We start from the raw sequence: 115,343 nt of genomic DNA on the forward strand, positions 1-115,343 counted from the left end.
GAGTGGGGTCCGGGTGGCGAAAACGTAAGAAATACTCGTCGAATTGATTGTTTTTTGATCATTTGGCGAGTTTAAAAGTTGCGCTAGGTGGTATGCCGGGGAAATACATGGCTACTTCAGACCATCCTTAGTCAAAATTCAATCCCTCAAGAACAATCTTTAATATTCTAAAACTCTTAAAACTCGGCACGGACATCCATACCAAACCACAGTTCATTCAATGATCATGCTCGTCTAGATCACTCGACCATATACATCTTCGAAACGGACGATATCGTCCTCACCCAAGTAGTCTCCACTTTGAACTTCTATTAAGACAAGATCAATAACGCCTGGATTCTTCAACCTATGCTTATGACCAGCACGAATAAAAGTCGACTCATTTGTATTCAACATTAGTTCGGCCTGATCATTGACGACAACTGCCATCCCGCTAACCACTATCCAATGTTCACTCCGGTGGTGATGCATTTGCAGTGAAAGCGAAGCACCCGGCTTGACAACAATACGCTTTATCTTAAATCGCTCGCCACTTTCCAGCGTCGTATAAGTACCCCATGGGCGATGGACAGTACGGTGCAACTTATGCAACGTATGACCGCTGCTTTTCAGCTGACCGACGATGTGCTTCACATCTTGAGCACTATCCCTGTGCGCGATAAGTAACGCGTCAGCAGTGTCGATCACTAATAAGTCTTCGACACCTACCAAAGCGGTGAGGCGATCTTCGCTCTTCACATAGTTGTTGCGTGCCCCGTGGCTGATCACTTCGCCCTCGAAGCGATTTCCATCGACGCCTTCGCACGTTAGGTCACTCACAGCATTCCAAGAGCCGATATCCGTCCAACCGATATCGCACGGCACTACCGCGACGTTCTGAGAGCATTCCATAACTGCATAATCGATCGATATGTCCGTTACCTTGGTAAAGGTGTCGGCATCGACCGTCAGACAGCTGTACCCGGCTGCCACTGCCACCCGCGAATGCGCCAAACATTCACTGACCTCAGCTAGGATCTTAGGCGCGTGCTTTTCCAACTCGCCAAGTATGGTCCCCACCTGAAAACAGAACATTCCCGAGTTCCAAAAATAATTCCCGGCGGCGATATATGATTCAGCGGTTGCGAGGTCTGGTTTCTCGACGTAATTCTCGACTTTGAAACCACCGTCTATTGGCGTATTGACACGAGCCTCAATATAACCAAAGCCGGTTTCCGGGTACTGCGGGCGGATGCCGAAAGTGACAAGCCAACCTTGCGAGGATAGGTGAGTGGCGCGAGCAACAGCTTCTGCAAACGCAGCGTCATCCTTAATCATATGATCGGCAGCAAGTACCAGCATATGCGTTTGATCACCATACTTATCTCGCAACTGAAGAGCGGCAAGAGCAATGGCGGCAGTGGTGTTTCTTCCAAAGGGCTCGAGGATGTAAATCTGAGAGTGACCTTGAGTATTAACGAGGCTATATTCGTCTTCAGTTTTGAAAAGATGCTCGCGGTTGGTAACCGTCACTACTTCAGTGACACCGCGTAGTTTCGCTGCCCGTACGAACGTCTTCTGAATCAGATTCTGCCCATCGGGCAATGTCATAAAAGGCTTCGGATGCGCTTCCCGGGAGACGGGCCAGAGCCTGCTGCCCACGCCGCCAGATAAAATCACAGGGATCAAATTTACATCCATATAAAACACTCTCAAATGGCGATAGAGTTTCACCACGAAGATGACCAAGTGGTCCTCATTCGTCCTAATAAGTAGCCGGGCATCCCCCTGTAAGCCCCATGGTCCAATGTGCTAATTGCTGCACCTGAGCTAGCCTTAGCACAAAACTATATCAGAGAAGAAAGCGCCATGAAACTCTGACAATGGCTGTTTACCTAGCTAAATTCAGGCGCTTCCAAGTGACGCTTTTTAATAGGTTTCCGCGTGGTTTTGCATTGCTAAAAGAGTCGCTTAAGGATCACTCATAGAACCGGTCGAGGCTAATAATCACAGATCAGACGGCAAAATTAAAGGCGCCAGATCGACCAACCGAACAACCGCGCCAGGAGAACAATGCGCAGAGCCATCCAAGGGTAAGCAGAAATGAAAAATTTGCGAGTCATTTGCCCATCCATTATCCAGTGAGAGTCCTAAGATTACAGTACGATCAACATGGGCACTTTTAGTTCAATGAGCCCAACGCACCCGCGACCTAAAAATCAGGCACGCACCAATCAGGGTCAAACAATCGACGCTAGGCTCGAATCTAAAGCAAGGGGCGTACCACCGTTTTTTTGGTGCTATCGCTGCTTAAGCTTCAGCAAGCTGAGCTTGTCGTAAAACGGACACTTCGTTCCTTTAACTAATTTATGTTTTTCCCTATTCTCGAATTATTCTACGGCGAACAGCCCGCATGACAGGCGCTCCGCTCCTGCATCCCACAATCCTTTTCACGCCATCCACAGGTTCGACAGACCGAACAATGTGGCCTGATGCGCAATACTTTTCCCCCAAGCCGCGAGAGCACACTCACGTATAGCCGAACTGACGCTTGATGACGCAAACCGAATATTCAACCTTAGCCCGTAACTGCGATTTTGAGTATTCGATCCTGCGTCGAATGCACCCAACCACTCTTTTTTAGCGTGCTTTATAGCTACTCGTGCGGAGCGCAACCGACCAGATCATCTTGCGCCCCGATACTCAGAGCGTTTCCACGCCGGTCTATCCGCGCGCCCACACGCAAGCTTCCTCGCCATTCAGAACTGATCGACCTGGACCAGGTTCGGAACGCAGGTCGGACTTGCAGGGGCTCTCCAGACGTTTTTTGGGGAGTGGCTCCCCCACCACTTTCCGAGCGCCTCATACGCATAGGCACAGCTCACTATCTGGCCCCGGCTTTGATCAGCATATCCTGCCAGATCGCCTGACCTCTCATCAGAACGATTGAGCACGCCAGCAAACACCATGACGACACGGGCGCCACTTCATAACCTGCCAACAAGCTGGCGAAGTACACGCTTTACAGATGGCGCAAATCTCAGCTGCTTCTTCAGCTCATTCTGGATAACGACCGCATCGCTGAACGCTTTTCGCGCATGCTCAAGATCGCTATTCAGGTCCGGAGAAATACTTTTTCCTGCAACCTCTTTTTCTGGCAAACCGATAAGCCTTGGCTCCCCGAGCTTGGTCAGCGTGATCATAAACTCGCCGGAAATCCCCCCAGAGCCAACAGATGGCTCGCCTTGATTTGGGTCTGACATCGACACATTCAAAAGACCAAGCTCAACCATCGTGCTGATGACCTCTACAAAGCTTTCTGGCGAAAATGCAGAGCAGTGCACATCAAGGTATTCATCAGATCTGAATGAGTTTATCGCGTACTGCAGTGCCTGTTCTAACGTATAGGTGCGCTTGGCTTCCGCCAGCGGCAGATGCAAATCAAAAGACCTGGTGCCGGGTTGGTCGGTATCCGCTACAGCAAGCGACAGACAATCAAATATTTGCTTAGGTGATGGCTTGCTGGACTTTCGAATCCAGGCGTCGACAAATTCGGCAACTGGGGTTGGCTGGCGATAGTAGTCAAAGCAAGCCTCCTTATTAGGGATGACCAGAGCCAGCTTGCCGCCAACCTTTAGAACTGAAAGTACCTCATTGAGCCACCCAATCATATTGGGAACGTGCTCAATTACGTGGGAGGCCAACGCGTAATCGAATACAACGCCAGTGGGTACGGAATCAGCAAGACTGCTACCGGGAGGCCACACAAAATCAAGTGTTTGAATTCCCGAGTAAATCCCTGAATGTGCCGTGACGTTAGTAGCGTTTTTCTCTCGTAGCGCTTCTGTTGACGTGTAGTCGGTGTAATAGACGTTGTACCTTTCCTTGGGCACTACTGGGCGGAAAAGCGGCGCAATTTCCAGGCCGCATCCTGAAAGATCTAAATGCTTGGTTATCAACCTTTGGCGGCTATCCATAAAACCCATCCATATTTTTTGTATGCCAACCCTATCACGAGTGTTCCGACGATTCATCAATCGGTAACCCGCGATAGGCCGATACGCCTTTTATTTAGATCATTCTCTCGACGTTAACCCTAAGCGTTCCGAATGGGTGGTCGTTAGTGGAGCCCTTAACACGCTCAAAAGGATTAAGGCAACGATAGCCGAGACAATCCAGCCAAATCCAGTAATAGATGTAAGGCTTGCGGTTGCAACATCCCCAACAGAGGCTCCAGTGACTGTCAGGGAGGTAACGCCCGAAGACCCGGAAGCACATCGTAGGTCGTCGATGCTGATACTTGGCCTTGATTGCTGTGCTAGCAATACACCTCGAGGAACGAGCAACCCGCCAATTGTTGCAAAAATAAGTTAAATAAACCCCCGTTACCGCCGATACCCAATGAAAGCCTTGCGGATTGAACAATCATGCGTAATAACCAACCCGTTACCCAGCGCGAACGTACCTTCCCCGCTCAGCAACGGTTGATCTCCACCACAGATGCCAAAGGCGTGATCACCTACTGCAACGACGCTTTCGTCGAAATCAGTGGGTTCTCTCGCGACGAACTGGTGCGTGCGCCGCACAATCTGGTCCGTCACCCGGACGTGCCAGCGGCCGTGTTCGGGCATATGTGGACCACGCTCAAACAAGGCTTGCCATGGATGGGCATCGTTAAGAACCGCTGCAAGACGGGCGATCACTACTGGGTTAACGCCTATGTGACGCCGGTCTTCGAAGGCAACCAGGTGGTCGGCTACGAATCGGTGCGCATCAAGCCCACTGCCGAGCAGATCCGCCGTGCCGAAGCGCTCTACCAACGCATCAACCAGGGCAAGTCGGCCGTTCCCCAGCGGGACAAGTGGCTGCCGGTGTTGCAGGACTGGCTGCCGTTTATCCTGATCAGCCAATTGAGCTTCATGATCGGTGTGTCGCTCAACTCCCACTGGGGCTTTGCCCTGGCGGCGGGTTTGTCGGTGCCGTTGGGCTTGCTCGGTCTGAGCTGGCAACAGCGCGGTCTCAAGCGTTTGCTGCGCCTGGCCGAGCAGACCACGTCCGACCCGTTGATCGCGCAGATGTACACCGACAGCCGTGGCGCCCAGGCGCGCCTGGAGATGTCGATCCTCAGCCAGGAGGCACGTCTGAAGACCTGCCTCACGCGCTTGCAGGACACTGCCGAGCACCTCAACGACCAGGCGGCGCAGTCCAATACCCTGGCGCACAACAGCTCCAGCGGCTTGGAACGCCAGCGCGTGGAAACCGAGCAGGTGGCCACGGCGGTCAACCAGATGGCGGCGACCACTCAGGAAGTGGCCAGCCATGTGCAGCGCACCGCCGACGCCACCCAGGAAGCCAATCGCCTGACCGGTCGCGGTCGCGATATTGCCGGGGAAACCCGCGAGGCGATTCAGCGTCTGTCGGTGGCCGTGGGCGAGACCGGCGTGACCGTCACCCAACTGGCCAAGGACAGCGATGAGATCGGCGGCGTAGTCGACGTGATCAAAGGCATTGCCGACCAAACCAACCTGTTGGCGCTCAACGCCGCCATTGAAGCAGCGCGTGCCGGTGAGATGGGCCGGGGGTTTGCGGTGGTCGCCGATGAAGTCCGCCAACTGGCGCAGCGCACGGCTGAGTCGACCGGGCAGATCCATGCCCTGATCGCCAAGCTGCAGCAAACCGCTGCCGCCGCCGTGCAAACCATGGACGCCGGGCATCGCCAGGCCGAAGAAGGGGTGGCGCGGGTGATGGAGGCGGATCAGGCGTTGGTGGGCATCAGTGAAGCGGTGGCGCATATCACCGACATGACCACCCAGATTGCGGCCGCCACCGAAGAGCAAAGCTCGGTAGCCGAAGAGATCAGCCGTAATATCAGCACCATTGCGCTGTTGGCGGATCAGACCTCGGAGCAGGCGATGAACTCGGCGCAGTTGAGTGAGGAATTGACGCGTACCGCCAATACCCAGTACTCCCTGGTCGAGCGTTTTAACCGCTAGACCGCTATCGAGGGCAAGCCCCCTCCCACACTTTGACTGTATTCACACATCAACATGTGGGAGGGGGCGTGCTCCGATGAGGCCCTGACAGGCACCGAGAAACCTGGCGACCTGCACCGCCCCAGCCTCCAGATGCTGCTCATGGCTGAACCCCGAAGCCTTCAACGGCTTCAAGTCATGATCCCCCGCGACCAGCCACATCACCTCGATGCTCGGCGATAATTCATAGCCCGCCACCGCCACCCGATTACCCAAGGCATCGCGCTCGCCCTGCACAATCAGCGTCGGCGTGTTCAGCCCGGCCAGATGCTCGACCCGTGGTTTCTCCGGCTTGCCCACCGCATAGAACGGATACCCCAGGCACACCAGGCCATCGACGGCCAATTCATCCGCTAACAGACTCGCCATGCGCCCGCCCATGGACTTGCCGCCAATGGCCAGTTTCCCAGCGACATGACGTCGCACCTCGGCATATACCCCGCGCCACGCCTCCAGCAGTTTCGGCGCCGGGTTGGGTGGGCGTTTGCCGCCGTCCAGTCGGCGCTGGGCCATGTAGGGAAACTCGAAGCGCAACACGTTCACGCCATGCCCGGCAAGGCGTGCAGACATGTCGTTCATGAAGGATGAGTCCATCGGCGCGCCGGCGCCGTGGGCCAGGATCAGCGTCACGCAGTCACTGGAAACAGCGCCCGACGCACCATTCCATAACCAGCCATGTTCCCGCACACACTGCGCCCATTGATCCCCGTCAATACTGGCCTTGTGCTCTTTGCCCATGCTTGCCTCGCTATTCAGTCTGCCTATAACTCCAGCCCAAGTGCCGCATCTGCTTGGGTTGAACCGTGGATGGGGAACCATGAACACTACTTTAAGTACCGCCTATAACTACAAGGTGGTCCGCCAATTCGCCATTATGACGGTGGTGTGGGGCATCGTCGGCATGGGGCTCGGGGTTTTTCTCGCCGCCCAATTGGTTTGGCCCGCGCTCAACTTCGACTTGCCCTGGACCAGCTTCGGCCGCCTGCGCCCGCTGCACACCAACGCGGTGATCTTCGCGTTCGGTGGCTGTGCGCTGTTCGCCAGCTCCTTCTACTCGGTGCAGCGTACCTGCCAAACCCAACTGTTCGCGCCGAAAATCGCCGCGTTCTGCTTCTGGGGCTGGCAGTTGGTCATCCTCTTGGCCGCAATCACCTTGCCGCTGGGTTACACCAGCTCCAAGGAATACGCCGAGCTGGAATGGCCGATCGACATCCTGATCACCGTCGTCTGGGTGGCCTACGCCATTGTGTTCTTTGGCACCGTGGCCAAGCGCACCACCAAGCACATCTACGTCGGTAACTGGTTCTTCGGTGCATTCATCATCACCGTGGCGATCCTGCATATCGTCAACAACCTGGAAATCCCGGTCAGCCTGACCAAGTCCTACTCGCTGTATGGCGGTGCGACGGATGCCATGGTGCAGTGGTGGTATGGGCATAACGCGGTAGGCTTTTTCCTCACCGCCGGTTTCCTCGGGATGATGTACTACTTCGTGCCGAAACAGGCCGAACGTCCGGTGTATTCCTATCGCCTGTCGATCGTGCACTTCTGGGCACTGATCACCCTGTACATCTGGGCCGGTCCTCACCACTTGCACTACACCGCGCTGCCGGACTGGGCACAGTCGCTGGGCATGGTGATGTCGCTGGTACTGCTGGCTCCGAGCTGGGGCGGCATGATCAACGGCATGATGACCCTGTCGGGCGCCTGGCATAAGTTGCGCAGCGACCCGATCCTGCGCTTTTTGGTGGTGTCCCTGGCGTTCTACGGCATGTCGACCTTCGAAGGTCCGATGATGGCGATCAAGACCGTCAACTCGCTGTCCCACTACACCGACTGGACCATCGGCCACGTACACGCCGGCGCCCTCGGTTGGGTGGCGATGATCTCCATCGGCGCGCTGTACCACATGATCCCGAAAGTCTTCGGTCGCGAGCAGATGTACAGCCTCGGCCTGATCAACGCGCACTTCTGGCTGGCGACCATCGGCACCGTGCTCTACATCGCCTCGATGTGGGTCAACGGCATCGCCCAGGGCCTGATGTGGCGTGCGATCAACGACGACGGCACCTTGACCTACTCCTTCGTCGAAACCCTGGTGGCCAGCCACCCAGGCTTCATCGTGCGGTTGGTGGGCGGTGCGGTGTTCCTCAGCGGCATGTTGCTGATGGCTTACAACACATGGCGCACCGTGCGCTCGGCACAACCTGTCGAAGCCGCCCCTGTCGCGCAGATGGCCTGAGGAGTCAGTGATGAAACACGAAACGATTGAAAAAAACGTCGGCCTGCTGATGCTGCTCATGGTGCTCGCCGTGAGCATCGGCGGCCTGACCCAGATCGTCCCGCTGTTCTTCCAGGACGTGACCAACAAGCCGGTGGAAGGCATGAAGCCCTACACCGCGCTGCAACTGGAAGGCCGCGACATCTACATCCGCGAAGGCTGCGTACAGTGCCACTCGCAGATGATCCGCCCGTTCCGCGCCGAGACCGAGCGCTACGGCCACTACTCGGTCGCCGGTGAAAGCGTGTGGGACCACCCGTTCCTGTGGGCTCCAAGCGTACCGGGCCAGACCTGGCGCGCGTCGGCGCTCGCTACTCGGACGACTGGCACCGCGCGCACTTGTACAACCCGCGCAACGTAGTGCCTGAGTCGAAAATGCCGGCCTACCCGTGGCTGGTCACGGCCGCAGTCGACAACAGCCACACCGAGACCAAGTTGAAAGTGATGCGCACCCTCGGCGTGCCGTACACCGACGACGACATCAGTGCCGCGGTGGCCAGCCTCAAGGGCAAGACCGAAATGGACGCGCTGGTTTCGTACCTGCAAGTGCTCGGCACCGCCATCAAGAGCAAGAGGTGAGCCATGGGATTTGAATTCGATGCAGGCACCATCCGCGGCCTCGGCACGCTGATCGTCGCCATCGCCTTTATCGGCCTGTCGCTGTGGGTATTCAACAACCGGCGCAATGCGGAATTCGAGGAAGCGCGCCTGCTGCCCTTCGCCGATGAACCTTCGCCATCCGACGCTCACCAAGAGCCTGCAACAAGGAGCAACCGGCCATGACTACCTTCTGGAGTACATGGATCTGCGTACTGACCATCGGCAGCCTGATCGGCCTGACCTGGCTGTTGTTCGCCACCCGCAAGGGCGAGACCAAGGGCAGTGTCGACCAGACCATGGGCCACGCCTTCGACGGTATCGAGGAATACGACAACCCCCTGCCCCAGTGGTGGTTCATGTTGTTCGCCGGCACCCTGGTGTTTGCCGTCGGCTACCTGATCCTCTACCCGGGCCTGGGCAACTGGAAAGGCGTGTTGCCGGGCTATGAAGGCGGCTGGACCTCGGCCAAGGAGTGGGACAAGGAGATGGCCAAGGCCGACACCAAGTTCGGGCCGATCTTCGCCAAATTCTCAGCCATGCCCGTGGAAGAAGTCGCGAAAGACCCGCAAGCGCTGAAAATGGGCGGTCGCCTGTTCGCCTCCAACTGCGCGGTGTGCCACGGCTCGGATGCCAAGGGCGCATTCGGCTTTCCAAACCTGGCTGACAACATCTGGCGCTGGGGCGGTTCGGCCGACGCGATCAAGACCACCATCATGAACGGTCGCCACGCGGCAATGCCGGCCTGGGGTGACATGCTGGGCGACGAAGGCGTGAAAAACGTCGCCGCCTATGTGCGTCACGATATCGCCAAGCTGCCCCTGCCGGCCGACAGCACCGCCGACCTGGCCGCCGGCCAAGCCACGTTCAACACCACCTGCGTGGCCTGCCATGGTCCGCAAGGCCAAGGCATGGAAGCCATGGGCGCGCCGAACCTGACGCTGCCCGCCGGTTACATCTACGGCACCAGCCTCGCGCAGTTGCAGCAGACGATTCGTCACGGCCGCCAAGGCCAGATGCCAGCGCAGGAAGTGCTGCAGGGCAATGACAAAGTGCATCTGCTGGCGGCTTACGTGTATAGCCTGTCCCATCAATAGCAGCAGGTGAGCTGGAAGTTTTAAGCTTCAAGCTGCAAGAGAAGAGCCCCCAACTTGGATCTTGCAGCTGTTTTTTCTTGCGGCTTGCAACTTGCCGCTTATGGCTGCCGCTCTGCGGCAGTTCGTCACACCCTTCCAAAGCACAACTTTCCCCTCCTGCCATTCGGGTCTACGCTTGCTTGCACAGCGGACCAATCTTGGCGTACGCAACGACAGTCGTTGCGACCCCCAAAATTTCCTGTCCACTCGATCAGCTTTCGATTTCGGATTTTATCCTTACGCCAAACATGGAAAGGGCGCAGAATCTGGCGTGGAACGCATTGACACAGGTCAGCCTTGCGTTGCAATGGCCCCTTGCTTTCTACATACTTGCGGCCGAATTTTACCTATAAAAAAACCTAAACCGTGGAACCTTAGAATGAGCACAGCAATCAGTCCGACTGCTTATAACTATAAGGTAGTCCGCCAGTTCGCCATCATGACGGTGGTCTGGGGGATCCTTGGCATGGGGCTCGGGGTGTTCATCGCCTCGCAACTGGTTTGGCCGGAATTGAATTTCGGCTTGCCATGGACAACCTTCGGCCGCCTGCGCCCGCTGCACACCAACCTGGTGATTTTCGCCTTCGGCGGATGTGCATTGTTTGCCACCTCCTACTACGTCGTGCAGCGAACCTGCCAAACGCGACTGATCTCCGACAGCCTTGCGGCCTTCACCTTCTGGGGTTGGCAAGCGGTCATCGTCGGTGCCATCGTTACCCTGCCGCTGGGCTACACCACCACCAAGGAATACGCCGAGCTGGAATGGCCGATCGCGATTTTGCTCGCCATCGTCTGGGTGACCTACGCGGTGGTGTTCTTCGGCACCATCGTCAAGCGCAAGACCAAGCACATCTACGTGGGCAACTGGTTCTACGGTGCCTTCATCCTGGTGACGGCGATGCTGCACATCGTCAACCACGCCTCGTTGCCGGTCAGCCTGTTCAAGTCCTACTCGGCCTACGCCGGTGCGACGGATGCGATGATCCAGTGGTGGTACGGCCACAACGCTGTAGGTTTCTTCCTCACCACCGGTTTCCTGGGGATGATGTACTACTTCGTGCCGAAACAGGCCGAACGTCCTATTTACTCGTATCGCCTGTCCATCGTGCACTTCTGGGCACTCATCACCCTGTACATCTGGGCCGGCCCGCACCACTTGCACTACACCGCGTTGCCGGACTGGGCACAGTCCCTGGGCATGGCGATGTCGATCATCCTGCTGGCCCCGAGCTGGGGTGGCATGATCAACGGCATGATGACCCTGTCGGGCGCCTGGCATAAGCTGCGCACCGACCCGATCCTGCGCTTTTTGGTGGTGTCCCTGGCGTTCTACGGCATGTCGACCTTCGAAGGTCCGATGATGGCGATCAAGACCGTCAACTCGCTGTCCCACTACACCGACTGGACCATCGGCCACGTACACGCCGGCGCCCTCGGCTGGGTAGCGATGATTTCCATCGGCGCGCTGTACCACATGATCCCCAAACTGTTCGGCCGTGCGCAGATGCACAGTGTCGGGCTGATCAACACGCACTTCTGGCTGGCCACCATCGGCACCGTGCTCTACATCGCTTCGATGTGGGTCAACGGCATCACCCAGGGCCTGATGTGGCGTGCGATCAACGATGACGGCACCCTCACCTACTCCTTCGTCGAAGCGCTGCAAGCCAGTCACCCTGGTTTCATCGTCCGCGCCATCGGTGGTGCGTTCTTTGCCAGCGGCATGCTGTTCATGGCCTACAACGTCTGGCGCACCGTGCGTGCCTCCGACCCGGCCGAAGCCGAAGCCGCCGCCAAGATCGCCGTTGTGGGAGCCCACTGATGAAGCATGAAGTAGTCGAGAAGAATATCGGCCTGCTGGCCTTCTTCATGGTCATCGCCGTGAGTATCGGCGGCCTGACCCAGATCGTTCCGCTGTTTTTCCAGGACGTGACCAACAAGCCGGTCGAAGGCATGAAGCCGCGCACCGCCCTTGAACTGGAAGGCCGCGACGTCTACATCGCCAACGGTTGTGTCGGCTGCCACTCGCAGATGATCCGCCCGTTCCGCGCCGAAACCGAACGCTACGGCCACTACTCGGTGGCCGGTGAAAGCGTGTGGGACCACCCGTTCCTGTGGGGTTCCAAGCGCACCGGCCCGGACCTGGCCCGTGTCGGCGGGCGTTACTCCGATGACTGGCAACGTGCGCACTTGTACAACCCGCGCAACGTGGTGCCTGAGTCGAAAATGCCAGCGTACCCGTTCCTCGTGGAAAACAAGCTCGACGGCAAGGACACCGCGAAGAAGATGGAAGTCTTGCGCACCCTGGGCGTGCCCTACACCGACGAAGACATCGCCGGTGCAGCCGCAGCCGTGAAGGGCAAGACCGAAATGGACGCATTGGTGGCCTACCTGCAAGGCCTGGGCACCATCATCAAAAGCAAACGGTGATTCTTCATGGATATCGGGATGATTCGTGGCCTGGGCACCGTTGTCGTGATGGTGGCCTTTATCGGCCTGGCGTTGTGGGTGTTCAGCCCCAAGCGCAAGTCGGAGTTTGAAGACGCGACCTTGCTGCCCTTTGCGGATGATCCCGAAGCCATCAAGCACGTCGAGCAAGCTTCTAGGAGTAACAAAGAATGACTACGTTCTGGAGTCTGTACGTCACAGTCCTCAGCCTGGGTACCATCTTCGCCCTGACCTGGCTGCTGCTGTCGACCCGCAAGGGCCAGCGCGCCGAGCAAACCGACGAGACCGTCGGCCACTCGTTCGATGGCATTGAGGAGTACGACAACCCGTTGCCGAAGTGGTGGTTCATGCTGTTCGTCGGCACCATCATCTTCGCCCTCGGCTACCTGGTGCTGTACCCCGGCCTGGGCAATTGGAAAGGCCTGCTGCCGGGCTACAACTACCTCGACAACGACAAGCAAACCCCGTTCGCCAACGGCCAGACCGGCTGGACCGGCGTGCACGAATGGGAAAAGGAAATGGCCAGGTCGGACGCCAAGTTCGGGCCGATCTTCGCCAAATTCGCCTCGATGCCGATTGAAGACGTCGCCAAGGACCCGCAAGCCCTGAAGATGGGCGGTCGCCTGTTCGCCTCCAACTGCTCGGTGTGCCACGGCTCCGACGCCAAGGGCGCCTACGGCTTCCCCAACCTGACCGACGCCGATTGGCGCTGGGGCGGCGAACCGGCGACCATCAAGGAAACCATCATGAAAGGCCGCCATGCCGTCATGCCGGCCTGGCTGGACATCCTCAAGGAACAAGGCGTCAGCGACGTCGCCGCGTTCGTCGTCACCAACCTCGACGGCCGCAAGCTGCCGGAAGGCGTGAAAGCCGATGTGGCCAACGGCGAGAAACTCTTCGCCGCCAACTGCGTGGCCTGCCACGGCCCCGCTGGCAAAGGCACCCCCGCCATGGGCGCGCCCGACCTGACCCACCCCGGCGCGTTCATCTACGGCTCGAGCTTCGCCCAACTGCAGCAGACCATCCGTTGGGGTCGTCAGGGCCAGATGCCTGCGCAGGAGCAACTGCAGGGCAACGACAAGGTCCACTTGCTCGCGGCGTATGTCTACAGCTTGTCCCATGGGGATAAGAAGGCCGAGGAGCAGTAAGGCTGATCGTTATTTAGACACCCAGAAGATCCAATGTGGGAGGGGGCAAGCCCCCTTCCACATTGGATCTTCTGCATTTTGAAGGTTGAGCCCACAAAAACCGTCCATACTTCCCAAGTCAATTGATCCAGGTCACGTACACCATCAATTGATTTCCCCCAACGCGACCAAAGGTCGCACCCTTTGAGCGGCATCGGGGGCGTATCATTACGCCACTGCAAGACCCTTTATTTGACCCCGGTTGGCACGTACTGGCCGAGGCAAATCTCCACCGCCGTGGGATGCAATGATGAGCAACCAGATACCGGTACACGACGTTACCCCGCCTGCCAAAAACTCGAATAGCCCTGACGGTAAGAGCGTCGACCTCTACGCGTCGCGAGAGAAAATCTACACCCGTGCCTTCACCGGCCTGTTCCGCAACCTGCGCATGCTCGGCGGCGCCGGTCTATTCCTGCTCTACTTCGGCACGGTGTGGCTGAACTGGGGTGGCCACCAGGCGGTGTGGTGGAACCTGCCGGAACGTAAATTCTTTATTTTCGGCGCGACCTTCTGGCCCCAGGACTTCATCCTGCTGTCGGGCATCCTGATCGTCGCGGCGTTTGGCCTGTTCTTTATTACCGTGTACGCCGGCCGCGTGTGGTGCGGTTATACCTGCCCGCAAAGCGTGTGGACATGGATCTTCATGTGGTGCGAAAAAGTTACCGAAGGCGACCGCAACCAGCGCATCAAGCTGGACAAGGCGCCGATGGGCGCCAACAAGTTCCTGCGCAAGTTCAGCAAGCACACGCTGTGGCTGCTGATCGGCTTTGCCACCGGCATGACCTTCGTCGGCTACTTCTCGCCGATCCGCGAACTGGTGTTCGACTTCTTCACCGGCCAGGCCGATGGCTGGTCGTATTTCTGGGTCGGGTTCTTCACCCTCGCCACCTATGGCAACGCCGGCTGGCTGCGCGAACAGGTGTGCATCTATATGTGCCCGTACGCACGCTTCCAGAGCGTGATGTTCGACAAGGACACGCTGATCGTCTCCTATGACCCACGCCGTGGCGAAGTGCGTGGTCCGCGTAAAAAAGGCGCCGACTACAAGGCCCAGGGCCTGGGCGACTGCATCGACTGTACGATGTGCGTACAGGTATGCCCCACCGGTATCGACATCCGCGACGGCCTGCAAATCGAGTGCATCGGTTGCGCCGCCTGTATCGATGCCTGCGACAACATCATGGACAAGATGGAGTACCCGCGCGGCCTGATCAGCTACACCACCGAGCACAACCTGTCCGGGCAGAAAACCCACAAGCTGCGCCCACGCCTGATCGGGTATGCCCTGGTGTTGCTGGCAATGATGAGCCTGCTGGCAGGAGCGTTCTTCATGCGTTCGCTGGTGGGCTTCGACGTGAGCAAGGACCGTGTGCTGTACCGCGAAAACGCCGAAGGGCGCATCGAAAACGTCTACAGCCTGAAGATCATGAACAAGGACCAGCGCGATCACACCTACGTGCTCGACGCCGCCGGCCTGCCGGACCTCAAGCTGCAAGGCCGACGTGAAATCAAAGTGGCGGCCGGCGACATCGTCAGCATGCCGGTGGAACTGTCGAGTGCGCCGGAGCAACTGCCGTCGAGTACCAACGAGGTGACGTTCATCCTCAAGGATGCCGATGACGCCAGCGTCCATATTGAAGCGAAGAGCCGATTCATTGGCCCCCAGGTTCGTTAATAAATAGAAAGCTTCGTTAAAGAGAGCAGAACAATGCCCCAAGCCACTGCCGCAAGCCCTTGGTACAAGCACCTCTGGCCCTGGATCATCATTGGGATCCTGGCCTGCTCGGTGACCTTGACCTTGTCCATGGTGACCATCGCGGTGAACAACCCGGACAACCTGGTCAACGACAACTACTACGAGGCCGGCAAAGGCATCAACCGCTCCCTGGACCGCGAACGGCTGGCCCAGACCCTGCAACTGCGCGCCAAGCTGCACCTGGATGAGCTGACCGGTGAAGTCGAGTTGAACCTCACCGGCTACAGCAACCCAAACACCCTGGAACTGAACCTGATCTCCCCGACCCAGCCAGAGAAGGACCGCAAGATCAACCTGACCCGCAGCGACAGCGAACCGGGCCGCTACATCGGCCAGGTCACCGACAAGGTCGAAGGCCGCCGCTTCGTGGAACTGCTGGGTGTGGAAGGCGACAAGACCTGGCGCCTGTTCGAGGAAGAAGAAGTCAGCCACGACAAGGACTTGCTGCTGGGTGATGAACCGTTGCAGGGTGCTGAAGACCTGAAAAAATAGCAGCGCCCATGACCAGCCCAACCCCCTGCTACCACTGCGCCCTGCCCGTCCCGTCCGGCAGTCGGTTCACCGCCGTGATCCTCGGCGAGCGCCGCGAGCTGTGCTGCCCCGGCTGCCAGGCCGTGGCCGAAGCGATTGTGGCCGGTGGGCTGGAAAGCTATTACCAGCATCGCAGCGAAGCCTCGGCCAACCCCGAGACGCTGCCGGTGCAGTTGGTGGACGAACTGGCGCTGTATGACCGCGCCGACGTGCAAAAACCCTTCGTGCACCATGAAGGCGACCTCGCTGAAACCACCCTGTTGATGGAAGGCATCAGTTGCGCCGCCTGTGGCTGGTTGATCGAAAAACACCTGCGCAGCCTGCCCGCCGTGGCCGAAGCGCGGCTGAACCTGTCCAATCATCGCCTGCAAGTGCGCTGGGCCGACGGGCAATTGCCGTTGAGCCAGGTGCTCAGTGAACTGCGCCATATCGGCTATGCCGCCCATCCGTATCAAGCCGACCGCGCGGCCGAGCAACTGGCCAGCGAAAACCGCCTGGCCCTGCGCCAACTGGGGGTCGCCGGGCTGCTGTGGTTCCAGGCGATGATGGCGACCATGGCCACCTGGCCGGAATTCAACATCGACCTGAGCCCCGAACTGCACGTGATCCTGCGCTGGGTGGCGATGTTTCTGACAACGCCCATCGTGTTCTACAGCTGTGCGCCGTTCTTCAAGGGCGCCCTGCGCGACTTGCGTACGCGCCACCTGACCATGGACGTGTCGGTGTCCCTGGCCATTGGCGGGGCTTACGTGGCCGGGATCTGGACCGCGATCACCGGCGTGGGCGAGCTGTATTTCGATGCGGTGGGCATGTTTGCGCTGTTCCTGCTGGCCGGTCGCTACCTGGAGCGCCGCGCCAGGGAACGTACGGCCGCGGCCACCGCGCAGTTGGTCAACCTGCTGCCCGCCTCATGCCTGCGCCTCAAAGATGACGGCCAGAGCGAACGTATTCTTTTGAGCGAACTGGCACTCGGCGACCGTGTGCTGGTGCATCCCGGCGCGGTTCTGCCGGCAGATGGGGTGATCCTCGACGGCCGGTCCAGCATCGATGAGTCGCTGCTCACCGGTGAGTACCTGCCGCTGCCGCGCCAAACCGGTGATGCCGTCACCGCCGGCACTTTGAACGTCGAAGGCGCGCTGACCGTCGAAGTGCGCGCCTTGGGTCACGAAACCCGCCTGTCCGCCATCGTGCGCCTGCTGGAACGGGCCCAGGCCGAGAAGCCGCGCCTGGCCCAGATCGCCGACCGCGCCGCACAGTGGTTCCTGCTGGGCTCGCTGATTGCCGCCGCACTGATCGGCCTGCTGTGGTGGCAGTTGGATCCATCGCGGGCATTCTGGATCGTGCTGGCGATGCTGGTCGCGACCTGCCCCTGCGCATTGTCCCTGGCCACGCCGACCGCCCTCACCGCCGCCACCGGCACCCTGCACAAACTCGGGCTATTGCTGACCCGTGGCCATGTGCTCGAAGGCCTGAACCAGATCGACACGGTGATTTTCGACAAGACCGGCACCCTCACCGAAGGGCGCCTGGCGTTGAAAGCGATCCGGCCACTGGCCGCCCTGAACAGCGACGAGTGCCTGGGCCTCGCCGCCGCCCTGGAAAACCGCTCCGAACACCCGATTGCCCGCGCCTTTGGCCGTGCGCCGCTGGCCGCCGACGAGGTGCTCAGCTCACCCGGCCTCGGCCTGGAAGGACGTGTCGGCACACGCCAGTTGCGCATCGGCCAGCCGGGGTTTGTCTGTGCACTCAGTGGTTGTCCAATTCCCGCCTCTCCGGAAGATGACGGCCAATGGCTGCTGCTGGGCGACCGTGACGGCGCCCTTGCCTGGTTCGTCCTCGACGACCGCCTGCGCAGCGATGCACCTGCCCTTTTGGCCGCCTGCAAGGCACGCGGTTGGCGCACGCTGCTGCTGTCGGGGGACAGTTCGCCGATGGTCGCCAGTGTCGCCGCTGAACTGGGTATCGATGAAGCCCACGGCGGCCTGCGCCCCGACGACAAGCTGCAGGTGCTGCAACAACTGCACAAGGAAGGCCGCAAGGTGCTGATGCTCGGCGATGGCGTCAACGATGTGCCGGTGCTGGCCGCCGCCGACATCAGCGTGGCCATGGGCTCGGCCACCGACCTGGCCAAGACCAGCGCCGATGCGGTGCTGCTGTCCAACCGCCTGGAGGCCCTGGTGCAAGCCTTCACCCTGGCGCGACGCACCCGCCGGGTAATCATTGAAAACCTGCTGTGGGCCGGGCTGTACAATGGCCTTATGCTGCCGTTTGCCGCCCTCGGTTGGATCACTCCGATCTGGGCGGCGATCGGCATGTCCCTCAGTTCGTTGACCGTGGTGCTCAACGCCCTGCGCCTGACTCGCCTGCCGAGTGCGCAGGCCCACAGCGCCCCTTTGGTAACCCGTCCGCTGCCGGCTTGAGCCGCGTGGGCATGGAGTGCAGATGCCAGCTCTATACGTGATGATTCCGGCGGCGCTGCTGTTAGTGGGCGTGGCCATCTACATCTTCTTCTGGGCGGTGGACAGCGGCCAGTACGACGACCTCGACGGCCCGGCCCACAGCGTACTGTTCGACGACCAGGACCCGAACCACCTGGCAGCCGTCGACGAAGCCAACGGCCCCGAGCAACCGCCCGCGCCCAAAGACCCGCCCCATGCTTGAGCTGGCGCCGCTGCTGGTCTCTGCGCTGATCCTCGGCCTGCTGGGCGGCGGCCATTGCCTGGGCATGTGCGGCGGGCTGATGGGCGCGCTGACCCTGGCGATTCCCAAGGAGCAACGCAGCCGCCGGTTCCGCCTGCTGCTGGCGTACAACCTGGGACGCATCCTCAGCTATGCCAGCGCCGGGTTATTGATTGGCCTGGCCGGCTGGGCCGTGGCCAACAGCCCAGCGGCGTTGTTCATGCGCGTGCTCGCCGGGTTGCTGCTGATCTGCATGGGCCTGTACCTGGCCGGCTGGTGGAGCGGCCTCACCCGTATCGAAAGCCTCGGGCGCGGCCTGTGGCGCTACATACAGCCAGTCGCCAACCGTTTGCTGCCGGTGTCCAGCCTGCCCCGCGCACTGTTGCTGGGCGCGCTGTGGGGCTGGTTGCCGTGCGGGCTGGTCTACAGCACCCTGCTGTGGGCCGCCAGCCAGGGCAATGCGCTCGACAGTGCATTGCTGATGCTGGCTTTTGGGTTAGGCACGTGGCCAGTACTGCTGGCGACCGGGTTGGCGGCCGAACGCGTGACCGCGTTATTGCGCAAGCGCAGCGTGCGTATGGCCGGCGGCGTGCTGGTGATTATTTTCGGTGTCTGGACCCTGCCAGGTCCGCATCAGCACTGGCTGATGGGCCACTAAAAGGCCATGTGGCATAGCGCCGCTCCCCGTTGACGCAAATCAAGATGCCATATCGGCCACGCCCCTACACTCGGCTCACTAGCCTATCCGGGGAATGCCCGCATGCTCGACGCCATTCGTTGGGACCCAAATCTGATTCAACGCTACGACCTGGCGGGACCGCGCTACACGTCCTACCCCACCGCCGTACAATTCGACAGCCAGGTCGGCACCTTCGACCTGCTCCACGCCCTGCGTGAAAGCCGCAAGGCCACGCGACCGTTGTCGCTGTATGTGCATGTGCCGTTCTGCGCGAACATTTGCTACTACTGCGCGTGCAACAAGGTGATCACCAAGGACCGCGGCCGCGCCCAGGCTTACCTGCAACGCCTGGAGCAGGAGATTCAGTTGGTGGCCTGCCACCTCGACCCGAAACAGTCGGTTGAACAACTGCACTTCGGCGGCGGCACCCCGACCTTTCTCAGCCACGACGAACTGCGTCAGATCATGGGCAGCCTGCGCCAGCACTTCAATCTGCTCGACGATGACTCCGGCGACTACAGCATCGAGATCGACCCCCGCGAAGCCGACTGGGCGACCATGGGCCTGCTGCGTGAACTGGGCTTCAACCGTGTGAGCATCGGCCTGCAAGACCTCGACCCCGAGGTGCAGCGCGCGGTCAACCGCCTGCAAAGCCTGGAAGAAACCCGCGCGGTGATCGACGCCGCGCGCACCCTGCAATTTCGCTCGATCAATATCGACCTGATCTACGGTCTGCCCAAGCAGACGCCGATCAACTTCGCGCGCACCGTGGAGGAAGTGATCAAGCTGCAGCCGGACCGCCTGTCGGTGTTCAACTACGCGCATCTGCCGGAACGCTTCATGCCCCAACGACGGATCAACAGCGAGGAGCTGCCGTCGCCGGAATCCAAACTGCTGATGCTGCAAACCACCATCGAGCAATTGACCCAGGCCGGCTACCGCTACATCGGCATGGACCACTTCGCCCTGCCGGACGACGAACTCGCCATTGCCCAGGAAGAAGGCACGCTGCAACGTAACTTCCAGGGCTACACCACCCATGGCCATTGCGACCTGATCGGGCTCGGCGTGTCAGCCATCAGCCAGATCGGCGACCTGTATTGCCAGAACAGCAGTGACCTCAACGGCTATCAGACCGCCCTGGCCAGCGCCCAACTGGCCACCAGCCGTGGCCTGCTGTGCACCACGGACGACCGGTTGCGGCGGGAAGTGATTCAGCAGTTGATCTGCAATTTCAGCCTGGATTTCGAACCGATAGAACAGGCGTTCACGATAGATTTTCGCGGATATTTCGACGAAGTCTGGCCGCAACTGGAGATGATGGCCGAGGATGGCCTGATCGAACTGGATGCCCAGGGCATTCGCGTCCTGCCTGCCGGGCGGCTGCTGGTCCGTTCGGTGTGCATGGTGTTCGATGCCTATCTGGAGCACCAGAACAGGCAACGATTTTCACGGGTGATCTGAGCGCGATTACTTCATCGCCAGGCCGGAGGCCTTGATCGCATCACCGGCGCTCATGTCTTTCATCGCCTTGGAGAGGGACGCTTGAGCGCTGGTCAAGCTGGCTTGCAGCCCACTCAACGCAGATTGCAGGCCGGAGAGGCGGGCACGGGCCTGTTCAGGACTGAGGTTCTTATCGGCCATCACCGCCGCCATCTCGGCCTGCTTCTCGGCAATTTGCTTCTTGATTTCACGAATCATCTTCAGCAGGTTCTTGACGTTCTCTGCCAGGCCGCTGTCGTCTATATCGCTGTTAGACGTTTTCTGCGCCGCCGCCGCTTTCATCGCCGCACCGGAAATGGTCACGGACACCCCAGGCTTTGCCTCATCAGGGGCCGAAACCTTGGCCTCGTCACTCTGGACGGAGGCTTTTTTTGTTTCGGGCAGCACCTGGACCTGGGTGCGAGCCGCAAGATTTGTATTGAGGGAAAGCACCTACTGAACCTCCAAGTTGATAGTCGATGCCGTGTTATCGGCGCCATTTAAAAAATATTTATACCTTTGCTGCCATTTTTAACTCGCTGGCCTCACCCCCCACAGTGCGGTACCCTTACGTCTTATGTGTGTTTTCCCACAAGGATTTAAGAAATGTCCGAGCCAGTCAAACTGCGCGCTAATAGCCAGGCTCACTGCAAGGATTGCAGCCTGGCCCCCCTCTGCCTGCCACTTTCGCTGAATCTGGAAGACATGGAAGCGTTGGACGAAATCGTTAAACGCGGTCGCCCGCTCAAGAAAGGCGAGTTTCTGTTTCGCCAGGGTGACAAGTTCGATTCCGTTTATGCAGTACGCTCGGGCGCGTTGAAGACGTTCAGCCTGAGCGACGGCGGCGAAGAGCAGATCACCGGTTTCCACCTGCCCAGCGAGCTGGTCGGGTTGTCGGGCATGGACACCGAGATTCACCCGGTATCGGCGCAGGCCCTGGAAACCACGTCGGTGTGCGAAATCCCCTTCGAGCGCCTGGACGAACTGGCCCTGCAACTGCCACAACTGCGCCGCCAGTTGATGCGCGTGATGAGCCGCGAGATCCGTGACGACCAGCAGATGATGTTACTGCTGTCGAAGAAAACCGCCGACGAGCGCATTGCGACCTTCCTGGTCAACCTGTCGGCGCGGTTCCGTGCCCGGGGTTTCTCGGCCAACCAGTTTCGCCTGAGCATGTCGCGCAACGAAATCGGTAATTACCTGGGCCTGGCGGTGGAAACCGTGTCCCGCGTATTTACCCGCTTCCAGCAGAACGAACTGCTGGCCGCCGAAGGCAAGGAAGTGCACATTCTCGACCCGATCCAACTGTGCGCACTGGCCGGTGGTTCTTTAGAAGGCTGATGCAGACGCTTGTGGCCGCGCCAACCGGCGAGGCCGCAGGTATACTTCGAGTCCGTTTTCCGCCCAGGACTCTTCGACGATGACCTTCGATTCGTTCGACATCAAATCCCTGATCCGCCCCGTCATCGACTTCCCCAAGCCTGGGGTGATCTTTCGTGACATCACCCCTCTGTTCCAATCGCCCAAGGCCTTGCGCCTGGTGGCTGACACCTTTGTCCATCGTTACGTCGAAGCCGACTTCAGCCATATCGGCGCGATGGATGCACGAGGGTTCCTGATCGGCTCGATCATCGCCTACCAACTGAACAAGCCGCTGATCCTGTTCCGCAAACAGGGCAAGCTGCCAGCTGACGTGCTGGCCGAGGGTTACCAGACCGAATACGGCGAGGCCTTCCTCGAAGTGCATGCCGACAGCCTGTGCGAGGGTGATTCGGTGCTGATATTCGATGACCTGATCGCCACGGGCGGCACCCTGATCGCGGCAGCCAACCTGGTACGTCGCATGGGGGCGAAGATCTTTGAAGCGGCAGCGATCATTGATTTGCCGGAGCTGGGTGGTTCGCAGCGGCTGGAAGATATGGGGATTCCGACGTTTTGCCTGACGCAATTTGCGCTGACCGAACGGTAAGGGTTGCCGGCACTGATGCTATCGGGGGCAAGTCGAATCGTCGCGCCGCCCGCGTTGGGCTGCGAAGCAGCCCCAAAACCAGCCTCCACAGAGTGTCTGATACACCGCGTTCTTCCTTACTGGGGCTGCTACGCAGCCCAACGCGGGACAAGCCCGCTCGCCACAACAGCCCTATCTGCCGGGCGTTCAGCGTTGAGCAAAAGTTGTGTCGATACCCATGCCCCTATGAGGCCAGTAAGGCCGCCCTCATAGCCCCATCTGCTTGCTGATGATTTCATTCATCACCTCGCGGGTGCCGCCGCCGATAGAGAGGATGCGGTTGTCGCGATACAGCCGCTCCACCAGGCTGCCGCGCATATAACCCTGGCCGCCGAGGATCTGCACGGCATCGTAGGTCACACGGTCGGCGGTGTCGGTGGCGAGGTTCTTGGCCATGGAAATCTCCTTGATCACACTCTTGCCGGCCGCCATTTTCGCCGCCTGGCGGTAGGTGAATTCCCGCGAGACTTCCACGGCGGTGGCCATTTCCGCCAGGCGATGCTTGAGCACCTGGAATTTGCCGATGGGCTTGCCGAACGCTTGGCGCTGGGCGGCCCATTTGAGGCTTTCCTCCAAGGCCATCTGCGCAGTCATATTGGCCATGAGAGCCAGGGCCAGGCGCTCGCTCTGGAAGTTACCCATGATGCAGGCAAAGCCCATGTTCTCGGCGCCGATCAGGTTGCCGACGGGCACGCGGCAATCGTCGAAAAACAATTCAGCGGTGTCCGACGCCCACCATCCCATTTTCTTCAGGGGCTGGCCGACGGTGAAACCTGGGCTGTTTTTTTCGATCAGCAGCAGGCTGATGCCGGCAAATCCCGGCCCGCCAGTGCGTACGGCAACGGTGTAGAAGTCGGCACGGATGCCGCTGGTGATAAAGGTCTTGCTGCCGCTGACCCGGTAATGCTCGCCATCGCGGATGGCGCGGGTTTGCAGGTTGGCCACATCGGAACCGCCGCCGGGCTCGGTCACCGCCAGGGCGATGATCTTCTCGCCCGACAGCACCCGGGGAACCACCCGCTCGCGCACCTCAGGCAGCGCCCATTTGACGACGGGCGGCAAGCCAATATCCAACGAGCCCAACCCTGCGACCACGCCGCCGGAACCGCAGCGCATCAATTCCTCGCTGGCAGCCACCTTGGCGAACAGATCACCTTCGTGACTGCCGCCCAGCGCTTCGGGGTAGCCAATGCCGAGTATCCCCGCCGCACCCGCCTTGAGGTACAACGCCCGGGGAAAGCTTTCCGCCTCCTCCCACTGCTCCACGCCCGGCAACATCTCGCGCTCGACAAAACGGCGCACGCTGTCGCGGACCAATTGGTGGCTGGGGTCGAAGTAGTCCTGATAGGCAGACATCGGCAAGCTCCACGGTGAGGTGGAGCGAAATTACCAAGCGCTTGCTTGGTTATCAAGCCAGGCGCAAATCCAAAGAGGGAGGGGCAAGCCTCCTCCCACATTGGATCCTACGGTGATCGTTAGAGCGCGATCGGTTTTCGACCGGCAAACGAATGCGCCAACGTGCCGCCGTCCACCAACTCCAACTCGCCACCCAGCGGCACGCCATGGGCGATCCGCGAGGTAACCAAGCCTTTATTGCTCAGCAGCTGGGCGATGTAATGCGCGGTGGCTTCACCTTCCACGGTCGGGTTGGTGGCCAGGATCACCTCGGTAAAGGTGCCCTGCTCTTCAATACGCGCGACCAACTGCGGAATGCCGATGGCCTCCGGCCCCAGGCCATCGAGCGGCGAGAGGTGGCCCTTGAGCACAAAGTAGCGCCCGCGGTAGCCGGTCTGCTCCACCGCGTACACGTCCATCGGCCCTTCCACCACGCACAGCAGCGTGTCGTCGCGGCGCGGGTCGGCGCATTGCGGGCAGAGTTCTTCTTCAGTGAGGGTCCGACACTGGCGGCAGTGGCCCACCCCGGTCATGGCCTGGCTCAAGGCCTGGGCCAACCGGGTTCCGCCGCTGCGATCACGCTCCAGCAGTTGCAGCGCCATGCGTTGGGCGGTTTTCTGGCCTACGCCCGGCAACGTGCGCAGGGCGTCGATCAGTTGGCGAATCAGGGGGCTGAAGCTCATGGGCGAATGGTCCGACAAAACAACGAGACGCGGTTTATACCCGCGCCCCGGATTAGCGTCAAATGCTCAATCCTGCGCGACCCGCACCACCAACTTGCCGAAGTTGCGCCCTTCCAGCAAACCGATAAAGGCTTCAGGCGCCTGCTCCAGGCCCTCGACCACGTCTTCGCGGAACTTGATCTTGCCGTCGCGTACCCACGGCGCCATGGCACTGAGGAACTCGGGCTGGCGATCACCGTAGTCGTCGAACACGATAAAGCCCTGGATCCGTACCCGCTTGGTCAACAACGTGCGTTGCAGCGCCGGCAAGCGGTCGGGGCCGCTGGGTGCCTCATGGGCGTTATAGCCGGCGATCAGCCCGCACAGGGGGATGCGCGCCTTGGGGTTGAGCAAGGGCAGCACGGCGTCGAACACCTTGCCACCGACGTTTTCGAAGTAAATGTCCACGCCCTTGAAGCACGCCTGGGCCAAGTCCTCGGCAAACGTCGAGCTCTTGTGGTCTATGCAGGCATCAAAGCCCAGTTCGTCCACCACATAGCGGCACTTGTCGGCACCGCCCGCAATCCCGACCACACGCAGGCCCTTGAGTTTGGCCACCTGGCCGACCACCGAACCCACGGCTCCGGACGCTGCGGCCACCACCAGGGTTTCACCGGCTTTTGGCTGGCCGATGTCCATCAGGCCCATGTAGGCGGTCATGCCCGGCATGCCCAGCACACCGAGCGCCATCGAAGGGCTGGCCAGGCCATTGGGCACGGGAATCAGGTTGCGGCCGTCGGAAATGCTGTGGCTCTGCCAACCGGTGGCGCCCACCACCAGATCGCCCACTTCGAATTTCGGATTGCGCGATTGCTCAATACGGCTGACAGCGCCACCGGTCATCACCTCATCGATTTCCACCGGCGCAGCGTAGGACGGTGCGTCACTCATGCGCCCGCGCATGTAGGGGTCGAGGGACAGGTACAGGGTTTTCAGCAGGACCTGGCCGTCTGCCAACTCCGGCAAGGTCACACGCTCCAGGCGGAAGTTTTCCGGGGTGGGGGCGCCTTGGGGGCGTGAGACCAGGACAATGCGCTGGTTCAAAGTCGGTTCGTGAGGCATGAAGGGGCTCCTTTATCGAATCTATCGGTATAGGGTGCAGACCATGGGTGCCGCGCCAGGGTTCGATTGGATTGGCACAAACAAAAATGCCAGGCACGAGGCCTGGCATTGGAGTCTAGCTAAAGCCTGCCGATCAGAACGGCAGCTTCATGCCCGGTGGCAGTTGCATGCCGGCGGTCACGCCGGACATTTTGTCCTGGCTGTTGGCTTCGATCTTGCGCACGGCGTCGTTGACGGCTGCGGCGAACAGCGCCTCGAGCATTTCCAGGTCATCTTCACCCACGCCTGGCAATACGCTTGGGTCGATGCTCACGCGCTTGATGTCGTGACGACCAGTCATCACGACGCTGACCATATCGCCACCGGCTTTACCGGTGACTTCGGCGTTGGCCAGTTCTTCCTGCATCTTGGCCATCTTTTCCTGCATCTGCTGTGCCTGCTTCATCAGGCCGGCCATGCCACCTTTCATCATGGGAATCACCTCAAAAGTACGTGGATCAATGAGTAGCCCGGTGTCAGGACGCCTGGGGCACCGGGGCTTCGACAGGTTCAATTGTATCTTGGCGAACGACTGCACCGAACTGCTGCATCATTTGCTGGATGAGCGGATCGCCGTGGATCGAGTCCTCAGCCTCACGCTGGCGGTTGATACGCCGACGGGTGGCGGCCTGGGCCGGGGTTTCCTGCTCGGGCTTGATCAACTCGATGGTGATAGTCAGCGTGCGCTCATGGTACTGGTTCAGGGCATCGTTGAGGCGCCGTTGCTGGGTCGCGTTGAACAGGGCGCTGTGGGCCGGGTCCAGGTGTAACAGCCAATGGTCGCCGTCGATGGCGATCAGTGTGCAGTTGGCGGCGATGCTGCCGGTCATGCCGGAAATCGGCAGTTTCGGGAACAGCTCCAGCCATTGCAGGGCCAGGCCGGTGGCCGGCGCCGCAGCGGGCTCCGCCTCGGGTTCCGGGGCCGGCTCGGCAGTGTGCTCGCTGGCCAGGTCGTCCAGGTAGCTGTAGGCCGAATCCATGTCCGGCTCGATGTAATCTTCGTCCAGCGGTGGTTCATCGTCGAGGTCGATGCTCGGGGTAGCGGCTTCGACCTGGGCGACGGTCGGCTCGGGAACCGGGGCTGAAACCCACTCAGGAGCGGCCGGCACCACGCTGTCCGGCATCGGCGCAGGCATCGGCGTCAGCTCCGGCTGTTCGCCGGCGGTTTCCAGCACGGGCTCGATATAGGGCTGCTGTTCAACCTCGGCCTCGGCCTCAGCATCTACAGGGTCATTCCAGGGCAGGTCGACCACGGGCTCGGGCTCGACCACCGGTTCCGGCTCGACCACCGCTGCCGCCATCACCGGTGCAGGCTCAGGCGCCGGTGCAACGGGGGCAGCAACCACTGGCGCGACCACCGCCGCGCCAGCCACTGGTTTGGCGGAATCAACTGTGGCCTGGCTGATCCCCACTGGCTTTAGCGGCTGTCTCGGTGCATCTGCCGAGTCAGCGGGCCGGAAGGCCAGCATCCGCAGCAGAACCATCTCGAAGCCTCCGCGCGGGTCCGGTGCCAAAGGCAAGTCGCGACGCCCGATCAGGCCCATCTGGTAATAGAACTGCACGTCTTCGGCCGGCAACGCCTGGGCCAGGGCCAACACGCGGTCGCGGTCGCCATGGCCGTTGTCGACACCTTCCGGCAACGCCTGGGCGATGGCGACGCGGTGCAGCACATTGAGGATTTCCGAGAGCACGCCGTTCCAGTCCGGGCCTTGCTCCGACAGGTGGCGCACGGCTTCGAGCAACGCCTTGGCATCGCCCTCGATCAGCGCGTGCAGCACGTCGAACACCTGACCGTGGTCCAGGGTGCCGAGCATGGCGCGCACATCGGCGGCCATGACCTTGCCTTCACCAAAGGCGATGGCCTGGTCGGTGAGGCTCATGGCGTCGCGCATCGATCCATCGGCGGCGCGGCCCAGCAGCCACAGCGCGTCATCTTCGAACGGTACGTTCTCGACGCCCAGCACGTGGGTCAAATGCTCCACCACGCGCTCGGGGGTCATGTTTTTCAGGGAGAACTGCAGGCACCGCGACAGGATCGTGGCAGGCAGTTTCTGCGGGTCGGTGGTGGCCAGGATGAATTTGACGTACGGCGGCGGCTCTTCCAGGGTTTTCAACAAGGCGTTGAAGGAATGGCTGGAAAGCATGTGCACTTCGTCGATCAGGTAGACCTTGAAGCGGCCGCGACTGGGCGCGTACTGCACGTTGTCGAGCAGCTCGCGGGTGTCTTCGACCTTGGTGCGGCTTGCGGCGTCGATCTCGATCAGGTCGACGAAACGCCCTTCGTCGATCTCGCGGCACACCGAGCAGGTGCCGCAGGGCGTCGAAGTGATACCGGTTTCACAGTTCAGGCATTTGGCGATGATGCGCGCAATGGTGGTCTTGCCCACCCCCCGAGTACCGGTGAACAGGTAGGCGTGGTGCAGCCGCTGGCTGTCCAAGGCATTGATCAGAGCCTTGAGCACATGGGTCTGGCCGACCATTTCGCGGAACGAGCGCGGACGCCATTTACGTGCAAGAACCTGATAACTCATCGAAAACCGTCGCAACTGGGAAGCGGAAGCCGGTAATGCTAGCGGAGCAAGGGGGAAATTGCATCCGGCACGCTCGCCTAATCTGACTAAGCTCTGCTGATTGGCCTCGAAAAGGCCTGAACCTGGAGAGTGTATGCGCGTAGTCCTGGGCGCTTTATGGATGATGACCACGGCTTGCCTGGCGGCGCCTGCACCGCTGCGTTTCTCGATTTCCGACAGTTGGACGATGCCCATGGTGCAGGTGGAGAACGGCCGACCTACCCAGGGGATTTTGTATGATTTGATGTTGAGCCTGGCCACCCAGGTCGGCCAGCCGGCGGAATTCCACGTGCTGGCCCGCGCCCGTATCGCAGGGGCCATGGCCCATGGGGATATTGATGTGCGCTGTTATGTCACCCAGGCGTGGGTCGACAACCAGTCCGGCGACTACATCTGGAGCTTGCCTTTAATGGTGCAGCGCAATGTGCTGGTCAGTGCACGCAACCAGCCGGTGCAGGTGCTCAAGCTGACACCTCAGCCGATCGGCACGGTACTCAACTATCGCTATGCCGCCCTCGACCCGCTGTTTGCCAACGGCCAACTCACCCGCGACGACGCACGCAGCGAAGAGCTGGTGCTGCACAAGCTGGTGGCAGGGCGATTCAACTACGCGGTGAGCAACGAATGGATCGTCGACCGTTTCAACCAGAAAATGCCGATCAGCCAGCAGTTGTATAAAGTCGCGGTGATTGAGGAGCAAAACCTCGGTTGCATCGTGCGCAACGATCCCGACGTGCCGGCCCAAAAAATCCTGCGCACCTTGTTGCGGATGAAAATGTCCGGCGAAATCGACGCCATCATCAAGCTGTACACCGGCGAAAACCCGGTCTCCCTGCACGCTCCTGACAAAAACTGACAGGTCCCCCTTATAGACTCGGCGCCACACAACGCCCGTTCTCAAGGAGCCCCCATGAACACCCTCGCCCATTACTTCCTGCTGTACGTCGACAGCCCGGCCACCAGTGCCAATTTCTATAGCCGCCTGCTGGACAAGCCGCCGGTGGAATTGAACCCGACCTTTGCCCTGTTCATTCTCGACAACGGCGTAAAGCTCGGACTGTGGTCGCGCCATACCGTCGAGCCGGCAGCCCAGCTCACAGGCGGTGGCGGTGAAGTCGGCTTCTCGCTGTCCGACACGGCCGCCGTGGACGCGCTGCACGACCAATGGGTCGAACGCGGCGCCCTCATTGTCCAATCACCGACGGCCCTGGATTTCGGCTACACCTTTGTCGCCCAGGACCTCGATGGCCACCGCTTGCGCGCGTTCAGCCTGAACGACTGACCGCCAGCGCCCCTCCAGGCTGATGGCCGCCACGCTGGCCAGCACGATCACAGCGCCCAGCATCACCTGCACGGCAATGTGTTCGCCCAGCAACGTCGCGGCCATCACCATCGCCACCGGGGGGATCAAGTACATCGCCACCGACGCGCGACTGACCTCCACATGCTTCAACACATAACCCCAGGCCAGATACGCCAAGGCGCTGGGAAAAATACCGAGTACCACCACCGCCACGTTCTCCGCGAACGGCGCCTGCACCACCGCAGCAGGCAGGCCCGGCAAGTTCACGCACAGCATCAGGGTGCCCGCCCACACCATGTAGCACGCCATGGTCAGCGGACTGTAGCGGTGGGCATAGTGTTTCTGCAGGGCGAAATACACACTCCACGACACCGCCGCCAGCAGGATCAACACGCCACGCGGGTCGATCTCACCCACGCCCTGATCCCCCCAGATCACCACCAGCACGCCGAGCAGCCCCAGCAATACGCAGCCCCAGCGCCAAGCACTGACCCGCTCCTTCAGACAGAAAAACGCGATCAGCACACTGAACAGCGGCGCTGACTGCGCCAGTACGCTGGACGCCGCTGCCGTTACCCATTGCTGTCCGTAATTGATCGCAGTGTGGTGCAGGAACACGCCGAAGAACCCCAGCACCAGCAGCCACGGAAAATCCCGCAGGCGCGGCCGGCCGATGCCCATCACCAGTGCCACACCGCCCATGAACACCGACGCAATCAAAAACCTTAACAACGCCAACTGGCCGGGGCTGTAGCTGTGCAGCCCGATGCGTACGCCAATCGGCGAATAGGCCCAACACAGGATGACGCTGGCGATGACTAGCGTAAGCTTTACGGGTGAAGGGGCATTCATCGATGGCGTCCAGAAACTGAGAAGGTATGTCGTCAGTCTTGGCCCCGGTAAGGCGCAGGACAATTAACCGTTTCTGACTTCTGCAATCACTGGAACTGAGCAATGGAACTGGCCCAACTGAAAATGGTGCGAGCCGTGGCGCAAACCGGCAGCGTGGCCCAAGCGGCCGTGCTGTTGCATTGCGTGCCGTCCAACATCACCACGCGCATCAAGCAGCTGGAAGGCGAGCTGGGCACACCGCTGTTCATCCGCGCCGGGCGTGGGCTGGCCATCAGTGCCGCCGGGGAGATTTTCCTGGATTACTGCGAGCGCATTCTCGCGCTGGTGGATGAGTCCAAACGCGCCGTGGACGCCAACGCGATTCCCCGTGGCACCTTGCGTATCGGCGCGGTGGAGTCCAGCGCCAGCGGGCGTTTGCCGCCGCTGCTGGCGGAGTATCACCGGCGCTACCCCGATGTCAGCCTGGAACTGGTGACCGGCGCCTGGGGCCCGCTGCTCGACGACCTGCAACACCATCGCCTCGACGTGGCGCTGGTGGCCGCCGGCAACAAGCGCACCAAGCTCGAACACAGCGTGGTCTACAGCGAGCGCCTGGTGCTGATCGCCAGCGCGTCCAGTGCCCCCATCAATGGCGCCGAGGACCTCGCCGGCCGCACCCTCCTGGTATGGCCGCCCGGCTGCCCGTATCGCGCAGCCCTGGAAAACTGGGTCAAGCCCCATGACTTCAAGCCGACCATCGCCAGTTATGCCAGCTGGGGCACGATCATCGGCTGCGTCAGCGCGGGGATTGGCGTGGCATTGGCGCCGGAGGGCATCCTCGCCCGCTACGAGCAGGCCAATAAGCTGGCGTCTTATCGATTTGAAGAGCTGGCGGCGGTGGATAACCTGCTGTTCTGGCACAAGGACACCCAACGCCATCTGGCACGGGACGCATTTGCCGGGTTGTTGCGGGAGACTTTCGGCTAACTCGCAACATGTTGTTTCGGTTATGCTCTCGCGAAATTAATTCAAAATGTAAGGGACTACCATGAATTACTTCCGCCTGTTGTTGGCGGCGGCCGCCCTGAGCCTGCCTGCCGCACCCGCCTTTGCCGCGTCCTCGCCGGCACCCGTTGAAGCCGCTGCACCTGCCGAAACGGCCGAGCACTTTCTGGCGTCACTCAAGCAAAAGACCGGCACGGTCACCCTGCCCAGCGGCATTGCCACCCTCAAGCTCAACGACGAGTTCTACTACCTCGACCCTGCCGATACCGAGCGCTTGCTGACCGATGGCTGGGGCAACCCGCCGGGCTTCAAGACCCTGGGCATGATCGTGCCCAAAGCCGTCAGCCCGCTGTCGGAACGCGGATGGGGCGTGATCGTCAGCTACAAGGCCGACGGGCACATCTCCGACGAAGATGCCGCGAAAATCGACTACGCCGACCTGCTCAAGCAAATGCAGGAAGAAGACGAAGCCGAGAACAAGGAACGCCAGAAACAAGGCTACGCCGGCCTGCACCTGCTGGGCTGGGCCGAGCCGCCGCGCTACGACGACACCACCCACAAGATGTACTGGGCCCGCGAACTGAAGGCCGACGACGCCGACCAGAACACCCTCAACTACAGCATCCGCGTGCTCGGCCGTGAAGGCGTACTCGAACTCAACGCCGTCGCCGCCATGGCCGACCTGCCCACCATCCAGCAGGAATTGCCCAAGGTGCTGGCCTTTACCAACTTCACCGACGGCAACCTCTATACCGACTTCAACCCGAAAACCGACAAGCTCGCCACTTACGGCCTCGCCGCGTTGGTTGCCGGCGGGATTGCCGCCAAGGCCGGACTGTTCGCCAAGATCGGTATCTTCCTGCTGGCCGCGAAGAAGTTCCTGGTGATCGGCGTGGTGGCGCTGTTCGCAGTGATTCGCAAGTTGTTCAACCGCAACAAGGCCTGAACCCCGGCCGCAAAAACGCCGCAGTATGCCTGGCACACTGCGGCGTTTTGGGGATGTCTTAGTGAGGCGCCGCTAGACGAGTGTATTGATCCTGACTGATCCAGCCGCTGAACGAACGGTCGTCGGCATTGATGAACTCGACCTGGGCCCAGCCGTCCTTGAAAGCCAGCACACCGACCACATCGCGCTTGACGATATACGGACGTTTGGCGGCCTTGGCGCCTGGGGTTTTCAGCAGGTAAGCCTTGTCGGCGGACACCGTCACCAGGCCGATCCATTTTTTGCTGGCGGTCTGGGTCAGGTCCAGGCCGGTGGCAATCTCCGGCATCAGTACATTCAGGCAACCGGGGTGCTGGCGGCCCTCTTCCACCGTCAGGGTCACGCCATCGGACGAAGGCGCCAGGCTGCCGGGATGAGCCGCATCGAGCCAAGTGGTGAGCGCCTCAGGCTTGCCTTGCAGATAAAACGCGCAACTGCGGGTGACGCCCTCGCCCATTGCTTCCGAATAGAACCCTTCGACCTGATGCTCCGGCGTCACTGCCAGCATCAGCCCTTCGTACTTACCCGAATGCAACGCAGCCAAACCGGCCAACGCAGGGCCCGCGGCGCACAACGACAACACACCTATCGCTAGAAAACGGATCATCCTATTTTTTCCCTTCAAGTTTTTCGTAGGCTTTTTGCATAAGGACGTCGTAGTTGCCGTAGTCCTCGCCGTTATAGTTACGTGCCATGCCGGTAAAATCCTTGGCTTTCATGGCCTTCATCAATGCCGGGCTCTTGCTGCAAAAACCGAGGAACGCTTTTAGTTGGTTGCCGGCATTCACCTTTAATGCTGCCGAAAACTCAAACACCGTCTTGTAACCGCACGAGGCGAAGTTAAAACCCATGATCTGGAACATGCCCCACGAAGCCGACATAAGTGCAGCTTCCTGATCCAGCGCAAACGCGGTGGCCATGGTTTCCCAAGCCTTGGCCTGGTCCTTGTTATTCGCCTGCCACTGCGGCCCGGCCTTTTTCTTGTAGGGGTAGGACAGCAGCGGGTGCGCCTGGTCGTAAATGTGCTTGGTGTACTTGCGAAACAGGTGCCCTTCAAACGCGATCACCGGCAACTTGGCCGGACCGAACCCCGACCGCCCACCTGATTCCACAGTGGCGAAGGCCTTGATGATATTCACCGAAATACCGCTACCCAACTGCGTGGCGGCGTTCTGGAAGTCCGTTTCGCTGAGGGTCATGCCCCCGTCGCACGTGGCCTGGAGCATCAGTTGCCGGTTACGCCGCTCGGCCTCGATCATCGCGCGCATGCGGTCCAGGTACACATTGACCGTGGCCTGTACCGCATCGCCCTGGTTGTTGCCGAAGACGTTGAGAAATGTGGGAATACGCAAGTTCGGGAAGGCCTTCACCGGCACTTTCACTGCTTCTTCGATCAGGCTGTTGAAGGTGCGACCAGTGGGGTCGATTACGCCATCGGGGTGGGCGTATTTGAGATGGCGGAACTGGTATTGGCTGATGCACTGCACCAACTGACCATCGGATTTGCCGTTTTCGGCCAACGGGAAACCCATCTTGGGAATGATCAAATTGAATAAGTATTGGATGCACTGCACATCGGCGGGCAAGTTGCGGGCTTTACCGGGCGCACCTACCGAAGCACTGATAAGACGGGGTAACCCTTGCAGGCTTTTCATCACAGACATCCTTGTTAGTTAAAGAAGTGATAGCACTTCAATATCAAGTCGGCGCCAATGTCATATTCTGAAACAAGTGGCCGGCGGAAACTAACAAGGCGGTTTGAGGTTGTCCAGAGAAGGCTTGGAAAGTTGTGAAACAGCCGTCATTGACTGCGCAATAAACCATCGGCAGTTGACTGAAAATAAGCAATTTGGATTTGAATCGAAGGGGGTGATGCAAGGGAAGAGCGTTATGGAGGCAACCCCACCAGCCACACCCCGGCACACAATGTTCCCGCTGTGGCTGCTGCCTTCCGGCTCTGACCAGGTTCACGGGTAATCGTTGCGGGGGGACCGATGGGGTCACCATAACGACGCTGGCCTCTCGGCAAGCGGGGCCATTGTACCGATCTCATCGGAAGTTACAACCATTGGTGGCGGATTAAAAATATGATGGGGTTCAAGCACTTGCCATGGCCATCAGCTTCCCCTCCCACATTGGCTGATCATTGTGCCTGCAACACCTCATCCGCCCGGCCGCCCTCTTCCTGGATCACCAGGTGGATGAAGTGCAGCTTGGCGATCACCGCCGGTGGCAACACGAACGGGTAGAAATCCGGCTGGCCCATGGCGCGGGACAGTTCATTGAGCATGCCGGCCAGTTCGATCCAGGCGTTGACGAAGGACAGGAATGCCGCGCCGCCGGGATGTTCGGGGTCGTAGAGGGTAGTGAGGGGGAATGGCTGGTAATCCAGGTCCATCTCACGGGCGCTCATGCCAAAGCCCAGGGCGGTGTCGACGGCGTCCATCATGTGCAGGTAGTGCGCCCAGGTTTCGGCCCAGTCTTCCCACGGGTGCATGGTGGCGTAGGCACTGACGCTGGTTTGCTGCCAGTCGGGGCGTGGGCCGTTCTGGTAGTGCTGGTCGAGGGCGTCGGCGTAACTGGCGCGTTCGTCGCCGAACAGGTTGCGAAAAGGCTCCAGCCAGTGGCTGTTGGCGATCAGGCGATCCCAGTAATAGTGGCCGACCTCATGGCGAAAATGGCCCAGCAAGGTGCGGTAGGGTTCGCGCATCTGCACCCGGATTTTTTCGCGATGGGCGTCGTCGGCTTCCTTGATGTCGAGGGTGATCAGGCCGTTGGCATGCCCGGTCATGGGCGCGTTGCCTTCCAGATCGATGCCGACGAAATCGAACGCCAGGCCGTTGTCCTCGTCAACGCTCTTGGGCACCACCTGCAGGCCGAGGCTGATCAATTGCGCTACCAGCCGGCGCTTGGCGGTCTCCACCTTGCGCCAGCGCTCGGGGTTCTCCGGGACCGACAGGTCGGGAATGGTGCGGTTGAGGCTGCACGCCACACACAGCGGCGCAGTGCTGTGGGCGGGAACCAACCAGTTACAGGCCGCCGCCGTCTCGAGGTTGGCACAACGGCGAAAAGCGCCGGCGTCGAGGTTGTCGTCTTGTAGCCAGGTGCCTTCCACAGGCCCGGGCTGCAGGGAGGACAAGCTGCTTTGCTGCGGCTGATAGCCCAGCAGCGCCTGGCAAGCCAGGCATTGGCTGTTGCGAAAGAACAGCGCTTGCCCGCACCGACACTGCCACACCTTGCTGCTGCGTGAGGTTTCGGCCATGAACGGTGCGGCGATGCGCGAACTGAGTTGCTCGAAGTAGCGGAACATGACCATCTCTCCCTGGGTGACTGAGACTAGATCATTTAGGACTCAGGATCGTTCCACTTTCTTCAGGGGCTGCTTCGCAGCCCGGCGCGGGCGGTGCGACGATTCGACAAGCCCGCTCCCCCCCGGCGCGGCGTCAGACCGAAATGTTGTGTTTGGCAAGGAACGCGACAAAGGCCTCTTCGTCCAGCACCTTCAACCCCAGTTCGCTGGCCTTGGCCAGTTTTGAACCGGCACCTGGGCCCGCCACGACACAGTGGGTCTTGGCCGACACGGAACCGGCTACCTTGGCGCCGAGGCTTTCGAGCTTGTCCTTGGCCACGTCGCGGCTCATCAGCTCCAGGGAGCCGGTGAGCACCCAGGTATGCCCTGCTTCGGGCAGGCCTTCGACCACCTTCTTCTCGCTCTGCCAGTGCATGCCGAAATCCCGCAGTTGCTGTTCGATGGCCAGGGCGTGGCGGGCGTTGTCCGGGTTATCGAAAAACTCCCGCACGGCCTTGGCCTGCTTCTCCGGCAACGCCTGGCGCATGTCGAGCCAGTCCGCCTTGATTACGCCTTCCAGGCTGGCGAACTTATCCGCGAGCTTCTGCGCGGCGCCGGGTCCTACAGAGGGTACGTGCAGCTTGTCGAGCAAACCGCCCAGGGTAGTGCTGGCGGCGAACTCGGCACTCAGCTCACCCTGATCCTGCAATTGCAGGCCGCATTCATCAGGCGACAACAGCGCGCCGATCACGTCCTGGTTATGACTGTCTTCGAAGAAGCTGTGGATCTCATGCGCCACTTCCAGGCCCACATCCGGCAGGTACGTCAGCACTTGCGGCAAGGCCTTCTGCACACGCTCAAGGGACGCCAGCGAGCGCGCCAGCACCTTGGCCGTCTCTTCGCCCACGTCAGGAATGCCCAGTGCGTAGATAAAACGCGCCAGGGTCGGGGTCTTGCTGTTTTCGATGGCGGTGATCAGTTTCTTGCTGGATATATCGGCAAAGCCTTCCAGGTCGATGATCTGCTCGTACTTGAGTTTGTAGAGGTCGGCCGGCGAACCGATGAGTTTTTCATCCACCAGTTGCTCGATGGTTTTGTCACCGAGCCCGTCAATGTCCATGGCCCGGCGCGAGACGAAATGGATAATCGCCTGCTTGAGCTGCGCACCACAGGCCAGACGCCCGACGCAGCGGTACACCGCGCCTTCGCTGAGGGTTTCCTTGCCCTTGCTGCGCTTGACCAGCTGGGTGCGCTCCACATGGGAGCCGCACACGGGGCAGCGCTCAGGGATCGGCACCGCACGGGCGTTTTCCGGGCGGCGTTCGAGGACCACCGAAACCACCTGCGGGATGACATCGCCGGCGCGGCGGATGATCACGGTGTCGCCGATCTTCACGCCCAGCCGCGCGACTTCATCCATGTTATGCAGGGTGGCGTTGGACACGGTCACGCCCGCAACCTTGACCGGTTTCAAGCGCGCCACCGGCGTCACGGCGCCGGTACGGCCGACCTGGAACTCCACGTCGAGCAACTCGGTGAGTTCTTCCATGGCCGGGAATTTGTGCGCGATGGCCCAACGCGGTTCGCGGGCGCGGAAGCCCAGTTCACGCTGCGAGGCAATGCTGTTGACCTTGAACACCACGCCATCGATTTCATACGGCAGGCTGTTACGTCGCTCGCCGATATCGCGGTAGTAATCCAGGCAATCCTGAATGCCCTTGGCCAGCTTCAATTCACGGCTGATGGGCATGCCCCATTTCTGCAACTGCTGCAGGTTGCCGATATGGGTATCGCTGATGTCGGTGGTCACGCCATAGCAGCAGAATTCCAACGGGCGGCTGGCGGTGATCTTCGAGTCCAGTTGGCGCAAGCTGCCGGCCGCCGCGTTGCGCGGGTTGGCGAAGGTCTTGCCGCCGACTTCCAGTTGCGAGGCGTTGAGCCGCTCGAAACCGGCCTTGGACATAAATACCTCGCCGCGCACTTCCAGGGTCGCGGGCCAGCCGCTGCCCTGCAGTTTCAACGGGATATTGCGCACGGTACGCACGTTGACGCTGATGTCTTCGCCGGTGGTGCCGTCGCCTCGGGTGGCGCCGCGTACCAATTCGCCATCCTGGTAAAGCAGGCTGACCGCGAGGCCATCCAGCTTCGGCTCGCAGCTGTACTCCACCGCCGCGCCACCGCCAAACAGATCGCCCACCGGCAGGTCGAGACCCTCGGTGACCCGGCGATCAAACTCAAGCATGGTGGTTTCATCAAACGCGTTGCCCAGGCTGAGCATCGGGATCTCGTGGCGCACCTGGGTAAAGGCCGACAGCGCCGCACTGCCGACCCGCTGCGTCGGCGAATCACGCGTTACCAGGTCCGGATGCTCGGCCTCCAGGGCCTTGAGTTCGTGGAACAGCCGGTCGTACTCGGCGTCCGGGATGCTCGGCTCGTCGAGCACGTGGTAACGGTAGTTGTGCTGATCCAGTTCAGCGCGCAGTTCGAGGATGCGGGTGTGGGCGGCGGTCATCGGTGTTCTCTCATAAAGCAAAAGAGCAGCCGAAGCTGCTCAAATGTTGGTGCGCTTATTCTAATGACAACGCTGGGAACCAATCCTCAGCGTTTCTGTGTCAGGGCGCGACGCTCGAATTCGACGATGCGCTGACGGTAGTGTTCGATGGTCTGGGCGGTCAGGACGCTGCGTTGGTCGTCCTTGAGCTCGCCGTTGAGTTCCTGGGACAGCTTGCGGGCGGCGGCCACCATCACGTCGAACGCTTGTTTCGGGTGACGCGGGCCCGGCAGGCCGAGGAAGAAACTCACCGCCGGCGTGCTGAACAGGTCGATGTCGTCCAGGTCGAAGGTGCCTGGCTTGACCGCGTTGGCCATGGAGAACAGCACTTCGCCGTTGCCGGCCATGCTTTCGTGGCGGTGGAAAATATCCATCTCGCCAAAACGCAGGCCGCTTTCGAGGATGTTCTGCAACAGCGCCGGCCCCTTGAAGCCGGCGGCGTCGCGGCAGATCACGCTGATCACCAGCACTTCTTCGGCGGCAGGCTGATCGTTGACCGTTTGGCGCGGCGCATTCTTGCCGGCGTTTTCATCCGGAAAATCATCGTCGCGGCTGCTGAAGCTCGGGCCTTCATCCACGTCGAGGTTGAGGTCACCCTGATGCGGTTCGGCAACGGCTGCGCTGGCGCGTTTGCCACGCTTGGAGGACGGCTCGCGGGCTTCACGCAGCGGCGCGCTCATCGACGGCAAATCGTGCTCGTCCAATTGCGGCTCTTTGTGGGTATCCAGCACACGGGGCGGCCCCAGCAGCTCGGCGCTGCCGTCGTCGTCGGGCAAGTTGGACAGGTTGCGGTCCAGACGGAATTTGAGCTTGCCCTTGCCACCGCGCATGCGGCGCCAGCCATCAAAAAGAATACCGGCAATGACAATGATGCCGATGACGATCAGCCACTCGCGCAGACCGATTTCCATGTAATCCCGTGCCTCTAATAAAAAATGCTGAAAAATAAGGGGTTTAGCACCGTGCAAACCGCTTTAAAACGTGGCGCCAACTCTATGTTCTGACTGACGTTTTGCCCACGCATACGAAAAATTGACATTAAACTAGCACGACCAAAGATAACTTTACACAGTTGACGCGAAATGTGTCGAATTGCCAGCTTTCAGGCATAGTAGGCAATCTCCTACAGCAGGCGCCGACTGTGAGCTACAAGCCCTGAGCTACAAGCTTCAAGCCAACTCACTTGCCGCTTGAAGCTTGCCGCTAGGCGTCCACCATCGCCATCGCTTCTTCGACATCCACTGCAACCAAACGTGAACAGCCCGGTTCATGCATTGTCACCCCCATCAACTGATCAGCCATTTCCATGGCGATCTTGTTGTGGGTGATATAGATGAACTGCACCGTCTGGGACATCTCCTTGACCAGTCGCGCATAGCGTCCAACGTTAGCGTCATCCAGCGGAGCGTCAACTTCATCGAGCATGCAGAACGGTGCCGGGTTCAACTTGAAGATGGCAAACACCAGGGCCAACGCGGTCAGGGCTTTCTCGCCGCCGGACAACAAATGGATGGTGCTGTTCTTCTTGCCCGGAGGCCGCGCCATGATCGTTACCCCTGTATCGAGTAGATCTTCGCCCGTCAGTTCCAAGTAAGCGCTGCCACCACCGAAAACTTTCGGGAATAACGCCTGTAAACCGCCATTAATCTGATCAAAGGTATCTTTGAAGCGGTTGCGGGTTTCCTTGTCGATCTTGCGGATCACGTTTTCCAGGGTGTCCAGGGCTTCCACCAGGTCGGCGTCCTGGGCATCCAGATAACGTTTGCGCTCGGACTGCTGTTGGTACTCATCGATGGCCGCGAGGTTGATCGCGCCAAGTCGCTGGATACGTGCGGCAATCCGTTCAAGTTCTTCTTCGGCGTCTTTCTCATTGGCCTGGGCGGTCAAGGTATTGAGCACGCCGTGCAAGTCGTAGCCGTCTTCGAGCAATTGGTCTTGCAGGGTCTTGCGGCGCACGGTGAGGGCTTGCCATTCCATGCGCTGTTGTTCGAGCTGGCCGCGAATCAGCTGGGATTGCTGCTCGGCCTGGGTCCGGCGTTTTTCCGCATCGCGCAGTTCGCGGTCGGCGTCTTCCAGGGCGATCTGAGCGGTCTTGAGTTCTTCGTCGACGGTCATGCGCTTGTCGAGCAACTCTTCAAGCTTGAGGCGCAACTCTTCCAGCGGCGCTTCGCCCTCCTCCAGGTTGAGGCTCAGTTGCTCGCGCTTTTCGGTCAGGCGCTCGGACTGCATCTCCAGGCGTTCAAGGGCCTGGGCAGTGGAATTGTGCTGGGCCTTGAGCGAACCCAGGCGCACGGCCAATTGGTGGGCGTGATCCTTGTGCTGGCGGGCTTCCTGGCGCACGCGGTCGAGGCGTTCGCGCAGGCTGTCGCGCTGGGCCAGCAGCAGTTCGCGCTGCTCGGTGTCCAGGGCCATGCTGTCGAGGGCTTCCTGCAGCTGCAGGCGTGCTTCGCCGATCTGTTCGTGTTCCAGGGCGCGCTGCTCGCCCATCTCGGCCACTTCCTCATCCAGACGGGTACGGCGCAGGGTCAGTTGCTCGGCCTTGGCTTTGCTCGCGGAGAGCTGGGCTTTCAATTCGCCTTGCTGGCGCGCTTCGTCCTGCAACAGGCGGCGCAGGTGTTCGCGGCCGGTCTCTTGCTGGCGCTGGGTGGCGCGCAGGGTTTGCAGTTCGGTTTCAAGACTTTCCAGGGTGGCCTCGCGCTCTTCACGCTCGGCGATCAGGTTGACGATTTCCTGGCCACGGGCCAGAACGCCGCTTTCCGCTTCACTGGCGCGGCGCACTCGCAGGAAGTGGCGGCCAACCCAGTAACCGTCGCGGCTGATCAGGCTTTCGCCGGCAGCCAGTTGACCGCGCTGGGCCAGGGCCTGCTCCAGGGTATCCACTGGTTTGACCTGGCCCAGCCACGGCGACAGGTCAATCGCCGCCTCGACCTTATCCAGCAGGCTGCCCGGCACTCGCGTGCCATCAGCGGCGGGGCTGAGCAAACGCAGATCGCCTTGGGCGAAACCGGCCAGGTCAAAGCCACCAAAATCGTCCACCAGGACGGCTTGCAGGTCGGCACCTAAAACGGTCTCTACCGCCAGTTCCCAACCGGCTTCAACTTTCAAGCCTTCGGCCAAGCGCGGACGTTCGGCCAGGTGCTGATCACGCAGCCATTCGGCGGTGCCGGTGCCTGGGTCCAACGCCGCTTGCTGCAAGGCCTCAAGGGACGCGAGTCGGCCATTAAGCCGCTGCAAGTCGCCCTGGGCCTGCTGCTGGGCCTGGGTCGCCTGTTGCAGTTGCTGACGCAGTTGCTCCAGGCGCTCCACTTGTTGTTCTTCGCTGGCTTCCAGCTCTTCCAGGGTCATTTCGCTTTCGGCCAGTTGCTCACTGAGCTCCATGATCGCCGCGTCTTCCGGGTCGGCGGCAAGCAACACGCGCTCTTCCTGCAGACGACGCTGGCGCTCGGCCAGGCGCTCCATGCTGGTTTCCAGTTGCTGGATGCGCGACTGCTGCACCTCGGCCTGGCGTCGCGGTTCGGCGGATTGCAGGTTGAAGGCGTCCCACTGCTCCTGCCAGCCGTGCATGGTGGTTTCGGATTCTTCCAGCGCGGCGGCGGCCTCTTCGGCGGCGGCGTTGGTGATCTCCTGCTCGGGGGTGAGCATGTCCAGCTCTTCGCCCAACGTCAGCAGCAAGGTGCGGTCGTGGCCGAGGTGGGATTCGGTTTCCAGGCGTGCGCGTTCGGCTTCTTTCAAATCGTCCTGCAACTGACGCAAGCGCTGCTGGCCGTGCTGGATGCTTTGCTCGACCCGGGCAATATCGCCGCCCACCGAATAGAAGCGGCCCTGCACCAGATTGAAGCGTTCGGACAGGTCATGATGCCCGTCGCGCAGGCGCTCGATGGCGGCGTCGGCATTGCGCTGCTCGGCCACCAGCGCTTCAAAGCTGATTTCCTGGGTGCCAATGATCGCTTCGCGCTGGCCCACCTGCTCGTTCAACGCCTGCCAGCGCAGGGCCGACAGTTGCGCCTTCAACTGGCGCTCTTCGCCCTTGTATTCCTGATACTTCTCGGCGGCCTGGGCCTGGCGGTGCAGGCGCTCCAACTGGCGCTCCAGCTCTTCGCGCAGGTCGGTGAGGCGGGCAAGGTTTTCATGGGTGCGGCGGATACGGTTTTCGGTCTCGCGGCGGCGCTCCTTGTACTTGGAGATACCGGCCGCCTCCTCGATAAAGTTGCGCAGGTCTTCGGGCTTGGCTTCGATCAGCTTGGAGATCATGCCCTGCTCGATGATCGAATAGCTGCGCGGGCCCAGGCCGGTGCCGAGGAAGATGTCGGTGATGTCCCGGCGTCGGCACTTGGTACCGTTGAGGAAGTAACTGTTCTGGCTGTCGCGCGTCACCTTGCGGCGGATGGAGATTTCCGCGTAGGCCGCGTATTCGCCGATCAGGGTGCCGTCGGAGTTGTCGAACACCAGTTCGATGCTGGCCTGGCTCACCGGCTTGCGGCTGGTGGAGCCGTTGAAGATGACGTCGGTCATCGACTCGCCACGCAGGTTTTTTGCCGAGCTCTCGCCCATCACCCAGCGTACGGCGTCGATGATGTTCGACTTGCCGCAGCCATTGGGCCCGACCACTGCCGCCATGTTACTGGGGAAGTTCACCGTGGTCGGGTCGACGAAGGATTTGAACCCCGCCAGTTTGATGCACTTGAGCCGCACGCTTAGGCGTCCGCCAATGCAGCGATGACCAACGAGCTGCTGCGCTGGCCGTAGGCCGACAGCACTAGGCGGATCTGCTCCAGGTCACGGGCGAGCACAGCGGCGAGCAGTTGCTCGAACAGCGCCAGGTACTCGCTCATGGACGCCTTGCGTTGATCCAGGGCCAGGTAGTAGGCACGGTTCATCGCCGGCTGCAGGTTTTCGACGGTTTCCTGCAAATACGGGTTGTTGGCAAAGGGGTACGCGGCGCGCATCACATTGAAGCATTCTTCGACAAAGGCGCGAATGTCCTGGCGCTCGAAATTGCTCACCAGGCGCTGCTGGATCTGTACGAACGGCGCCATGTCGACCTGGGTCTGCCAGCCCTGGGCGACCGCATTACCGAGCAGGATATACAGCTCACTCATCAGCGTGCACAGGCTCTGCACCTTGTGCGCCGTGAGCTCGGTCACGTGGGCGCCACGGCGCGGCAGGATCGCGATCAGGTGGCGGCGTTCGAGGATCAGCAAAGCTTCACGCACGGAGCCACGGCTGACATTGAGCGCCAGCGTGACTTTCTGTTCCTGGATCCGCTCCCCAGGCTTGAGATCGCCGCGAATGATACGTTCGGCGAGGTGGTGAGCGATTTGCTCGGCGAGACTGTCCGGCGCCTTGAACGTCATGTTTTCCCTTCAAAATCTTCTATCGGTACAAGCGCCGCAGTGTAGCGCATTGGCCCGCTGATGGCGCTACGCCCACCGTGGCGAATTTGGCATGAAATAAGCAGCTCTGAACACTCAAAAGCCGCCAAAAACGCCGGTTCCAGAAGACTGGACCATAATTGAACGTGTTGCGACCGCATTTTCTTGACCCTTAAGTCAGAAAACCATTGACCGAAAAGTCAGACATGACTAGATTCGGCGCAAAAGCGGTTAACAACAATAATGAGTCTGCGAGGCCTTCCGTGATCCAGTTTTTACTTAACCAGGAACTCCGTAGCGAGCACGCCCTGGACCCCAACCTGACCGTGCTCAACTATCTGCGCGAGCATGTGGGCAAACCCGGTACCAAGGAAGGCTGCGCCAGCGGCGACTGCGGTGCGTGCACTGTGGTAGTCGGCGAGTTGCACACCGACCCTCAGGGTGTTGAGCAGATCCGTTATCGCAGCCTCAATTCCTGCCTGACGTTTGTCTCCTCACTGCACGGCAAACAACTGATCAGCGTCGAAGACCTCAAGCACCAAGGCCAACTGCACAGCGTGCAACAGGCCATGGTGGAGTGCCACGGTTCGCAATGCGGCTTTTGCACCCCGGGTTTTGTAATGTCGTTGTTCGCCCTGCAAAAGAACAGCGACGCTCCCGACCGCCAAAAGGCCCACGAAGCCCTGGCCGGCAACCTGTGCCGCTGCACCGGTTATCGGCCGATTCTGGCCGCCGCCGAGCAGGCCTGTTGCAACAAACCGGTGGACCAGTTCGACAGCCGCCAGGCCGAGACCATCGCCCGCCTCAAAGCCATCGCGCCGACCCAAACCGGTGAACTCAACAGCGGCGACAAACGCTGCCTGGTGCCACTCACCGTGGCCGACCTGGCCGACCTCTATGACGCCTACCCGCAAGCCCGCCTGCTGGCCGGCGGCACCGACCTGGCGCTGGAAGTTACGCAGTTTCACCGCACCCTGCCGGTGATGATCTATGTCGGCAATATTGAAGAGATGAAGCGCATCGAGTCCTTCGATGACCGCCTGGAAATCGGCGCCGCCACTGCCCTCTCCGACTGCTACACCGCGCTGCACCACGAATACCCGGACTTCGGCGACCTGCTGCACCGCTTCGCCTCCCTGCAAATCCGCAACCAGGGCACCTTGGGCGGCAATATCGGCAACGCCTCGCCGATTGGTGATTCGCCGCCGCTGCTGATCGCCCTCGGCGCGCAGATCGTGCTGTGCAAAGGCAACGTGCGCCGTACGTTGGCGCTGGAAGACTACTTCATCGACTACCGCGTCACCGCTCGCCAGGACAGCGAATTCATCGAGAAAATCATCGTACCCAAAGGCCATGCGCTGTTCCGCGCGTACAAGGTGTCCAAGCGCTTGGACGACGATATTTCCGCGGTGTGTGCGGCGTTCAACCTGAAGATCAACAACGGTGTGATCAGTGAGGCCCGCATTGCGTTCGGCGGTATGGCCGCCACGCCAAAACGCGCGAAAAACTGCGAAGCCGTGTTGGTCGGTGCCACCTGGAGCGCCGCCACCGTCGAGAAAGCCTGCGCCGCCCTCGCCGAGGATTTCACCCCGCTCTCGGACTTCCGCGCCAGCAAGGAATACCGCCTGCTCAGCGCACAAAACCTGCTGCGCAAATACTTCATCGAACTGCAAACGCCGCACATCGAGACTCGGGTGACCGCTTATGTCTAACCATCACGCCGTGGAAAAAACCCAGGCCGAACTGGCCGCGCTGTTTGCCCAGGACTTGACCTCCGGGGTCGGCCGCAGCGTCAAGCATGACAGCGCCTCCAAGCACGTATCCGGTGAAGCGCAGTACATCGATGACCGCCTGGAATTCCCCAACCAGTTGCACCTGTATGCGCGCATGTCCGACCGCGCCCACGCTCGGATCATCAGCATCGACACCGCGCCCTGCTACGCCTTCGACGGTGTGCGCATCGTCATCACCCACGAAGACGTACCGGGCCTGAAAGACATCGGTCCATTGATGCCCGGCGACCCCTTGCTGGCAATCGACACGGTGCAGTTTGTCGGCCAGGTCGTTTTGGCCGTGGCCGCCCGCGACCTGGAAACCGCCCGCAAGGCCGCGATGGCCGCCGTGATCGAATACGAAGACCTGGAGCCCGTGCTGGATGTGGTCGAGGCCTTTCGCAACAAGCATTTCGTGCTCGATAGCCACACCCACCAACGCGGTGATTCGGCCGGCGCGCTGGCGACCGCCAAGCACCGCATCCAGGGCACGCTGCATATCGGCGGCCAGGAACACTTCTACCTGGAAACCCAGATCTCATCGGTGATGCCCACCGAAGACGGCGGCATGATCGTCTATTGCTCCACGCAAAACCCCACCGAAGTGCAGAAGCTGGTGGCCGAAGTACTCGACGTATCGATTAACAAGATCGTCGTCGATATGCGCCGCATGGGCGGCGGTTTTGGCGGCAAGGAAACCCAGGCCGCCAGCCCGGCGTGCCTGTGCGCGGTGGTGGCGCGCCTTACCGGCCAACCAACCAAGATGCGCCTGCCGCGCGTCGAAGACATGCTGATGACCGGCAAGCGCCACCCCTTCTATATCGAATACGACGTGGGCTTCGACGACAGCGGTCGCCTGCACGGGATCAATCTGGAGCTGGCCGGTAACTGCGGCTGCTCGCCGGACCTGTCCAACTCGATTGTCGACCGCGCCATGTTCCATGCCGACAACGCGTACTACCTGGGCGACGCCACGGTCAACGGCCATCGCTGCAAGACCAACACCGCGTCCAACACCGCCTATCGCGGCTTCGGTGGCCCACAAGGCATGGTCGCCATCGAGGAAGTGATGGACGCCATCGCCCGCCATCTGGCGCTGGACCCGTTGGCGGTGCGCAAGGCCAATTACTACGGCATGACCGAGCGCAACGTCACCCACTACTACCAGACCGTCGAGCACAACATGCTCGAAGAAATGACCGCTGAACTTGAAGCCAGCAGCCAATACGCCGAGCGCCGCGAAGCGATCCGCCTGTACAACGCCCACAGCCCGATCCTGAAAAAAGGCCTCGCGCTGACGCCGGTGAAATTCGGGATCTCGTTCACAGCGAGCTTCCTGAACCAAGCGGGCGCGCTGATCCATATCTACACCGACGGCAGCATCCATCTGAACCACGGCGGCACCGAAATGGGCCAGGGCTTGAACACCAAAGTCGCCCAAGTGGTGGCCGAAGTGTTCCAGGTGGACATCGACCGCGTGCAAATCACCGCCACCAACACCGACAAGGTGCCGAACACCTCGCCGACCGCCGCCTCCAGCGGTGCGGACCTGAACGGCAAGGCCGCCCAGAACGCCGCCGAAACCATCAAGCAACGCCTGGCGGAATTCGCCGCGCGCAAATACGACGTGAGCGAAGCGGATGTGGAATTCCACAACGGCCATGTGCGCGTGCGCGACCAGATCCTGCCCTTCGAGGCGTTGATCCAGCAGGCGTACTTCGCCCAGGTCTCGCTGTCGAGCACCGGCTTCTACAAGACCCCGAAAATCTTCTACGACCGCAGCCAGGCGCGCGGTCGGCCGTTCTACTACTTCGCCTTCGGCGCGGCCTGCTGTGAAGTGATCGTCGACACCCTGACCGGCGAATACAAGATGCTGCGCACCGACATCCTCCACGACGTGGGCGCCTCACTGAACCCGGCCATCGACATCGGCCAGGTGGAAGGTGGCTTTATCCAGGGCATGGGCTGGCTGACCATGGAAGAGTTGGTGTGGAACAACAAGGGCAAGCTAGAGACCTGCGGCCCGGCCAGCTACAAGATCCCGGCGGTGGCCGACATGCCGCTGGACCTGCGCGTGAAGCTGGTGGAAAACCGCAAGAACCCGGAAGACACGGTGTTCCATTCCAAAGCCGTGGGCGAGCCACCGTTCATGCTCGGGATTGCCTCGTGGTGCGCGATCAAGGATGCGGTGGCAAGCCTGGGTGACTATCGCCATCAGCCCAAGATCGATGCGCCGGCGACACCGGAGCGGGTGTTGTGGGGGTGTGAGCAGATGCGGCAGTTGCAGGCGGTTGTGCCTGTTGAAACCGAAACCGAGATGGCTTCGCTCTAGACCGAGGCGCTGCCATCGGGGGCAAGCCCCCTCCCACATTTGACGGTATTCACAGATCAAAATGTGGGAGGGGGGCTTGCTCCCGATAGCGGCCTGACAGACACCACAAGAGGTGACTATGAACAACTGGATCAGCGCCCTCGCCGACCTGCAAAACCAAGGCGAACCCTGCGTACTGGTGACCATCATCGAAGAGCTTGGCTCCACACCGCGCAATGCCGGTTCGAAGATGGTGATCAGCGCCGCGCAGACCTTCGACACCATCGGTGGCGGCCACCTGGAATACAAGGCCATGCAGATCGCCCGCGACATGCTCGTGCGCGGCCAGCAGAACACCCACCTGGAGCGCTTCAGCCTCGGCGCGAGCCTGGGCCAGTGCTGCGGTGGCGTCACCGTGCTGCTGTTCGAACCCATGGGCCAGGTGCAGGCGCAGATTGCGGTGTTCGGCGCAGGCCACGTCGGCCGCGCGCTGGTGCCGTTGCTGGCGAGCCTGCCGTGTCGGGTGCGCTGGATCGATTCGCGCGAGCAGGAGTTTCCGGAACATATCCCCCAGGGCGTGCGTAAAATCGTCAGCGAAGAGCCGGTGGACGAAATTGCCGACCTGCCGGTGGGCAGTTACTGCATCGTCATGACCCACAATCACGCGCTGGATCTGGAACTGACCGCCGCCCTGCTCAAGCGCAATGACTTCGCCTACTTCGGCCTGATCGGCTCCAAGACCAAACGCGTCAAGTTCGAACACCGCCTGCGCGATCGCGGCTTCGACGCCGCGCAGTTGCAACGCATGCGTTGCCCCATGGGCCTCACCGAGGTGAAGGGCAAGTTACCGGTGGAGATCGCCATCTCCATCGCCGGCGAAATCATCGCCACCTATAACGCCAATTTCGGCCAGCACACCGCGAGCGCCGAACCCATTGCCAAGTTACTGCCGGTGTCACGCCGCAGCCAAGCCACGAATTGAGATAACCATGCCTTTGACTCGCAAAGCCTACCGTGCCGCCATCCTGCACAGCATCGCCGACCCCGCTGAAGTGGGAATCGAAGCGTCTTATGAGTATTTCGAAGACGGTCTGCTGGTCATCGATAACGGCCGGATCAGCGCCGTCGGCCATGCTGGCGACCTGCTGCCGACCCTGCCGGCCGACATCGAAGTCACCCATTACCAGGACGCGCTGATCACCCCAGGCCTGATCGACACCCATATCCACCTGCCGCAAACCGGCATGGTCGGCGCGTATGGCGAGCAGTTGCTGGACTGGCTCAACACCTACACCTTCCCGTGCGAAAGCCAGTTCGCCGACAAGGCCCACGCAGATGAAGTCGCGGACATTTTCATCAAGGAACTGCTGCGCAACGGCACCACCACCGCGCTGGTGTTCGGCAGCGTGCATCCGCAGTCGGTGAACGCTTTCTTTGAAGCGGCGGAAAAACTCGACCTGCGCATGATCGCCGGCAAAGTGATGATGGATCGCAATGCGCCGGATTATCTGACCGACACGCCGGAATCCGGCTACCAGGAAAGCAAGGCGCTGATCGAGCGCTGGCACGGCAAGGGTCGCCTGCACTATGCGGTCACACCGCGTTTTGCCCCGACCAGCACGCCTGAGCAACTGGCGCTGGCCGGGCAACTGCTGGGCGAGTACCCGGACCTGTACATGCAGACGCACATCAGCGAGAACAAGCAGGAAATCGAGTGGGTGAAGGCGCTATTCCCGGAGCGAAACGGCTACCTGGATGTGTACGACCACTACAAGCTGCTGGGCGAGCGCTCGGTGTTCGCCCACGGCGTGCACCTGTGTGACGACGAATGCGCGCGGTTGGCGGAGACGGGGTCGGCGGTGGCGTTCTGCCCGACGTCGAACCTCTTCCTAGGCAGCGGCCTGTTCAACCTGCCGATGGCCGAGAAGCATAAGTTGAACGTGGGCCTGGGCACGGACGTGGGCGGCGGCACCAGTTTCTCGCTGCTGCAAACGTTGAACGAAGCGTACAAAGTCATGCAGTTGCAGGGCGCGCGGTTGAGCCCGTTCAAGTCCCTGTACCTGGCGACCCTGGGCGGCGCGCGGGCGCTGCGTCTGGAAGACAGGATCGGCACGTTGCAGCCGGGTACCGATGCCGACTTCCTGGTGCTGGATTACAACGCCACGCCGCTGCTCAGCTATCGGTTGAAGCAGGCGAATAACATTGCCGAGACGTTGTTTGTGTTGATGACGCTGGGGGATGATCGGACGGTGTTGCAGACGTATGCGGCCGGCCAACGGGTGCACCAACGCTGATCTCTAACGCCACACACAACCAAATGTGGAAGGGGGCTTGCTCCCGATGGCAGTGGTTCAGTTAGTCATGTGTTAACTGATCCACCGCTATCGGGGGCAAGCCCCCTCCCACCTTTTGTCCCGGGTGAGCCGGGGAAATTACAGCTTTATCGAGGAACGCCCCGGCTTCTTGGTCTGCAGCAAATGCGAGAACACCGCATGCAAATCGTCCGACGCACTTTCCTCGTCGAGGTTGAGCTTGCTGTCGATGTGATCCATGTGATGCATCATCAAGTTCACCGCCAGCGCCGCGTCCCGTGCTTCGATCGCATCGATCAGTTGGGTGTGCTCATCGTAGGAGCAGTGCGAGCGGTTGCCGCTTTCGTACTGGGCGATGATCAGCGAGGTCTGGGACACCAGGCTGCGCTGGAAGCTGATCAGCGGCGCGTTCTTCGCCGCTTCGGCCAGCTTGAGATGGAATTCGCCGGAGAGGCGGATGCCCGCACCGCGATCACCGCGGGAGAAGCTGTCGCGCTCGTCGTTGACCATCTGGCGCAGTTCCGCCAGTTGCTCGGCGGTGGCGTGCTGCACCGCCAACTCGGTGATCGCCCGCTCTACCAGGCGTCGCGCCAGGAACACCTGGCGGGCTTCTTCCACGCTTGGGCTCGCCACCACCGCGCCACGATTGGGCCGCAGCAACACCACGCCTTCATGGGCCAGGCGCGACAGGGCGCGGCGAATGATGGTGCGGCTCACGCCGAAGATTTCGCCCAGTGCCTCTTCGCTCAATTTGGTACCGGGTGCCAGGCGCTGCTCGAGGATCGCCTCGAAGATATGCGCATAGACGATATCGTCCTGGGTTCCGCTGCGACCGGCCTTGCCGGCTCGCGGTTGTTTCTTGAGAGGTTGCAACTGTTCGTTCATGGGCACTCGGGTCGGGAGAACGGCGGCGAATTAACGGTAATACGGCAACTTTAAGGTAATACGGCAACACTGGGTCGCTGGCAAGTATCACCTAAAAACACGGCACATTGTACACAACCGACTGCGCCAACACACTGTACGGCTGTTTGCGGCCTCGGCTGTATTGCAATGAGTCGTTACGTTTGAGTTTAGGCTTGAATCTGCGCCATCACCGGCAAACACCCAGGTAAAAGGAACACCTTTCCATGACCGACGCCACCCAAGCGCCCTTGCGCCCGCTGGCCGACACTTCTGCGTCGGCCGTCGTCGCCGGCTTTATCGCCATGATGACCGGCTACACCAGCTCCCTGGTCCTGATGTTCCAGGCCGGCCAGGCTGCCGGCTTGACCACGGCGCAGATTTCTTCGTGGATCTGGGCAATTTCCATCGGCATGGCGGTGTGCAGCATCGGCCTGTCCCTGCGCTATCGCACGCCAATCACCATTGCCTGGTCCACCCCCGGCGCCGCGCTGTTGATCACCAGCCTGGACGGTGTGAGTTATGGCGAGGCTATCGGCGCCTACATCACCTGTGCAGTGCTGGTGACGCTCTGCGGGCTCACCGGCAGCTTTGAAAAACTGGTCAAGCGTATTCCTGCGTCGTTGGCGGCAGCGTTGCTGGCGGGGATCCTGTTCAAGATCGGCAGCGAGATTTTCGTCGCCGCGCAGCATCGCACCGGCCTGGTACTGGGGATGTTTTTCACCTACCTGATCATCAAGCGCCTGTCGCCACGTTATGCGGTGCTGGCCGCGCTGGTGATCGGCACCCTGTTGTCGGGACTGATGGGCTTGCTGGACTTCAGCGGCTTCCACCTGGAAGTGGCGACGCCGGTGTGGACGACGCCGCACTTCTCGCTGGCGGCGACCATCAGCATCGGGATTCCGCTGTTCGTGGTGGCGATGACCTCGCAGAACATGCCCGGCGTCGCGGTACTGCGGGCCGATGGCTATAACGTGCCGGCCTCGCCCCTGATCACCACCACCGGCCTGGCCTCGCTGGTGCTGGCGCCATTCGGCTCCCACGGTATCAACCTGGCGGCGATCAGCGCAGCCATCTGCACCGGCCCCCACGCCCACGAAGACCGCAATAAACGCTACACCGCCGCCGTATGGTGCGGGGTGTTCTACGGCATCGCCGGGGTGTTCGGAGCGACGCTGGCAGCATTGTTCGCAGCCCTGCCCAAGGAGCTGGTGCTGTCGATTGCGGCCTTGGCCTTGTTTGGCTCGATCATCAATGGCTTGAGTATCGCCATGAATGAGCCGAAGGAACGGGAAGCGGCGCTGATCACCTTTATGGTCACCGCGTCAGGCTTGACGTTGTTTTCCATCGGGTCGGCGTTCTGGGGGATTGTGGCGGGGGTGTTGACGCTGCTGATTCTGAACTGGCGGAAGTGAGGATTAGCTTCAAGCTTCAAGCTTCAAGCTTCAAGCTTCAAGCTTCAAGCCACATGAGCTTGCGGCTTGAAGCTTGTAACTTACCGCTTCAATTCTTGGAATTGATCGGCTTTTCCGGATACCACACGTCCAGCAGCGGGCTGACTTCAGCCTTGGTCAGCTCGGAACGGGTTTTCAGCCAGGCTTCGACAGCAGCGCGCTGCTCTTCGGAGACCGAGCCACGCTTCTGCAGGCAAACCAGACCGTAGTCATCGCCGCCGACATAGCCCAGACCGTTGGCTTCCATGGCTTCTTTGATGAATGCTTCGAGGAAAGCGTCGATAGCTTCTTCACTCAGGCCTTCTTTGAAGTCCAGGTTCAGTTCGAAACCCAGCTCTTGAAATTCATCAACGCACAGTTTTTTGCGCAGACGCTGGGAACGGTTAGTCGCCATTGGAACAATCCTCATAAGTAATAACGGGCGGCACTTTAGCAGTTTAAGGCGACGATTGCCCGACTCTCTGGGACAGGCGGCAGTTTGCCGTTAAAAAAACGCTGATTACCAGCTATCGTTCAGCTACAAGTGCCTTCACCTTGGGGCATAATGCCGACACTTTCATGACCATTGAGGGAATTTTCCTATTTACCCCTCGCCTTTTTCACCCTCCTCAGCAGTAGGGTTTTACTTCTTATGATCAAATCTTTGCGTCCATTGTTACTCGCCGGTTTTCTCCTGCCACTGGCCTTTTCCACTTCCGCTGCCCCGATCAATAACACCCTGCCCCCGAACGTCCAGCAGGCGCTCGCCAAGGCCAAGCTGCAAAACACTGCGCTGTCCCTGGTGATGATCCCGCTGAACGGCCCCGGCACCCCCACGGTATTCAACGCCGACGTCTCGGTAAACCCGGCTTCCACCATGAAGCTGGTCACCACCTATGCGGCCCTGGAAATGCTCGGCCCCAACCACCAGTGGAAAACCGAGTTCTACACCGACGGCACCCTCAGCGGTGGCGTGTTGCACGGCAACCTGTACCTCAAGGGCGGCGGCGACCCCAAGCTGAATATGGAAAAACTCTGGCTGCTGATGCGCGACCTGCGGGCCAATGGCGTGCAGCAAGTCACCGGCGACCTGGTGCTGGACCGCAGTTTCTTCAACCAACCGCAGTTGCCGGAATTCAATGATGATGGCAACGACGAGAACAAACCGTTCCTGGTCAAGCCCGACGCCCTGCTGGTCAACCTCAAGGCCCTGCGCTTTGTGACCCGCAACGACTCGGGCCGCGTGCTCGTATCGGTCGAGCCGCCGATTGCCAGCATCCGTATCGACAACCAGGTCAAGGCCTCCAACGCCAAGCAGTGCACCGGCGACGTACGCTACAACCCGGTCACAGGCGCCGATGGCAGTATGACGATCACCGTCAGCGGCCAATTGGCCGATGGCTGCAGTTCGCAAACCTACCTGTCGCTGCTGGACCACGCCACCTACACCGCCGGCGCCGTACGGGCGATCTGGCAGGAACTGGGCGGCAGCATCCAGGGCCGCGATATTCAGGCGCCGGTGCCCAAGGATGCCAAAGTGCTGGCCCGCGCGTTTTCGCCGGACCTGGCGGAAATCATCCGTGACATCAACAAATACAGTAACAACACCATGGCCCAGCAGTTGTTCCTGAGCCTGGGCGCACAGTTCCGCAACGATGCCGACGGCGACGATGCCAAGGCCGCGCAACGTGTGGTGCGCCAGTGGCTGGCGAAGAAAGGCATCACCGCGCCACACCTGGTGATGGAGAACGGTTCGGGCCTGTCCCGTGCCGAACGGGTCAGCGCCCGCGAGATGGCGGCCATGCTCCAAGCCGCCTGGAAAAGCCCCTACGCGGCGGAATACATCAGCTCGATGCCGATCGCCGGCACCGACGGCACTATGCGCAAACGCCTGAAGACCACCGCCATGCGTGGCGAAGCCCACGTCAAGACCGGTACCTTGAACACCGTGCGCGCCATTGCCGGGTTCAGCCGCGACAACAACGGCAACACCTGGGCGGTAGTGGCGATCCTCAACGATCCGAAGCCGTGGGGCGCGTCGTCGGTGCTCGATCAGGTGCTGCTGGACCTGTACCGCCAGCCTAAATTGGCAGCGGCGGCTCCCGTCCTCTAAACACACCGCAATCCCCTTGTGGGAGGGGGCTTGCTCCCTCCCACATTGGACCCTGTGTCGGCCCTCAAGCCCGCACCCTCTCCGCCTCCACCCGGTCCCTGCCCGCTTGCTTGGCTACATACACCGCCGAGTCGGCGCGCAACAGCAGCCCATCGATGCCTTCATCCGCCCGCCAGCTGGCCACGCCAAAGCTGGCAGTGACGATGCCCACCGGCTCCATCGGCAGGCTACGCAGCGACTGCCACAACTCCACCGCCAGGCCATAAGCCTGCTCGCCATTGGTGTTGGGGCACAGCACCATAAACTCCTCGCCTCCCAGGCGGCAGAACACATCGGTACGGCGCAGACGCTGACTGATGCGCTTGCACAACTCCTGCAACACCCCGTCGCCAACCGCATGCCCATGCTGGTCGTTGATACGCTTGAAGTGATCGATATCGAGCATGATCACCGACAGTGCCCCGCTGGTCCGATTGAGCCTGGCCATCTCGGCCCTGAGGCGGTCCTGGAAATAGCGACGGTTGTGAATCCCGGTCAGGGAATCTGTGATGGACAGCGCGCGCAGTTCCTCTTCAACCCGCTTCAAATCGGAAATGTCCGACACATAGCCATGCCACAGCGTACCGCCCCCCGGTAACTCTTCCGGAGTGGCCTCGCCGCGAATCCAGCGCAAACCCCGTTGCGGCAACTGCACCCGGTACTCTTCGCGCCAGTGGCTCAACTGCAACGCCGACAGACGAATAGAGGTCCGCACCCGGTCCGCGTCCAGCGGGTGGATTCGCTCGAATACCTTCTTCGCATCCTGCTGCAATACCCCTGTTTCAATCTCATAAATGTCGCGCATACCATCGCTGGCGTAGATAAACCGCCAGTTGTCCTGGGGTTCCAGGGTGAACTGGAAGATCCCGCCAGGCACATGGGCGCTGAGTTTCTTGAGCAGGCGATCGCGTACCGCCAGCGCTTCGTAGGCCCGTTTCTGCTCGGTGATGTCCAGATAGATCGCCAAGTGCCCGATCCACAAACCGTGATCATCCAGTAGCACAGTGGCCAGCATGTTCACGGTCAACGGGCTGCCATCCTGGCGCACCAAGGTCCACTCGCGAGCTTCATGCAGGTTGTCGGGGCTCTCCACCAGCATCGCCTGGCCGGCAGGAATACGCTTGCCCAGGGTCACGCTCAAGCTGGCGGAACGTGCTTCCAGTTCCAGCGCCAGGTGCAGGCTTTCCAGAGTCAATTTGCCTACCACCTGCTCGGACTTGAACCCAAGCATCTGTTCGGCACCGGCGTTGAAGGTGTTGATGACGCCGCGCAGGTCGGTGGCAATGATGGCGACCTGGGTGGCCGCATTCAGCACGCTGCGCAATTGGCCGTGGGCACCGCGCAACTCCTGCTCACGCAGACGCAACTGCGCCGTGCGCTGCTCCACCAGTATCAAGGCACGCTGACGCTGGCTGACCAGCACATAGAGCAAGGCGCTGAGTAACAGGCTGAGCAACCCACCCATGGTCAGGATGCTGGTCAGCGAGGAATGGTTGGCCTGGTCGAACACTTGGCTCGGTCGCAGGGTCAGGGCATAGACATGGTCACCCAACGTCAGGCGGCGCGCAGCTAGCAGGTCACTCTCGGCCACCGCATTGCTGGACTCGTAGAGCACGCGGTTTTGCAGGTCGGAGGTATCGACAATCTGCATCACCAGGGTGTCCCGTCCCGGCTTGGGCAAGCCATCGGCGACCAACTGGCGCATGCTGATCACCGCCATCACGTAGCCATGAAGCTCATTCCGGGATTGTTCGTAGGTGGGCAGGCGACTGACCGGCGCGACCAGCAACACCCCAGTCGCGTAGGCAGGCTCGACACCTACCAGTTGCATGGGTTGGGACACCGCCAGCTTGCCGCTCTTTTGCGCACGCTCAAGGGCCGAGCGCCGCAGCGGCTGGGCCAGCAGATCAAACCCCAGGGGCGAGCCCAGCAGACTTTGAGTCTGGGTATAGAGCACCGGGACGTATTCATCACGCTCGGGCGCCGGGGCCAGTTCTCCAGCGCTGTTTAACTCACGGATGACAAAGGGTACTCCACGCTGGCGGGACACCTCTTGTTCAAACTGGCTGCGCTGTTCGCGAAACACGCGGGGTGCCCAGGAGTAGGCCCGAGCGCGCAACAACAATGGCTGGGCAAACCCATCGAACTCTTCGCGGGACACCTCACCGGAGTTGACGAAGAACCGCCGCAGGCTGTTCAGGCGTTGTTCCTGATCCTCGAAGCGTTCCTGCAAGCGGGTATAACGCTCGTTGACCAGCAACTGAAAGCGCTGGCGTACCTGTTGCTGATAGAGGTCGGAGGCAGCCCAGGCGACGATAGCCGTCAGCGCAAAACCCGCCAATAACACCACCGATGCCACCAGCCAAGCCGACGCCTGTTCACTGATAAAGCCTAGGATTTTCGGGCGAACAGCTTGCGACGGCATAGGCAACACTCACAACGCCAGCCTGCGGGGGGGCCACTTTGGTTAGGCCCTAAGTTATAGCCATCGGCCATGAGTTTGACCAGCGTAAAAAAGCCGCAAGCCGGGAATAATCCAGGCTTGCGGCTTTTTTGTGGCGGTGATCAGCGAGCCATGATTTTCCACGCCCGGTGGATCTTCGCATTACGCGCAAAATCCGGATCGATGGTCTTGTCGCTGATTTCCTCGACCGCATAGCGTTCGCTGAGGTTGTCCTCCAGCTGGAACTTGCGGAAATTGTTCGAGAAGTACAGCACGCCGCCCGGTGCCAGGCGCGCCATGGCCAGGTCGAGCAACTGCACGTGGTCCCGCTGGACGTCGAAGATGCCTTCCATGCGCTTGGAGTTGGAGAAGGTCGGCGGATCGATGAAGATCATGTCGAACTCATCGCGGCTGGCGTCCAGCCAGGCCATCACGTCACCCTGCTCCAGGCGGTTCTTGTCGGAGAAACCGTTGAGCGAGAAGTTGCGACGGGCCCAGTCCAGGTAAGTCTTGGACAAGTCGACGCTGGTGGTGCTGCGCGCGCCGCCCTTGGCTGCATGCACACTGGCCGTGGCGGTGTAGCAATACAGGTTGAGGAAACGCTTGCCGGCCGCTTCCTTTTGGATGCGCATGCGCATCGGACGGTGATCGAGGAACAGACCGGTGTCCAGGTAGTCGGTGAGGTTGACCAGCAGCTTCACGCCGCCTTCGCTGACCTCGGTGAACTTGCCCTGGGCGCTCTGGCGCTCGTACTGCTTGGTACCGCTCTGGCGCTCGCGACGCTTGACCACCACGCGGCTCTTGTCGATGTTCAGTGCCTGGGGAATGGCGGCCAGGGCATCGAACATGCGTGCCGAGGCTTTTTCCGGGTCGATGGACTTCGGCGCAGCGTATTCCTGGACGTGGACCCAATCATGGTAAAGGTCGATGGCCATGGAGTATTCGGGCATATCGGCGTCGTACACGCGGTAGCAATCCACGCCTTCACGCTTGGCCCACTTGCCCAATTGCTTGAGGTTCTTTTGCAGGCGGTTGGCGAACATCTGTCCGCCCTCGCTCAGGCGCGCCTGCTCGACCACAGGGGCCGGGGCTGGCTTGATCGGGTTGCCGTTCTTGTTGTACTGGCGCTCTTGTGGCTCGGTCGGGGCCTGGTCGTAAACGGCCTGCTCACGTTCAGCCTGGCGCTGTTCCGGGGTACGACGCTCGCCGGTGACGAACTGATCCGGGTTGACCTTGATCAGCAGCAATTTGCACGGCAGCGCGCCGTTCCAGAACGAATACTGCTTGTGGCTGCGAATACCCATGCGCTTGCCCAGGTCCGGCGCGCCGGTGAACACCGCCGCTTCCCAGCCCATGCAAGCCTGACGCAGACGCTCGCCGAGGTTCTGGTAGAGGTACAACAGGCTGGCTTCGTCACCCAGACGCTCGCCGTAGGGCGGGTTGCAGATCACCAGGCCTTTCTGGTTCTGGTCCGGGCGAGGCTCGAAGGTGCCGACTTCGCCCTGGTACACCTTGATCCAGTGGCTGAGACCGGCGCGCTCGATGTTGTTGCGTGCAGGCTGGATCAGGCGCGGGTCGGCTTCGTAGCCCCGCACCCACAACGGCGGTTTGTTCATGCCAATGGCCGCGCGTTCAGTGGCCTCGGCGTGCAGCTTCTTCCACAACGCCGGGACGTGACCGAGCCAGGTGGTGAAGCCCCACAACTCGCGATTCAGGTTAGGTGCCATGTCGGCGGCAATCATTGCGCCTTCCACCAGGAAGGTGCCCACGCCGCACATCGGGTCAGTCAGCGCGCCGCCTTCGGCAGCAATACGCGGCCAGCCGGCGCGAATCAGGATCGCCGCTGCCAGGTTTTCCTTCAACGGCGCGGCGCCCTGCTGCAGGCGGTAGCCGCGCTGGTGCAGGCTGTGGCCGGACAGGTCGAGGGACAGGATGGCTTCGCCACGGTCCAGGCGCAGGTGGATGCGCAGGTCCGGGTTGATCTTGTCGATGGACGGACGTTCGCCGGTCGGGGTGCGCAGCTTGTCGACGATCGCATCCTTGACCTTCAGCGCACCGAAGTGGGTGTTGTCGATGCCCGAACCGTGACCGCTGAATTCCACTGCCAGGGTACCGTCAGAGACCATGTGATCGGCCCATTCAATATCCAGCACGCCGTGGTAGAGGTCTTCGGCGTCCTTCATCGGGAAGCGCTTGAGCACCAGCAACACACGGTTGGCCAGACGCGACCAGAGGCACAGGCGGTAGGCGGTTTCCATGTCGGCCATGCCGCGCACGGCCGAAGTGTGCTCGCGGGCTTCCTCAAGGCCAAGCCCGACGGCTTCCTCGATCAGCAGGCCTTCGAGGCCCTTGGGGCAGGTGAGGAAGAGTTCAAAACGGTCCGACATGGGGCATTCCAGGCTTTTCAGCAATAAATGAACGGGCGACGCATCGCCGGCTCGGTTTTCAAGCAAGCACTTTTCTTGAAGAGTGCTCGCGTGGCACGAATGTGCCGTTCCACCCCGTCTGACGGGCCTTAGGGCCTTTATTGACGGGGCAGAAAAAGAATTTTCAGCAACAAAAAGAAATATCCCGACCCTTCGTCGAATAATAACCGACAGCAACAGAAGGACATTCTCACTAAAGGATTAAACCCATCCTCTTTGCAGGGTGCATCATAGCTGGCTTTGCCCAACAAATGGGGCGAAAAGCCATCCCAGCTTATGGCTATAGCATCGTTATCGTTACGTGCTTATGACAAAACGATCATTGAATCCATGTGACCTATTGGTTAGAACTCAACACAGGTTGGCGCCGTAATGACGCCGACACTTAGGCTCGCCACGCCGGCAGCGAGCCCACCAACGGCAGAAAAACTCTGCCCGGCCTCAGACGAGGCCGAAGGATATCAAGACAGTCAACAAGTGAGGGAAACACCCTATGAGAAGACTTAAGCGTGATCCGTTGGAAAGAGCATTTTTACGCGGATATCAATATGGCGTTCATGGCAAATCCCGTGAGCTTTGCCCATTTACTCTACCGTCGGTACGCCAAGCCTGGATCAACGGCTGGCGAGAAGGACGCGGCGACAACTGGGACGGTATGACTGGCACTGCGGGAATCCACAGACTCAACGAACTTCACGCCGTCGGCTAATCAAGGGCATTTAATTCCGACACCACCACGAATATGTAATGACTTAACCACGCACGCCCTATCCAGGCGGCGGGCTTCGGCCCAGGGGCTCCTTTTAAGGAGCCCTTTTTTATTGGCATGAAAATAATGAGCACTACCGTAGGAGCGAGCTTGCTCGCTCCTACACGCGCAATGCCGCAATCGCATCCACTGACTGGCGGATCAGCGCCGGGCCTTTATAAATAAAGCCAGAGTACAACTGCACCAGGCTCGCACCCGCAGCGATCTTCTCGGCTGCATGCTTGCCTTCGGTGATGCCGCCCACCGCGATGATCGGCAAACGCCCGGCCAGCTCTGCGGCCAGCACCTTGACGATATGGGTGCTCTGGTCACGCACCGGCGCGCCCGACAGACCACCCGCTTCATCGCCATGGGCCAAGCCCTCGACGCCCACACGGCTGAGGGTGGTGTTGGTCGCAATCACCGCGTCCATGCCCGAATCCACCAGGGCCTGGGCCACCAGCACGGTTTCTTCGTCGCTCATGTCCGGGGCAATCTTGATTGCCAGCGGCACGCGCTTGCCATGGCGCACGGCCAGGTCTTCCTGGCGCTGGCGCAGGGCTTCGAGCAGTTGCTTGAGCGAATCGCCGAACTGCAGGCTGCGCAGGCCTGGGGTGTTGGGCGAACTGACGTTGACGGTGACATAGCTGGCGTGGGCGTAGACCTTGTCCAGGCAGATCAGGTAGTCATCCACCGCGCGCTCGACCGGTGTGTCAAAGTTCTTGCCGATATTGATGCCCAGGATGCCCGTGTACTTTGCGGCCTCGACACGCGACAGCAGATGGTCGACGCCCAGGTTGTTGAACCCCATGCGATTGATGATCGCCTCGGCGTCCGGCAGGCGGAAGATACGCGGCTTGGGGTTGCCCGGTTGCGGTCGCGGCGTCACGGTGCCGATCTCCACAAACCCGAAACCCAGCTGCGCGAAGCCATCGATGGCCGCACCGTTCTTGTCCAGGCCGGCGGCCAGTCCGACCGGGTTGGGGAAGTGGAGCCCCATCACCGACACCGGCATTTTTGCCGGCGCCTTGCATACCAGGCCATTGAGCCCCAGACGGCCACCGGCGCCGATCAGGTCCAGGGACAGATCGTGGGAGGTTTCCGGGGAAAGTTTGAACAACAGCTGGCGGGCCAGGGTATACATGGGCAGGCTAGACTCGGATGGCGGCGAAAGGTGGCAGCGATTATAGCCGGGGTGACAGGGTGCACGCGAGGCGTGCCGCCTAAACGTCAGCAGCGTTGCTGTACCGGGGCCTCGTAACGTGCCCGGATTTTTCTGCGTAGTACAAAGGCCCCTGCCGCCACCTAGGTAGCGGCAGGCGGTTTCCTACCAGCGATAGGCCATTGTCTGGTCGCCACTCCTCACCTGGTCAGGCAACAGTAACCTGCGCAGAACTTAGCCATGACTGACTTGGCCACAGGCCGAACACACATGCTGCACGGCATCCATCGGCCCGGGCCCATGCCGCTCGACCTTCACCGGGCATGTAAAACGATACCCCCGACCATAGATGGTCTTGATAAACCCCTTGTCAGCGCCAAGATACTTGCGTAACGAGTAAATACAACGGGTCAGCGACTCCTCGGCGACCTCCCCCTGGGGCCAGGCCAACTCCAGCAAACGATCCTTGGTCATCAGTACACCGCCAGAAACAAGCAGCAGCCGCAAAACATGCAGCTCCTTAGGTGGCAACTGAACATCGCGGCCTTCGCCGGTCAGGCGACCATCGCCATGCAGCGTCCACTGGGAAAAAAGCAGGAAAGTCGCCGTCAACCCATCATTTACGACGACCATATCGACCTCGGCATCCGACTACTGACATTGAAATCCTTATTTCCAGTACTGGCTTTTACGCCAAGGGCACGACTATAAAAAACCACCGTGCAGCCCACGCTAGGAGAAAACTCATACAACCAGCGCTTTTAAGCAACATGCTGTAAGACGCTTCACGCACAGCCGTCAGACGCCCCTTTTTATAGACCTCGTGCAACTCCCCCCACAACTGATCCGCCCGTTGCACCCACTCGCCCAACGTCCTGTAGAAGAATTCAAAATGCATGAGTTAACACCTGATTCACGGAGCGATATCGCTCTGCGGGTGAACAAACGCTCGGTGCACACGCTCGTATTGCGCCGGACTCAACGGTGGTGCACCAACGCCTGTCGGCAACGCCTTCAACTCGTTTCCTACCTCCCGAGCCTGAATCACAAACAGGCGAACCATGGTCGAACCCGCTGAGACTGCGCGGCGTCCCGGATAATGCGCCTCGCGACTAAACGATCCCAACCACAGGCGCTGACCCTGCGGCACCCGCACCACGCTGCTGGCACTCACCCGACCGACCGCTGTCGGTTTGCCGCGCCGCCTTGCCTGGCTCATTTGGCGGCCGTCCTCAACATGGAGGAGCATTTCGATCTGATTCGCTTCTGCAAAACGTGGCAGCACGCTGACCTGGGAGCCATATTGCACGGGTTTCCAATCAGTACGGTCATCTCCGGGAGCCGGCAGATAGAAGGTGTGGTTATCCTGAAACACGGCCGGCACATTCTCCTGGGTGAGTATTACCGGCAACGTCATCACCTTCGCTCGCCGCCGACGCTCCAGCATGGCGATTTGTTCCATCAAACGCTTATCGTCCATGGGCTCCAGAATTCGCGAGACCTGGGCCTTCGCCTCCTTGTCCCAGACAGGGTCCAGCTTTTTCAGTTCGTCACTCTCCACATCCACCATCCATAGCGAAACTTCGATAGCCCGCTTGGGTGTGTCCAACTCAGCCACCAGGCGCTCGATAAAACCCAGCTGTGCAGGTTCGCCCTTGATCAGCAGGCTGTTGGTATCCGGGTAGGCAATCACCACCAGGTTCTTGCCGGACAGCGCTCCCTCCTCCTCCTCAGAAGCCAGCACGGCTTCGATCGTTGACGCGATTCCCGGCACCGTGACCTGTTCGTCGCCGATGGCGTACCCACGGTCTTCCACATGGGTGTTGAGGACCTGAACGACAGCAAACGCCTGGGTGCCTAACTGCATTTCAGCACGCTCGCGATCCATCAGTTGGGCCAGGTGTAGCACCTGGTCGACATAATGAGGTGGTCCGGACACATAGAACGTCCGCTCCCCGCTGACGCGCAGGGGGTAGCGTGTTTCATCAAGCCCAGAACGACGCATGAGGACACGAAACCTGTCGACAGAAATATACTGCAACTCCACAGCCGAGCTTTTTGCCTCGCTCACGTCGTAGAGGTAGAGCGCCCGCCCATCGCTGTACCAGATCAAGCCGTATTGCAGTGAAAGCGTCTCCAGGGCGTGTTGCGGTGTATCGAGGTCAATGACCTCGCTGATGCGTATGCGCGCCGCTTCACTGCTCACAACGATGGGCAGCCCCATGGGCACGGACAAGGCGGTAAAGACGGTATGCAGGCTCTCGTTCTGCGCCTGATAGGTCTCGCCCCTGGCATCGACACTTCCTGACATCAGCGTGGCAAGCAGTAGCCAGAGGCAGGCAGTCGTTACGGAGAAGTGAGCGTACACCTTGAATTCCTGGGCGGCCTGGCAGTAAGAAGCGGCCATACTGAGAGGCAGCCCATTTTCAATCTTGATGGAAAGTTGACGGCTGGCTGCGCCCATCGGCCCGTGGCATGTGCCTTGCTTTGCACTCTGTACAGAGCGCGCACCAACGGCGGAGCGGGCTTACGGACAAAGGCGTCGTTACCCGCAATGGCCTTGCATCGCCATCTGAGGGAACGACGCTTTTTTTTGAAAGAAAAGGTAGGTGTTGATGAACGATTCGGTTGGCAAAAGCCCGATGAACGACCCGCTGGCCTGGGTCAACGGCAGTGATGCCCCGGAGAAGAGCAGCCTTGACCTGGGGTTCATGGCCTTGAGCGATTGCGCATCCCTGGTAGTGGCGGCGACCCAGGGCTTCGCACAGCCTTATGGCTTGACCCTGAACCTCAGGCGCCAACCTTCATGGGCCAACCTGCGGGACAAACTGGTCAGCGGCGAACTGGATGCGGCTCACAGCCTGTACGGGTTGGTCTATGCCGTGCACCTGGGCATCGGCGGCGTGGCGCCTACCGACATGGCAGTATTGATGGGACTGAACCAGAACGGTCAAAGCATCAACCTGTCCCACAGCCTGCAGCAGCAGGGCGTGGTCACTCCTGAAGCACTGGATCGCCACGTGCACCAAAGCCGAACAAAACTGACCTTCGCTCAGACCTTTCCCACAGGTACTCATGCCATGTGGTTGTACTACTGGCTGGCGAGCCAAGGCATTCATCCGTTGCAGGATGTGGACAGCGTCGTGGTGCCGCCGCCGCAAATGGTCGCGCACCTGCAGGCCGGGCGTATCGATGGCTTTTGCGTCGGCGAGCCCTGGTGCGCCAGCGCCGTAAAGCAAAACCAGGGCTTTACCCTGGCGACCACCCAGGCGATCTGGCCGAACCATCCGGAAAAGGTGCTCGGCTGCACCCAGGCCTTTGTCGACCAATACCCCAACACCGCACGCGTGCTGGTGATGGCGATCCTGGAGGCCAGCCGCTTTATCGAGCAAAACACCGAAAACCGTCGCTCCACCGCACAATTGCTCAGCAGCCGCGAGTACCTCGATGCCCCGCTCGACTGCATCGAGCCACGCTTGCTGGGCGCCTACGACGACGGCCTGGGCAACCAGTGGCAAGACCCCCACGCCCTGCGCTTTTTTGCCGATGGCGAGGTCAACCTGCCCTACCTCTCCGATGGCATGTGGTTCATGACCCAGTTTCGACGCTGGGGCCTGCTGCGCGAAGACCCTGACTACCTGGGCGTTGCTCGCCAAGTGCAACAACTGGCGCTGTATCGTCAAGCAGCCGAGGCACTGGGCCTCAGCGACAACGGGCACGACATGCGTAGCAGCCAACTGATCGACGGTAAAATTTGGGACGGCTCGGACCCCGCCGGCTACGCGCGCAGCTTCCGCCTGCATGCCATGGCCGACCACACCAGCCGCCAAGCCTTGCGCTGACAGGAGGACTTCCATGCTGCGAATCCTGCTGATCAACGACACTCCGCGCAAAGTCGGCCGCTTGAGGACAGCACTGATCGAGGCTGGCTTTGAAGTGATCGATGAGTCAGGCCTGACCATCGACCTGCCTGCGCGCGTCGAAACGGTGCGCCCGGACGTCATCCTGATCGATACCGAGTCACCGGGCCGCGATGTGATGGAGCAAGTGGTGCTGGTAAGCCGCGACCAACCCCGGCCCATCGTGATGTTTACCGACGAGCACGACCCCGACGTGATGCGCCAGGCGATCAAATCCGGGGTCAGTGCCTACATCGTCGAAGGCATTCAGGCCCAGCGCCTGCAACCGATCCTCGACGTCGCCATGGCCCGCTTCGAGAGCGACCAGGCCTTGCGCGCCCAGCTTCAGGCGCGGGACCAGCAGTTGGCCGAGCGCAAGCGCATCGAGTTGGCCAAGGGCATGCTGATGAAAATGAAGGCCTGCAATGAGGAAGAGGCCTACACCCTGATGCGCCGCCAAGCCATGAGCCGCCAGCAGAAACTGATCCAGGTGGCGGAGCAGATCATCGCCATGAGTGAACTGCTCGGTTAAACATCCGCAGCTGTCGAGCTCCAGCGAGGCTGCGTCGGACGCGACTCGGGCGTGAATCGACAGCGCGCCTGACGCAGCCTCGCTGGGGCTCGACAGCTGCGGGTTTGCGCGGAGCTGGAGAAGACGGGACCTACGGCCGGCATGTTGGCGCAGGACTTGCTAAGTAATCATCACAGGTAGCCAACGGCGGTTGCCCCTCCACGACAAAGACGTCGCACACCCGGTTTGCCCTCGCGAACCCGGTGGCGGCGTTTTTTCGTTTTGGCCCACTAGCACTGGGCCGGTGGGGCGGCCCTAGCCGGCTGTTCCATCACTAGGCCTTCTTACAAGACTCCCAACCGTTGAGGTGCGTGATGAAATCAAGCTTCTGGAAATCCGGGCACACCCCGACCCTGTTTGCCGCGTTCCTGTATTTCGACCTGAGCTTCATGGTCTGGTATTTGTTGGGTCCCCTGGCGGTGCAGATCGCCGCCGACCTGCACCTGACCACCCAGCAACGCGGCCTGATGGTGGCGACGCCGATCCTGGCCGGCGCGGTGCTGCGCTTCCTGATGGGCATGCTGGCGGACAAGCTGTCGCCCAAGACCGCCGGGCTGATTGGCCAGGTGATTGTGATCGTCGCATTGTTCGGCGCCTGGAAACTGGGGATTCACAGCTACGAACAAGCTTTGTTGCTGGGGCTGTTCCTCGGCATGGCCGGCGCATCCTTTGCCGTGGCGCTGCCGCTGGCGTCCCAGTGGTACCCGGCCGAACACCAGGGCAAGGCGATGGGCATCGCCGGTGCCGGCAACTCGGGCACGGTGTTCGCGGCCCTGCTGGCCCCTGTGCTGGCGGCGGCGTTTGGTTGGAGCAATGTATTCGGCTTTGCACTGATTCCGCTGATCCTGACCCTGATCGTCTTCGCCTGGCTGGCACGCAATGCGCCCGAGCGGCCGAAAGCCAAGTCCATGGCCGATTACTTCAAGGCCCTGGGCGACCGCGACAGCTGGTGGTTCATGTTTTTCTACAGCGTAACCTTCGGCGGCTTTATCGGCCTGGCCAGCGCCCTGCCCGGCTATTTCAACGACCAATACGGCCTGAGCCCCATGACTGCCGGCTACTACACCGCCGCCTGCGTGTTCGGTGGCAGCCTGATGCGCCCACTGGGCGGCGCCCTGGCTGACCGTTTCGGCGGGATCCGCACCCTGCTCGGCATGTACAGTGTCGCGGCGATCTGCATTGCGGCAGTGGGTTTCAACCTGCCGAATTCCTATGCGGCGCTGGCGCTCTTCGTTTGCACCATGCTCGGTCTGGGCGCGGGCAATGGCGCCGTATTCCAGTTGGTGCCACAGCGCTTCCGTCGTGAGATCGGCGTGATGACCGGCCTGATCGGCATGGCCGGCGGCATCGGCGGTTTCGCCCTGGCCGCGGGCATGGGCGCAATCAAGCAGAGCACCGGCAGCTATCAACTGGCCCTGTGGCTGTTCGCCAGCCTGGGCGTCCTGGCCTGGTTCGGCCTGCATGGCGTCAAGCGTCGTTGGAGAACCACCTGGGGTTCGGCGGCAGTGACCGCTGCGCGCGTCTGATGAGCCTGCAATTGAGCGTCGCCCATGCCAGCGCCATCGGCCCACGGGCGGAAAACCAGGATGCGCTGCGGGTCGTCACCCCCGCAGCGGAACTGGCGGCGAGCAAAGGCTACCTGTGCGCCATGGCCGACGGTGTGAGCCAGTGCGCCGACGGCGGCCTGGCGGCACGCTCGACCTTGCAAGCCCTGGCCCTGGATTACTACGCCACGCCGCAAACCTGGGGGGTGGCGCAGGCATTGGAGCGTTTGCTGCTGGCGCAAAATCGCTGGTTGCAGGCCAATGGCGGCGGCCAGCCGTTGCTGACCACCCTCAGTGCCTTGGTCTTTCGCGGTCAGCGCTTCACCCTGGCCCATGTCGGTGATTGCCGGGCGTATCGCTGGCTGGACGGTGAATTGCAGCGCATCAGCGAAGACCATGTGTGGGAACAACCGGGCATGCAGCACGTGCTTAAGCGTGCCCTCGGCCTGGATCAGCACCTGGTGCTGGACTTTCTCGACGGCCAATTGCGCCAAGGTGAGTGCTTCCTGCTGCTCAGCGATGGCGTCTGGGCCACGCTGGGCGATCACAGCATCAGCGCGATCCTGCGCGAACAAACCGACCTGGACCTGGCGGTGACCACGCTGGTCAATGCCGCACACCTGGCGGGCAGCCAGGACAATGCCAGCGCCTTGCTGGTGCGCGTCGACACACTCGGCGCCGCCACGCTCGGCGACGCCCTGGTGCAGTTGCAGCAATGGCCCTTGCCCCCGCTGCTGAAATCCGGGCAACGCTTCGAAGGCTGGCAGGTGGACAGCGTGCTGGCGCAAAGCAGGCAGTCATTGCTGTACCGGGTGCGCGACGCCCAACAGCAACCCTGGCTGCTGAAAACCCTGCCACTGAGCCGCGACGACGACAGCGACGCCGGCCAGGCATTGCTGTCGGAAGAGTGGTTCTTGCGGCGGGTAGCCGGCCGTGCATTTCCTGAAGTGCATGCCGCCAGCGGGCGTCAACATTTGTACTACGTGATGCGTGAATACCCAGGGCAAACCCTGGCCGAGCTGTTCCAGCACCAGGGCCCCTTGCCCCTGGCGCAATGGCAGTCCGTAGCCGAGCGTTTGCTGCGCGCAGTGGGCATGCTGCATCGGCGACAGATCCTGCACCGCGACATCAAGCCGGAAAACCTGCTGCTGGGGGATGACGGTGAATTGCGCGTACTGGATTTCGGTCTGGCGTACTGCCCCGGTCTTTCAGAGGACCGTGCCCATGTACTGCCTGGCACCCCGAGCTTTATCGCGCCCGAAGCGTTCAATGGCGACCGTCCGACAGCCCAGCAGGATTTATACAGCGTGGGTGTCACCTTGTACTACCTGCTGACCGGGCATTACCCCTACGGGGAAATCGAAGCCTTCCAACGGCCTCGATTTACCCAGGCTGTCAGCGCCAGCCGCTATCGTCCGGATCTCCCGGATTGGCTCCCCCTGAGCCTGGAACGGGCCGTGGCCGCACAACCGGCGCATCGCTACGAAACCGCCGAGGAATGGCTGCTGGTGCTGGAACAGGCTGACCGCCAGGAACTGAGCATCCGCCCCAGGCCCCTGCTGGAGCGCGAACCGTTGAAGGTCTGGCGCACCCTGGGCCTGGTCTCGATGCTGATCAATCTGATTCTTCTGTATTCACTCCTTCACAACTGACGTCGGCTCTAGACGAGGAAAACCCCATGAACGCAAAAGTCTGGCTGGTGGGCGCGGGCCCTGGCGATCCGGAGCTGTTGACCCTCAAGGCTGTACGGGCCCTGCACGAAGCCGATGTGGTACTGATCGATGACTTGGTCAACCCGGCGGTGCTGGAGCATTGCGCCGAGGCGCGAGTGATCACGGTCGGCAAGCGCGGCGGCTGCCGCTCGACCCCGCAGGACTTTATCCACCGCCTGATGCTGCGTTACGCCCGCCAAGGCAAGTGCGTGGTGCGGCTCAAGGGTGGCGACCCGTGCATTTTCGGGCGCGGTGGCGAAGAGGCGATGTGGCTGCGTGAACGTGGCGTCGAGGTTGAACTGGTCAACGGTATTACCGCTGGGTTAGCGGGCGCGACAAATTGCGCGATTCCACTGACGTTGCGCGGTGTCAGCCGCGGAGTGACCCTGGTCACGGCCCATACCCAGGACGACAGCAGCCTTAATTGGCACGCGCTGGCGGAAGGCGGCACGACATTGGTGGTGTATATGGGAGTGGCCAAGCTGGAAGAGATTCGCCAGCAATTGCTGGAAGGTGGGATGGCGGCCGATATGCCGGTGGCGATGATCGAAAACGCATCACTGCCCCAACAGCGCGAATGCCGCAGTGAGCTGTCGCGGATGCACGAAGACGCCCAGGCATTTGCCTTGAAGAGCCCTGCAATCCTGGTGATCGGCGCCGTTGCCGCCACCGAACAGGCCGCCTGCATAGCCTCGGCGGCCAGCGCCTGAGGCAAACAGCAGGCGAAAAAAAGCCCGGCCTGAGCCGGGCTTTTTTCTACCACTCAGTAATTACTGAGCTTGAGCTTCAACCGACGCTTCTACGCGACGGTTAACAGCACGACCAGCTTCAGTTGCGTTGTCAGCAACTGGGCGGGATTCGCCGTAACCTACAGCAGTTACACGGCTAGGAGCCACGCCGTCTTTAACCAGGACTTGCTTAACAGCGTCAGCACGACGCTGGGACAGCTTCTGGTTGTAAGCGTCTGGACCTACGGAGTCAGTGTGACCAGCAACTTCTACGTTGGTAGCTGGGTACTGAGCCATGAAGTCGGCCAGGTTTTTCACGTCGCCGTAGCTGTTAGGCTTAACAACGGCCTTGTCGAAGTCGAACTTCACGTCCAGCTCAACACGAACAACCTGAGCAACTGGAGCTTCTGGCTCTGGAGTTGGCTCTGGAGCTGGTGCTGGGGTAGGAGCTGGAGCAACTGCGCCAGCGTTACCGCCGAAGTTCACGCCCAGGCCGACCAGTGCGGAGTAGTCCCACTTGCCGTTGTCCAGACCGTAGTCAGCTTCAACACCGGCACGAGCGTACAGGTTGTTGGTGAAGTAGTACTTAACACCGGTACCAACGATGGCTTGAGTGGTCTGATCGCGACCGCTGTGGCCGTCAGCCAGTACGTTGGTACGGCTCTGGTGACCGAAACCGCCTTCTACGTATGGACGCAGGCTGTCAACGCCAGCCTGACCGAAGTGGTACTGAGCAGTCAGGCTGCCGGTATCACCTTTGATCTTCTGGTTGCCAGTACCGTCGTTCGAACGGGTGTGGTTGGTTTTGTCGTACGACAGGTTCAAGGACAGGTCGTCGGTCAGGAAGTAACCGATGCGAGCGCCAGGATTGTAGCCGTCTTCGATGTGCTTAACGCTATCGTTGAACTGCTTTTTGTAGAACAGCTCGCCTTCAACTGCGCCTTGGCCTTGTGCCAGCGCGCCGAAAGAAGTAGCGGCAATAAGAGTACCAATGGCCAAGCCCAAGGTGTTTTTCAGTTTCATCCGTTAAATCCCCATCTGGTGATTGTAAAGCAGTCCCACAAACCGGGGGACAACTCGGCGACAAGTCTAACAGAACTTGCCTACACGTAAGAGATATTTGCCACGCACTAAGTTTCAGTCTCGCCCGCAAATTTCTCACGTAATTTATCAAGAGCACGTTTGTAACGCATTTTTGTAGCACTCAAACCCATGTGCATGATGTCAGCGATTTCCTGGAATTCCAGCTCTGCGACAAATCGTAGCACCAGAATTTCCCGGTCAATCGGGTTCACATACACCAGCCAGCGATCAAGTCCGCCCTTATCCTCGGGTGCCGGCGCCTTTTCTTCAGACGCCTCCTCAAGGGGGTCGAGACTCAAAGCGTCCATCAAGCGACGCTTTCGCCGTTCCTTCCGATACTGCGTGATGCACTCGTTGTAGGTGATGCTGTAGAGCCATGTCTTGAACTTCGATTTGCCCTCGAAGTTCTTCAGGCCATACAACACCTTGAGCATCACTTCCTGACAGACATCATCCGCATCTCTATCGTTCCCTAAATACCTTGAACAAACGTTGAACAGAGTGCGTTGATACCTGCGCATCAATTCTTCATACGCGCGAGTTATGTGAAACAGCTCCGTGTGCGCGCGCGCGACCAACTCCTCATCAGAGAGCTCACGGGGGTCATAGCGCGTGGACAGCGTTTGGGCTTTATTCAAAACAAGTCGTGCCGACAGTCAGGTCAATGTCCGCTACAGCCCGGTCAGCCGGGTTTGCGGCGGCGTACATTAGCAGGGTTTGCCGGATTAGCGGCTACTGACCTGCTGTTCGAGGAGAATCCGATTGGACAACGACACCAGGTCGCCGTCATCGGTCAGCACCGTAGTCTTGACTGTGCCGATCTCCTCGATTTGCCCTTCGACCTCGCCCACGCGCACCTGCTGCCCAACTTGATACAACTCACGCACATAGATTCCCGCAAGAATCTGGCCGGCAATTTCCCGGCTTCCCAAGCCCATGGCCAGCGCAACGGCCAGACCAACGGTAATCAAAACGATCACAATCACGTGGTTGAGCAGGTCAGTCTTGACCTCCAACTGGCTGATCGCGACCGAAATACTGATAATGATCACCAGCCCCTGGGCGATTCGACCCAGGCCAGCGGCATAATCCAATCCCACACCTTCAGCGGCGCCGCGCACCAGCCCATTGGCCAGTTGTGCAAGCAACACGCCTACGAGAAGCACCAGTGCGCCACCGAAAACCTTCGGCAGATACAGCGCCAGCATGTCGAGCGTAGCTGAAACTCGCTCAAGTCCAAGGGATTGAGCCGCAGAAACCAGAAAAATCAGCAAAACGAACCAATAAACGATCTTGCCGATCAACGTGGAAATCGGTACTTGCAACCCGGCCCGGCCCAGCAACTTGGTCAGGCCAGTGCCGGCCATCAGGCGGTCGAGGCCCAGTTTTGCGAGCAATTTGGACAGCAGGGTGTCGAGCAGCTTGGCCACGACAAAGCCCAGCAACACCAGTACCAGGGCACCAAACAGGTTGGGAATGAAATTCGCCACCTTGGTCCACAATGCGGTCATCGCGGTGACCAGGCTCTGGGTCCAGAGATCAAGTTCCATATTCAATCAGCCTTATCAGCAGTGCGAGCAAGAGGTTTACGACGGGAAACGGGCGATACGTGGGCCGAACCGTTGTTCAGGGCCATCATCAACGCCGGCATCCAGCGACCGAGCAGACCGAACAGGTCACCCGCGCCCACCTGACGGTTAGCGGTTTTCAACACGCGGCCCAGGCAGGCATCGTCATCGCGGTTGGACGGCGAGGCATTGAGCATGTCACGCAAAGACTGTTCGAACGGATCGTGCATAAAGACCTCTCGCAAGTGTTTTAAAAGACGAGGGTAAAATTCCTGGGGTCACATAGGACCCTTCCTACGTTCAGCTCATATTCAGCTCAAACCCAGCGCAATCGTCGAAACAGCCACCATTGTCCGAGCGCCACCGACACCATCAACAGGCATGCAATCACGAATCCGTAGGGGCTGGCGGAGAACGGTATGCCACCCACATTTATACCCAGCAAGCCGGTCAGGAAACTCATCGGCAGAAAGATCCCCGTGATGATCCCGAAGCGGTACATGGTGCGGTTCATGCGCACGCTCAAGCGCCGGTCTTCGGCCTCAAGCACAAGCCCCACGCGCTCCCGGGTCAATTCGAGCTCCTCCAGGTAGCGGGTCAGGCTGTTGTTCAATTCGTTCCAGTAGTCGGCATCGTCGTCACAGAACCACGGCAATTTTATCCGCGTGAGCTGGGCAAAAATATCCCGCTGCGGCGACAGGAAACGCTTGAGCCCGGCCGCTCGGCGACGGATCTGCAAAACACTGCCATGTTCAGGAGTGTACCGTTCGTCGGTATCGAGTTTTTCTTCCTCTGCATCGACGATTTCCGACAAATCCGTGACCAGATCCTGGACCTTGTTGGTCAGGTACTGAGCCATATAAAGGATGAGCTCCGACGCGGTTTTCGGCCCCTTGCCATCCGCCAACTGCACCAGCAACTCATCGGTGGCGCGCAGCGGGCGCAGACGCAGGGAAATCACGCGACTGGCGGCAGCGAAGATACGCACCGAGACCATGTCCTCCGGCTCGGCCCCCGGATTGAGGTTGACCCCGCGCAGAAACAGCAGCAACTCGGCATCCGGCAGCGGTAACAGGCGTGGGCGGGTGTTTTCCTCCAGCAGCAGGTCACAGGCGAATTCGCTCAAACCGCTGGATTTGCGCAGCCAGGTCTGGGTTTGGGGATGGCTGCGATCCCAATGCAGCCACAGGCTTTCCTGGGGCTGCAGTTGCAACTCGTCGAGCTCAGTCCGGGCAATCGAACGCGCACCGCCTTTACCATCAAGCACCAGGGCATGCACCAGCCCCCACTGCGCGTTTTCTTCCTCGAACATCCTCACCCCTGTTGGTTATTGCAGTTTATTCAGGCATTTGCAGCGGGCTTGGCGAGACGATTACGCCATTATTGTCGGCATAGATGTACTCACCTGGGCGGAACGTCACACCCGCAAATGTCACCACGACGTTCAGGTCGCCGATGCCGCGCTTATCGGTTTTCATCGGATGACTGGCCAGCGCCTGGACCCCTAGATCGGTCTGGGCGATCACATCGACGTCACGGATGCAGCCATAGATCACCAACCCTTCCCAACCGTTTTTCGCGGCTTTCTCGGCGATCATGTCGCCCAGCAGTGCGCGGCGCAGGGAACCACCCCCATCGACCACCAGCACCTTGCCGGCGCCCGGCTGGTCGGCCTGCTCCTTGACGAGGGAGTTATCTTCGAAGCATTTGATGGTGACAATCTCGCCGCCAAAGGAATCTCGGCCGCCGAAGTTGCTGAACATCGGTTCGACCACCTGCACCAGGTCCGGGTAGGCGTCGCACAGGTCGGGGGTCACGTAATGGTTCATTGAAAAATTCCTTTCCGTCAAAGAAGTGTCTTTCGAAAGAAGCACCGGCCGGAGCCGGTGCGCAACATCCCATCCGCTTCGGCGCAACGCAATAACCACTGCGCGACTGAATATGACCAGAAGCGTTTAACGCGTCATATATTAGCCGCAACCACACACGAGCGAAACGCCCTTGGCAGAGCCTTGGGTCAAACTACGACTAATGCCTCAGGCTTGGCACCCAACAAAGGTGTCAACGGATCGTTTAACCATTGCTCAACCAGCGGCCAGACCTCAGCCTGGGCGGCTTTGCTGACCAGCATTTCCACATGTCCGAAATCACCGGTAAACCCTTGCTGACGCCCCAGGCACAGGTATTGACGGTGCTCGGAGCCAATCTGCTCGAACAGCTTGCGGCAAGCCCAGTCCGGATCTTGCTGATCGCCCGCCGCGCTGACGGCCAACAGCGGCACGTCGACGTCCGCCAGGCCTTTCCACCAATCCCGCTTACCTTCGCCAAAGCGACCGAACAGGCCATTCCAGCGCATGGCTTCGATCAGCACGCCCGCCGGTTCGTCCTCCGGGCCCCGCTTGAGCCGCGAGCCGGACACTTCGCCGAAGCGCTTTAAAAGCAGACGGCCGGTCCACTCCACCGGCGGAAGTTTCAATGGCCAGTGGCTGCGACTGACCTGACAGCCAAACAGCGCCACCGAGGCCACCGCCGGCGCACCAAGGTGCTGCCCACCCAGGGCCGCCGCCAGGGTAGTGCCGCCGAGAGAATGACCAATCCAATGGGGAATCTGCGCACTTTGCTCACGCACAAACGCGCCAATGGCCGGCAAATCGTAACGCGCGTAGTCGGCGACGCGGTTGCGGGCGTAGTCCTGATTGCGCCGGGACAGCCCATGACCACGCATTTCCGGGATCCACACATCGAACCCCTGGCGTGCCAGGTAAGCACCCAGGCCGATACCCTTGGGCGAGTACCAGAAACGCCGGTTGGAAAAACTGCCGTGCAACAAAATAACCGGGATGCCCCGGTTTTCCGGGACATCGGCCAGGCCCAAACGGGTAACGGCCAGCTCGACGGTACCGTCGGGGCTGTTACCGGGCTTGAGGCGGTACACATCTTCACTCAGGTCGCCACGACGTTCAGCGCTGATCAGGGCGACGGGAAACAGGTTGCTGCTGCTTTGCATAATGCTCTTGCACAAAAAAGGGCGGCGTCCGGAAGGAGTTCCGCCCTGCACAGATAAGAATGCCGGTCACCCTCGACGAGTGACCGGCACTTTTGACATAACGACCTTAGGCGGACGCTTGGCCTTCCGCCAGGAAGAACCAGGTTTCCAGCACGGAATCGGGGTTCAGCGAGACGCTTTCAATACCCTGCTCCATCAGCCATTTGGCCAGGTCCGGGTGATCAGAAGGGCCTTGGCCGCAGATACCGATGTACTTGCCGGCCTTATTGCACGCCTGGATGGCGTTGGCCAGCAGCTTCTTGACCGCAGGGTTACGCTCGTCGAACAGGTGAGCGATGATCCCGGAATCGCGGTCCAGGCCCAGGGTCAGCTGGGTCAGGTCGTTGGAACCGATAGAGAAACCGTCGAAGAACTCCAGGAACTCTTCGGCGAGGATGGCGTTGGATGGCAGTTCGCACATCATGATCACGCGCAGGCCGTTTTCGCCTCGGGACAGGCCGTTTTCGGCCAACAGGTCGACCACTTGGCTCGCCTCGCCCAGGGTACGTACGAACGGCACCATGATCTCGACGTTGGTCAGGCCCATCTCGTTGCGCACACGCTTGAGGGCGCGGCATTCGAGCTCGAAGCAGTCACGGAACGCTTCGCTGATGTAACGCGAGGCGCCACGGAAGCCCAGCATCGGGTTTTCTTCTTCCGGCTCGTAGAGCTTGCCGCCGATCAGGTTGGCGTATTCATTGGACTTGAAGTCCGACAGGCGCACGATGACCTTTTTCGGGTAGAACGCCGCCGCCAGGGTGCTGATGCCTTCCACCAGCTTCTCGACGTAGAAGCCCACCGGGTCGTTGTAGCCGGCGATGCGCTTGTCCACGCTTTCCTTGATGTCCGGCGGCAGGCCGTCGTAGTTCAACAGGGCCTTGGGGTGCACGCCGATCATGCGGTTGATGATGAACTCCAGGCGGGCCAGGCCCACACCGGCGTTCGGCAACTGCGCGAAGTCGAAGGCACGGTCCGGGTTGCCGACGTTCATCATAATCTTGAACGGCAGGTCGGGCATGGCGTCGATGGAGTTTTGCTTGATGTCGAAGCCCAGTTCGCCTTCAAAGATGAAGCCGGTATCGCCTTCGGCACAGGACACAGTCACGCCCTGGCCGTCCTTGAGCAGTTGGGTGGCGTTGCCGCAACCGACCACTGCCGGGATCCCCAGCTCACGGGCGATGATCGCCGCGTGGCAGGTGCGCCCGCCACGGTTGGTGACGATGGCGCTGGCACGCTTCATCACCGGTTCCCAGTCCGGATCGGTCATGTCGGAAACCAGCACGTCACCGGGCTGGACTTTGTCCATCTCGGACACGTCCTTGATAATCCGCACCTTGCCGGCGCCGATGCGCTGGCCGATGGCACGGCCTTCCACCAGCACGGTGCCGGTTTCCTTGAGCAGGTAGCGTTCCATGACGTTGGCCGAGGTACGGCTTTTCACGGTTTCCGGACGCGCCTGCACGATGTACAGCTTGCCGTCGTCACCGTCCTTGGCCCATTCGATGTCCATCGGGCACTTGTAGTGCTTTTCGATGATCATCGCTTGCTTGGCCAATTCGCTGACTTCCGCGTCGCTCAGGCAGAAACGCGAGCGCTCGGCCTTGTCGACATCCACGGTTTTCACCGAACGACCGGCCTTGGCCTCGTCGCCGTAGATCATCTTGATGGCCTTGCTGCCCAGGTTGCGGCGCAGGATGGCCGGGCGGCCGGCTTCAAGGGTGTGCTTGTGTACGTAGAATTCGTCCGGGTTGACCGCGCCTTGTACAACGGTTTCGCCCAGGCCGTAGGCGCCGGTGATAAACACCACGTCACGGAAGCCCGACTCGGTGTCGAGGGTGAACATCACGCCGGCGGTGCCGGTTTCCGAACGCACCATGCGCTGCACACCGGCAGACAGGGCCACCAGCTTGTGGTCGAAACCCTGGTGCACACGGTAGGAAATGGCGCGATCATTGAACAGCGAGGCAAATACTTCCTTGGCTGCGCGGATCACGTTTTCCACGCCACGGATGTTCAGGAAGGTCTCTTGCTGACCCGCGAAAGAAGCATCCGGCAAGTCTTCGGCGGTGGCCGATGAGCGCACGGCAACGGCCATGTCAGGGTTGCCCGCCGACAATGTGGCGAAGGCGCTGCGGATTTCTTCGTTGAGCTTCTCGGGGAACTCGGCTTCCATGATCCATTGGCGGATCTGGGCACCGGTCTTGGCCAGGGCATTGACATCATCGACGTCCAGGGCATCCAGCGCGGCGTGGATCTGAGCGTTGAGGCCGCTCAGTTCGAGGAAATCGCGGTAAGCCTGGGCCGTGGTGGCGAAACCACCGGGCACCGACACACCAGCGCCTGCAAGATTACTGATCATCTCGCCGAGGGATGCGTTCTTGCCCCCTACGTGCTCTACATCATGGACGCCGAGCTTATCGAGGGAAACTACGTACTCTACCAAGGTGATCTCTCCACTAACTGTGTTGGAAAAGCTCAGGACGCTGGCTGCTCGTAGGAGCGATTACCCGCGTTTGTGGCCTGGACCTGGAAAATAAGTGAGAATGCAGCCCACTATGGGACGGCAAAATCGCGCCTATCATATCCAAGATTCGTCATCAGCTTAAGGCCCAGGGCTCAAATGAAACGATCTGCTTTCTTTATCTCCGATGGCACCGGCATCACGGCCGAAACCCTGGGTCAGAGCCTGCTCGCGCAGTTCGAAAACATTACCTTCGCCAAATTCACGCGGCCCTATATCGACAGCGTGGATAAAGCGCGGGCCATGGTACAACAAATCAATCTGGCCGCTGAAAAAGACGGCTTTCGGCCGATCATTTTCGACACCATCGTCAATCAAGACATCCGTGAGATTCTCGCAACGTCGAATGGTTTCATGATCGACATTTTCTCGACGTTCCTGGCGCCGCTGGAACAGGAGTTGAGCGAACACTCCTCCTATTCGGTCGGAAAGTCCCATTCCATTGGGCATAACTCCAATTATATGGAGCGTATCGAGGCGGTGAACTTCGCCCTCGACAACGACGACGGCGCCCGCACCCATTACTACGACAAGGCCGACCTGATCCTGGTCGGCGTGTCGCGCTGCGGCAAAACGCCCACCTGTTTGTACATGGCCATGCAATTCGGCATCCGTGCGGCCAATTACCCGCTGACCGAAGACGACATGGAGCACCTGACGTTGCCTGCGGCCCTGCGCGCCCATTCGCACAAGCTGTTCGGCCTGACCATCGACCCGGACCGCCTCACCGCCATCCGCAACGAGCGCAAGCCCAACAGCCGCTACTCCAGCTATGCCCAGTGCGAATTCGAAGTGCGCGAAGTAGAAAATCTGTTCCGTCGCGAGAATATTGCGCACATCAATTCCACGCATTTTTCGGTGGAAGAGATTTCGGCGAAGATTCTGGTGGAGAAAGGTGTGGAGCGGCGCTTCAAATAACCTGAGGGAGGGGGCAGGCCCCATCCCACATTTGGGGCGGCGTACATTCAAATCTACAGGTGGAACCTGCCCCCACCCTGCCCCAACGCCGTCGCCAACGCATCAAACCCCGCCCGCAACAACTGATCATCGCCCGACGTATTGCAAATGCTCGCCCGGATAAACTGCGGCACCGCCGTCTGCCCCACGGCAAACGCCTCGGCGGTGGCGATCAGGTAATTATTCTGCTTGAGCTCCGCCTCGATTTCCGACGCGCGCCAGGGCTCCGGCACTTCGATCCAAAAGTGCGGGCTGTTCAGATGGGTGCGATACGCCAGGCCCGCCAACAAATCCTGCACGAGGGCTTTGCGCCGGCTGATCTCGTTGATCTGCTGGCGCAGCAGGTATTCCGCCGTACCGTTTTCGATCCACTGGGTCGCCAGTTCCAGCGTCACCGGCGTAGCCATCCAGCAGGTGGAGCGCAAGGCCGCCGAGATTCGGCTGACCAGCGCCGGGGGCGCATGCACATAGCCCACACGCAGCCCGGCAGACACAGCCTTGCTCAGGCTGCTGATCAATATCGTACGTTCGGGGGCGAAATGACTGAGGGGCGGCGGACGGTCTTCGACCAGCACACCGTGGGCTTCGTCCTCAAGAATCAGCAGATTATGTTCCCGGCACACCTTCACCAGTGCTTCGCGGCGCGCCACCGATAACACCGCCGTGGTCGGGTTCTGGATGGTCGGCGTGCAATACAACGCTGAAATCCGGTGATTACGACAGACCTCATCCAGCGCGCTCGGCAGCACGCCTTCTTCGTCCATCTCCAGGCCGATCAAGCGGATACCCAGCATGCGCGCGGCGGTGATCAGCCCAGGGTAAGTCAGTTGCTCGGTGACCACCGTATCGCCGGCGCGCAGCAGGGCCATCATCGCGCAGAGCAGGCCATGCTGGCCGCCGTTGACGCAGATCACCTGCTCGGGAATTGGATGAAAATCACGCTGCACCAGCCACTGCGCGCCCGCGTCGCGATAACGCGGCAGGCCGGCGTCCGGGGTGTAGGCGCTGATGTCCTGGAGGAACTTGGCGTTAGTCGAAAGGGTTTGGAAGCTCTGTGCCAGGAAGGTGGTTTCCTGACCCGGGATATGCATGTTGCGGCTCATGTCGAAGTACTGGCGCGGCTCCTCACTGAAGTTACGAAAGCCTTCATCACGCTGGCGCTCCATCCCACGCTTGCGTACGAACGTGCCGTCACCGACGCGCGCCACCACCAACCCCAGGCGCTCCAGCTCACCGTAGGCGCGGCTGATGGTGCCGATGGTCACCCCCAGATTGTCGGAAAGCACCCGATGAGGCGGCAGTTTTCGTCCCGGCTCAATCAAGCCTTCGAGGATGCCCCGTTCCATGACATCGGACAGGCGCTTGTACTTCACGCCCTGCCCGTTGGACAAGCCCTCACGCATAATTGACACCATGTCAATATTTGTTTTGACAGCCATCTTTCGCCCTAATAGTGTGCTTTTACGGGTTCAATCGCCGAATTTCATAACTCATTACAAGTTCAATATAGAGTTCAATTCAGGCTCAGGGAAGCAATAAACGATGCCAATGTCAGCCGTTCTCGAAAACACCGCCAAAACCAAAACGCAAAAACAGTGGTTGGCCGGCCTGGTGACCAGTGTGATGTTCCTGATCGTGTGCCTGAGCTGGGGCACCACCTGGCTGGGGATCAAGATCGCCGTGGAGAGCGTGCCGCCGCTGACGTCCGCCGGCCTGCGCTTCCTGATCGCCTTCCCGCTGTTCCTGTGTTTCGCCATGGTACGCCGCGAGCCCATCCTGTTTCCCCGTGAGAGCCGCTGGTTCTTCGTGTTCGTGACCCTGTCCTACTTCAGCGTGCCCTACTACCTGCTCAACTACGGCGAGATGCATGTGTCATCCGGCCTCACCGCCCTGCTGTTCAGCTGCATGCCGGTGTTTATCCTGATTTTCTCCGCGTTGTTCCTGCGCGAGCGCATCTACTTTTCCCAGGTGGTCGGCATCGGTATCGGCTTCGGCAGCCTCTACATGATCATCAGGAGCCAGGGCCTGCACCTGGACCACGCCGAGTTCTTCGGGGTGCTGGCGATCCTGACTGCCGCGATCATGCATGCCTTGTGCTACGTCATTACCAAGCAAAAAGGCAGCGCCATCAGCGTGATCACCTACAACACCCTGCCCATCGGCATTGCCGGGCTGATGCTGTTCGTGGCCGGGTTGTGGTTTGAAACGCCGACCTTCGAAAACATCACCCTGCGGTCCTGGAGCGCACTGTTCTACCTGGGGCTGGTGGCCTCGGTGGGAGGGTTCATCGTGTATTTCATGCTGCTCAAGCGCTTGAGCCCGATCATCCTGTCGTTCGTGTTCATCATCTTTCCGGTGTTCGCGGTGATCATCGGAGCTTGGTACGAAGGCGTGGCGATTTCCCGCGACCTGATGCTGTATTCGGCCATCCTGCTGGCCGGCTTTGCGATCACCAAGTTGCCCGTTGAAAAACTCCTGGCCAAGAAAAATTGACCCTCCATCAACGCGAGAGAAACATGGACGTCCTCCGCCCAAAAGCCCTGGAACAGATCTACGCCCACGCCAGCCGCAGCTACCCAGAGGAATGCTGCGGCTTTGTCTTCGCTGACGGCAGCGTGTACCTGGGCAGCAACATCCAGAACGAACTGCACCGCAAGAACCCCGAGATGTACCCGCGCAGCGCGGCCAATGGCTACACCTTCTCGGTGGCCGACACCCTGCTGATGAACAAGGCGTTTCGCAGCGACAACCCGGTGGTGGTGATCTACCACTCCCACCCGGATGTCGGCGCCTATTTCAGCGATGAAGACCAGGACAAGGCCCTGTTCATGGGCGAGCCGATCTACCCCGTCAGCTACTTGGTGGTCGACGTTCGCCAGGGCCAGGCCCTGGGCTCCAAGCTGTTTGCCTGGGATGGCAAGCATTTCGCCCTTAACCCCTTCAACGACCTGCACACGGAGTTGTCCATGAACGCTGTCTCTTTCCCCGACATTCTGGTTCGCGTGGCCAAGCTGCCGGAATCGACCCTCGTGGGCGCCGGATCGACATTGCGCGAAGTCATTGAAAACCTCTGCAGCAGCCACCCGCAGTTGCGCCCCCACCTGTTTCACGAAAAGAACAACCAGCTCAAGGAACACTTCCTGTTCACCGCCGAGGAAGAGCTGATCGATGCCGATGACCGGCTGCCGGAAAAAGCCAGGATCGAAGTATTGCTTGCCACGTCCGGAGGGATGGACGTCGATGGCCTCAGCAACGAGGAAGTGCAACGTTATGTGCGCCATATCACCCTGCCCGGCGTCGGTCGCGAAGGCCAGTTGAACCTCAAGAAGGCCAAGGTATTGATCATCGGTACCGGCGGCCTGGGCTCACCCATCAGCCTGTACCTGGCGGCGGCCGGTGTCGGCACCCTGGGGCTGGTGGATTTCGATGTGGTGGAAAGCAGCAACCTGCAACGCCAGGTCGTCCACGGCAACAGCACCCTGGGCATGCCCAAGGTCGAGTCCGCCAAACAGCGCTTGCAGGACCTCAACCGCCATATCCAGATCAACGCCCACAACACCGCCCTGAACGCCGATAACGCCCTGGAACTGGTGGGCGCCTACGACCTGGTGATCGACGGCACCGATAATTTCGACACCCGCTACCTGGTCAACGACGCTTGCGTGCAATTGGGCAAACCTTTGGTGTACGGCGCCATCTACCGCTTCGACGGGCAGATCAGCGTGCTCAATTACAAAGGCGGGCCGTGCTACCGCTGCCTGTTCCCCAGCGCACCGCCCGCAGAGCTGGCGCCCAATTGCAGCGCCGGAGGGGTGATCGGCGTGCTTCCTGGGGTGGTCGGGATGATCCAGGCCACCGAGGCCATCAAACTGTTGATCGGTATTGGCGAGCCCCTTTCCGGCCGGTTGATGCGTTTCGATGCGCTGGCCATGAAGTTCAGCGAAATCCGCTTCAAGCGCCGCGCCGACTGCCCGTGCTGCTCCGACCTGCGCCACAGTGAAATCCAGGCGCCGACCGTATGCGCAGATGCCATGCCCAGCCAACCGTCCCTGGCCGAAGAGCGCTACATCAAGCCACGCGTACTCAAGCAGGTACTCGAACACCACAGCAGTGCCGACGTGCTGCTGGATGTGCGCGACGCCAGTGAACTCGAGGTGTGCAAATTACCGGGGGTGGTGCATATCCCCCTGGCCGAGCTGGATGGCCAACTCGGTCGCCTCAGCCGCGACAACACCCATTACCTGATCTGCTACGCCGGCACCCGCGCCGAGCAAGCGGCCAGCACCCTGCTGGCGGCGGGCTTCGCCAACACCAAAGTCCTGCAAGGTGGCATGAAACACTGGGTTCGCGACGTCGAACCCGACATGCCGTTGTACTGATCCGGGGGCTGACCGATGTTGCATAACTCGATCCTCGACGTCATCGGCCACACACCGATCGTCCGCCTGGCGCAGTTTTCCGAAGACCTCGGCATCGAGGTCTACGCCAAGCTCGAATCCCTCAACCCTGGCGGCAGCCACAAGGCGCGCATCGCCCTGGGCATGATCCTCGATGCCGAACGGCGCGGCGTGCTGATCCGTGATTCCGGGCAAACCATCATTGAACCCAGCGGCGGCAATACCGGCATCGGCCTGGTGATGGCCGGCAACGTGCTGGGCTACAAGGTGGTGCTGGTGATCCCGGACAACTACAGCCCCGAAAAACAGAAGCTGCTGCGCCTGTACGGCGCCAAGGTGGTGCTCTCCGACAGCCGCCTCGGCAACAACTCCCACGGCGAAAAATGCATGGAGCTGCAGCTGGAAAACCCCAGCTACGTGATGCTCAACCAGCAACGCAACGGCGCTAACCCGCAGACCCACCGTGACACCACCGCGCCGGAAATCCTCCGCGCCTTTGGTGATCGCCGTGTTGACTATTTCGTCAGCGGCATCGGCACCGGTGGCCATATCACCGGTATCGGCGAAACCCTTAAAGTCGCCTGGCCCGCCCTGCGCGTGATGGGCGTGGAGCCGGAAGAATGCGACCTGCTGAAAAACCAGCATGCGCCGCACCATATCCAGGGCCTGTCGATCGGCCTGATCCCGAGCATCCTCAACCTGGACGTGATCGACGGCATGCTCAAGGTCTCGCGCCAGGACTGCATCGACATGATGAAACGCATCATGCGCACCGACGCCATCAGCCTGGGCCTGTCCTCCGCCGCCAACATGGTGGCCATCGCCAGGCTCGCCCCCGAATTGCCGCCCGAAACGGTGGTGTTGACCATGGTCTACGACAATGCCGACAGCTACCTGCCCAGTTTCGAATAACGGGTTTTCCAACCATCCAGAATGCGGGGGTGCCTCCATGGGCGGCTTTATCGACATGCAACAGTTGCACGATGAGTTGCTCACCCAGCTCATCAAGACCCTCACACCCATGCAGATGAAGCAGCTGGAGCCGCACCTCGCGCCGCTGATCCAGAATGCCGCCCAGGCGGTGGCCGAAGACCTGATCGCGTATGCCTATCGCGACCCGGCGTCGCGTGGGCGTGGCGAACTGATCCTGGAGTCCTACGCCTCGTTCAAGGCGGTGCTCTATTACCGGCTTGCGCACCTGGTGTGGAATTTCCCCGACCAGACCAACGGCGTGTTTTCACGCATCGCCCTCAAGCTCGGCAACCAGGGCAAGGTCTTGTCCGGGGCCGAAATCCACCCGGCGGCGCGTATCGGCCGGCGCTTTGTGCTCGACCACGGCTACGGCACGGTGATCGGCGAAACCTGCGAGATCGGCAACGATTGCTACATCCTCTGCGGCGTGACCCTGGGTGCCCGTGGCATCGCCAACAACCCCGACGGCAAGCGCCATCCGCGCCTGGGCAACAACGTCGAGGTCGGCTCCGGCGCCCGTGTGCTGGGCTATGTGCTGATCGGCGACAACGTGTTTATCAGCCCCTCCTGTGTGATCACCCAGGACGTACCCGCCGGCACCAAGGTGAAGGTGGTGAACCAGATCCAACTGCAAAAAAACGATGAATCGGACCACAGTAACTACCTCGGTGCCTTCGCCCTGGATGAGCGCCTGCACGTGGTCGGCGAGGTTAATGCCAGCCACAAGGTCACGGTGCTGGACGCCGACTTTCACCCGTTGCAAGGCTTGATGCTGGAGCCGACGGTGAAGGAGCGTCACCACCTGCAATTCAGGCTGCATCGCCTCGAGTCCGGCAACCATCTGCCGCGCCTGCCGCTGAACTTGAAAGTCTGCGGGCCGGAATTCGAAATCACCCTGCTCTCCCCCCCTGGCTTGAGCGCGATGGTGCGCCACCTGCTGCAAGCCAGCCCACTGATCGTCGGAGGTTGAACATGTCCGTGCACACCATGGAAACCCTGGCGCTGTTTGACAGCGCGCCCTACCAGAACGCATTCAGCGCCCGGGTGATTGCCGTCAGCGAACACGGTATCGCCCTGGAGCACACCCTGTTCTACCCCACGGGTGGCGGCCAACCAGGCGATACCGGCCACTTGACCCTGGCGGACGGTACGCGGGTCGAAGTGACCGGCACGGTGCGCGACCCGGTGCTGCGTTCGATCATCTGGCACCAGGTGGAACACTGCCCCGAGCAGTTGATCGCCGGAGTGTTGGTGGACGCCGGCCTGGATTGGGAACGGCGCTACCAGCACATGAAAATGCACACCTGCCTGCACCTGCTGTGCTCGATCATCGACGCACCGGTGACCGGTTGCAGCATCAGTGCCGACAAAGGTCGCCTGGATTTCGACCTGCCGGAAATGACCCTCGACAAGGACAGCATCACCCGTGACCTCAACGCGCTGATCGAACAGGCCCACGAGGTCAAAACCCTGTCGATGCCTGCTTCGGAGTACGCCACCCTGCTGCAGATCACCCGCACCCAGGCGGTTGCGCCGCCAGCGATCCAGGGCTCGGTACGGGTGATTGAAATCGGCGGGATCGATATCCAGCCGTGCGGCGGTACCCATGTGATCAACACCGAGGAAATCGGCCGGGTGTTCTGCGAGAAGATCGAGAAGAAGAGCAAGCACAACCGCCGGGTGATCCTGCGGTTTGAGTGAACGTAATTCAGATGTGGGAGGGGCGGCCTCCCTGCTAGATCACGAACAGGTCCATGAAACGGTTGACCGGCGTCGCCTCCAGCTTCGCCTGGTCCTTGCACAACGCAAAGATCTCGGCACTGCGCTGCGCGGTAAACCGCGTGGCCAGGTTGGCCTTGAACTTGTCTTCCAGCAACGCAATGCCATCCACTCGACGACGGCGATGACCGATCGGGTATTCCACCGCCACCTGCTCGGTGCTGGAGCCATCCTTGAAGAACACCTGCACCGCATTGGCGATGGAACGCTTGTCGGCTTCCAGGTATTCACGGCTGTAGCGCGGGTCTTCGACGATGACCATCTTGTTACGCAGTTCATCGATGATCGGATGCGTCGCGTGAAACTCATCCTCGTACTGCTCGGCCACCAGGTTGCCGAATGCCAGGGGCACGGCGGTCATGTATTGCAGGCAATGGTCGCGGTCGGCGGCGTTGGCCAGGGGGCCGACCTTGGAGATGATGCGAATCGCCGACTCATGGGTGGTGATCACGATGCGCTCGATGTCGTGCAGGCGATCCTTGACCAACGGATGCAAGGTCACCGCGGCTTCACAGGCGGTTTGCGCGTGGAACTCGGCGGGGAAGCTGATCTTGAACAGCACGTTTTCCATCACGTAGGTGCCATAAGGCTGGGACAGGCTGAACGCACGCTTGTCCTCGGGCTTAAGCGCCAGGTCGTTGTTGGTGTGGCTGAACAGCACATCGTAGAAGCCCCATTGCGGCGCGCTCAGCACACCGGGGATGCCCATTTCGCCGCGCAGGGCGATGTCCGCCAGGCGTACGCCGCGACTCGACGCATCCCCCGCCGCCCAGGATTTGCGCGAGCCGGCATTCGGCGCATGCCGGTAAGTGCGCAAGGCCTGGCCATCGACGAAGGCGTGAGACAGCGCCGACAGCAGCTGTTCGCGATTGGCGCCCATCAGCTTGGCGGTGACCGCCGTGGAGGCGACTTTCACCAACAGCACATGGTCGAGGCCGACGCGGTTGAACGAGTTTTCCAGGGCAATCACACCCTGGATTTCGTGGGCCATGATCATCGCTTCCAGCACCGCGCGCACGGTCAGCGGCGCATCGCCATTGGCCACGCGTTTTTGCGACATGTGATCAGCCACGGCAAGGATGCCACCGAGGTTATCCGAAGGATGACCCCATTCGGCAGCGAGCCATGTGTCGTTGTAGTCGAGCCAGCGCACGATGCAGCCGATGTCCCAGGCCGCCTTGACCGGGTCCAGGCGCAACGATGTCCCCGGCACCCGCGCGCCAAACGGCACCACCGTGCCCTCGACAATCGGCCCCAGGTGCTTGGTGCACTCGGGAAAACGCAGGGCCAGCAGGCCGCAACCGAGGGTGTCCATCAGGCAGTTACGGGCGGTGTCGAGGGCGTCCCGGGAGTCGATTCGGTAACTGAGGACATAGTCGGCAATGTCCTGCAGGACCTGGTCGTAGTCGGGGCGGTTGTTCTGGTCGACGTTGGTGCTCATGGCAGATCTCCAAAGTGAGTTAGGTTTGTTGCATCCTCAGGGTCAGGGTTGATCGTTTCGCAGGTCTGAATGCCTGTTTATGACTGTGGGAGGGGGCTTGCCCCCGATGGCCATAAGTATCTACACAACTTCAGTAGGATAACGCGCAGCTGTCGAGCCTTGGCGAGGCTGCGTTTGCGGCGCGTCTGACACACCGCCGACGCAGCCTCGCCAAGGCTCGACAGCTGCGAATGCCAATCCACATCAAGGCCTCCCCCCGTAGCAGCTGCCGAGCGCAAGCGAGGCTGCGTCAGGCGCGCTACCGACTCAAGCTCGAGTCGCGGCCGACGCAGCCTCGCCGGGGCTCGGCAGCTGCTACGAATGCCAACCCCATCAAGGCCTCCCCCCGTAGCAGCTGCCGAGCGCAAGCGAGGCTGCGTCAGGCGCGCTACCGACTCAAGCTCGAGTCGCGGCCGACGCAGCCTCGCCGGGACTCGGCAGCTGCTACGGGGTTTTACGCGGTGCTGGATAAGACGGTATCTACGCAGGGGGCTCGGCTCAAGATGTGTAGATACCTATGCCCCGATGGCGGTGGATCAGTGATGAATGTGTCGACTGACACACCGCTATCGGGGACAAGCCCCCTCCCACAGGGGACTGGTGTTGGACTTTAGAAAGAGTCGCCGGGGACGCGGACGAAACCTTCCATTAACACCCTTGCACTGCGGCTCATGATGGCTTTCTTCACCACCCATTCACCGTTCACCTGGGTGGCCTCAGCCCCCACGCGCAACGTGCCGGAGGGATGCCCGAAGCGCACGGCATTACGCTCAATGCCGCCCGCGGCGAGGTTGACCAAGGTGCCGGAAATCGCCGCCGCCGTGCCGATCGCCACCGCCGCCGTGCCCATCATCGCGTGATGCAGCTTGCCCATGGACAGGGCGCGCACCAGCAAATCCACATCGCCGGCCTTGATCGCTTTGCCACTCGACGCCACGTAATCCACAGGCTTGGCCACAAACGCAACCTTCGGCGTGTGCTGGCGCTGGGCCGCTTCGTCGAGGTGCTTGATCAGCCCCATGCGCAACGCGCCATAGGCCCGTACGGTCTCGAACATCGCCAGGGCCTTGGGGTCGCTGTTGATCGCGCCTTGCAGCTCGGTGCCGGTGTAACCGAGGTCTTCGGCATTGATGAAAATCGTCGGGATACCGGCGTTGATCAGCGTCGCCTTGAAGGTGCCGACACCCGGCACTTCAAGGTCGTCGACCAGGTTGCCGGTGGGGAACATCGAGCCGCCGCCGCCCTCTTCTTCCGCTGCCGGGTCCATGAACTCCAGCTGCACTTCAGCAGCCGGGAAGGTCACGCCGTCCAGCTCGAAGTCGCCGGTTTCCTGCACCGCGCCGTCGGTGATCGGCACGTGGGCGATGATGGTCTTGCCGATATTCGCCTGCCAGACCCGCACCACCGCCACGCCGTTGCGGGGCACGCGGGCCGGATCGACCAACCCCGCGCTGATGGCGAACGAGCCCACCGCCGCCGACAGGTTGCCGCAGTTGCCACTCCAGTCGACAAAGGGTTTGTCGATGGAGACCTGGCCAAACAGATAGTCCACGTCGTGATCGGCGCGGGTGCTTTTGGCGAGGATCACGGTTTTGCTGGTGCTCGATGTAGCACCGCCCATGCCGTCGATTTGCTTGTCGTAGGGATCGGGGCTGCCGATCACCCGTAGTAGCAAGGCATCCCGCGCCGCTCCCGGCACCTGCGCCGACTCGGGCAGGTCCTTGAGGTTGAAAAATACGCCCTTGCTCGTACCGCCACGCATATAGGTGGCGGGGATCTTGATTTGCGCTGCGTGTGCCATGGTCATCCTCTTCAGGCGGTGGTCGCCGATTCCAGGAAATCCTGGGCAAAACGTTGCAACACGCCGCCCGCCTCGTAGATCGACACTTCTTCGGCGGTGTCCAGGCGGCACGTCACCGGCACCTCGACACGTTCGCCATCCTTGCGATTGATCACCAGCGTCAACTGCGCACGCGGGGTGCGTTGGCCGATCACGTCGTAGGTTTCGCTGCCATCAATCTGCAAGGTGTGACGGTCAGTGCCCGGCAGGAACTCCAGGGGCAACACGCCCATGCCTACCAGGTTGGTGCGGTGGATGCGCTCGAAACCTTCGGCGGCAATCGCTTCCACACCCGCCAGGCGCACGCCCTTGGCGGCCCAGTCGCGGGACGAGCCCTGGCCGTAGTCGGCGCCGGCAATGATGATCAGCGGCTGCTTGCGCTCCATGTAGGTTTCGATGGCTTCCCACATCCGCGTGACCTTGCCTTCCGGTTCGATCCGCGCCAGGGAGCCCTGCTTGACCTTGCCGTTCTCCCGCACCATTTCGTTGAACAGTTTCGGGTTGGCGAACGTCGCGCGCTGCGCGGTCAGGTGGTCGCCACGGTGAGTGGCGTAGGAGTTGAAGTCGACTTCCGGCAGGCCCATTTTCGCCAGGTATTCGCCGGCGGCGCTGTCGAGCATGATCGCGTTGGACGGCGACAGGTGATCGGTGGTGATGTTGTCCGGCAGCACCGCCAGCGGGCGCATGCCCTTGAGCGGCCGCGCACCGGCCAGCGCGCCTTCCCAGTATGGGGGGCGGCGGATATAGGTGCTCTGCGGGCGCCAGTCGTACAGCGGCGCGACTTTCGGGCCGGTGTCTTCGTGGATCGCGAACATCGGGATATACACCGCGCGGAACTGCTCCGGCTTGACCGAGGCCTTGACCACCGCGTCGATTTCTTCGTCGCTCGGCCAGATGTCCTGCAGGCGGATTTCCTTGCCGTCGGCGTCGAGGCCGAGCACGTCCTTCTCGATGTCGAAGCGGATGGTGCCGGCAATCGCATAGGCCACCACCAGCGGCGGCGAAGCCAGGAACGCCTGCTTGGCGTAAGGGTGAATACGCCCGTCGAAGTTACGGTTACCCGAGAGCACGGCGGTGGCGTACAGGTCGCGGTCGATGATCTCTTGCTGGATCACCGGGTCGAGCGCGCCGGACATACCGTTGCAGGTGGTGCAGGCAAATGCCACCACACCAAAGCCGAGCTTTTCCAGCTCATGGCCCAGGCCGGCTTCTTCCAGGTACATGGCCACGGTTTTCGAACCCGGAGCCAGGGACGACTTGACCCACGGCTTGCGCGTCAACCCAAGCTTGTTGGCATTACGCGCCAGCAACCCGGCGGCGATCACGTTGCGCGGGTTACTGGTGTTGGTGCAGCTGGTGATGGCGGCGATGATCACTGCGCCGTCGGGCATTTGCCCCGGCACGTCATCCCACTGCCCGGAGATGCCCTTGGCAGCCAGGTCGCGGGTGGCGACGCGGGCGTGCGGGTTGCTCGGGCCAGCCATGTTGCGCACGACGCTGGACAGGTCGAAGGTGAGGCCACGCTCGTATCGCGCGCCTTTAAGGTCATCTGCCCACAGGCCGGTCTGACGGGCGTATTGCTCGACCAGGGTGACTTGTTCGTCTTCGCGGCCGGTGAGTTTCAGGTAGGCGATGGTCTGCTGGTCGATATAAAACATTGCCGCCGTGGCACCGTATTCCGGGGCCATGTTGGAGATGGTCGCGCGGTCGCCGAGGGTCAGTTTGGAGGCGCCCTCACCGAAGAACTCCAGCCAGGCGCCGACCACTTTCTGTTGACGCAGGAACTCGGTCAGGGCCAGCACCATGTCGGTGGCAGTGATGCCCGGCAGCAGCTTGCCGGTCAATTCGACACCAACGCTTTCCGGCAGGCGCATCCACGAGGCGCGGCCAAGCATGACGCTCTCGGCTTCCAGGCCACCGACGCCAATGGCGATCACGCCCAGGGCATCCACGTGGGGGGTGTGACTGTCGGTGCCGACGCAGGTATCCGGGAAGGCCACGCCGTCACGCACCTGGATCACCGGGGACATTTTCTCCAGGTTGATCTGGTGCATGATGCCGTTGCCCGGCGGGATCACGTCGACGTTCTTGAAGGCCTTTTTGGTCCACTCGATAAAGTGGAAGCGGTCTTCGTTGCGACGGTCTTCAATGGCGCGGTTTTTCTCGAACGCGTCCGGATCGAAACCACCGGCTTCGACGGCCAGGGAGTGGTCGACGATCAACTGGGTCGGCACCACCGGATTGACCTGGGCCGGGTCGCCGCCTTGCAGGGCGATGGCATCACGCAGGCCGGCGAGGTCGACCAGCGCGGTCTGGCCGAGGATGTCGTGGCACACCACGCGGGCCGGGAACCAAGGGAAATCGAGGTCGCGCTTGCGTTCGATCAGTTGGCTCAGGGAAGCATTGAGGGTGGCCGGGTCGCAGCGGCGCACCAGGTTCTCGGCGAGCACACGAGAGGTGTAGGGCAAGCTGGCGTAGGCGCCGGGGCTGATTGCATCGACTGCCGCGCGGGCGTCGAAGTAATCCAGGCGGCTGCCGGGGAGCGGTTTGCGAAATTCAGTGTTCATCGTCAGGACTCGGTCACGGTGATTACAAACGGAGCCGGCTGATCCGGGGCTGGAATGCGATGCAAATGTGGGAGGGGCGGTGCGACGATTCGACTTGCTCCCGATGGCGGTGTATCAGTTGCTATGAGTGTTGAATGACACACCGCTATCGGGGGCAAGCCCCCTCCCACATGTTGACCTCATTCCAGCCCTGGGATCGTCGGTATTCCCATTCAGCGACGTTCGATTGGCACGAACTTGCGCTGTTCGACGCCGATGTACTCGGCGCTTGGACGGATGATGCGGTTGTTGGCGCGTTGCTCGAACACATGCGCGGCCCAGCCTGTAAGCCGCGAGCAGACGAAGATCGGCGTGAACAGCTTGGTCGGGATGCCCATGAAGTGGTACGCCGAGGCATGGTAGAAGTCGGCGTTGGGGAACAGTTTTTTCTGTTCCCACATGGTCTTGTCGATGGCTTCGGAGACCGGGAACAGCAGGGTGTCGCCCACTTCGTCAGCAAGTTTTTTCGACCAGCCCTTGATCACTTCATTACGCGGGTCGTTGTCTTTGTAGATCGCGTGGCCGAAGCCCATGATCTTGTCCTTGCGCGCCAGCATGCCGAGGGTGCCTTCGACGGCTTCCTCCGCCGAGCCGAAACGCTCGATCATTTCCATCGCCGCTTCGTTGGCGCCGCCGTGCAGTGGGCCGCGCAGGGAGCCAATGGCGGCGGTGACGCAGGAATACAGGTCGGACAATGTCGAGGCACACACCCGCGCGGTGAACGTCGAGGCGTTGAACTCGTGCTCGGCGTAAAGGATCAACGACACGTTCATGACTTTTTCATGCAGTTCGCTCGGCTTCTTGCCGTGCAGCAGGTGCAGGAAGTGGCCGCCAATGCTCGGCTCGTCGGTCACACAGTCGATGCGCTTGCCGTCGTGGCTGAAGCGGTACCAGTAGCACATGATCGCCGGGAACGCGGCGAGCAGGCGGTCGGTCACATCGCGTTGCACGCTGAAGTCTTTTTCCGGCTCGATATTGCCGAGGAACGAGCAACCGGTGCGCATCACGTCCATCGGGTGGGCGTCGGCGGGGATGCGTTCGAGCACTTCTTTCAGCGCTTGCGGCAGGTCACGCAGCTTACTCAGCCTGGCGCTGTAGGCGGCCAGTTCGGCCTGGGTCGGCAGTTCGCCGTACAGCAGCAGGTAGGCAACTTCTTCAAACTGCGCATCGGCGGCCAGTTCGCGCACATCGTAGCCACGGTAGGTCAAGCCGGCACCGGCCTGGCCCACGGTGGACAGTGCGGTCTGCCCGGCTACCTGGCCACGCAGGCCGGCGCCACTCAGTACTTTTGCTTCAGCCATGGTTTTTCTCCAATTTTGTCGTTATTCAGGGAGGCGTGTTCGTCACTTTTTCGCGGCGAACAGCGCGTCAAGCTTCTGCTCGAAGGTGTGGTAGTCGATGCGGTCGTAAAGCTCCATGCGGGTTTGCATGGTGTCGATCACGTTCTGTTGAGTGCCGTCGCGACGGATCGCGGTGTAGACATTCTCGGCGGCCTTGTTCATGGCTCGGAAGGCCGAGAGCGGGTACAGCACGATGGAAACATCGGCAGATTTCAACTGTTCGGTGGTGTACAGGGGAGTTGCGCCGAACTCGGTGATGTTGGCCAGGATCGGCGCTTTCACACGGGCGGCGAACAGTTTGTACATCTCCAGTTCAGTGATGGCTTCCGGGAACACCATGTCAGCGCCGGCTTCGATGCAGGCGGCGGCACGCTCCAGCGCGGACTCCAGGCCCTCGACGGCCAGGGCATCGGTACGCGCCATGATCACGAAGCTGTCATCGGTGCGCGCATCCACGGCGGCCTTGATGCGGTCGACCATTTCCTGCTGGGACACGATCTCTTTGTTCGGACGATGGCCGCAGCGCTTGGCGCCGACCTGGTCTTCGATATGAATCGCGGCGGCGCCGAACTTGATCATTGATTTGACCGTGCGCGCGACGTTGAACGCCGAGGAGCCGAAACCGGTGTCCACGTCTACCAGCAGCGGCAAGTCGCAGACGTCGGTGATACGGCGCACGTCGGTGAGTACGTCATCCAGGCCGGTGATGCCCAGGTCCGGCACGCCGAGAGAACCCGCCGCTACGCCGCCACCCGACAGGTAGATCGCCTTGAAGCCGGCGCGCTTGGCCAACAGCGCATGGTTGGCATTGATTGCACCCACCACCTGCAAGGGGTGCTCGCTGGCGACCGCGTCACGGAAACGCTGGCCGGGTGTGCTTTTATTGTTCGAACTCATGACTCACCTCTATCAGGGGCGCCGCCTGGGAAATGACGGGCAATATTGCGTTTGGAAGCACCGATATGCCGGCGCATCAACAACTCGGCCAGTTCACCGTCGCGATCGGCAATCGCATCAAGAATGCGGTGATGCTCGGCAAAGGCCTGGCGTGGACGATTGGGGGTGGCGGAGAACTGGATACGGTACATGCGCACCAGTTGGTACAGCTCGCCGCAGAGCATTTGGGTGAGGGTGCGGTTGCCCGCACCTTGAATTATCCGGTAATGAAAATCGAAGTCGCCTTCCTGCTGGTAGTAGCCGACACCCGCCTGGAACGCTGCGTCGCGCTCGTGGGTGTGCAGCACCTGACGCAGCTCTTCGATCTCCACGTCGGTCATGCGCTCGGCGGCCAGGCGACAGGCCATGCCTTCCAGGGACTCGCGGATTTCATAGAGTTCGATCAGCTCGGCGTGGCTCAAGGACACGACCCTGGCGCCTACATGGGGCACGCGCACCAGCAGGCGCTGGCCTTCCAGGCGGTGGATCGCCTCGCGCAGCGGGCCACGGCTGATGCCGTAGGTGCGGGCCAGTTCCGGCTCGGAGATCTTGCTGCCGGGGGCAATCTCGCCCTTGACGATGGCGGCCTGGATACGCCGGAAGACGTTTTCCGACATGGTCTGGGATTCGTCTGACGGTGCCACCGGGGCTTCCGCTTGATCGAGCATATTGTCGACACCTTTAAAAGCAATGTCGCAAAAACTAGCCAATCAGGCCTTAATAGTCAAAGAATAAATCAACATTGTCGACAATCGTCTAATAACCCCTACTGCGCTCCACCGGGGCATGGCCGGCTGCCAGCGCTGGCGCCGAAAAAGCATCATGTTAGAATGCCGCCCGCATTTGCCTGACATCGCTTGATGAAACGGCGCACGAAGGGAGTTTGCGCAGCAATGCCAGTCGCCTTGAATTGAACATCGCACTGCACCGCCTCAGGATCTATGAGACTCAAGCCCTTCCCCCTATTGTTTTGCCTATTGTCCATACCGAGCCTTGGCGCTGCCGCCGAGAAGACCGTGTATGGCCTCAACGAATACGCCCAATTGGCCGGCATCGACCTGGAGGTGGCCGCCAAGCTCGACACCGGCGCCAAGACCGCCTCCCTCAGCGCCCGCGACATCAAGCGCTTCAAGCGCAACGGCGAATCCTGGGTGCGCTTCTACCTGGCCATCGACACCGCCCATTCCCACCCCATCGAACGCCCCCTGGCCCGCGTCAGCAAGATCAAGCGACGCGCCGGTGACTACGACCCCGATGAGGACAAGAACTACACCGCCCGCCCAGTGATTGCCCTGGACATCTGCATGGGCACCGCTTTACGCAGCATCGAAGTGAACTTGACTGACCGCAGCGCTTTCCAATACCCGCTGCTGATCGGCTCCGAAGCGCTCAAACGCTTTGATGCGCTGGTCGACCCCAGTCTTAAATACGCAGCAGGCAAACCTGCCTGCGCCGCCGACGCTCATACCGCCGAGTAAACCGAATGCGCTCTCTAACCCTGCACCTGAGAATCCTGATCGCCATCCTGGTGGTGTTGGGTATTTCGGTCACCGCCTACCAGATTTTCGTGCTGGGCATTCCCGTCACCGAGGACGCCACCGACGACTTGTGGAACATCGACGCCAAGGTCGAGTTCGTCGCCAACCCGAAAGACCCGGTGAAGATCCAGATGTTCGTGCCGCCGTTGAGCCGCGACTTCGTCAGCCTTAATGAGAGCTTTATCTCGAATAACTACGGGGTGAGCGTCAACCGCATCGACGGCAACCGCAAGGTCACCTGGTCGGCACGCCGCGCCAAAGGCAACCAGACCCTGTATTACCGCCTGGTGCTGACCAAGCGCTACAGCGGCGAAAAAACCAAGATCAAGGGCCCGACGTTCCGCGACAGTATCGCCGTGGAAGGCCCGGAAAAAATTGCCGCCGAAGCCCTGCTGGCGCCGATCCGCCAGCATTCGGCCGACGTCGAGACCTTTATCACCGAAGCCATCAAGCGCACCAACAACCTCAACGACGACAATGTGAAGCTGTTGCTGGCGGGCGATCCATCCACGCCGCACAAGGCCAAGATCGTCGAGTTGCTGCTGTCCATCGCCCATGTGCCGGTGGAAAAGGTCCACACCATCCGCCTGGTGGCCGACCAGCCGCAAACCCCGGAACTGTGGCTGCGTAGCTTCAATGGCAACGACTGGCTGTACTTCAACCCGGAAACCGGCGAGCAAGGCCTGCCCACCGACCGCCTGCTGTGGTGGACCGGCGATGAAAACCTGATCACCGTCGATGGCGGCAAGAAAGCCATGGTCACCTTCAGCCTGAACAACAGCGAAATGAACGCGATTCGCCTGGCCAAGCTGACCGACGAGAACACCGACGCCAACTTCCTCGAGTACTCGCTGTACGGCCTGCCGCTGCAAACCCAGCAGACCTTCATGATCATGGTGATGATCCCGATTGGCGTGCTGGTGATCCTGATCCTGCGCAACCTGATCGGCCTGCAGACCCTGGGCACGTTTACCCCGGTGCTGATTGCCCTGGCATTTCGCGAGACGCAGCTGGGCTTCGGGATCGTGCTGTTTACGATTATCACGGCGCTGGGCCTGTCCCTCAGGTCGTACCTGGAACACTTGAAGTTGCAGATGCTGCCGAGGTTGTCGGTGGTGCTGACCTTCGTCGTGGTGCTGATCGCGGCCATCAGCCTGTTCAGCCACAAGCTGGGGCTGGAGCGCGGGCTGTCGGTGGCGCTGTTCCCGATGGTGATTTTGACCATGACCATCGAACGCCTGTCGATCACCTGGGAAGAGCGCGGCGGTGGCCATGCCATGAAGGTGGCGATTGGTACGCTGTTCGCCGCTTCCCTGGCGCACATCATCATGAGCGTGCCGGAGCTGATCTACTTTGTATTCACCTTCCCGGCGATCCTGCTGATCCTGGTGGGCTTCATGCTGGCGATGGGTCGCTATCGCGGCTACCGCCTGACCGAACTGGTGCGGTTCAAGGCCTTCCTCAAGGCTGACTCGTAATGTTCGGCTTCTGGAAGACCTGGAAAGCCCTGGAAGCGCGGGGGATCATGGGCATCAACCGGCGCAATGCCGACTACGTGCTCAAGTACAACAAGCGCAGCCTGTACCCCATCGTGGATGACAAGATCATCACCAAGGAACGGGCCATCGCCGCCGGCATCCATGTGCCGCAAATGTACGGGGTGATCTCCACCGAGAAGGAAATCGACAAGCTCGACGAGATCATTGGCGGGCGCAGCGATTTCGTGATCAAACCGGCCCAGGGCGCCGGCGGCGACGGCATCCTGGTAGTGGCGGACCGTTTTGAGGGGCGCTACCGCACGGTGTCGGGCAAGATCATCAGCCATGAAGAGATCGAACATCAGATTTCCAGCATCCTCACTGGCCTGTATTCCCTGGGTGGCCACCGCGACCGCGCGTTGATCGAATACCGCGTGGTGCCCGACCAGATCTTCAAGAGCATCAGCTACGAAGGCGTGCCGGATATTCGCATCATCGTGCTGATGGGTTACCCGGTGATGGCGATGCTGCGCTTGCCGACCCGCCAGTCCGGTGGCAAGGCCAACCTGCACCAGGGCGCGATAGGGGTGGGCGTCGACCTCGCCACCGGCCTGACCCTGCGCGGTACCTGGCTGAACAACATCATCACCAAGCACCCCGACACCACCAACGCGGTGGATGGCGTGCAACTGCCCAACTGGGACGGGTTCATGAAGCTCGCGGCCGGCTGTTACGAGCTGTGCGGGCTGGGGTATATCGGCGTGGACATGGTGCTCGACCAGGAAAAAGGCCCGCTGATCCTTGAGCTGAATGCGCGGCCGGGGCTCAATATCCAGATCGCCAACGACTGCGGCCTGACCCTGCGCACCCATGCGGTGGAGGCACGACTGGAAGAACTGAAGGCCGCCGGCGTGACGGAAACCCCGGAAGAGCGGGTGAAGTTTGTGCAGGAGATGTTCGGGCATATTCCGCCCGTGGAAGGCTAGAAAAACAGCTACGAGTTGTAAGCTGTAAGCTGCAAGAATGTGCAACCGTGTTTTAACTTGCAGCTGAAAGCTTGAAGCTTGCCGCTGCCGCCAAGGCCCCGCATGTCGACCTGCTCCGTACACCCATTGCCCTACCGGGCCAACCCCGCCGAGTATTTTGCGGCGATTCGCCATGCTCCCGGCGCGGTACTGCTCGACAGCGGCCGCCCGGCGGCCGAGCGTGGGCGTTACGACCTGCTCAGCGCCTGGCCCGAAGCGACCTTGACGGTAGCCCCTGACGAAAGCGGCACTGCTTTCCTGCAACGCTTGCGGGAAAACCTGACGCGATTGGGTGAAGCCGCAATCCCGGCAGGCTTGCAGTTGCCGTTCGCCGGCGGCTTGATCGGCTACCTGAGCTACGACTTCGGTCGGCACCTGGAGCACATGCCGCAGTTGGCGGTGGATGACCTGCACCTGCCGGACGCGCGCTTCGGGCTGTACGCCTGGGCGCTGATCAGTGACCACCAGGCGCAGAGCAGCCAGTTGGTGTTTCATCCCTCGCTGGCAGCTAGCGAACGGCAACGGCTGATCGCGTTGTTCAGCCAGGGGGCTGTCGACACCTGCGCGACGTTCAAACTCCAGGGCCCGATGGCGCCCGACCTCACCGCCGAGGCCTACCGCCGGGCCATCGTGCGCATCCAGGACTACATCCAGGCGGGCGACTGCTACCAGGTCAACTTCGCCCAGCGTTTTCGCGCGCCATGCATGGGCGATCCCTGGGCAGCCTACTGCGCCCTGCGCGAAGCCTGCCCGACGCCATTTTCCGGGTTCCAGCGCCTGCCGGACGACGGCGCGGTACTGAGCCTGTCGCCGGAGCGTTTCGTGCACATCAGCGAGCGCCACATCGAAACCCGCCCGATCAAAGGCACCCGCCCGCGCGGCCTCACGCCGGAAGAGGACGCCGCCAACGCCGCCGAACTGCTGGCCAGCCCCAAGGACCGCGCCGAGAACCTGATGATCGTCGACCTGCTGCGCAACGACCTCGGCCGCACCTGCCGCACTGGCTCGGTAAACGTGCCAGAACTGTTCAGCCTGGAAAGCTACCCCAACGTGCATCACCTGGTCAGTAGCGTGACCGGCACATTGGCCGACGACAAAGACGCCCTCGACCTGATCGCCGGCAGCTTCCCCGGCGGTTCGATCACCGGCGCCCCGAAGATTCGCGCGATGCAGATCATCGACGAACTCGAGCCGACCCGACGCGGGCTGTACTGCGGTTCGTTGGTGTACCTGGATGTGCGCGGCGAGATGGACAGCTCCATCGCCATCCGCAGTTTGCTGGTCAAGGATGGCCAGGTGTGTTGCTGGGGCGGCGGTGGGATCGTGGCGGATTCGCAGTGGGAAGCGGAGTATCAGGAGTCACTGACGAAGGTACGGGTGTTGTTACAAACGCTGGAAAACCTGTAGCGCGCAGTTCCTTCCTGGCTCTCAGACGCAGAGCCAAGCAGTAGAAAAAACCTGAATCAGACCCACAGTAGACGCAGTTGAACGTCGGAGGATAGCGTCCGGCTTCAACCGTCCGCCCGCCGTCTGTGAAGGATCACATGAAGCGACTGCCTACCCGTCAGGAAATACTTCCGAGATTGCATCTCCTCTCAAGCGCACCTACTATCTCCCAAATTGGGAGGTTGCAGCGATGCGGATAATCGCTCTATCGACCTTACGAATATTCTGGGAAAACCAACCCGCCTATATCGATGCAAAAGCGCCGCTTATTGAATTGTATCGGCATATGGAAAAGGCCATTTACCCGACGCCATAAGCACTCAAGGCAGCGCTCAGGACCGCGAGCATTCTCAAAGGTGGCAGGGTTGTATTCAACGTGGGCGGCAACAAATATCGAGTGATCATGGCGATCGATTACCAGCGACAGCTTGGGTTCATACGGTTCGTAGGGACTCATGCGCAATACGATCAGATCAATGCGGAGACCGTATGATGAACATCAAACCGATACATTCCCAAGAGGATCTGACCGCTGCGCTTGCGCGCGTGGAGCAGATATGGGGAGCGCAACCAGGCTCGCCAGAGGGTGATGAGCTGGAAGTCCTCGCAATACTCATCGAGAAATACGAGGCGCAGCACTATCCAATCCCCCCGTCGGACCCGGTGGAAGCGATTAAATTTCGCATGGAGCAGCTAGGCATGACCGCCCGGGATCTTGAACCTTTCATTGGGACGAGCGGACGTGTATCCGAAGTGCTGAATCACAAGCGCAAGCTGAGCTTGTCGATGATCAAGCGACTGCATGAAGGCTTGAGTATTCCTTATGAGCGATTGTTTGCAGAGGGCTGACAGGAACATAGGCAGTGGCTTTACCTGCCCCATCAGCCCGGCCGAAAAAATTAAAGGCTCAACGGCCGATTCGAAGCCTTGATGAATTCCTTCTTCAAATCCTCAAACGTATGCACCGCCGGGAATTGCGGGAATTCGCGAATCACATTCTCCGGCGCATGGAACAGAATCCCACGGTCGGCCTCGCCCAACATGGTGGTGTCGTTGTAGGAATCGCCAGCGGCGATCACGCGGTAGTAGAGGGTCTTGAACGCCAATACCGACTGGCGCTTGGGGTCTTTCTGGCGTAGTTGGTAGCTGACCACGCGGTCGTTTTCGTCGGTGATGAGGCGGTGGCACAACAAGGTCGGGAAGCCCAGTTGGCGCATCAGCGGCTGGGAGAATTCGTAGAAGGTGTCGGACAGGATCACCACCTGGAAGCGCTCGCGCAGCCAGTTGACGAACTCGATGGCGCCGTCCAGCGGTTTGAGGGTGGCGATCACTTCCTGGATGTCGGCGAGCTTGAGCCCGTGTTCGTCGAGGATGCGCAGGCGCTGCTTCATCAGCACGTCGTAGTCGGGAATGTCCCGAGTGGTGGCCCGCAGGGATTCAATACCGGTTTTTTCGGCGAAGGCGATCCAGATTTCCGGGACCAGCACCCCTTCCAGGTCGAGACAGGCAATTTCCACAAGACACTCCCATTAGATGTTGTTAGTTGAGCGAGCAAAAGGACTGCCGAACTCTAGCGATTCAAGCCCGCCGCCGCAACGCAGGGCGGATTTTGATACCATCGCTCCCCTATAGAGCGCTCAGCGCCATTGACCTGTAGGAACCGTCCTGATGAACCAAGCCTTTGACGTCGTTGAACTCGCCACGACTTATGCCAACAAGTCTGCCCAGGACATTCTCAAGCTGGCGTTCAGCCAGTTCGGTGATGACCTGTGGATTTCCTTCAGCGGCGCCGAGGATGTGGTGCTGGTGGACATGGCCTGGAAGCTGAACAAGAACGTCAAGGTGTTCAGCCTCGACACCGGCCGCCTGCACCCGGAGACCTACCGGTTTATCGAGCAGGTGCGCGATTTCTACAAGATCGATATCGAACTGATCTCGCCGGACCAGAGCAAGCTGGAACCCTTCGTCAAGGAGAAAGGCCTGTTCAGCTTCTACAAGGACGGCCATGGCGAATGCTGCGGCGTGCGCAAGATCGAGCCGCTGCGCCGCAAGCTTTCCGGCGTCAGCGCCTGGGCCACCGGCCAGCGCCGCGACCAGAGCCCTGGCACCCGCAGCCAGGTGGCGGCGCTGGAAATCGACACGGCCTTCTCCACCCCGGAACGCACCCTGTACAAGTTCAACCCGCTGGCGCAGATGACCAGCGAGGAGATCTGGGGTTACATCCGCATGCTGGAGCTGCCGTACAACAGCCTGCATGAGCGCGGTTTTATCAGCATCGGGTGCGAGCCGTGCACCCGTCCTGTGCTGCCGAACCAGCACGAGCGCGAAGGTCGTTGGTGGTGGGAAGAAGCCACGCAGAAGGAATGCGGGCTGCATGCGGGGAATATCATCAGCAAGGCTTGAAGTTGATGCTGTAAAAAAATGTGGGAGGGGGCTTGCCCCCGATAGCGGTGGGTCAGCCAGTTCAATGGTTGCTGACACACCGCAATCGGGGGCAAGCCCCCTCCCACATTTGTTTTGTGTTGAGTGCTAGAGATGTACACATACATGTAACCATTGGTGCCATTTATGTGTGCAATTTTTCTTCAGCCGCACCATAACGTAACACCTCTCCCCTCCCCTCGGGTGGCCTGGCGAATCGCACGCTGACCGCCCAAAAAATAAATAGCTGTTCAAACGGTCAATTTATATTTCTTCAAATTCAGCCAGTTATTTAACCAACCTATAAACATCAAATTACCCAGGACTTTCATAGATCCAAAACTGGCACGCATGTGGCTTAAGGTGGAATGTTCTTTGTATACAATAAATACAAAATCTACATACACTTTCCCATCTGCGGCTTCCCGGCAGATGTGCTGGAGCCTGCCGGAATGCGTACAAGCCTCTCGAATAACATCGCACTGGATCTGCCCTCCTCCGCCCTGAACCCAGACGCTGCGAGCCCCGGTCCCCTGGTGCTCAGCCCACGCCTGCACAACAAGGATCTGGCGCCGACCAAGGTCGAAGGCCGACGTTGGGGGCGCTACAGCATCTTCGCGCTGTGGACCAATGACGTGCACAACATCGCCAACTATTCGTTCGCCATCGGCCTCTATGCGCTTGGCCTGGGCGGCTGGCAGATCCTGTTGTCCCTGGGCATCGGTGCGGCGCTGGTGTACTTCTTCATGAACTTGTCCGGGTATATGGGCCAGAAGACCGGCGTGCCGTTTCCGGTGATCAGCCGCATCAGTTTCGGCATTCACGGCGCGCAGATTCCGGCGTTGATCCGCGCAGTGATCGCGATTGCCTGGTTTGGTATCCAGACCTACCTGGCGTCGGTGGTTTTCCGCGTACTGCTGACGGCGATTCATCCAGGATTTGCCGACTATGACCACAACTCGATCCTGGGGTTATCCACCCTGGGTTGGGCGTGTTTTGTGGCGATCTGGTTTGTGCAACTGGTGATCCTGGCCTATGGCATGGAGATGGTGCGCCGTTATGAAGGCTTTGCCGGGCCGGTGATTTTGCTGACTGTCGCGTCGCTGGCCGGTTGGATGTACTTCCAGGCCGGCGGCAACATTGCCTGGTCGATCCGCGAACCGCTGAGCAGCGGCGAGATGTGGCGCAATATCTTCGCCGGGGGCGCGCTGTGGCTGGCGATCTACGGCACGCTGATCCTCAACTTCTGCGACTTCGCACGCTCTTCGCCGTGCCGCAAGACCATCCTGGTCGGCAACTTCTGGGGCCTGCCGGTGAATATCCTGGTGTTTGCCGCGATCACCGTGCTGCTGTGCGGCGGGCAATTCCAACTCAATGGCCGGGTGATCGAAAGCCCGACTGAAATCATCGCCGCCATCCCCAATACCTTCTTTCTCGTGCTGGGCTGCCTGGCATTCCTGATCGTCACCGTGGCGGTGAACATCATGGCCAACTTTGTCGCGCCAGCCTTTGTGCTGAGCAACCTGGCGCCCAAGTACCTGAACTTCCGCCGCGCCGGCCTGATCAGCGCCACCGTGGCCGTGCTGATCCTGCCGTGGAATCTCTACAACAGCCCGTTGGTGATCGTGTATTTCCTCTCCGGCCTGGGCGCGCTGCTGGGGCCGCTGTACGGGGTGATCATGGTCGATTACTGGCTGATTCGTAAAAGCCAGGTGGACGTTCCGCAGCTGTATAGCGAAGATCCGAATGGCGTTTATTACTACAGCCGTGGGGTGAATATGCGTGCAGTGGCGGCGTTTATTCCTGCAGCCGTGATCGCCATCCTGCTGGCGCTGTTGCCGGGATTTTCCAGCGTCTCACCGTTTTCCTGGTTGTTTGGCGCCGGTATTGCAGGGTTGCTGTACCTGCTGATCGCCAAGCGCCAGCCGTTCTACGCCGATGTCAGCGGCGAAAGCATTGCCGTCGATAACGTCAGTCACTGAGTAAGGACCTTCCATGCGTATCCTCGTGGTCAACGTCAACACCACCGAATCCATCACTGAAACCATCGCCCAGCAAGCGCGGGCCGTGGCCTCGCCGGGCACTGAGATTGTCGGGCTTACCCCGTACTTCGGCGCGGAATCGGTGGAGGGCAATTTTGAAAGCTACCTGGCCGCCATCGCCGTGATGGACCGGGTGATGGCCTACGACCAACCGTTCGACGCGGTGATCCAGGCCGGCTACGGCGAACACGGCCGGGAAGGTCTGCAGGAGCTATTGAATGTGCCGGTGGTGGACATCACCGAAGCGGCGGCCAGCACGGCGATGTTCCTGGGCCATGCCTATTCAGTGGTGACGACCCTGGACCGCACCGTGCCGCTGATCGAAGACCGCCTGAAACTCGCCGGCCTTTACCAGCGCTGCGCCTCGGTGCGCGCCAGCGGCATGGCGGTGCTGGAGTTGGAAGAAAACCCGCTGGCCGCCATGGAAGCCATCGTGCGCCAGGCGGAACTGGCCATTAGCGAGGACAAGGCCGAAGTGATCTGCCTGGGCTGCGGCGGCATGGCCGGGCTGGATGAGCAGATTCGCCAGCGCACCGGGGTGCCGGTAGTGGATGGCGTGACGGCGGCGGTGACCATTGCCGAATCCCTGGTGCGGTTGGGGCTTTCCACGTCGAAGATCCGGACGTACGCAACGCCTCGGCCGAAGAAGGTCATTGGTTGGCCGACCCGGTTCGGCCGCTGAAAATCCAATGTGGGAGCAAGCCCCCTCCCACGTTTTGATCTGCGCCTGGTTTTAGATTGCGCTGAACCTTTGCCCCAGGTTCTTTTCGGCAAACTGCTCGATGATGAAATCCACAAACGCCCGGGTCTTGCCGGGCAGCAGTTTGTGCTCGGCGTAGTAGATGGAAATATTGCCGTCGTCGACGTACCAATCGGGCAACACCCTGACCACCTCGCCGCTGTCGAGGAACGGTACGGCCATGGGCATGCTCACCAGAGCAACCCCCAGGCCTTGGGCGCTGGCGCAGCAGGCGGCTTCGGAGTCGCTCATGGTCATGCCGGGTTTGAGCACCAGCGGGCGGTGTTCACGTTCGACACTGGTCAACTGCCAGGAACGGATACGCCCGGTTTGCGGCGAGCGGATCAGGATACCGTTGCACCGCGACAAGTCGTCGGGCTCGCGCACCGCTGGGCGTTGCGCCAGGTAACGCGGTGAAGCCACCAGCACCCGATGCGCCGGCGTCAACTTACGCGCCACCACGCCTTGGGGCAGCTCAAAACCGCCGCCGATGGCGGCATCGAAGCCCTGGCCGATCAGGTCCACCTGGCGGTTGTCGAAATGCCAGTCCGGGCTGATGTCCGGAAAGCGCGCCATGAACGTTCCCAGCAACGGCACCACATAGCGATTGCCAAACACCGTGCCCATGCTGACCTTGAGCGTGCCCACCGGCCGCCCTTCGGCGCTGGCCAGGTTGGCCACGGCGTTCTGGATGGTGGTGAGGCTGCCGCTGACTTCGGCCAGGAACAGTTTGCCGGCTTCGGTCAGCGCCAGACGCCGGGTGCTGCGCTGGAACAGCCGCACGCCGAGGCGCACCTCCAGCTTGGCGACGCTTTTGCCGACCGCCGCCGGGGTCAGGCTCAGGTGCCGGGCCGCCTCGGCAAAGCTGCCACCTTCGGCGCTGCGCACAAAGCATTCGATACTGCCAAAGCTCTCCATATTGGCCCACTCTAAACTTTTGGTTTACACAGACTATAGCAATCACGGTCTACCGGCAGCGGTGAGTGAGGTCGATACTCGGCTCCAACAACAGGGCATTGGGCCTTGAATGACTCGGAGATCGACATGACCACACACAACCTCAGCGGCAAAGTCGCCTTGATCCAAGGCGGTTCCCGCGGCATCGGCGCCGCCATCGTCAAGCGCCTGGCAGCCCAGGGTGCAGCCGTTGCCTTTACCTACGTCAGCTCTGCCGCCAAAGCTGAAGCCCTGCAGAACAGCGTGATCAGCGAAGGCGGCAAAGCCCTGGCGATTCACGCCGACAGCGCCGACGCCACGGCGATCCGCAACGCGGTCAACGCCACCGTGGAAGCCTTTGGCCGCCTGGACATCCTGGTGAATAACGCCGGCGTGCTGGCCATCGCACCGCTGGAAGACTTCAAGCTGGAAGACTTCGACCAGACCTTGGCGATCAACGTGCGCAGCGTGTTTATCGCCACCCAGGAAGCCGCCAGACATATGGGCGAAGGCGGCCGAGTGATCAACATCGGCAGCACCAATGCCGAACGCATGCCGTTTGGCGGTGGTGGCCCGTACGCGATGAGCAAGGCGGCGCTGGTCGGCCTGACCAAGGGTCTGGCGCGGGACTTGGGGCCGCGTGGCATCACCATCAACAATGTGCAACCTGGGCCGGTGGACACCGATATGAACCCGGCAAACAGCGATTTCGCCGAGAGCCTGATCGGGTTGATGGCGGTGGGGCGTTACGGGCATGTGGAAGAGATAGCCAGTTTTGTGGCCTACCTGGCCGGGCCGGAAGCGGGGTATATCACCGGTGCCAGCCTGACCATCGATGGTGGGTTCAGCGCATAACCCAATGTGGGAGGGGCAAGTCGAATCGTCGCACCGCCCCTCCCACATTTTTTACCAAGTAGGGTCAGGAGATTGGCGGCAGGCCATAGGCCGCCAGGTCGAAGTCCGCAAGCTTGCGGATGATCTGGTCGGCATGCTGGTACTTGCTGTCGGCCATGGCTTCATCGGGTACGGCGATGGCGGTCATACGGGCGGCCTTCGCAGCCGTTACACCAAACGGCGAATCCTCGAAGACCAGGCAGTCCTCCGGGGCAACGCCCAGGCGGCGCGCAGCAGTCAGGAAGATGTCCGGCGCGGGCTTGGCCGCGCCGACTTCCGGGTCGTCAGCGGTGACGATGGTGCCGAACAAAGCAAACCACTCGCGGTGCAAGGTGGTCTTGTGGCCAAACGAATTGCGCGACGAACTGGTGCCCACGGCAATCGGAATGTTGTGCGCCTTCAAGTGCCGCACCAGCGCCTCGGCGCCAGGCATGCCCAAAGCCTTGGGAAAGCGCTCGCTCATCAGCGGTTCGCGAATTTCGAGAAATTCAGCCGGGGTAATCGGCAGGTCCAGCGCCTTGACCACATAGTCGGCCAAATCCTGGGCACCGCGCCCGATGATGTGCTGCTTGATGCCCCAGTCGTAGGTTCGGCCGTATCGTTCAGCGATGATCTGCGTGACTTCGGTGTAGATGCCTTCCGTATCCAGCAACAACCCGTCCATATCGAAAATCACGGCCTTGATCGGACCGACTGCGGTACGCGGTGCATTCATCACAACAAACCCTGGAGGAAGGACTAAAAGGATTCAGCACAATAACGGCCACGCTTGCCCGCTAGCAACCCTTTAGACTGTGCGCCCCCTCCTTTCGAAGCGCGCGCAATGCTCTATCGTCTAGCCGCAGACAGCCTCGTGCTGTTGCACCTGTGTTTCATCCTGTTCGTACTGTTTGGTGGGCTGCTGGCCCTGAAATGGCGCCCGGTTGTCTGGCTGCACCTGCCCGCCGCTGCGTGGGGGGTAGCGGTCGAAGTGTTTCACCTGCCCTGCCCGCTGACCCGCTGGGAAAACCTGTTTCGCCACCTCGCCGGGCAGGACGGTTATGGCGGTGGGTTTATCGAGCATTACATCCTCACGCTGATCTACCCGGCCGGGCTGACCCCACAGATCCAACTGGGCCTGGGCGCGTTGGTGCTGGCGATCAATATCGCAGTGTATGTGCGCCTGATCCGGCGTTACGGACAGGCTTGAGACAGCTTCACTGGTGAAGAATCAGACTCCCCCAGTCCCTTCACCGGCGCGCCCCATGTCCGAAGCCTTCGAAGTTCCCAGCCCTCACGAAAAACACCTTGAACACACCACCGAACATGCCCACGGCCGTGGGGATAATTTCGCCAGTCGCATCGCCGTCATGACCGCGCTGATGGCCACCCTCGGCGCCATGCTCAGCTACCAGGCCGGCTCCACCGAGAGCGAGGCGGCGATGGACAAGAACAACGCGGCCATCATCAAGACCGAAGCCGCCAACCAATGGAGCTACTACCAGGCCAAGTCCAGCCGGCAGAACCTGGCGGAACTGGCCACCCATATTCCGGGGTTGGATGCGGCGCATTACAAGGAAGAAGTCGAGCGCTACAAGCACCAGAAGGAAGACGTGCGCCAGCAGGCCGAAAAGCTCGAGGCCACCTCACGGGAGTGGGATCAGAAGTCCGAAGAAGCGCTGCACCAGCACCATCGCTGGGCCCAGGCGATGACCGCGATTCAGATCGCGATTTCGCTGGCAGCGATTACGTTGTTGACGAGAAGGGAGTGGTTGAAGCGCATGTCGTATGCGGCGGCGGGTGTGGCGGTGGTGCTAGGTAGCCTGGCGTGGTTGCACATCTGACGAGGGAAGATTGATTTCAATCCCTTGCCGGAGCGATTAAAGTGCGGCCCCCGAGAATTGAATCTCGGGCTTTAGTCCATGGAGTTTCCCAGTGAAGTACATCAGTAAAGTGGTTGCAGCAGCAGTTCTCGGTTTCACGCTTGCAGGCTGCACCGGCACCGCCATCAAATCCCCGCAATACGACAGCAGCCAATACACAGTCCTGGGCCACAGTGAAGCCAGCGCTACCGGCATCATGTTGTTCGGCGTGATCCCGATCGGCCAGAACAGCCGTTTCGTGCGCGCCCAGGATGCCGCCATCAAAGCAAAAGGCGGCGATGCGCTGATCAACACCCAAGTACAGGAAAACTGGTTCTGGGCCTGGGTGCTCAGCGGTTACACCACCAAGATTTCCGGTGATGTGATCAAGCTGAAAACCGCGCAGTAAATTCGCTCGGGCTTTCACCTAAACCCGCGACGTATCATGGGCCAACCTTTCGAGGATGGCCCATGAACCTCAGTATCGTCTACGCACTCGCCGCCGCCGCCCTGTTCGGCGCCAGCACCCCGCTCGCCAAAAACCTCGGCCTGGGCCTCTCGCCCGTGCTGCTCGCCGGCCTGCTCTACCTCGGCAGTGGCGTCGGCCTCGCCGGCGTGCGCCTGATCCGTGATCGTGGCTGGAAACCCAGCGGACTGAGCCCATCGGAATGGCCCTGGCTGCTCGGCGCCATCGCCTTCGGCGGCATCCTCGGGCCAGTCGCGTTGATGTTCGGCCTGACCCGCACCGCCGGCGCAACCGCCTCCCTCATGCTCAACCTGGAAGCGGTACTGACCGCCGTCATCGCCTGGGTCGTGTTCAGGGAAAACGCCGACCGTCGCATCGTCCTGGGGATGATCGCCATCGTGCTGGGCGGCGTGGTGTTGTCAGGGGCCGACAGCGGTGGCACGAGCCATGACTGGACAGGGCCGCTGGCGGTTGCCGTGGCGTGCCTGTGCTGGGGGATCGATAACAACCTGACCCGCAAAGTATCGGCGTCGGACGCGCTGTTTATCGCCGGGGCCAAAGGGTTGATTGCGGGGCTGGTGAATGGCGGGTTGGCACTTTATCTCGGGGCGCAGATCCCGGGCATGGCGCAGCTGGCGCCTATCTTGCTGGTTGGTTTTCTGGGCTATGGCATCAGCCTGGTGATGTTCGTGCTGGCGTTGCGCGGACTGGGCAGTGCACGCACGGGAGCCTATTTTTCCACCGCGCCGTTCCTGGGTGCCGCGATTGCGGTGCTGATGTTGGGTGAGTCCGTGACAGTGGCCTTCTGGATTGCATCGGCGTTGATGGCCGTGGGCGTTTGGCTGCACCTGACGGAACGGCATGCCCATGATCATCAGCATGACGCGACGGAACACGGGCATCGGCATGTGCATGATGAACATCATCAGCATGAGCATGGGTTTGAGTGGGATCCAGCGGAGCCCCATAGCCATGTGCATGTGCACAGTCCGCTGAGGCATAGCCATGCGCATTTTCCGGATGTGCATCATCGGCATCGGCATTGATGACGGGTGTGGGGGAGACTTTCGAGTCCGCCGGTTTTTGTCCGTTATTATTCCGGTTCGCCAACTTGCGTGATTTGACAGAGGTTAGTTTTTCAAACCCCGGAAATCACAAAACCCCTGGTTTCTTTCGAAACCAGGGGTTTTGTTTACATCGAATTTGGCGGTGAAGGAGAGATTCGAAAGTACCCGCACCCTCAATCTCGCGGCCGACGCCCCGGAATACAAGGGCTCCAGGGGTGCCAGTTGCGCAAAAGCATTCCCACGCCATTCCCACGAGCATCAGCATGCACCTCAGTACGCGTGCGCGTCACACGTATAGGGGGATGGAATTCGAGATCTAGAGGGGGGCCAAAAAAAGAGTAACATAAGTAATCTTGATCACTTTTTACGCTCAAGCAATTGAAATTAAAGGGTTTTTCACTTCGACCAAAAGGTAATTTTTAAGTAATATTGAAGTAATCTGATTACTCTTTATAAACGTAATCCTCGTATTTATAAAAACTCTTTAAAAACAATAGGTTGGAAAATAATTACCTTTTCAATTACTTCTCTGTTACTCCTTTTTGTAATACCGAGCGCCACGGAATACGCGGCCTCCAGCCCATTACCCAGGCGTGGTTACTGAAATTACTCTTTTTGAAATACCCCCCTACCTGCACAGCAACGCCTCCAGACCTTTCGGACAAGCCCCCTCTGACCCATTCCTGATAAACTGCCAACCCTTCGCATTATCCGTCCCAGATCCAAATGCCCTCCGACCTAGCTCGACCGCGATCTCTCTCGCGCCGCTTCTCCGTCGCCCCCATGATGGATTGGACCGTTTTTCCTTTCTAGCCTGAATTATAGGATCCTCTAGGCATACCATAAAAATCTCGTACCAAATTTGTACCTCCTCATCCTCTCTTTTTTTTGCAACTCAAGAATAGACGTCGCCTGCCCCGAGCTAAAAAGGCAAAATGCCATATATTGTTGGGTATCACATAGGCTGCGCGCCCCACTCTATTTGTGGAGCCGGCACGCTAAAAATCAACAACATAAAAGGAGCTTCAGCTTGATGAATCATCGGACAGTCGAGTTAACACGGGAATTACTAGATTCTACCACCCAAGACAACTTAAAACTGTCAGCCTGCTGGAACAGCTTTGGCCTGTATCACCAAACCCAATACGTCATCAGATTAAGTTACTCAGTACACAACTTAGTAGAAAGCGCAGTCAAAAAAAAAGGTGAAGACATCACATGGGCCGAGTTTCAGGCCTTCTCAACCTACTTACACGAAACAGTTCATTGGTGGCAATTTAAGGGATCAACAATCGGCTTCATAATGAGTATGTGCTTTCCCGCACAAGCACATTCAAACCTTGAGTCTCTACAACATCTGGCAAAATCAAAATCTGCAAAAAAGCCTTTGTTCGATTGGGCTGAGGCAGAGATGCTTCAAGGGAGAAATCATCACACTCCGGATATCGCCTTTGCAAATAGAGCCGTAAACAATACTCTAGATATAGAGTTCTATAGAAGCCTAATATTAGATCGCAGTCGCCTCAAGGAACTTGCACCTGAACACTACTTCAACTCTGTAGCCCATTCCTTCTATGTAGCATACGACGTGAGCATAAATACTCTAAGGGCAGTCTTCGATCCCGAAGCTAAATTCCTACCAAATCCAGATACTTGGCGCCGCGGACTTGAAGAGCAGGAACAAAAAGGAAAAATCGGCCATTTTTATGGCTCGCCCATCCCCATTTACTCAATTAAAGGGCTTGACATAATCGAAGGTCAAGCGAGGTTCATTCAGCTTCAATTTTTATCCTCAGCATCAAAAAACAAAATCACAATCCAGCAAGTAAAAGAAGATGGATATCTTAAAGGCGAATATGGCGACGCATTTAGATTTTTTTTAGAAAGCACCAACAGCAAAGAGCCAGAATTCATAGATAGTCCTCTCGTAGGCCTCTTCCTACTTTTATGTGATATATCACTCAACCCTATTGAAGGATTCCCTAAAACCATAGCAAATATTGAAAAGTTCCCAGAATCAATCGACTGCAGCTATAGATTCATATTCTTGTGCGCTGCAGTAAAAGAAAACCCTCAAGTCAAAGACCATATAAAAGACTACAGCAAAAAAGAGTATTTTGAGACAGCTCAAATATTAACAAGCCATTGCAACTATGAACATCCTTACGAAATACCATCTTTAATAAAAAAATGGGAGAACGACCATATATCTATAAAGGAGCTTCTCAACCAACAAAAAGACTTTAGCTATAAAGAAGACAACATCGTACTAAAAGTACTTTTTTCTCATTTCCTTGCTTTCAATATCGACAAATACCAAGCCCCTGAATTTTTCTGCTGGGCTGGGATGCATTTAAACTTCGAAAACAAAGATCTAAACGCAGAAGAACTTTGGCTTAAAAACCTTTCTCTTTATAGCGACAGTGCAACCGATCAAACTATTCTCCCACGCATGCTACCCGGAAAACCGGAAAAAAACATAGTAAAGACCTTCAATGCATTTTATGCTGCAAACATCCTTTACAGCACTAGCAATCAATGGGTGATGGAAAAAGGACCATTTAAATATGATTTTTCATGGTTAAACGAACAAACAGAACCAGAAATTTCAGAAAGTAAAACAAAGGAACTATTTGAAAAGCTCTACAGTATCAGTCCAGATAAAATCCCGTATTAAGCCGTCTCCCACTTTAATCCTCAACCTTCGTTATCAACGTCCCAAGTTGATAGCGAGGGATCGACTACCTTCACCCGCCCCGCAATCTTCAGGGCCTCAAGCGATGCAGGAACATGCCTGTAATCGGTTGGAGGAAGTTTTGGGGGACGTTTGGCGTGAAGTCCACGTCATCAACACCCGTTGCGTTTTAAAACGCCTAGAGCAGAAACCTTTCCGTCGACCTCGATTTGATACTCGACCGCGACGCTCGATTTAGGCTTCCAACTCGTTTCGGCCAGATTTAATTCCGTAGTAATTCTTTCCACGAGATCAGCGTCCTCACCCATCACGTACCTATAACAATCTTGGGCAATCGTTAGATTGAAACGATGCAAATCCTCAACCGTGATAATACTTCTACCTGTTCGCGCCAATAGCCCACTTGCGACGAGCGCACACTTCGATGTCAGAGGGAACAGAATTTGGGCATGCGGAGAGCCGTACCCTATCGGCTCATGACGAAGGGACGAGGACATAGACTGCACCACGATTGGAGAGTCTGATGTAAGGAAACTGTGCTCATCGCCAGGGACGTGCAGGATAACCCAGTCTCTTTTGAAAAGTTCTTCGGCGACGATATGCCAGACATTCAGCGATCGGTGGAGTGCAAACTGCGAGTCCACTTCGACGTCGTATGAATCGCTTCGAACCATCTCCGCGACCTTCCTGGCTTGATCGCGCAGTGAAGCCTCATCCTCCTCGGAGCCAGCCTTTTTTTTGAGGTTTTGTAAAACCTCATTCTCATCGCTATACCAATGCCGTGTCTGCGCCTTAACCAGTCCAGCGTGTGCAGCTTTCGCATCAGCAATGGCTGCAGGAGTTCGAACAGCAGCGAGACCAAGAAATAGCGCAAAAGACTCGCGGTCCTTCGAACTTAAGCTTTCTCCCTGGACGAGCGAGTTCAAAATTGGAGCTGCCGCGTTTTCAACAAGACCAAAAAGCGCCTCGAAATCAAAACGTTTTCGGTCTTGGTTGTCCTCGAATGTATATAGGTGACCGACAGTAGCTATGTTCTGCGGTTTCTGTCGGTGCCTGATCTCTCCTTTGATACGATCAAAAACGGAAAGCGTTTGGTCTGATGTGAATCCCTCCAAATAAAATCTCGGGACGTAATGCTGCTGCTTTGGGCCGTTGAGGTGCGGTTTGGAAGCTAATTTTTCGAATTTATCCATGGGCATCATGCCTGATCTGCTTAGCGGGAGAATTACGATCATTAAAGAATTAGCGAATGCACAGAGACATACGGCCAATCCCGGCCAAACGCCAGTTATTGAAGTTTAATGTGGACCTATGGGAAAGGGGTTAGGACGGTAATTTTTTTTGGTCACCCTATAAGCCTTGTACTTAACGGTTTTGCGGCTGTTGGTTAGGTTTTGGTTAGCACAAGGTTATCTCCTAACCTTTATCGATGTTAAAAAGAAAACAATAAAACCTATTAAAAATCATAGATTTATATAATTATAACCTTAGACCTAACCATCACTAACCCTCCAAAGTTAGCACCCAAGCCTAGTAAATACGGGTCCTTCGGCCGCTCCTAGGTTGCTATTTCAAAAACTAACCCATTTCCCGAGCCACCTCTCAGAACCGCCTTCAGACTGAGTTCCAGTAGCTCACGCAAAGCAGACTACCCTTGCAGGGATTCGCAGGCTTTTCCGCCCCCATTAATACCAGCGCAAGCTCAGCTAGGACCGCGTCGCAGTACCTGCAGAAAGCGCAGAAAAAGCCCCCCATTTAGCCCGCAGGCGAGGTGGGGGGACGACGGCACGCGCCGAGCTACGGGCGTCACATTAAAAGAACGGTGAGAATCATTTCTATTTCCCCGAGATTAGTTTGTGCCCCCCCTCTTCCACAAAGCTGTTAGAGGTATATATATTCGGGCTCAAACTCTGTCTCCGTCGGTGTCAGCGCAAGACGTTGCACTCCTCAGCTAGGAAGGTCTGCCATGGCACGCCATAAGGTTCCGACGTCTAGACCTATAAAAATAATTGCTAAGGAGAGCCCCCCAATGACCAGCATGGCACCGCTGATCCGTCCGAACTCACTAGGTGATACGACTGCAGAAAACGATGGAAAAATGCTTTCGGATGCTTTCGTCGCAACTGCGGACTTCAGATCGTTAATAGAATCGGATGACAGAACTGTGGTAGTCGGCCGTCGAGGCACGGGGA

At 60.1% G+C, this 115,343-nt stretch carries 96 protein-coding genes, 1 other RNA gene and 3 pseudogenes (1 of these 100 running past the window's edge); 55 read left to right on the forward strand and 45 right to left on the reverse strand.

All coding sequences use genetic code 11. The features are described 5' to 3' along the window. Positions 1–234 precede the first annotated feature (234 nt). The 3 genes and pseudogenes from FIV39_RS17595 to FIV39_RS17605 all read right to left on the reverse strand — a co-directional run bounded on the left by FIV39_RS17595 (position 235) and on the right by FIV39_RS17605 (position 3,956). Positions 235–1,680 carry a mannose-1-phosphate guanylyltransferase/mannose-6-phosphate isomerase gene (locus FIV39_RS17595; RefSeq protein WP_090409764.1) on the reverse strand — a complete coding sequence of 482 codons (1,446 nt, stop codon included), beginning with the start codon at positions 1,678–1,680 and terminating at the stop codon, positions 235–237. Between the two features lie 1,058 nt (positions 1,681–2,738). Then, a pseudogene (locus FIV39_RS33945) lies at positions 2,739–2,954 on the reverse strand (hypothetical protein); the annotation flags it as partial. Between the two features lie 12 nt (positions 2,955–2,966). Next, positions 2,967–3,956, reverse strand: a complete 990-nt coding sequence (locus FIV39_RS17605; RefSeq protein ID WP_090400244.1) for a class I SAM-dependent methyltransferase — start codon at positions 3,954–3,956, stop codon at positions 2,967–2,969. Between the two features lie 450 nt (positions 3,957–4,406). On the opposite strand from FIV39_RS17605, the gene FIV39_RS17610 reads away from it, so the two are divergent. Beyond that, a complete protein-coding gene (locus FIV39_RS17610; RefSeq protein WP_090400247.1) occupies positions 4,407–5,972 on the forward strand; it encodes a methyl-accepting chemotaxis protein in 1,566 nt (521 codons plus the stop codon). A 42-nt stretch (positions 5,973–6,014) separates the two neighbouring features. On the opposite strand, the gene FIV39_RS17615 is transcribed toward FIV39_RS17610, so the two are convergent. Then, positions 6,015–6,749, reverse strand: coding sequence for an alpha/beta family hydrolase (locus FIV39_RS17615; RefSeq protein ID WP_090400249.1), 735 nt, complete (start codon positions 6,747–6,749; stop codon positions 6,015–6,017). A 79-nt stretch (positions 6,750–6,828) separates the two neighbouring features. Here FIV39_RS17615 and ccoN (FIV39_RS17620) point away from each other — a divergent pair, with 79 nt between their 5' ends. The 14 genes and pseudogenes from ccoN (FIV39_RS17620) (at position 6,829) to hemN (ending at position 20,772) form a co-directional block, all read left to right on the forward strand. Next, positions 6,829–8,253: a cytochrome-c oxidase, cbb3-type subunit I gene (ccoN, locus tag FIV39_RS17620; RefSeq protein WP_090400251.1), complete on the forward strand. Its 1,425-nt coding sequence runs from the start codon at positions 6,829–6,831 to the stop codon at positions 8,251–8,253. 10 nt (positions 8,254–8,263) lie between these two features. Then, a pseudogene (gene ccoO, locus FIV39_RS17625) lies at positions 8,264–8,871 on the forward strand (cytochrome-c oxidase, cbb3-type subunit II). Between the two features lie 3 nt (positions 8,872–8,874). Beyond that, positions 8,875–9,075: a cbb3-type cytochrome oxidase subunit 3 gene (locus FIV39_RS17630; protein WP_090400255.1), complete on the forward strand. Its 201-nt coding sequence runs from the start codon at positions 8,875–8,877 to the stop codon at positions 9,073–9,075. Next, positions 9,072–9,986, forward strand: a complete 915-nt coding sequence (gene ccoP / locus FIV39_RS17635) for a cytochrome-c oxidase, cbb3-type subunit III (protein WP_090400257.1) — start codon at positions 9,072–9,074, stop codon at positions 9,984–9,986. The genes FIV39_RS17630 and ccoP (FIV39_RS17635) overlap by 4 nt, the downstream gene beginning before the upstream one ends. Positions 9,987–10,404: 418 nt before the next feature. After that, a complete protein-coding gene (gene ccoN / locus FIV39_RS17640; protein ID WP_090400259.1) occupies positions 10,405–11,847 on the forward strand; it encodes a cytochrome-c oxidase, cbb3-type subunit I in 1,443 nt (480 codons plus the stop codon). Further along, complete coding sequence (ccoO, locus tag FIV39_RS17645) at positions 11,847–12,455, forward strand: cytochrome-c oxidase, cbb3-type subunit II (protein WP_003193167.1); 609 nt, start codon at positions 11,847–11,849, stop codon at positions 12,453–12,455. Before ccoN (FIV39_RS17640) ends, ccoO (FIV39_RS17645) begins: the two co-directional genes overlap by 1 nt. Before the next feature lie 6 nt (positions 12,456–12,461). After that, positions 12,462–12,647 (forward strand): CcoQ/FixQ family Cbb3-type cytochrome c oxidase assembly chaperone, encoded by a 186-nt coding sequence (locus FIV39_RS17650; RefSeq protein ID WP_003175465.1) that lies wholly within the window; start codon positions 12,462–12,464, stop codon positions 12,645–12,647. After that, positions 12,644–13,621, forward strand: a complete 978-nt coding sequence (ccoP, locus tag FIV39_RS17655; protein ID WP_090400261.1) for a cytochrome-c oxidase, cbb3-type subunit III — start codon at positions 12,644–12,646, stop codon at positions 13,619–13,621. The genes FIV39_RS17650 and ccoP (FIV39_RS17655) overlap by 4 nt, the downstream gene beginning before the upstream one ends. A gap of 289 nt (positions 13,622–13,910) precedes the next feature. Then, entirely contained in the window at positions 13,911–15,338 is a 1,428-nt protein-coding gene (ccoG, locus tag FIV39_RS17660; RefSeq protein WP_090400263.1) for a cytochrome c oxidase accessory protein CcoG, read from the forward strand. 33 nt (positions 15,339–15,371) lie between these two features. Next, on the forward strand, positions 15,372–15,911 hold the full coding sequence (locus FIV39_RS17665; protein ID WP_090400265.1) for a FixH family protein: 540 nt from the start codon (positions 15,372–15,374) through the stop codon (positions 15,909–15,911). Positions 15,912–15,919: 8 nt separating this feature from the next. Next, positions 15,920–18,370 (forward strand): heavy metal translocating P-type ATPase, encoded by a 2,451-nt coding sequence (locus tag FIV39_RS17670; protein WP_090400267.1) that lies wholly within the window; start codon positions 15,920–15,922, stop codon positions 18,368–18,370. A gap of 22 nt (positions 18,371–18,392) precedes the next feature. Continuing rightward, the gene (gene ccoS / locus FIV39_RS17675; RefSeq protein WP_053257431.1) at positions 18,393–18,611 is read left to right on the forward strand and encodes a cbb3-type cytochrome oxidase assembly protein CcoS; all 219 of its coding nucleotides are present in this window, start codon (positions 18,393–18,395) and stop codon (positions 18,609–18,611) included. Beyond that, positions 18,604–19,287, forward strand: a complete 684-nt coding sequence (locus FIV39_RS17680) for a sulfite exporter TauE/SafE family protein (protein WP_090400270.1) — start codon at positions 18,604–18,606, stop codon at positions 19,285–19,287. The genes ccoS and FIV39_RS17680 overlap by 8 nt, the downstream gene beginning before the upstream one ends. A 102-nt stretch (positions 19,288–19,389) precedes the next feature. After that, positions 19,390–20,772, forward strand: a complete 1,383-nt coding sequence (gene hemN, locus FIV39_RS17685; RefSeq protein WP_090400271.1) for an oxygen-independent coproporphyrinogen III oxidase — start codon at positions 19,390–19,392, stop codon at positions 20,770–20,772. 6 nt (positions 20,773–20,778) lie between these two features. Here the strand turns inward: hemN and FIV39_RS17690 are convergent, their stop codons facing one another. Next, positions 20,779–21,243: a hypothetical protein gene (locus tag FIV39_RS17690; RefSeq protein ID WP_090400273.1), complete on the reverse strand. Its 465-nt coding sequence runs from the start codon at positions 21,241–21,243 to the stop codon at positions 20,779–20,781. 153 nt (positions 21,244–21,396) lie between these two features. Here FIV39_RS17690 and fnr point away from each other — a divergent pair, with 153 nt between their 5' ends. Both fnr and FIV39_RS17700 read left to right on the forward strand, forming a co-directional pair. Continuing rightward, complete coding sequence (fnr, locus tag FIV39_RS17695; RefSeq protein ID WP_146371568.1) at positions 21,397–22,131, forward strand: fumarate/nitrate reduction transcriptional regulator Fnr; 735 nt, start codon at positions 21,397–21,399, stop codon at positions 22,129–22,131. A gap of 79 nt (positions 22,132–22,210) precedes the next feature. Then, positions 22,211–22,759: an adenine phosphoribosyltransferase gene (locus FIV39_RS17700; protein ID WP_090400275.1), complete on the forward strand. Its 549-nt coding sequence runs from the start codon at positions 22,211–22,213 to the stop codon at positions 22,757–22,759. Between the two features lie 246 nt (positions 22,760–23,005). Here the strand turns inward: FIV39_RS17700 and FIV39_RS17710 are convergent, their stop codons facing one another. From FIV39_RS17710 to dnaX, 5 genes are all read right to left on the reverse strand, one after another. Further along, positions 23,006–24,154, reverse strand: a complete 1,149-nt coding sequence (locus FIV39_RS17710) for an acyl-CoA dehydrogenase family protein (RefSeq protein WP_090400279.1) — start codon at positions 24,152–24,154, stop codon at positions 23,006–23,008. 119 nt (positions 24,155–24,273) lie between these two features. Next, the gene (gene recR, locus FIV39_RS17715) at positions 24,274–24,876 is read right to left on the reverse strand and encodes a recombination mediator RecR (RefSeq protein ID WP_027603720.1); all 603 of its coding nucleotides are present in this window, start codon (positions 24,874–24,876) and stop codon (positions 24,274–24,276) included. Between the two features lie 66 nt (positions 24,877–24,942). Further along, positions 24,943–25,977: an NADP-dependent oxidoreductase gene (locus FIV39_RS17720; protein WP_090400281.1), complete on the reverse strand. Its 1,035-nt coding sequence runs from the start codon at positions 25,975–25,977 to the stop codon at positions 24,943–24,945. Between the two features lie 133 nt (positions 25,978–26,110). Then, positions 26,111–26,449, reverse strand: a complete 339-nt coding sequence (locus tag FIV39_RS17725) for a YbaB/EbfC family nucleoid-associated protein (RefSeq protein WP_003193199.1) — start codon at positions 26,447–26,449, stop codon at positions 26,111–26,113. A gap of 43 nt (positions 26,450–26,492) precedes the next feature. Continuing rightward, complete coding sequence (gene dnaX / locus FIV39_RS17730; protein WP_146371570.1) at positions 26,493–28,547, reverse strand: DNA polymerase III subunit gamma/tau; 2,055 nt, start codon at positions 28,545–28,547, stop codon at positions 26,493–26,495. 133 nt (positions 28,548–28,680) lie between these two features. Between dnaX and FIV39_RS17735 the strand changes: the two genes are divergently transcribed. Together FIV39_RS17735 and FIV39_RS17740 are read left to right on the forward strand one after the other, a co-directional pair. Continuing rightward, positions 28,681–29,442 (forward strand): substrate-binding periplasmic protein, encoded by a 762-nt coding sequence (locus tag FIV39_RS17735; protein WP_090400282.1) that lies wholly within the window; start codon positions 28,681–28,683, stop codon positions 29,440–29,442. 54 nt (positions 29,443–29,496) lie between these two features. After that, positions 29,497–29,868: a VOC family protein gene (locus FIV39_RS17740; RefSeq protein WP_090400284.1), complete on the forward strand. Its 372-nt coding sequence runs from the start codon at positions 29,497–29,499 to the stop codon at positions 29,866–29,868. Here the strand turns inward: FIV39_RS17740 and FIV39_RS17745 are convergent. After that, positions 29,782–30,741, reverse strand: a complete 960-nt coding sequence (locus tag FIV39_RS17745; RefSeq protein ID WP_146371572.1) for a DMT family transporter — start codon at positions 30,739–30,741, stop codon at positions 29,782–29,784. The genes FIV39_RS17740 and FIV39_RS17745 overlap by 87 nt on opposite strands. 102 nt (positions 30,742–30,843) lie before the next feature. Between FIV39_RS17745 and FIV39_RS17750 the strand changes: the two genes are divergently transcribed. Both FIV39_RS17750 and FIV39_RS17755 read left to right on the forward strand, forming a co-directional pair. Beyond that, positions 30,844–31,707, forward strand: a complete 864-nt coding sequence (locus FIV39_RS17750; protein WP_090400288.1) for a LysR family transcriptional regulator — start codon at positions 30,844–30,846, stop codon at positions 31,705–31,707. Positions 31,708–31,768: 61 nt separating this feature from the next. Beyond that, positions 31,769–32,671 carry a DUF2167 domain-containing protein gene (locus FIV39_RS17755; RefSeq protein WP_090400290.1) on the forward strand — a complete coding sequence of 301 codons (903 nt, stop codon included), beginning with the start codon at positions 31,769–31,771 and terminating at the stop codon, positions 32,669–32,671. A 58-nt stretch (positions 32,672–32,729) separates the two neighbouring features. On the opposite strand, the gene FIV39_RS17760 is transcribed toward FIV39_RS17755, so the two are convergent. The 8 genes from FIV39_RS17760 to FIV39_RS17795 all read right to left on the reverse strand — a co-directional run bounded on the left by FIV39_RS17760 (position 32,730) and on the right by FIV39_RS17795 (position 43,904). Then, positions 32,730–33,317 carry a hypothetical protein gene (locus FIV39_RS17760; protein ID WP_090400292.1) on the reverse strand — a complete coding sequence of 196 codons (588 nt, stop codon included), beginning with the start codon at positions 33,315–33,317 and terminating at the stop codon, positions 32,730–32,732. Between the two features lies 1 nt (position 33,318). Beyond that, positions 33,319–34,365 carry an N-acetylmuramidase family protein gene (locus FIV39_RS17765; RefSeq protein WP_090400294.1) on the reverse strand — a complete coding sequence of 349 codons (1,047 nt, stop codon included), beginning with the start codon at positions 34,363–34,365 and terminating at the stop codon, positions 33,319–33,321. A gap of 245 nt (positions 34,366–34,610) precedes the next feature. Beyond that, an RNA gene (gene ffs / locus FIV39_RS17770) (signal recognition particle sRNA small type) lies at positions 34,611–34,707 on the reverse strand. A 146-nt stretch (positions 34,708–34,853) separates the two neighbouring features. Next, a complete protein-coding gene (locus FIV39_RS17775) occupies positions 34,854–36,020 on the reverse strand; it encodes a zinc-binding metallopeptidase family protein (protein ID WP_090400296.1) in 1,167 nt (388 codons plus the stop codon). 133 nt (positions 36,021–36,153) lie between these two features. Continuing rightward, the gene (gene ligA, locus FIV39_RS17780) at positions 36,154–38,511 is read right to left on the reverse strand and encodes an NAD-dependent DNA ligase LigA (protein WP_090400298.1); all 2,358 of its coding nucleotides are present in this window, start codon (positions 38,509–38,511) and stop codon (positions 36,154–36,156) included. A gap of 86 nt (positions 38,512–38,597) precedes the next feature. After that, positions 38,598–39,461, reverse strand: coding sequence for a cell division protein ZipA (zipA, locus tag FIV39_RS17785; RefSeq protein WP_090400300.1), 864 nt, complete (start codon positions 39,459–39,461; stop codon positions 38,598–38,600). Positions 39,462–39,753: 292 nt separating this feature from the next. Continuing rightward, complete coding sequence (gene smc, locus FIV39_RS17790) at positions 39,754–43,242, reverse strand: chromosome segregation protein SMC (RefSeq protein ID WP_090400302.1); 3,489 nt, start codon at positions 43,240–43,242, stop codon at positions 39,754–39,756. A gap of 2 nt (positions 43,243–43,244) precedes the next feature. Next, the gene (locus tag FIV39_RS17795; protein WP_090400304.1) at positions 43,245–43,904 is read right to left on the reverse strand and encodes a GntR family transcriptional regulator; all 660 of its coding nucleotides are present in this window, start codon (positions 43,902–43,904) and stop codon (positions 43,245–43,247) included. A 281-nt stretch (positions 43,905–44,185) separates the two neighbouring features. Here FIV39_RS17795 and xdhA point away from each other — a divergent pair, with 281 nt between their 5' ends. The 4 genes from xdhA (at position 44,186) to guaD (ending at position 50,299) form a co-directional block, all read left to right on the forward strand. Next, positions 44,186–45,634: a xanthine dehydrogenase small subunit gene (gene xdhA, locus FIV39_RS17800; protein WP_090400306.1), complete on the forward strand. Its 1,449-nt coding sequence runs from the start codon at positions 44,186–44,188 to the stop codon at positions 45,632–45,634. Next, positions 45,627–48,026, forward strand: coding sequence for a xanthine dehydrogenase molybdopterin binding subunit (gene xdhB / locus FIV39_RS17805; protein ID WP_090400308.1), 2,400 nt, complete (start codon positions 45,627–45,629; stop codon positions 48,024–48,026). The genes xdhA and xdhB overlap by 8 nt, the downstream gene beginning before the upstream one ends. Positions 48,027–48,144: 118 nt before the next feature. After that, positions 48,145–48,987, forward strand: coding sequence for a xanthine dehydrogenase accessory protein XdhC (xdhC, locus tag FIV39_RS17810; protein ID WP_090400310.1), 843 nt, complete (start codon positions 48,145–48,147; stop codon positions 48,985–48,987). A gap of 7 nt (positions 48,988–48,994) precedes the next feature. After that, positions 48,995–50,299 (forward strand): guanine deaminase, encoded by a 1,305-nt coding sequence (gene guaD, locus FIV39_RS17815; protein WP_090400312.1) that lies wholly within the window; start codon positions 48,995–48,997, stop codon positions 50,297–50,299. A 138-nt stretch (positions 50,300–50,437) separates the two neighbouring features. Here guaD and FIV39_RS17820 read toward each other — a convergent pair whose 3' ends face one another. After that, positions 50,438–51,202 carry a GntR family transcriptional regulator gene (locus FIV39_RS17820; RefSeq protein ID WP_015885332.1) on the reverse strand — a complete coding sequence of 255 codons (765 nt, stop codon included), beginning with the start codon at positions 51,200–51,202 and terminating at the stop codon, positions 50,438–50,440. 245 nt (positions 51,203–51,447) lie between these two features. Between FIV39_RS17820 and FIV39_RS17825 the strand changes: the two genes are divergently transcribed. Beyond that, positions 51,448–52,635: a benzoate/H(+) symporter BenE family transporter gene (locus tag FIV39_RS17825; protein ID WP_090400315.1), complete on the forward strand. Its 1,188-nt coding sequence runs from the start codon at positions 51,448–51,450 to the stop codon at positions 52,633–52,635. Positions 52,636–52,723: 88 nt separating this feature from the next. Here FIV39_RS17825 and FIV39_RS17830 read toward each other — a convergent pair whose 3' ends face one another. Continuing rightward, positions 52,724–53,068: a YggL family protein gene (locus tag FIV39_RS17830; protein WP_090400317.1), complete on the reverse strand. Its 345-nt coding sequence runs from the start codon at positions 53,066–53,068 to the stop codon at positions 52,724–52,726. 237 nt (positions 53,069–53,305) lie between these two features. Between FIV39_RS17830 and dacB the strand changes: the two genes are divergently transcribed. Next, positions 53,306–54,766, forward strand: a complete 1,461-nt coding sequence (dacB, locus tag FIV39_RS17835) for a D-alanyl-D-alanine carboxypeptidase/D-alanyl-D-alanine endopeptidase (protein ID WP_090400319.1) — start codon at positions 53,306–53,308, stop codon at positions 54,764–54,766. Positions 54,767–54,830: 64 nt separating this feature from the next. On the opposite strand, the gene FIV39_RS17840 is transcribed toward dacB, so the two are convergent. Together FIV39_RS17840 and rlmKL are read right to left on the reverse strand one after the other, a co-directional pair. After that, complete coding sequence (locus tag FIV39_RS17840) at positions 54,831–57,230, reverse strand: sensor domain-containing diguanylate cyclase (RefSeq protein ID WP_146371574.1); 2,400 nt, start codon at positions 57,228–57,230, stop codon at positions 54,831–54,833. 140 nt (positions 57,231–57,370) lie between these two features. Continuing rightward, positions 57,371–59,635 (reverse strand): bifunctional 23S rRNA (guanine(2069)-N(7))-methyltransferase RlmK/23S rRNA (guanine(2445)-N(2))-methyltransferase RlmL, encoded by a 2,265-nt coding sequence (gene rlmKL, locus FIV39_RS17845; RefSeq protein WP_090400323.1) that lies wholly within the window; start codon positions 59,633–59,635, stop codon positions 57,371–57,373. A gap of 532 nt (positions 59,636–60,167) precedes the next feature. Here rlmKL and rmf point away from each other — a divergent pair. Beyond that, entirely contained in the window at positions 60,168–60,383 is a 216-nt protein-coding gene (rmf, locus tag FIV39_RS17850) for a ribosome modulation factor (protein WP_002553055.1), read from the forward strand. A 160-nt stretch (positions 60,384–60,543) separates the two neighbouring features. On the opposite strand, the gene FIV39_RS17855 is transcribed toward rmf, so the two are convergent. The 3 genes from FIV39_RS17855 to sctC form a co-directional block, all read right to left on the reverse strand. Further along, positions 60,544–61,566: a quinone-dependent dihydroorotate dehydrogenase gene (locus tag FIV39_RS17855; RefSeq protein WP_090400325.1), complete on the reverse strand. Its 1,023-nt coding sequence runs from the start codon at positions 61,564–61,566 to the stop codon at positions 60,544–60,546. A 252-nt stretch (positions 61,567–61,818) separates the two neighbouring features. Next, entirely contained in the window at positions 61,819–62,217 is a 399-nt protein-coding gene (locus FIV39_RS17860; RefSeq protein WP_090400327.1) for a winged helix-turn-helix domain-containing protein, read from the reverse strand. Between the two features lie 280 nt (positions 62,218–62,497). After that, the gene (sctC, locus tag FIV39_RS17865; protein ID WP_244176441.1) at positions 62,498–63,895 is read right to left on the reverse strand and encodes a type III secretion system outer membrane ring subunit SctC; all 1,398 of its coding nucleotides are present in this window, start codon (positions 63,893–63,895) and stop codon (positions 62,498–62,500) included. Positions 63,896–64,226: 331 nt separating this feature from the next. Between sctC and FIV39_RS17870 the strand changes: the two genes are divergently transcribed. The 5 genes from FIV39_RS17870 to cobA all read left to right on the forward strand — a co-directional run bounded on the left by FIV39_RS17870 (position 64,227) and on the right by cobA (position 70,020). Next, on the forward strand, positions 64,227–65,426 hold the full coding sequence (locus tag FIV39_RS17870; RefSeq protein WP_167361138.1) for a CmpA/NrtA family ABC transporter substrate-binding protein: 1,200 nt from the start codon (positions 64,227–64,229) through the stop codon (positions 65,424–65,426). A gap of 13 nt (positions 65,427–65,439) precedes the next feature. Next, the gene (locus FIV39_RS17875) at positions 65,440–66,015 is read left to right on the forward strand and encodes an ANTAR domain-containing response regulator (RefSeq protein WP_027603690.1); all 576 of its coding nucleotides are present in this window, start codon (positions 65,440–65,442) and stop codon (positions 66,013–66,015) included. A 353-nt stretch (positions 66,016–66,368) separates the two neighbouring features. Continuing rightward, on the forward strand, positions 66,369–67,580 hold the full coding sequence (locus FIV39_RS17880) for a nitrate/nitrite transporter (RefSeq protein WP_090400334.1): 1,212 nt from the start codon (positions 66,369–66,371) through the stop codon (positions 67,578–67,580). Further along, entirely contained in the window at positions 67,580–69,250 is a 1,671-nt protein-coding gene (locus FIV39_RS17885) for a bifunctional protein-serine/threonine kinase/phosphatase (RefSeq protein WP_090409768.1), read from the forward strand. Before FIV39_RS17880 ends, FIV39_RS17885 begins: the two co-directional genes overlap by 1 nt. A gap of 26 nt (positions 69,251–69,276) precedes the next feature. Further along, positions 69,277–70,020, forward strand: a complete 744-nt coding sequence (gene cobA / locus FIV39_RS17890; RefSeq protein ID WP_090400335.1) for a uroporphyrinogen-III C-methyltransferase — start codon at positions 69,277–69,279, stop codon at positions 70,018–70,020. 60 nt (positions 70,021–70,080) lie between these two features. Here cobA and FIV39_RS17895 read toward each other — a convergent pair whose 3' ends face one another. The 8 genes from FIV39_RS17895 to ppsA form a co-directional block, all read right to left on the reverse strand. After that, complete coding sequence (locus FIV39_RS17895; RefSeq protein ID WP_090400337.1) at positions 70,081–71,061, reverse strand: OmpA family protein; 981 nt, start codon at positions 71,059–71,061, stop codon at positions 70,081–70,083. A gap of 107 nt (positions 71,062–71,168) precedes the next feature. Next, a complete protein-coding gene (sigX, locus tag FIV39_RS17900) occupies positions 71,169–71,759 on the reverse strand; it encodes an RNA polymerase sigma factor SigX (protein WP_057009210.1) in 591 nt (196 codons plus the stop codon). An 87-nt stretch (positions 71,760–71,846) separates the two neighbouring features. Next, the gene (locus FIV39_RS17905; protein ID WP_003175519.1) at positions 71,847–72,671 is read right to left on the reverse strand and encodes a mechanosensitive ion channel family protein; all 825 of its coding nucleotides are present in this window, start codon (positions 72,669–72,671) and stop codon (positions 71,847–71,849) included. A gap of 2 nt (positions 72,672–72,673) precedes the next feature. Beyond that, positions 72,674–72,919 carry a hypothetical protein gene (locus tag FIV39_RS17910; RefSeq protein WP_015885347.1) on the reverse strand — a complete coding sequence of 82 codons (246 nt, stop codon included), beginning with the start codon at positions 72,917–72,919 and terminating at the stop codon, positions 72,674–72,676. A gap of 86 nt (positions 72,920–73,005) precedes the next feature. Then, positions 73,006–74,001, reverse strand: coding sequence for a zinc transporter ZntB (locus FIV39_RS17915; protein ID WP_090400339.1), 996 nt, complete (start codon positions 73,999–74,001; stop codon positions 73,006–73,008). 25 nt (positions 74,002–74,026) lie between these two features. Then, complete coding sequence (gene rraA, locus FIV39_RS17920) at positions 74,027–74,518, reverse strand: ribonuclease E activity regulator RraA (protein ID WP_027603684.1); 492 nt, start codon at positions 74,516–74,518, stop codon at positions 74,027–74,029. A 188-nt stretch (positions 74,519–74,706) separates the two neighbouring features. Further along, a complete protein-coding gene (locus FIV39_RS17925) occupies positions 74,707–75,696 on the reverse strand; it encodes an alpha/beta fold hydrolase (protein ID WP_090400341.1) in 990 nt (329 codons plus the stop codon). Between the two features lie 106 nt (positions 75,697–75,802). Next, positions 75,803–78,178 carry a phosphoenolpyruvate synthase gene (ppsA, locus tag FIV39_RS17930; RefSeq protein ID WP_090400342.1) on the reverse strand — a complete coding sequence of 792 codons (2,376 nt, stop codon included), beginning with the start codon at positions 78,176–78,178 and terminating at the stop codon, positions 75,803–75,805. A 177-nt stretch (positions 78,179–78,355) separates the two neighbouring features. On the opposite strand from ppsA, the gene ppsR reads away from it, so the two are divergent. Next, positions 78,356–79,174 carry a posphoenolpyruvate synthetase regulatory kinase/phosphorylase PpsR gene (gene ppsR / locus FIV39_RS17935; protein WP_003193298.1) on the forward strand — a complete coding sequence of 273 codons (819 nt, stop codon included), beginning with the start codon at positions 78,356–78,358 and terminating at the stop codon, positions 79,172–79,174. A gap of 53 nt (positions 79,175–79,227) precedes the next feature. Here ppsR and FIV39_RS17940 read toward each other — a convergent pair whose 3' ends face one another. After that, positions 79,228–80,652, reverse strand: coding sequence for an aminotransferase-like domain-containing protein (locus FIV39_RS17940; RefSeq protein WP_090400344.1), 1,425 nt, complete (start codon positions 80,650–80,652; stop codon positions 79,228–79,230). 160 nt (positions 80,653–80,812) lie between these two features. On the opposite strand from FIV39_RS17940, the gene FIV39_RS17945 reads away from it, so the two are divergent. Genes FIV39_RS17945 through FIV39_RS17965 form a run of 5 tightly spaced genes read left to right on the forward strand, consistent with a single transcriptional unit; the run spans position 80,813 to position 86,283 of the window. Beyond that, positions 80,813–81,706, forward strand: coding sequence for a DMT family transporter (locus tag FIV39_RS17945; protein WP_167361139.1), 894 nt, complete (start codon positions 80,813–80,815; stop codon positions 81,704–81,706). Between the two features lie 23 nt (positions 81,707–81,729). Beyond that, on the forward strand, positions 81,730–83,592 hold the full coding sequence (moeB, locus tag FIV39_RS17950; RefSeq protein ID WP_090400348.1) for a molybdopterin-synthase adenylyltransferase MoeB: 1,863 nt from the start codon (positions 81,730–81,732) through the stop codon (positions 83,590–83,592). Between the two features lie 15 nt (positions 83,593–83,607). Continuing rightward, positions 83,608–84,522, forward strand: coding sequence for a PLP-dependent cysteine synthase family protein (locus tag FIV39_RS17955; protein WP_090400349.1), 915 nt, complete (start codon positions 83,608–83,610; stop codon positions 84,520–84,522). Between the two features lie 37 nt (positions 84,523–84,559). Continuing rightward, the gene (locus tag FIV39_RS17960) at positions 84,560–85,552 is read left to right on the forward strand and encodes a serine O-acetyltransferase (protein WP_090400351.1); all 993 of its coding nucleotides are present in this window, start codon (positions 84,560–84,562) and stop codon (positions 85,550–85,552) included. Positions 85,553–85,554: 2 nt separating this feature from the next. Then, on the forward strand, positions 85,555–86,283 hold the full coding sequence (locus tag FIV39_RS17965) for an alanyl-tRNA editing protein (RefSeq protein ID WP_090400352.1): 729 nt from the start codon (positions 85,555–85,557) through the stop codon (positions 86,281–86,283). Positions 86,284–86,317: 34 nt separating this feature from the next. On the opposite strand, the gene prpD is transcribed toward FIV39_RS17965, so the two are convergent. From prpD to FIV39_RS17995, 6 genes are all read right to left on the reverse strand, one after another. Next, the gene (gene prpD / locus FIV39_RS17970; protein WP_090400354.1) at positions 86,318–87,802 is read right to left on the reverse strand and encodes a 2-methylcitrate dehydratase; all 1,485 of its coding nucleotides are present in this window, start codon (positions 87,800–87,802) and stop codon (positions 86,318–86,320) included. A 649-nt stretch (positions 87,803–88,451) separates the two neighbouring features. Then, on the reverse strand, positions 88,452–89,642 hold the full coding sequence (prpF, locus tag FIV39_RS17975) for a 2-methylaconitate cis-trans isomerase PrpF (protein WP_090409770.1): 1,191 nt from the start codon (positions 89,640–89,642) through the stop codon (positions 88,452–88,454). Between the two features lie 11 nt (positions 89,643–89,653). Beyond that, the gene (gene acnD / locus FIV39_RS17980) at positions 89,654–92,248 is read right to left on the reverse strand and encodes a Fe/S-dependent 2-methylisocitrate dehydratase AcnD (protein WP_090400356.1); all 2,595 of its coding nucleotides are present in this window, start codon (positions 92,246–92,248) and stop codon (positions 89,654–89,656) included. Positions 92,249–92,460: 212 nt separating this feature from the next. Next, on the reverse strand, positions 92,461–93,588 hold the full coding sequence (gene prpC, locus FIV39_RS17985; protein ID WP_090400359.1) for a bifunctional 2-methylcitrate synthase/citrate synthase: 1,128 nt from the start codon (positions 93,586–93,588) through the stop codon (positions 92,461–92,463). A gap of 42 nt (positions 93,589–93,630) precedes the next feature. Then, complete coding sequence (gene prpB / locus FIV39_RS17990; RefSeq protein ID WP_027603670.1) at positions 93,631–94,524, reverse strand: methylisocitrate lyase; 894 nt, start codon at positions 94,522–94,524, stop codon at positions 93,631–93,633. Continuing rightward, on the reverse strand, positions 94,521–95,231 hold the full coding sequence (locus FIV39_RS17995; protein WP_090400361.1) for a GntR family transcriptional regulator: 711 nt from the start codon (positions 95,229–95,231) through the stop codon (positions 94,521–94,523). Before FIV39_RS17995 ends, prpB begins: the two co-directional genes overlap by 4 nt. A 273-nt stretch (positions 95,232–95,504) precedes the next feature. Between FIV39_RS17995 and rloA the strand changes: the two genes are divergently transcribed. The 6 genes and pseudogenes from rloA (at position 95,505) to FIV39_RS18025 (ending at position 100,899) form a co-directional block, all read left to right on the forward strand. Further along, positions 95,505–96,041 (forward strand): retropepsin-like aspartic peptidase RloA, encoded by a 537-nt coding sequence (rloA, locus tag FIV39_RS18000; RefSeq protein ID WP_027603668.1) that lies wholly within the window; start codon positions 95,505–95,507, stop codon positions 96,039–96,041. Between the two features lie 5 nt (positions 96,042–96,046). Next, complete coding sequence (rloB, locus tag FIV39_RS18005) at positions 96,047–97,579, forward strand: osmotic stress tolerance membrane protein RloB (RefSeq protein ID WP_090400362.1); 1,533 nt, start codon at positions 96,047–96,049, stop codon at positions 97,577–97,579. Continuing rightward, positions 97,579–98,565, forward strand: a complete 987-nt coding sequence (locus FIV39_RS18010) for an alpha-L-glutamate ligase-like protein (RefSeq protein WP_090400363.1) — start codon at positions 97,579–97,581, stop codon at positions 98,563–98,565. The genes rloB and FIV39_RS18010 overlap by 1 nt, the downstream gene beginning before the upstream one ends. A gap of 102 nt (positions 98,566–98,667) precedes the next feature. Further along, complete coding sequence (pabB, locus tag FIV39_RS18015; RefSeq protein WP_090400364.1) at positions 98,668–100,011, forward strand: aminodeoxychorismate synthase component I; 1,344 nt, start codon at positions 98,668–98,670, stop codon at positions 100,009–100,011. A 229-nt stretch (positions 100,012–100,240) separates the two neighbouring features. Then, positions 100,241–100,543, forward strand: a pseudogene (locus FIV39_RS18020) (type II toxin-antitoxin system HigB family toxin). Beyond that, the gene (locus tag FIV39_RS18025; RefSeq protein ID WP_090409772.1) at positions 100,543–100,899 is read left to right on the forward strand and encodes a helix-turn-helix domain-containing protein; all 357 of its coding nucleotides are present in this window, start codon (positions 100,543–100,545) and stop codon (positions 100,897–100,899) included. The pseudogene FIV39_RS18020 and the gene FIV39_RS18025 overlap by 1 nt, the downstream one beginning before the upstream one ends. 50 nt (positions 100,900–100,949) lie before the next feature. Here FIV39_RS18025 and thrH read toward each other — a convergent pair whose 3' ends face one another. Continuing rightward, on the reverse strand, positions 100,950–101,567 hold the full coding sequence (thrH, locus tag FIV39_RS18030; RefSeq protein WP_027603662.1) for a bifunctional phosphoserine phosphatase/homoserine phosphotransferase ThrH: 618 nt from the start codon (positions 101,565–101,567) through the stop codon (positions 100,950–100,952). 151 nt (positions 101,568–101,718) lie between these two features. Here thrH and FIV39_RS18035 point away from each other — a divergent pair, with 151 nt between their 5' ends. The 3 genes from FIV39_RS18035 (at position 101,719) to FIV39_RS18045 (ending at position 105,195) form a co-directional block, all read left to right on the forward strand. After that, positions 101,719–102,453 (forward strand): phosphoadenylyl-sulfate reductase, encoded by a 735-nt coding sequence (locus FIV39_RS18035; RefSeq protein WP_027603661.1) that lies wholly within the window; start codon positions 101,719–101,721, stop codon positions 102,451–102,453. Between the two features lie 470 nt (positions 102,454–102,923). Beyond that, a complete protein-coding gene (locus FIV39_RS18040) occupies positions 102,924–104,453 on the forward strand; it encodes an NCS1 family nucleobase:cation symporter-1 (protein WP_090400365.1) in 1,530 nt (509 codons plus the stop codon). Between the two features lie 13 nt (positions 104,454–104,466). Next, positions 104,467–105,195: an aspartate/glutamate racemase family protein gene (locus tag FIV39_RS18045; RefSeq protein ID WP_090400366.1), complete on the forward strand. Its 729-nt coding sequence runs from the start codon at positions 104,467–104,469 to the stop codon at positions 105,193–105,195. A 51-nt stretch (positions 105,196–105,246) separates the two neighbouring features. Here the strand turns inward: FIV39_RS18045 and FIV39_RS18050 are convergent, their stop codons facing one another. After that, on the reverse strand, positions 105,247–106,170 hold the full coding sequence (locus tag FIV39_RS18050; RefSeq protein WP_090400367.1) for a LysR family transcriptional regulator: 924 nt from the start codon (positions 106,168–106,170) through the stop codon (positions 105,247–105,249). A gap of 126 nt (positions 106,171–106,296) precedes the next feature. Between FIV39_RS18050 and FIV39_RS18055 the strand changes: the two genes are divergently transcribed. Continuing rightward, complete coding sequence (locus FIV39_RS18055; protein ID WP_090400368.1) at positions 106,297–107,043, forward strand: 3-oxoacyl-ACP reductase family protein; 747 nt, start codon at positions 106,297–106,299, stop codon at positions 107,041–107,043. A gap of 64 nt (positions 107,044–107,107) precedes the next feature. Here FIV39_RS18055 and FIV39_RS18060 read toward each other — a convergent pair whose 3' ends face one another. Then, positions 107,108–107,797: an HAD-IA family hydrolase gene (locus FIV39_RS18060; protein ID WP_090400369.1), complete on the reverse strand. Its 690-nt coding sequence runs from the start codon at positions 107,795–107,797 to the stop codon at positions 107,108–107,110. Between the two features lie 108 nt (positions 107,798–107,905). Between FIV39_RS18060 and FIV39_RS18065 the strand changes: the two genes are divergently transcribed. The 5 genes from FIV39_RS18065 (at position 107,906) to FIV39_RS18085 (ending at position 113,133) form a co-directional block, all read left to right on the forward strand. Continuing rightward, on the forward strand, positions 107,906–108,271 hold the full coding sequence (locus FIV39_RS18065) for a DUF2784 domain-containing protein (protein WP_090400370.1): 366 nt from the start codon (positions 107,906–107,908) through the stop codon (positions 108,269–108,271). 55 nt (positions 108,272–108,326) lie between these two features. Further along, positions 108,327–108,905 carry a DUF4337 domain-containing protein gene (locus FIV39_RS18070; RefSeq protein ID WP_090400371.1) on the forward strand — a complete coding sequence of 193 codons (579 nt, stop codon included), beginning with the start codon at positions 108,327–108,329 and terminating at the stop codon, positions 108,903–108,905. Positions 108,906–108,996: 91 nt separating this feature from the next. Continuing rightward, positions 108,997–109,332 carry a hypothetical protein gene (locus tag FIV39_RS18075; RefSeq protein ID WP_032887540.1) on the forward strand — a complete coding sequence of 112 codons (336 nt, stop codon included), beginning with the start codon at positions 108,997–108,999 and terminating at the stop codon, positions 109,330–109,332. Between the two features lie 62 nt (positions 109,333–109,394). After that, positions 109,395–110,435: a DMT family transporter gene (locus tag FIV39_RS18080; protein WP_090400372.1), complete on the forward strand. Its 1,041-nt coding sequence runs from the start codon at positions 109,395–109,397 to the stop codon at positions 110,433–110,435. 1,054 nt (positions 110,436–111,489) lie between these two features. Continuing rightward, positions 111,490–113,133 (forward strand): hypothetical protein, encoded by a 1,644-nt coding sequence (locus FIV39_RS18085; protein ID WP_090400373.1) that lies wholly within the window; start codon positions 111,490–111,492, stop codon positions 113,131–113,133. Between the two features lie 170 nt (positions 113,134–113,303). Here FIV39_RS18085 and FIV39_RS18090 read toward each other — a convergent pair whose 3' ends face one another. Then, complete coding sequence (locus FIV39_RS18090) at positions 113,304–114,344, reverse strand: DUF4238 domain-containing protein (protein WP_159440110.1); 1,041 nt, start codon at positions 114,342–114,344, stop codon at positions 113,304–113,306. Positions 114,345–115,180: 836 nt separating this feature from the next. Between FIV39_RS18090 and FIV39_RS18095 the strand changes: the two genes are divergently transcribed. Next, on the forward strand, positions 115,181–115,343 hold the start of the coding sequence (locus FIV39_RS18095) for a P-loop ATPase, Sll1717 family (protein ID WP_244176214.1). The gene runs 1,973 nt beyond the window's last position; the window shows 163 of its 2,136 coding nt (coding positions 1–163); its start codon is at positions 115,181–115,183; its stop codon lies off the right edge, out of view.

This window comes from Pseudomonas grimontii, from assembly GCF_007858185.1.
Lineage (GTDB): Bacteria > Pseudomonadota > Gammaproteobacteria > Pseudomonadales > Pseudomonadaceae > Aquipseudomonas > Aquipseudomonas grimontii.

What these genes read in the sequence shown, in the direction of transcription:
- prpC (WP_090400359.1), bottom strand. Translation starts at nt 93,588, where the DNA reads ATGGCTGAAGCAAAAGTACTGAGTGGCGCCGGCCTGCGTGGCCAGGTA.
- hemN (WP_090400271.1), top strand. Translation starts at nt 19,390, where the DNA reads ATGCTCGACGCCATTCGTTGGGACCCAAATCTGATTCAACGCTACGAC.
- xdhB (WP_090400308.1), top strand. Translation starts at nt 45,627, where the DNA reads ATGTCTAACCATCACGCCGTGGAAAAAACCCAGGCCGAACTGGCCGCG.
- recR (WP_027603720.1), bottom strand. Translation starts at nt 24,876, where the DNA reads ATGAGCTTCAGCCCCCTGATTCGCCAACTGATCGACGCCCTGCGCACG.
- prpB (WP_027603670.1), bottom strand. Translation starts at nt 94,524, where the DNA reads ATGAGTTCGAACAATAAAAGCACACCCGGCCAGCGTTTCCGTGACGCG.
- moeB (WP_090400348.1), top strand. Translation starts at nt 81,730, where the DNA reads ATGGACGTCCTCCGCCCAAAAGCCCTGGAACAGATCTACGCCCACGCC.
- FIV39_RS17795 (WP_090400304.1), bottom strand. Translation starts at nt 43,904, where the DNA reads ATGACGTTCAAGGCGCCGGACAGTCTCGCCGAGCAAATCGCTCACCAC.
- ccoO (WP_003193167.1), top strand. Translation starts at nt 11,847, where the DNA reads ATGAAGCATGAAGTAGTCGAGAAGAATATCGGCCTGCTGGCCTTCTTC.
- rloA (WP_027603668.1), top strand. Translation starts at nt 95,505, where the DNA reads ATGAGACTCAAGCCCTTCCCCCTATTGTTTTGCCTATTGTCCATACCG.
- rmf (WP_002553055.1), top strand. Translation starts at nt 60,168, where the DNA reads ATGAGAAGACTTAAGCGTGATCCGTTGGAAAGAGCATTTTTACGCGGA.
- rloB (WP_090400362.1), top strand. Translation starts at nt 96,047, where the DNA reads ATGCGCTCTCTAACCCTGCACCTGAGAATCCTGATCGCCATCCTGGTG.
- FIV39_RS17710 (WP_090400279.1), bottom strand. Translation starts at nt 24,154, where the DNA reads ATGTCTGCCTATCAGGACTACTTCGACCCCAGCCACCAATTGGTCCGC.
- ligA (WP_090400298.1), bottom strand. Translation starts at nt 38,511, where the DNA reads ATGACCGCCGCCCACACCCGCATCCTCGAACTGCGCGCTGAACTGGAT.
- ccoS (WP_053257431.1), top strand. Translation starts at nt 18,393, where the DNA reads ATGCCAGCTCTATACGTGATGATTCCGGCGGCGCTGCTGTTAGTGGGC.
- FIV39_RS17775 (WP_090400296.1), bottom strand. Translation starts at nt 36,020, where the DNA reads ATGTTCCGCTACTTCGAGCAACTCAGTTCGCGCATCGCCGCACCGTTC.
- FIV39_RS17595 (WP_090409764.1), bottom strand. Translation starts at nt 1,680, where the DNA reads ATGGATGTAAATTTGATCCCTGTGATTTTATCTGGCGGCGTGGGCAGC.
- prpD (WP_090400354.1), bottom strand. Translation starts at nt 87,802, where the DNA reads ATGAGCACCAACGTCGACCAGAACAACCGCCCCGACTACGACCAGGTC.
- FIV39_RS17965 (WP_090400352.1), top strand. Translation starts at nt 85,555, where the DNA reads ATGTCCGTGCACACCATGGAAACCCTGGCGCTGTTTGACAGCGCGCCC.
- FIV39_RS17820 (WP_015885332.1), bottom strand. Translation starts at nt 51,202, where the DNA reads ATGAACGAACAGTTGCAACCTCTCAAGAAACAACCGCGAGCCGGCAAG.
- guaD (WP_090400312.1), top strand. Translation starts at nt 48,995, where the DNA reads ATGCCTTTGACTCGCAAAGCCTACCGTGCCGCCATCCTGCACAGCATC.
- FIV39_RS17840 (WP_146371574.1), bottom strand. Translation starts at nt 57,230, where the DNA reads ATGCCGTCGCAAGCTGTTCGCCCGAAAATCCTAGGCTTTATCAGTGAA.
- FIV39_RS17680 (WP_090400270.1), top strand. Translation starts at nt 18,604, where the DNA reads ATGCTTGAGCTGGCGCCGCTGCTGGTCTCTGCGCTGATCCTCGGCCTG.
- FIV39_RS18050 (WP_090400367.1), bottom strand. Translation starts at nt 106,170, where the DNA reads ATGGAGAGCTTTGGCAGTATCGAATGCTTTGTGCGCAGCGCCGAAGGT.
- FIV39_RS18070 (WP_090400371.1), top strand. Translation starts at nt 108,327, where the DNA reads ATGTCCGAAGCCTTCGAAGTTCCCAGCCCTCACGAAAAACACCTTGAA.
- FIV39_RS17910 (WP_015885347.1), bottom strand. Translation starts at nt 72,919, where the DNA reads ATGCACGATCCGTTCGAACAGTCTTTGCGTGACATGCTCAATGCCTCG.
- ccoN (WP_090400259.1), top strand. Translation starts at nt 10,405, where the DNA reads ATGAGCACAGCAATCAGTCCGACTGCTTATAACTATAAGGTAGTCCGC.
- fnr (WP_146371568.1), top strand. Translation starts at nt 21,397, where the DNA reads ATGTCCGAGCCAGTCAAACTGCGCGCTAATAGCCAGGCTCACTGCAAG.
- FIV39_RS17700 (WP_090400275.1), top strand. Translation starts at nt 22,211, where the DNA reads ATGACCTTCGATTCGTTCGACATCAAATCCCTGATCCGCCCCGTCATC.
- zipA (WP_090400300.1), bottom strand. Translation starts at nt 39,461, where the DNA reads ATGGAAATCGGTCTGCGCGAGTGGCTGATCGTCATCGGCATCATTGTC.
- FIV39_RS18055 (WP_090400368.1), top strand. Translation starts at nt 106,297, where the DNA reads ATGACCACACACAACCTCAGCGGCAAAGTCGCCTTGATCCAAGGCGGT.
- FIV39_RS17860 (WP_090400327.1), bottom strand. Translation starts at nt 62,217, where the DNA reads ATGGTCGTCGTAAATGATGGGTTGACGGCGACTTTCCTGCTTTTTTCC.
- prpF (WP_090409770.1), bottom strand. Translation starts at nt 89,642, where the DNA reads ATGGCACACGCAGCGCAAATCAAGATCCCCGCCACCTATATGCGTGGC.
- FIV39_RS17885 (WP_090409768.1), top strand. Translation starts at nt 67,580, where the DNA reads ATGAGCCTGCAATTGAGCGTCGCCCATGCCAGCGCCATCGGCCCACGG.
- dnaX (WP_146371570.1), bottom strand. Translation starts at nt 28,547, where the DNA reads ATGAGTTATCAGGTTCTTGCACGTAAATGGCGTCCGCGCTCGTTCCGC.
- FIV39_RS17915 (WP_090400339.1), bottom strand. Translation starts at nt 74,001, where the DNA reads ATGTTCGAGGAAGAAAACGCGCAGTGGGGGCTGGTGCATGCCCTGGTG.
- FIV39_RS17855 (WP_090400325.1), bottom strand. Translation starts at nt 61,566, where the DNA reads ATGTATACCCTGGCCCGCCAGCTGTTGTTCAAACTTTCCCCGGAAACC.
- ppsR (WP_003193298.1), top strand. Translation starts at nt 78,356, where the DNA reads ATGAAACGATCTGCTTTCTTTATCTCCGATGGCACCGGCATCACGGCC.
- FIV39_RS18045 (WP_090400366.1), top strand. Translation starts at nt 104,467, where the DNA reads ATGCGTATCCTCGTGGTCAACGTCAACACCACCGAATCCATCACTGAA.
- FIV39_RS17725 (WP_003193199.1), bottom strand. Translation starts at nt 26,449, where the DNA reads ATGATGAAAGGTGGCATGGCCGGCCTGATGAAGCAGGCACAGCAGATG.
- FIV39_RS17960 (WP_090400351.1), top strand. Translation starts at nt 84,560, where the DNA reads ATGGGCGGCTTTATCGACATGCAACAGTTGCACGATGAGTTGCTCACC.
- FIV39_RS17875 (WP_027603690.1), top strand. Translation starts at nt 65,440, where the DNA reads ATGCTGCGAATCCTGCTGATCAACGACACTCCGCGCAAAGTCGGCCGC.
- FIV39_RS18090 (WP_159440110.1), bottom strand. Translation starts at nt 114,344, where the DNA reads ATGGATAAATTCGAAAAATTAGCTTCCAAACCGCACCTCAACGGCCCA.
- FIV39_RS17610 (WP_090400247.1), top strand. Translation starts at nt 4,407, where the DNA reads ATGCGTAATAACCAACCCGTTACCCAGCGCGAACGTACCTTCCCCGCT.
- FIV39_RS17870 (WP_167361138.1), top strand. Translation starts at nt 64,227, where the DNA reads ATGAACGACCCGCTGGCCTGGGTCAACGGCAGTGATGCCCCGGAGAAG.
- FIV39_RS17650 (WP_003175465.1), top strand. Translation starts at nt 12,462, where the DNA reads ATGGATATCGGGATGATTCGTGGCCTGGGCACCGTTGTCGTGATGGTG.
- FIV39_RS17670 (WP_090400267.1), top strand. Translation starts at nt 15,920, where the DNA reads ATGACCAGCCCAACCCCCTGCTACCACTGCGCCCTGCCCGTCCCGTCC.
- pabB (WP_090400364.1), top strand. Translation starts at nt 98,668, where the DNA reads ATGTCGACCTGCTCCGTACACCCATTGCCCTACCGGGCCAACCCCGCC.
- FIV39_RS17735 (WP_090400282.1), top strand. Translation starts at nt 28,681, where the DNA reads ATGCGCGTAGTCCTGGGCGCTTTATGGATGATGACCACGGCTTGCCTG.
- rraA (WP_027603684.1), bottom strand. Translation starts at nt 74,518, where the DNA reads ATGAACCATTACGTGACCCCCGACCTGTGCGACGCCTACCCGGACCTG.
- FIV39_RS17740 (WP_090400284.1), top strand. Translation starts at nt 29,497, where the DNA reads ATGAACACCCTCGCCCATTACTTCCTGCTGTACGTCGACAGCCCGGCC.
- ccoP (WP_090400257.1), top strand. Translation starts at nt 9,072, where the DNA reads ATGACTACCTTCTGGAGTACATGGATCTGCGTACTGACCATCGGCAGC.
- FIV39_RS17895 (WP_090400337.1), bottom strand. Translation starts at nt 71,061, where the DNA reads ATGAAACTGAAAAACACCTTGGGCTTGGCCATTGGTACTCTTATTGCC.
- xdhC (WP_090400310.1), top strand. Translation starts at nt 48,145, where the DNA reads ATGAACAACTGGATCAGCGCCCTCGCCGACCTGCAAAACCAAGGCGAA.
- FIV39_RS17720 (WP_090400281.1), bottom strand. Translation starts at nt 25,977, where the DNA reads ATGCCTCACGAACCGACTTTGAACCAGCGCATTGTCCTGGTCTCACGC.
- FIV39_RS18065 (WP_090400370.1), top strand. Translation starts at nt 107,906, where the DNA reads ATGCTCTATCGTCTAGCCGCAGACAGCCTCGTGCTGTTGCACCTGTGT.
- cobA (WP_090400335.1), top strand. Translation starts at nt 69,277, where the DNA reads ATGAACGCAAAAGTCTGGCTGGTGGGCGCGGGCCCTGGCGATCCGGAG.
- FIV39_RS17925 (WP_090400341.1), bottom strand. Translation starts at nt 75,696, where the DNA reads ATGCAAAGCAGCAGCAACCTGTTTCCCGTCGCCCTGATCAGCGCTGAA.
- FIV39_RS17765 (WP_090400294.1), bottom strand. Translation starts at nt 34,365, where the DNA reads ATGAAAAGCCTGCAAGGGTTACCCCGTCTTATCAGTGCTTCGGTAGGT.
- ccoN (WP_090400251.1), top strand. Translation starts at nt 6,829, where the DNA reads ATGAACACTACTTTAAGTACCGCCTATAACTACAAGGTGGTCCGCCAA.
- FIV39_RS17755 (WP_090400290.1), top strand. Translation starts at nt 31,769, where the DNA reads ATGAATTACTTCCGCCTGTTGTTGGCGGCGGCCGCCCTGAGCCTGCCT.
- FIV39_RS17940 (WP_090400344.1), bottom strand. Translation starts at nt 80,652, where the DNA reads ATGGCTGTCAAAACAAATATTGACATGGTGTCAATTATGCGTGAGGGC.
- FIV39_RS17825 (WP_090400315.1), top strand. Translation starts at nt 51,448, where the DNA reads ATGACCGACGCCACCCAAGCGCCCTTGCGCCCGCTGGCCGACACTTCT.
- FIV39_RS17605 (WP_090400244.1), bottom strand. Translation starts at nt 3,956, where the DNA reads ATGGATAGCCGCCAAAGGTTGATAACCAAGCATTTAGATCTTTCAGGA.
- FIV39_RS17760 (WP_090400292.1), bottom strand. Translation starts at nt 33,317, where the DNA reads ATGATCCGTTTTCTAGCGATAGGTGTGTTGTCGTTGTGCGCCGCGGGC.
- rlmKL (WP_090400323.1), bottom strand. Translation starts at nt 59,635, where the DNA reads ATGTCGGACCGTTTTGAACTCTTCCTCACCTGCCCCAAGGGCCTCGAA.
- FIV39_RS17830 (WP_090400317.1), bottom strand. Translation starts at nt 53,068, where the DNA reads ATGGCGACTAACCGTTCCCAGCGTCTGCGCAAAAAACTGTGCGTTGAT.
- FIV39_RS17750 (WP_090400288.1), top strand. Translation starts at nt 30,844, where the DNA reads ATGGAACTGGCCCAACTGAAAATGGTGCGAGCCGTGGCGCAAACCGGC.
- ccoG (WP_090400263.1), top strand. Translation starts at nt 13,911, where the DNA reads ATGAGCAACCAGATACCGGTACACGACGTTACCCCGCCTGCCAAAAAC.
- FIV39_RS17630 (WP_090400255.1), top strand. Translation starts at nt 8,875, where the DNA reads ATGGGATTTGAATTCGATGCAGGCACCATCCGCGGCCTCGGCACGCTG.
- FIV39_RS18060 (WP_090400369.1), bottom strand. Translation starts at nt 107,797, where the DNA reads ATGAATGCACCGCGTACCGCAGTCGGTCCGATCAAGGCCGTGATTTTC.
- FIV39_RS17905 (WP_003175519.1), bottom strand. Translation starts at nt 72,671, where the DNA reads ATGGAACTTGATCTCTGGACCCAGAGCCTGGTCACCGCGATGACCGCA.
- FIV39_RS17745 (WP_146371572.1), bottom strand. Translation starts at nt 30,741, where the DNA reads ATGAATGCCCCTTCACCCGTAAAGCTTACGCTAGTCATCGCCAGCGTC.
- FIV39_RS18080 (WP_090400372.1), top strand. Translation starts at nt 109,395, where the DNA reads ATGAACCTCAGTATCGTCTACGCACTCGCCGCCGCCGCCCTGTTCGGC.
- sctC (WP_244176441.1), bottom strand. Translation starts at nt 63,895, where the DNA reads ATGTCAGGAAGTGTCGATGCCAGGGGCGAGACCTATCAGGCGCAGAAC.
- FIV39_RS17955 (WP_090400349.1), top strand. Translation starts at nt 83,608, where the DNA reads ATGTTGCATAACTCGATCCTCGACGTCATCGGCCACACACCGATCGTC.
- FIV39_RS18010 (WP_090400363.1), top strand. Translation starts at nt 97,579, where the DNA reads ATGTTCGGCTTCTGGAAGACCTGGAAAGCCCTGGAAGCGCGGGGGATC.
- FIV39_RS18040 (WP_090400365.1), top strand. Translation starts at nt 102,924, where the DNA reads ATGCGTACAAGCCTCTCGAATAACATCGCACTGGATCTGCCCTCCTCC.
- acnD (WP_090400356.1), bottom strand. Translation starts at nt 92,248, where the DNA reads ATGAACACTGAATTTCGCAAACCGCTCCCCGGCAGCCGCCTGGATTAC.
- FIV39_RS18085 (WP_090400373.1), top strand. Translation starts at nt 111,490, where the DNA reads ATGAATCATCGGACAGTCGAGTTAACACGGGAATTACTAGATTCTACC.
- FIV39_RS18035 (WP_027603661.1), top strand. Translation starts at nt 101,719, where the DNA reads ATGAACCAAGCCTTTGACGTCGTTGAACTCGCCACGACTTATGCCAAC.
- dacB (WP_090400319.1), top strand. Translation starts at nt 53,306, where the DNA reads ATGATCAAATCTTTGCGTCCATTGTTACTCGCCGGTTTTCTCCTGCCA.
- FIV39_RS17995 (WP_090400361.1), bottom strand. Translation starts at nt 95,231, where the DNA reads ATGCTCGATCAAGCGGAAGCCCCGGTGGCACCGTCAGACGAATCCCAG.
- FIV39_RS17615 (WP_090400249.1), bottom strand. Translation starts at nt 6,749, where the DNA reads ATGGGCAAAGAGCACAAGGCCAGTATTGACGGGGATCAATGGGCGCAG.
- FIV39_RS18025 (WP_090409772.1), top strand. Translation starts at nt 100,543, where the DNA reads ATGAACATCAAACCGATACATTCCCAAGAGGATCTGACCGCTGCGCTT.
- ccoP (WP_090400261.1), top strand. Translation starts at nt 12,644, where the DNA reads ATGACTACGTTCTGGAGTCTGTACGTCACAGTCCTCAGCCTGGGTACC.
- FIV39_RS17880 (WP_090400334.1), top strand. Translation starts at nt 66,369, where the DNA reads ATGAAATCAAGCTTCTGGAAATCCGGGCACACCCCGACCCTGTTTGCC.
- FIV39_RS17665 (WP_090400265.1), top strand. Translation starts at nt 15,372, where the DNA reads ATGCCCCAAGCCACTGCCGCAAGCCCTTGGTACAAGCACCTCTGGCCC.